The 115,343-nt window shown below is 67.6% G+C and carries 81 protein-coding genes and 1 tRNA gene (2 of these 82 only partly in view); 38 read left to right on the top strand and 44 right to left on the bottom strand.

Annotated features, from left to right (window positions below):
• The 3 genes from pcaF to ABL843_RS26325 form a co-directional block, all read right to left on the bottom strand.
• Positions 1-140, bottom strand: the 5' portion of a protein-coding gene (gene pcaF / locus ABL843_RS26315; protein WP_126025626.1) for a 3-oxoadipyl-CoA thiolase. It extends 1,066 nt beyond the left edge of the window; 140 of the gene's 1,206 nt are visible here — the first part of the coding sequence; it begins with the start codon at positions 138-140; the stop codon falls past the left edge of the window.
• Between the two features lie 157 nt (positions 141-297).
• Positions 298-951, bottom strand: a complete 654-nt coding sequence (locus tag ABL843_RS26320; RefSeq protein ID WP_126025627.1) for a 3-oxoacid CoA-transferase subunit B — start codon at positions 949-951, stop codon at positions 298-300.
• Positions 948-1,649, bottom strand: a complete 702-nt coding sequence (locus ABL843_RS26325; protein ID WP_184640757.1) for a 3-oxoacid CoA-transferase subunit A — start codon at positions 1,647-1,649, stop codon at positions 948-950. The genes ABL843_RS26320 and ABL843_RS26325 overlap by 4 nt, the downstream gene beginning before the upstream one ends.
• Positions 1,650-1,787: 138 nt before the next feature.
• Between ABL843_RS26325 and ABL843_RS26330 the strand changes: the two genes are divergently transcribed.
• Complete coding sequence (locus ABL843_RS26330; RefSeq protein ID WP_418117863.1) at positions 1,788-2,573, top strand: IclR family transcriptional regulator domain-containing protein; 786 nt, start codon at positions 1,788-1,790, stop codon at positions 2,571-2,573.
• A gap of 68 nt (positions 2,574-2,641) precedes the next feature.
• Here ABL843_RS26330 and ABL843_RS26335 read toward each other — a convergent pair whose 3' ends face one another.
• The 10 genes from ABL843_RS26335 to ABL843_RS26380 form a co-directional block, all read right to left on the bottom strand.
• A complete protein-coding gene (locus ABL843_RS26335; RefSeq protein ID WP_126025630.1) occupies positions 2,642-3,655 on the bottom strand; it encodes a Bug family tripartite tricarboxylate transporter substrate binding protein in 1,014 nt (337 codons plus the stop codon).
• Between the two features lie 126 nt (positions 3,656-3,781).
• A complete protein-coding gene (locus tag ABL843_RS26340) occupies positions 3,782-4,798 on the bottom strand; it encodes a branched-chain amino acid ABC transporter permease (RefSeq protein ID WP_418117864.1) in 1,017 nt (338 codons plus the stop codon).
• Positions 4,795-5,658: a branched-chain amino acid ABC transporter permease gene (locus ABL843_RS26345; RefSeq protein ID WP_418117865.1), complete on the bottom strand. Its 864-nt coding sequence runs from the start codon at positions 5,656-5,658 to the stop codon at positions 4,795-4,797. Before ABL843_RS26345 ends, ABL843_RS26340 begins: the two co-directional genes overlap by 4 nt.
• Complete coding sequence (locus tag ABL843_RS26350) at positions 5,651-6,370, bottom strand: ABC transporter ATP-binding protein (protein ID WP_418117866.1); 720 nt, start codon at positions 6,368-6,370, stop codon at positions 5,651-5,653. The genes ABL843_RS26345 and ABL843_RS26350 overlap by 8 nt, the downstream gene beginning before the upstream one ends.
• A gap of 190 nt (positions 6,371-6,560) precedes the next feature.
• Complete coding sequence (locus ABL843_RS26355) at positions 6,561-7,280, bottom strand: ABC transporter ATP-binding protein (protein WP_126023546.1); 720 nt, start codon at positions 7,278-7,280, stop codon at positions 6,561-6,563.
• A gap of 13 nt (positions 7,281-7,293) precedes the next feature.
• Entirely contained in the window at positions 7,294-8,547 is a 1,254-nt protein-coding gene (locus ABL843_RS26360) for an ABC transporter substrate-binding protein (protein ID WP_418117867.1), read from the bottom strand.
• Between the two features lie 50 nt (positions 8,548-8,597).
• On the bottom strand, positions 8,598-10,061 hold the full coding sequence (locus tag ABL843_RS26365; RefSeq protein ID WP_126023805.1) for an aldehyde dehydrogenase family protein: 1,464 nt from the start codon (positions 10,059-10,061) through the stop codon (positions 8,598-8,600).
• Positions 10,062-10,218: 157 nt separating this feature from the next.
• Complete coding sequence (locus ABL843_RS26370) at positions 10,219-11,226, bottom strand: hydroxyquinol 1,2-dioxygenase (protein WP_126023548.1); 1,008 nt, start codon at positions 11,224-11,226, stop codon at positions 10,219-10,221.
• A 139-nt stretch (positions 11,227-11,365) separates the two neighbouring features.
• Positions 11,366-11,890: a hydroxyquinol 1,2-dioxygenase gene (locus tag ABL843_RS26375; protein WP_126023549.1), complete on the bottom strand. Its 525-nt coding sequence runs from the start codon at positions 11,888-11,890 to the stop codon at positions 11,366-11,368.
• Between the two features lie 254 nt (positions 11,891-12,144).
• Positions 12,145-13,107 carry a LysR family transcriptional regulator gene (locus ABL843_RS26380; RefSeq protein WP_126023550.1) on the bottom strand — a complete coding sequence of 321 codons (963 nt, stop codon included), beginning with the start codon at positions 13,105-13,107 and terminating at the stop codon, positions 12,145-12,147.
• A gap of 159 nt (positions 13,108-13,266) precedes the next feature.
• On the opposite strand from ABL843_RS26380, the gene ABL843_RS26385 reads away from it, so the two are divergent.
• The 17 genes from ABL843_RS26385 to ABL843_RS26465 all read left to right on the top strand — a co-directional run bounded on the left by ABL843_RS26385 (position 13,267) and on the right by ABL843_RS26465 (position 30,413).
• Positions 13,267-14,361: a tetratricopeptide repeat protein gene (locus tag ABL843_RS26385; RefSeq protein ID WP_418117869.1), complete on the top strand. Its 1,095-nt coding sequence runs from the start codon at positions 13,267-13,269 to the stop codon at positions 14,359-14,361.
• Positions 14,328-15,857 carry a L,D-transpeptidase family protein gene (locus tag ABL843_RS26390; RefSeq protein ID WP_184640766.1) on the top strand — a complete coding sequence of 510 codons (1,530 nt, stop codon included), beginning with the start codon at positions 14,328-14,330 and terminating at the stop codon, positions 15,855-15,857. The genes ABL843_RS26385 and ABL843_RS26390 overlap by 34 nt, the downstream gene beginning before the upstream one ends.
• A 424-nt stretch (positions 15,858-16,281) precedes the next feature.
• The gene (locus ABL843_RS26395; protein ID WP_369660829.1) at positions 16,282-16,467 is read left to right on the top strand and encodes a Flp family type IVb pilin; all 186 of its coding nucleotides are present in this window, start codon (positions 16,282-16,284) and stop codon (positions 16,465-16,467) included.
• Between the two features lie 94 nt (positions 16,468-16,561).
• A complete protein-coding gene (locus tag ABL843_RS26400) occupies positions 16,562-16,732 on the top strand; it encodes a Flp family type IVb pilin (RefSeq protein ID WP_369660828.1) in 171 nt (56 codons plus the stop codon).
• Positions 16,733-16,772: 40 nt separating this feature from the next.
• Entirely contained in the window at positions 16,773-17,267 is a 495-nt protein-coding gene (locus tag ABL843_RS26405; RefSeq protein ID WP_418117871.1) for an A24 family peptidase, read from the top strand.
• A gap of 81 nt (positions 17,268-17,348) precedes the next feature.
• Positions 17,349-18,344 (top strand): Flp pilus assembly protein CpaB, encoded by a 996-nt coding sequence (cpaB, locus tag ABL843_RS26410; protein WP_418117872.1) that lies wholly within the window; start codon positions 17,349-17,351, stop codon positions 18,342-18,344.
• Between the two features lie 49 nt (positions 18,345-18,393).
• Positions 18,394-19,812, top strand: a complete 1,419-nt coding sequence (locus ABL843_RS26415) for a type II and III secretion system protein family protein (RefSeq protein ID WP_418117873.1) — start codon at positions 18,394-18,396, stop codon at positions 19,810-19,812.
• Positions 19,813-19,858: 46 nt separating this feature from the next.
• Positions 19,859-21,142: an AAA family ATPase gene (locus ABL843_RS26420; RefSeq protein WP_126023557.1), complete on the top strand. Its 1,284-nt coding sequence runs from the start codon at positions 19,859-19,861 to the stop codon at positions 21,140-21,142.
• Positions 21,143-21,146: 4 nt separating this feature from the next.
• On the top strand, positions 21,147-22,469 hold the full coding sequence (locus ABL843_RS26425) for a CpaF family protein (RefSeq protein WP_126023558.1): 1,323 nt from the start codon (positions 21,147-21,149) through the stop codon (positions 22,467-22,469).
• A complete protein-coding gene (locus tag ABL843_RS26430; RefSeq protein WP_311737040.1) occupies positions 22,462-23,460 on the top strand; it encodes a type II secretion system F family protein in 999 nt (332 codons plus the stop codon). The genes ABL843_RS26425 and ABL843_RS26430 overlap by 8 nt, the downstream gene beginning before the upstream one ends.
• Positions 23,457-24,419: a type II secretion system F family protein gene (locus ABL843_RS26435; protein ID WP_184640772.1), complete on the top strand. Its 963-nt coding sequence runs from the start codon at positions 23,457-23,459 to the stop codon at positions 24,417-24,419. Before ABL843_RS26430 ends, ABL843_RS26435 begins: the two co-directional genes overlap by 4 nt.
• 20 nt (positions 24,420-24,439) lie before the next feature.
• Positions 24,440-25,408 carry a tetratricopeptide repeat protein gene (locus ABL843_RS26440; protein ID WP_418117874.1) on the top strand — a complete coding sequence of 323 codons (969 nt, stop codon included), beginning with the start codon at positions 24,440-24,442 and terminating at the stop codon, positions 25,406-25,408.
• Positions 25,405-25,872 carry a DUF3613 domain-containing protein gene (locus ABL843_RS26445; RefSeq protein WP_418117875.1) on the top strand — a complete coding sequence of 156 codons (468 nt, stop codon included), beginning with the start codon at positions 25,405-25,407 and terminating at the stop codon, positions 25,870-25,872. Before ABL843_RS26440 ends, ABL843_RS26445 begins: the two co-directional genes overlap by 4 nt.
• 31 nt (positions 25,873-25,903) lie before the next feature.
• Positions 25,904-26,383, top strand: a complete 480-nt coding sequence (locus ABL843_RS26450; RefSeq protein ID WP_418117876.1) for a TadE/TadG family type IV pilus assembly protein — start codon at positions 25,904-25,906, stop codon at positions 26,381-26,383.
• On the top strand, positions 26,380-26,871 hold the full coding sequence (locus ABL843_RS26455) for a TadE/TadG family type IV pilus assembly protein (protein WP_418117877.1): 492 nt from the start codon (positions 26,380-26,382) through the stop codon (positions 26,869-26,871). The genes ABL843_RS26450 and ABL843_RS26455 overlap by 4 nt, the downstream gene beginning before the upstream one ends.
• Positions 26,872-26,885: 14 nt before the next feature.
• Positions 26,886-28,964, top strand: coding sequence for a TadG family pilus assembly protein (locus ABL843_RS26460; protein ID WP_418117878.1), 2,079 nt, complete (start codon positions 26,886-26,888; stop codon positions 28,962-28,964).
• A gap of 18 nt (positions 28,965-28,982) precedes the next feature.
• Entirely contained in the window at positions 28,983-30,413 is a 1,431-nt protein-coding gene (locus ABL843_RS26465; RefSeq protein ID WP_418117879.1) for a sigma 54-interacting transcriptional regulator, read from the top strand.
• Between the two features lie 127 nt (positions 30,414-30,540).
• Here the strand turns inward: ABL843_RS26465 and ABL843_RS26470 are convergent, their stop codons facing one another.
• From ABL843_RS26470 to ABL843_RS26495, 6 genes are all read right to left on the bottom strand, one after another.
• Entirely contained in the window at positions 30,541-32,142 is a 1,602-nt protein-coding gene (locus tag ABL843_RS26470; protein ID WP_184640779.1) for a TolC family protein, read from the bottom strand.
• Positions 32,139-33,455, bottom strand: coding sequence for an HlyD family type I secretion periplasmic adaptor subunit (locus ABL843_RS26475; protein ID WP_418117880.1), 1,317 nt, complete (start codon positions 33,453-33,455; stop codon positions 32,139-32,141). The genes ABL843_RS26470 and ABL843_RS26475 overlap by 4 nt, the downstream gene beginning before the upstream one ends.
• Before the next feature lie 67 nt (positions 33,456-33,522).
• A complete protein-coding gene (locus tag ABL843_RS26480) occupies positions 33,523-35,349 on the bottom strand; it encodes a peptidase domain-containing ABC transporter (protein WP_418117881.1) in 1,827 nt (608 codons plus the stop codon).
• Positions 35,350-35,741: 392 nt separating this feature from the next.
• The gene (locus tag ABL843_RS26485) at positions 35,742-38,828 is read right to left on the bottom strand and encodes a glutamate ligase domain-containing protein (protein ID WP_418117883.1); all 3,087 of its coding nucleotides are present in this window, start codon (positions 38,826-38,828) and stop codon (positions 35,742-35,744) included.
• 112 nt (positions 38,829-38,940) lie between these two features.
• Positions 38,941-39,444: a peptidoglycan-associated lipoprotein Pal gene (gene pal, locus ABL843_RS26490; protein WP_126023572.1), complete on the bottom strand. Its 504-nt coding sequence runs from the start codon at positions 39,442-39,444 to the stop codon at positions 38,941-38,943.
• Between the two features lie 104 nt (positions 39,445-39,548).
• Positions 39,549-43,874: a hypothetical protein gene (locus ABL843_RS26495; RefSeq protein WP_418117884.1), complete on the bottom strand. Its 4,326-nt coding sequence runs from the start codon at positions 43,872-43,874 to the stop codon at positions 39,549-39,551.
• A gap of 304 nt (positions 43,875-44,178) precedes the next feature.
• Here ABL843_RS26495 and ABL843_RS26500 point away from each other — a divergent pair, with 304 nt between their 5' ends.
• On the top strand, positions 44,179-44,613 hold the full coding sequence (locus ABL843_RS26500) for a DUF1841 family protein (protein WP_019656213.1): 435 nt from the start codon (positions 44,179-44,181) through the stop codon (positions 44,611-44,613).
• On the opposite strand, the gene ABL843_RS26505 is transcribed toward ABL843_RS26500, so the two are convergent.
• Complete coding sequence (locus ABL843_RS26505) at positions 44,610-45,602, bottom strand: LysR substrate-binding domain-containing protein (protein WP_418117885.1); 993 nt, start codon at positions 45,600-45,602, stop codon at positions 44,610-44,612. The two genes, ABL843_RS26500 and ABL843_RS26505, sit on opposite strands and share 4 nt — an antisense overlap.
• A 110-nt stretch (positions 45,603-45,712) precedes the next feature.
• Here ABL843_RS26505 and pcaH point away from each other — a divergent pair, with 110 nt between their 5' ends.
• A complete protein-coding gene (pcaH, locus tag ABL843_RS26510) occupies positions 45,713-46,426 on the top strand; it encodes a protocatechuate 3,4-dioxygenase subunit beta (RefSeq protein WP_418120521.1) in 714 nt (237 codons plus the stop codon).
• A 23-nt stretch (positions 46,427-46,449) separates the two neighbouring features.
• Positions 46,450-47,052 carry a protocatechuate 3,4-dioxygenase subunit alpha gene (gene pcaG, locus ABL843_RS26515; RefSeq protein ID WP_418120522.1) on the top strand — a complete coding sequence of 201 codons (603 nt, stop codon included), beginning with the start codon at positions 46,450-46,452 and terminating at the stop codon, positions 47,050-47,052.
• 82 nt (positions 47,053-47,134) lie between these two features.
• Here pcaG and ABL843_RS26520 read toward each other — a convergent pair whose 3' ends face one another.
• Entirely contained in the window at positions 47,135-47,827 is a 693-nt protein-coding gene (locus ABL843_RS26520; RefSeq protein WP_126023575.1) for a c-type cytochrome, read from the bottom strand.
• 159 nt (positions 47,828-47,986) lie between these two features.
• Here ABL843_RS26520 and ABL843_RS26525 point away from each other — a divergent pair, with 159 nt between their 5' ends.
• The 7 genes from ABL843_RS26525 to ABL843_RS26555 all read left to right on the top strand — a co-directional run bounded on the left by ABL843_RS26525 (position 47,987) and on the right by ABL843_RS26555 (position 57,553).
• On the top strand, positions 47,987-48,841 hold the full coding sequence (locus ABL843_RS26525; protein ID WP_126023576.1) for an AAA family ATPase: 855 nt from the start codon (positions 47,987-47,989) through the stop codon (positions 48,839-48,841).
• 4 nt (positions 48,842-48,845) lie between these two features.
• The gene (locus ABL843_RS26530; RefSeq protein ID WP_418117887.1) at positions 48,846-49,091 is read left to right on the top strand and encodes a hypothetical protein; all 246 of its coding nucleotides are present in this window, start codon (positions 48,846-48,848) and stop codon (positions 49,089-49,091) included.
• A gap of 25 nt (positions 49,092-49,116) precedes the next feature.
• On the top strand, positions 49,117-49,704 hold the full coding sequence (locus ABL843_RS26535) for a GNAT family N-acetyltransferase (protein ID WP_418117888.1): 588 nt from the start codon (positions 49,117-49,119) through the stop codon (positions 49,702-49,704).
• 21 nt (positions 49,705-49,725) lie between these two features.
• Positions 49,726-50,913, top strand: a complete 1,188-nt coding sequence (locus tag ABL843_RS26540; RefSeq protein WP_184640786.1) for a vWA domain-containing protein — start codon at positions 49,726-49,728, stop codon at positions 50,911-50,913.
• A gap of 63 nt (positions 50,914-50,976) precedes the next feature.
• Positions 50,977-52,926 carry an autotransporter assembly complex protein TamA gene (locus ABL843_RS26545; RefSeq protein WP_418117889.1) on the top strand — a complete coding sequence of 650 codons (1,950 nt, stop codon included), beginning with the start codon at positions 50,977-50,979 and terminating at the stop codon, positions 52,924-52,926.
• A gap of 15 nt (positions 52,927-52,941) precedes the next feature.
• Positions 52,942-57,003: a translocation/assembly module TamB domain-containing protein gene (locus ABL843_RS26550; RefSeq protein ID WP_418117890.1), complete on the top strand. Its 4,062-nt coding sequence runs from the start codon at positions 52,942-52,944 to the stop codon at positions 57,001-57,003.
• 235 nt (positions 57,004-57,238) lie between these two features.
• Entirely contained in the window at positions 57,239-57,553 is a 315-nt protein-coding gene (locus tag ABL843_RS26555) for a hypothetical protein (RefSeq protein WP_184640789.1), read from the top strand.
• Here the strand turns inward: ABL843_RS26555 and ABL843_RS26560 are convergent.
• The 7 genes from ABL843_RS26560 to oxlT all read right to left on the bottom strand — a co-directional run bounded on the left by ABL843_RS26560 (position 57,498) and on the right by oxlT (position 65,884).
• The gene (locus tag ABL843_RS26560; RefSeq protein WP_126023583.1) at positions 57,498-57,746 is read right to left on the bottom strand and encodes a formate dehydrogenase subunit delta; all 249 of its coding nucleotides are present in this window, start codon (positions 57,744-57,746) and stop codon (positions 57,498-57,500) included. The genes ABL843_RS26555 and ABL843_RS26560 overlap by 56 nt on opposite strands.
• Positions 57,747-57,786: 40 nt before the next feature.
• Positions 57,787-58,611, bottom strand: a complete 825-nt coding sequence (fdhD, locus tag ABL843_RS26565) for a formate dehydrogenase accessory sulfurtransferase FdhD (protein ID WP_418120523.1) — start codon at positions 58,609-58,611, stop codon at positions 57,787-57,789.
• Positions 58,612-58,630: 19 nt separating this feature from the next.
• Positions 58,631-61,501 carry a formate dehydrogenase subunit alpha gene (gene fdhF, locus ABL843_RS26570; protein WP_418117891.1) on the bottom strand — a complete coding sequence of 957 codons (2,871 nt, stop codon included), beginning with the start codon at positions 61,499-61,501 and terminating at the stop codon, positions 58,631-58,633.
• Positions 61,502-61,681: 180 nt separating this feature from the next.
• Complete coding sequence (locus ABL843_RS26575) at positions 61,682-63,241, bottom strand: formate dehydrogenase beta subunit (protein ID WP_418117892.1); 1,560 nt, start codon at positions 63,239-63,241, stop codon at positions 61,682-61,684.
• On the bottom strand, positions 63,238-63,738 hold the full coding sequence (locus ABL843_RS26580) for a formate dehydrogenase subunit gamma (RefSeq protein WP_126023587.1): 501 nt from the start codon (positions 63,736-63,738) through the stop codon (positions 63,238-63,240). The genes ABL843_RS26575 and ABL843_RS26580 overlap by 4 nt, the downstream gene beginning before the upstream one ends.
• A 260-nt stretch (positions 63,739-63,998) precedes the next feature.
• Positions 63,999-64,487 carry a gamma carbonic anhydrase family protein gene (locus tag ABL843_RS26585; RefSeq protein WP_418117894.1) on the bottom strand — a complete coding sequence of 163 codons (489 nt, stop codon included), beginning with the start codon at positions 64,485-64,487 and terminating at the stop codon, positions 63,999-64,001.
• Positions 64,488-64,603: 116 nt separating this feature from the next.
• A complete protein-coding gene (gene oxlT, locus ABL843_RS26590; RefSeq protein WP_418120524.1) occupies positions 64,604-65,884 on the bottom strand; it encodes an oxalate/formate MFS antiporter in 1,281 nt (426 codons plus the stop codon).
• Between the two features lie 688 nt (positions 65,885-66,572).
• Between oxlT and ABL843_RS26595 the strand changes: the two genes are divergently transcribed.
• Positions 66,573-66,737 (top strand): hypothetical protein, encoded by a 165-nt coding sequence (locus ABL843_RS26595; RefSeq protein WP_418117896.1) that lies wholly within the window; start codon positions 66,573-66,575, stop codon positions 66,735-66,737.
• Positions 66,738-66,785: 48 nt separating this feature from the next.
• Here the strand turns inward: ABL843_RS26595 and ABL843_RS26600 are convergent, their stop codons facing one another.
• The 11 genes from ABL843_RS26600 to oxc form a co-directional block, all read right to left on the bottom strand.
• The gene (locus ABL843_RS26600; RefSeq protein WP_126023590.1) at positions 66,786-67,733 is read right to left on the bottom strand and encodes a LysR family transcriptional regulator; all 948 of its coding nucleotides are present in this window, start codon (positions 67,731-67,733) and stop codon (positions 66,786-66,788) included.
• 27 nt (positions 67,734-67,760) lie between these two features.
• Positions 67,761-69,179 (bottom strand): pyruvate kinase, encoded by a 1,419-nt coding sequence (gene pyk / locus ABL843_RS26605; RefSeq protein ID WP_418117897.1) that lies wholly within the window; start codon positions 69,177-69,179, stop codon positions 67,761-67,763.
• 154 nt (positions 69,180-69,333) lie between these two features.
• The gene (locus ABL843_RS26610) at positions 69,334-70,347 is read right to left on the bottom strand and encodes a 2-dehydropantoate 2-reductase (RefSeq protein ID WP_184640795.1); all 1,014 of its coding nucleotides are present in this window, start codon (positions 70,345-70,347) and stop codon (positions 69,334-69,336) included.
• Positions 70,348-70,396: 49 nt separating this feature from the next.
• Entirely contained in the window at positions 70,397-71,176 is a 780-nt protein-coding gene (locus ABL843_RS26615; protein ID WP_369660801.1) for a fumarylacetoacetate hydrolase family protein, read from the bottom strand.
• A 54-nt stretch (positions 71,177-71,230) separates the two neighbouring features.
• On the bottom strand, positions 71,231-72,130 hold the full coding sequence (gene sucD, locus ABL843_RS26620; RefSeq protein ID WP_126023594.1) for a succinate--CoA ligase subunit alpha: 900 nt from the start codon (positions 72,128-72,130) through the stop codon (positions 71,231-71,233).
• Positions 72,131-72,170: 40 nt separating this feature from the next.
• Positions 72,171-73,349 (bottom strand): ADP-forming succinate--CoA ligase subunit beta, encoded by a 1,179-nt coding sequence (gene sucC, locus ABL843_RS26625; protein WP_418117899.1) that lies wholly within the window; start codon positions 73,347-73,349, stop codon positions 72,171-72,173.
• Positions 73,350-73,381: 32 nt separating this feature from the next.
• Positions 73,382-73,699: a hypothetical protein gene (locus ABL843_RS26630; protein ID WP_184640798.1), complete on the bottom strand. Its 318-nt coding sequence runs from the start codon at positions 73,697-73,699 to the stop codon at positions 73,382-73,384.
• Between the two features lie 275 nt (positions 73,700-73,974).
• Positions 73,975-75,222: a formyl-CoA transferase gene (gene frc, locus ABL843_RS26635; RefSeq protein WP_126023597.1), complete on the bottom strand. Its 1,248-nt coding sequence runs from the start codon at positions 75,220-75,222 to the stop codon at positions 73,975-73,977.
• Positions 75,219-75,665, bottom strand: a complete 447-nt coding sequence (locus ABL843_RS26640) for a PAS domain-containing protein (protein ID WP_126023598.1) — start codon at positions 75,663-75,665, stop codon at positions 75,219-75,221. The genes frc (ABL843_RS26635) and ABL843_RS26640 overlap by 4 nt, the downstream gene beginning before the upstream one ends.
• A gap of 157 nt (positions 75,666-75,822) precedes the next feature.
• The gene (gene frc, locus ABL843_RS26645; RefSeq protein ID WP_418117900.1) at positions 75,823-77,094 is read right to left on the bottom strand and encodes a formyl-CoA transferase; all 1,272 of its coding nucleotides are present in this window, start codon (positions 77,092-77,094) and stop codon (positions 75,823-75,825) included.
• 33 nt (positions 77,095-77,127) lie between these two features.
• On the bottom strand, positions 77,128-78,957 hold the full coding sequence (gene oxc, locus ABL843_RS26650; RefSeq protein WP_126023600.1) for an oxalyl-CoA decarboxylase: 1,830 nt from the start codon (positions 78,955-78,957) through the stop codon (positions 77,128-77,130).
• A gap of 151 nt (positions 78,958-79,108) precedes the next feature.
• Here oxc and ABL843_RS26655 point away from each other — a divergent pair, with 151 nt between their 5' ends.
• Positions 79,109-79,717 (top strand): Crp/Fnr family transcriptional regulator, encoded by a 609-nt coding sequence (locus ABL843_RS26655; RefSeq protein WP_126023601.1) that lies wholly within the window; start codon positions 79,109-79,111, stop codon positions 79,715-79,717.
• Positions 79,718-79,881: 164 nt separating this feature from the next.
• Here the strand turns inward: ABL843_RS26655 and ABL843_RS26660 are convergent, their stop codons facing one another.
• The 4 genes from ABL843_RS26660 to ABL843_RS26675 all read right to left on the bottom strand — a co-directional run bounded on the left by ABL843_RS26660 (position 79,882) and on the right by ABL843_RS26675 (position 83,967).
• A complete protein-coding gene (locus tag ABL843_RS26660) occupies positions 79,882-80,718 on the bottom strand; it encodes a cytidylate kinase family protein (RefSeq protein WP_184640801.1) in 837 nt (278 codons plus the stop codon).
• A gap of 16 nt (positions 80,719-80,734) precedes the next feature.
• A complete protein-coding gene (locus ABL843_RS26665) occupies positions 80,735-82,267 on the bottom strand; it encodes a tripartite tricarboxylate transporter permease (RefSeq protein ID WP_418117901.1) in 1,533 nt (510 codons plus the stop codon).
• 31 nt (positions 82,268-82,298) lie between these two features.
• A complete protein-coding gene (locus ABL843_RS26670) occupies positions 82,299-82,820 on the bottom strand; it encodes a tripartite tricarboxylate transporter TctB family protein (protein WP_126023604.1) in 522 nt (173 codons plus the stop codon).
• A 115-nt stretch (positions 82,821-82,935) separates the two neighbouring features.
• Positions 82,936-83,967, bottom strand: a complete 1,032-nt coding sequence (locus tag ABL843_RS26675) for a Bug family tripartite tricarboxylate transporter substrate binding protein (RefSeq protein WP_126023605.1) — start codon at positions 83,965-83,967, stop codon at positions 82,936-82,938.
• A gap of 253 nt (positions 83,968-84,220) precedes the next feature.
• Here ABL843_RS26675 and ABL843_RS26680 point away from each other — a divergent pair.
• Positions 84,221-84,295 (top strand) — tRNA-Arg (locus ABL843_RS26680).
• Positions 84,296-84,469: 174 nt separating this feature from the next.
• The gene (locus tag ABL843_RS26685) at positions 84,470-85,699 is read left to right on the top strand and encodes a tyrosine-type recombinase/integrase (RefSeq protein ID WP_418117902.1); all 1,230 of its coding nucleotides are present in this window, start codon (positions 84,470-84,472) and stop codon (positions 85,697-85,699) included.
• 378 nt (positions 85,700-86,077) lie between these two features.
• On the opposite strand, the gene panD is transcribed toward ABL843_RS26685, so the two are convergent.
• Positions 86,078-86,479 carry an aspartate 1-decarboxylase gene (panD, locus tag ABL843_RS26690; protein WP_418120525.1) on the bottom strand — a complete coding sequence of 134 codons (402 nt, stop codon included), beginning with the start codon at positions 86,477-86,479 and terminating at the stop codon, positions 86,078-86,080.
• 175 nt (positions 86,480-86,654) lie between these two features.
• Between panD and ABL843_RS26695 the strand changes: the two genes are divergently transcribed.
• The 6 genes from ABL843_RS26695 to ABL843_RS26720 form a co-directional block, all read left to right on the top strand.
• Entirely contained in the window at positions 86,655-88,475 is a 1,821-nt protein-coding gene (locus tag ABL843_RS26695; protein WP_418117903.1) for an ABCB family ABC transporter ATP-binding protein/permease, read from the top strand.
• 86 nt (positions 88,476-88,561) lie between these two features.
• Positions 88,562-89,332: an SDR family oxidoreductase gene (locus ABL843_RS26700; RefSeq protein WP_418117904.1), complete on the top strand. Its 771-nt coding sequence runs from the start codon at positions 88,562-88,564 to the stop codon at positions 89,330-89,332.
• Between the two features lie 1,068 nt (positions 89,333-90,400).
• A complete protein-coding gene (locus ABL843_RS26705; protein WP_418117905.1) occupies positions 90,401-90,616 on the top strand; it encodes an MbtH family protein in 216 nt (71 codons plus the stop codon).
• 123 nt (positions 90,617-90,739) lie between these two features.
• Complete coding sequence (locus ABL843_RS26710; protein ID WP_418117906.1) at positions 90,740-95,032, top strand: MupA/Atu3671 family FMN-dependent luciferase-like monooxygenase; 4,293 nt, start codon at positions 90,740-90,742, stop codon at positions 95,030-95,032.
• A gap of 162 nt (positions 95,033-95,194) precedes the next feature.
• Positions 95,195-109,510 carry an amino acid adenylation domain-containing protein gene (locus tag ABL843_RS26715; RefSeq protein WP_418117907.1) on the top strand — a complete coding sequence of 4,772 codons (14,316 nt, stop codon included), beginning with the start codon at positions 95,195-95,197 and terminating at the stop codon, positions 109,508-109,510.
• A 96-nt stretch (positions 109,511-109,606) separates the two neighbouring features.
• A protein-coding gene (locus ABL843_RS26720; RefSeq protein ID WP_418117908.1) for a non-ribosomal peptide synthase/polyketide synthase crosses the window boundary here: on the top strand, positions 109,607-115,343 show its 5' end (the start). The gene runs 12,401 nt beyond the window's last position; 5,737 of the gene's 18,138 nt are visible here — the first part of the coding sequence; it begins with the start codon at positions 109,607-109,609; its stop codon lies off the right edge, out of view.

The following is a 115,343-nucleotide window of genomic DNA, read 5'->3' on the forward strand; positions in this document are numbered from 1 at the left end:
CAGTCGACGTTCTTGTTGCGCTCCATCAGCGCCTTCAGCGGCACGGCGCCGAGGTCGTCGGTGCGCACGCTGCTGAGCGAGCCGCCGTAGCGGCCGAAGGGGGTGCGAACGGCGTCGCAGATGAAGGCTTGGTTGGTCATGGATGTCTCTGTTTGAGGAAAGTTGAATTCGGGTACCGAACGCAGAGGGCGCGAAGGTTACGCGAAGGTCGCAGAAGGAAAACCATAAAAGGCTTTCATGGTCTTCTCTGCGACTTCTGCGTAGTTTTTGTCGTCCTTCTGCGTTCGGCTGTCCGCCTTAAGCGGCGATGGGCAGACCCACGAGCTTCTCGAGCTCCTCGCGGCTCAGGCCGTCGACCAGGTCGACGAGCTTCAGGCCCTGCGGGGTGCACTCGAGCGTGGCGAGGTCGGAGTAGACGCGCTTGACGCAGCCGATGCCGGTCAGCGGATAGGTGCATTCCTTGACCAGCTTGCTCACGCCCTGCTTGGTGAGCAGGTCCATCATGACCCAGGTCTGCTTGGCGCCGATGGCGAGGTCCATCGCGCCGCCGACGGCGGGAATGGCGTCCTTCTCGCCGGTGTGCCAGTTGGCGAGATCGCCGGTGGCCGACACCTGGAACGCGCCGAGCACGCAGATGTCGAGGTGGCCGCCGCGCATCATCGCGAAGCTGTCGGAGTGGTGGAAGAAGGAGCCGCCCGGCAGCAGCGTGACGGGCTGCTTGCCGGCGTTGATGAGGTCGTAGTCTTCCTCGCCGGCCTCGGGCGCGGGGCCCATGCCGAGGATGCCGTTCTCGCTCTGCAGGATGACTTCGCGGCCCTTGGGCAGGTGGTTGGCCACCAGCGTGGGCTGGCCGATGCCCAGGTTGACGACGGCGCCGTCGAAGATGTCCTGCGCCACGCGGGCGGCGAGCTGGTCCTTGGTGCGGCGGGTGTAGTTCGTGCTCATGGTCATGCTGCCTTCTTGAAGCCGCCGGCCTGGGTGGCGACGCGTTCGATGCGCACCACCTGGTGCACGAAGATCCCCGGGGTGACGATGGTCTCGGGGTCGAGGGTGCCGAGCTCGGCGACGTCGTGCACGGTGGCGATGGTCTTCTTCGCGGCCATGGCCATCACCGGGCCGAAGTTGCGTGCCGCCTTGCGGTAGACCAGGTTGCCCCAGCGGTCGCCGCGCTCCGCCTTGATGAGCGCCACGTCGCCGTGGATGGGGTATTCGAGCACGTACTGCTTGCCGTCGATCTCGCGGGTCTCGCGGTTGCCGGCCAGCTGCGTGCCGTAGCCCGTGGGGCAAAAGAAGGCGCCGATGCCGGCACCCGCGGCGCGGATGCGCTCGGCCAGGTTGCCCTGGGGCACGAGTTCGAGTTCGATCTTGCCGCTGCGGTAGAGCCCGTCGAACACCTGGCTGTCGGCCTGGCGCGGGAAGCTGCAGATGATCTTGCGCACGCGGCCAGCCTTCAGCAGCGCCGCGAGGCCGGTTTCGCCGTTGCCGGCGTTGTTGTTGACGACGGTGAGGTCCTTGGCGCCCTGCTCGACGAGGCCGTCGATGAGCTCGTTGGGAATGCCGGCGGTGCCGAAACCGCCGATGAGAACCGTGGCGCCGTCGGGGATGCCAGCGAGGGCATCGGCGACCGAGCGCGCGATCTTGTTGATCATGAAGCCTGTCTCCGGAAGTGAGGGAAGGGAACGAAGAAACGAATCCGCCTGAACGCGCCGACCGATTCTGCAAACCGTCGATTTGTTCGTCTAAAGAACATTTGTTCGTATAATGAATTTTAAAGAGGAAGACGAACCATGGCAACCCACGCGTCACAACCCGAGAAACCGGCCCCCGGCGACAGCTACGTGCAGTCCTTCGCGCGCGGGCTGCAGGTGATCCGCTCGTTCAGCGCCAACGCACCGCACCAGACGCTCAGCGAGGTGGCCGCCGGCAGCGGGCTGACGCGCGCGGGCGCACGGCGCATCCTGCTCACGCTGCAGACGCTGGGCTACGTGGTGACCGACGGCAAGCTCTTCACGCTCACGCCGCGCATCCTCGACCTGGGCTTCGCGTATCTCTCGTCGATGCCGATCTGGAACCGCGCCGAGCCGGTGATGGAGGCGCTGGTGCAGCAGGTGCAGGAGTCGTGCTCGGCCGCCGTGCTCGACGCCACCGACATCGTCTACGTGCTGCGGGTGCCGACCAAGAAGATCATGCACATCAACCTGGGCGTGGGCTCGCGCTTGCCGGCCTACTGCACCTCGCTGGGCCGGCTGCTGCTGGCGGACCTCGACGACGACGAGGTGCGAGCACGGCTCGAAGCCTCGAACATCGAGGCGCTGACCCGGCACACCATCACCGACATCGACGCGCTCATGGCCAAGGTCGCGCAGGCGCGCAAGCAGCAGTGGTGCCTGGTGAACCAGGAACTCGAGGAGGGCTTGATCTCGGTGGCCGCGCCCGTGGTCGACAGGCAGGGCCGCATGGTGGCCGCGCTCAACATCAGCGGCCAGGCGAACCGCACCAGCGCGAAGGCGATGCAGGAGACCATGCTGCCCGCGCTGCGCGAAGCGGCGGACCGGGTCTCCCGGATGCTCTGATCGCGGCCGATCCGAGCCGGACGAAAAAGGCGGAAGGACGCTCGAAGGCTGGAGCGTCGCTCAAGGCCTCATCCCTCCGAGTGGATGCCCTTCATGATGATCACGCCGCCCAGGCGCGTGGTGTCGGCGCGCATGCGCTTGGCCAGCGTGTCGGGCGAACCGGGCTGGGCCTGCCAGCCGGTCTTCAGCAGCGCCTGGCTCACGTCGGGCGAGCTGATGACTTCGACCAGCGCTGCGTTGAGCTTGGCGACGGCCGCGGGCTTCATGCTCGCGGGCGCGGCCAGCGCGGTCCAGATTTCCAGGTCGGCGCCGCGCACGTCGGCGTCGCGGATGGTGGGCAGCTCGCCCGCCAGCGGACTGCGCTCGGGCGAGGTCACGCCGATGGCCTTGATCTTTCCCGATTTGATGTGCGGCAGCGCGAGGCCCGGCGGCAGCAGCGCCAGCTGGATCTCGTTGGCCAGCAGCCCCGCGATGACCTGCGGATTGCCGGTGTAGGGCTTGTGCTGCGCGGTGATGGCCGCGCGGCTCTTGATGAGCTCCATGCCCAGGTGGCCCACCGTGCCTACGCCCGGCGTGCCGTACTTGCCGCCGCTGCCTAGGTTGCGCACCCACAGCAGTTGCTCGGCCGATGTCTTGCCCGTGGCGCTGCCCGACACCGCCAGCACCAGCGGCGCGGTGCCGATCAGGCCGACCGGCGCGAAGTCTTTCTCGGGGTCGAAGGTCAGCGCGGGGTTGAGCAGCTTCGCGATGGTCAGGTTGCCGTTGATGAGCGCTCCGACGGTGTGATCGTCGGTGGCCTTCGCCACCTGGTCGGCCACGGTGTTGCCGCTGGCGCCGGGCTTGTTCTCGACGATCACCGGCTGGCGCAGGATCTTCGACAGCGGCTCCGCGATGGCGCGCGCCGCGAGGTCGGGCGATGCGCCAGCGGGAAAACCCACGAGGATGTGAAGGGGCTTGGTCGGCCAGGAAGCCTCGCCGGCGCTGTTGTTGCGTTGCTGCTGAGCCCACGAAGTCTTCGCAAGCAGCGAAGCGGCAATGGCTGCCGCGCCGCCTTCGAGCAGGCGGCGTTTGGTGATCGTCAAGATGACTCCAGGAGAGTGAGAAGAACGGGAACGTGCTTACATTGTGTTTACACAACGTTACAGGACGACGATGTTTTTCGCAAGTCCGAAGTGCCTTCCCGTCAGGGTCTCTCGCGCAGGAAAGTACTAGCGCACCGCCGATGTGCCAAGCAGTTTTCGCTGCGTGGGGAACAGCGACCAGCCCCAGCGCTGCTGCGCATATCCCCACAGCCCCTGCTTGAAGAACAGCGTGACGAGGATCGCGAGCAGCCCGAGCCCCAGCAGGTACCAGGTGCCGTAGTCGCTCAGGAACTTGTTCAGCGCCCAGAAGATGAGCGCCCCCACCAGCGGCCCCTCGATGCGCCCGATGCCGCCGATCACCACCATGAAGATGGCGAAGGCCGTCCAGTTGACGCTGAATGCCGCATCAGGGCTGATGCGCAGGTTGCCCACGAAGTACAGCGCGCCCGCGAGCCCCGCGCCGAAGGCCGCGACCACGTACACCGCGAGCTTCATGCGCGCCACAGGTATGCCCTGCGACTCCGCGGCCACTTCGTTGTCGCGTATCGCCAGCAGCGCCAGCCCGCGCTTGCTGCGCAGGAACAGGTACACCAGCGCAACCGCCGCGACCACGCAGGCCAGCGCCATCCAGTAGGTCGTGCTCTCGCGCATCGCCTTGTCGATGCCGCGCAGCGCGGTCAGCGTGGTGCCCGAGCCGCCGCCCACCGCCGACGCGTTGGCGAAGCTCAGCCTGAACACCTCCGCGATGACCCAGGTGCCGATGGCGAAGTAGCCGCCCGAGAGCCGGAACGCGACGAAGGACACCGGCACCGCCACCAACCCCGCCGCCAGCGCCCCCAGCGGGATCGCCACGAAGGGATTCACGCCCGCGAAATTGCCCAGCATCAGCATCACGTAGCCGCCGAAGCCGAAGAAGGCCTGCTGCCCGATGCTCACCATGCCGCCGTAGCCGGCGAGCAGGTTCCACATCATCGCGAAGATGAAGTAGCAGGCGATCTCGACGAACTCGCGCATCCAGCTCGACTCGCCCCAGAACGGCAGGCTCGCCGCGACGAGAACGATGGCGATGCCGGCGATCAGCGCCGCGCGGCTCGCGGCCGTCGCACGTTCGACCGCGACGATGGGAGGAGGCATGTTCGTCATCCGCGCGTCCTTGGAAAGAGTCCCTGCGGCCGCAGCACCAGCACGACGAGGAACACGATGTGCCCGAACCAGATGCCCCAGCCCGGGTCGAGCCTGAAGCCGATCTGCTGCGTGATGCCCAGGATCATCGCGCCCGCCAGCGTGCCCCAGAAGGAGCCCATGCCGCCGATGATCACCGCCTCGAAGGCGAAGAGCAGCAGCAGCGGCCCGTCCGAAGGCGACACCGTCGTGCGCATGCCCTGCAGTACTCCGGCGATGGCGATGAGCACGAAGGCGATGGCGGTCGCGAGCGCGTAGACCTTCTTCGCGTTCAGCCCCATGAGCTCCGCGATCTCGCGGTCGTCCGACACCGCGCGGAACGACCGCCCCAGCGCCGTGCGCGCGAAGAGCCATTGCAGCGCGCCCGTCGCGGTCAGCGCCACGGCCAGCACGACGAGCGGCAGCACGCCCACCGACATCGCCTCGCCCAGCGCGACGCCCTGCGTGCTGAGGCCGCCGGTCTCGATCGCGCGCGGGTCGGCCGAGAACAGCTCCAGCAGCAGGTTCTGGATCACGATCGACAGGCCGAAGGTGACGACCAGCGAGGGAAGCGGATCTTTTCCGAGCGTGCCGTTGAGCACGTAGCGCTGCAGCAGGTAGCCGAAGCCGAAGGCAACCGGCAGCACCGCGAGCGCGACCAGCCATGGCGCCTCGCCGCCCGTCAGCGACATGCCCGCGATCACCGCGAACGCGCCGAGGATGATGAAGTCGCCCTGCGCCGTGTTGGTGAGCCGCATCACGCCGAACATCAGCGACTGCCCCAGCGCGAAGAGCGTGTAGAGGCCGCCGAGCAGCGCGCCCTGGACGAGGGTCTCAAGCATGGGCCGCCTCCGCGATGCCGAAGTAGGCCTGCGAGATCTGCTCGCGCGTGAGGTCGGCGGAACGGCCTTCGAGCGATACGCGGCCTTCCTGGAAGCAGTAGACGCGCTGCGAGACCTGCCGCGCCATGGTCACGTCCTGCTCGACGATGACGACGGTCATGCCTTCCGCGGTGATGGCCGGCATCGCCGCATAGATCTCGCGGATGACGATGGGCGCGAGGCCCAGCGAGAGTTCGTCGCACAGCAGCACCTCGGGGTTGCTCATCAGCGCGCGGCCGAGCGCGACCATCTGCTGCTGCCCGCCCGAAAGCGAAGTGCCCGGCTGGTTGCGCTTCTCGGCGAGGATGGGAAAGAGCGCGTACAGCCGCTGCAGGTTCCACGGCCCCTTGCGCGATGGCGTGGCACCCATCAGCAGGTTCTCCTCGACGCTGAGGCTCGGAAAGAGCCTGCGGCCCTCGGGAACCATGGCGAGCCCGCGGCGCACGATGTCGCCCGGCGGCAGGCCGCCGATGGGCTCGCCCTTGAAGCGGATCGCGTCGCGCGGCGAGCGCACCAGGCCCGCGAGGCTCTTGAGGAAGGTCGACTTGCCCGCGCCGTTGGCGCCGATGATGGCCACCAGCTCGCCGCGTGCCAGCGAAAAATCGATGCCGAAGAGGGCCTGCGCGTCGCCGTAGAAGGCCTTGAGGGCGTGGGTGGAGAGCAGAGCTGTCATGGTCTTTGCTCCCGAGGTGTTTGCTCCCTCTCCCTCTCCCTCTCCCTCTCCCTCTCCCGCTCGCGGGAGAGGGTTGGGGTGAGGGCCTGCGGCGACAACCAGGCGCGCGGCGACTCGAACGCCGTCCCCCTCACCCTAACCCTCTCCCGCAAGCGGGAGAGGGAACAAGTCCGAAGACAGGCGATTGCGCTCATGCTTCCATCCCCATGTAAACCCGCCTCACCTCCGGATCGCCCATCACCGCTCGCGGCGCCCCCTCCGCCAGCTTCTGCCCGAAGTTGATGACGAACAACCGGTCCGCCAGCGACAGCAGCGCATGCACGACATGCTCGATCCAGATCATCGTCACGCCGCGCGCCTTGATGCGCTTGAGCTCGCCGACCAGCACCGCGGCCTCGGGCTCCGTGAGGCCGCCCGCGATCTCGTCGAGCAGCAGCAGCTTGGGCCGCGTCGCCAGCGCGCGCGCCAGCTCCAGCCGCTTGCGGTCGAGCAGGGTCAGGCCGCCCGCCGGCTTGTTCGCATGCGCCATCAGGCCCGTCTGTTCCAGCACCTCGTGCGCAGTGCCCCAGGCCTCGCGCTCGGTCTGCTGCCCGCCGAAGCAGGCGGCGGTCACGAGGTTCTCGAACACGCTCATGTTGCCGAAGGGCTGCGGCACCTGGTAGCTGCGGCCGATGCCGGCATGGCAGCGCTGGTGCGGCTTCAGCCGCGTCACGTCGCGGCCGGCGTATTCCACGCGCCCGGCGTCCACGCGCACGTCGCCCGAGATCAGGTTGAACAGCGTGGTCTTGCCCGCGCCGTTCGGCCCGAGGATGCCCAGCGTCTCGCCCTCGGCCACCGCGAGCGTGATGTCGTCGGTGACCTTGAGCGCGCCGTAGGACTTGCTCACGGCATGCAGTGCCAGCAGCGTCATGGCGTTCCCGGGTTCACAGCGGCCGCAGCCTGCCGGCGGTGGGAATGCTGGTCGCCGCCTCGTTGCTCACGATGGTCAGCTCCACCTTGTACTTGCTGCCCTTGCCCCACTGGCCGAGCACCAGCGGCGTCTTGCTGACATTCTTGAACGGCCCCTGCCCGCCCCACTTCACCGGCCCGACCACCGAGTTGATCGCGGTCGATGCCACCGCGTCGCGCACGTCCGAAGCCTTCAGCGACTTCGCACGGCCCAGCGCATTCGCCGCGACTTCGAAGAGCGCGTGCGCGAAGCCGATGGGCTGGGTCCACTGCTTCTTCGTGCCGGCCTCGTAGGCCTCGGCCAGCGCTTTCGCGCTCTGCTGCGTGAGGCTCGAGGTGAACGGGTGCGAAGGGCTCCACCACACCTCGGTCGAGAGGCCGTCGCCCAGGTCGCCCAGCGCCTCGATCGCGCCGGGGAACAGCAGCGCCTTGCCCAGCGTGATGACCTTGGGCTTGAAGCCCTGCTGCCGCGCCTGCGTGAGGAAGGTCTTGGCGTCGGGCGGGATCACCACGCCCGTGACGATCTCCACGCCCTCCTTCTTGAAGGCCGCGATCTGCGCGCTGAAGTCCTGCGTGCCGTTCTGGAAGCGGCCCGGGTCGGTGAGCGTGAAACCCATCTGCGAGAGCGGCTTGGGAAAGCCCAGCTCCTTGTCGCCCCAGGCGTTGCCGTCGCCGTCGTTCGGGAACAGGCCACCCACCTTCTTGTTGGTGGCGAGCGTCTTCCAGCCGTTGGTGAAATTGGCGATGACGTCCTCCAGGCCCCAGAACATGTGATACGTCCAGTTGAAGCCTTTCGCCGGGTCGCCCTTGCGGCCGAAGAACCACGGCTGCCACGGCACCACGCTGGAGATGCAGGGCACCTCGTTGAGTTCGCAGGCGTCGCTCACCGGATTGGCGGTCTCCGGCGTGCCGGCCGTGAGCACCAGCGCGACCTTGTCCTTCAAGATCAGGTCGTTCGCCACCTCGCCCGCGCGGTTGGGGTTCGACTGGCTGTCCTTCAGCACGATCTGCACCGCGTACTTCTTTCCGCCGACGCTGATGCCGTCCTTGAACGCCGCCTTCATCTGGTCGATGACCCACTTGTCGGCCTCGCCGAAGGGCGCGAGCGGGCCGGTCTGCGGCGACACGTAGCCGATCTTCAGCGTGTCGGCCGCGAACACCAGCGGTGCCGCGCCCGATGCCACCAGCGCGGCCGAGGCCTGCGTGAACTGTCTGCGGTTGAATGCCATGGTTGTCTCCGTTTCTTCTGTCGTTTTCTTCTTGCCGCCGCTTCAGGGGGTCAGCGCGCGAAGTGCGGCGGAATCTGCGCGTCGACGTTCACCCACACGCTCTTGACCTGCGTGTACTCGCGCATCGCGTCGAAGCCCATCTCGCGGCCGTAGCCGCTCTGGCCGACGCCGCCGAAGGGCGAGCCGGGGTTCACGCGCTTGTAGCTGTTGATCCAGACCATGCCGGCGTGCAGGTCGCGCGCGACCTTGTGGGCGCGCTGCAGGTCGCGGGTCCACAGGCCGCTGCCCAGGCCATAGTCGGTGCCGTTGGCGATCTGCATCGCCTCCTCGTCCGACTTGAAAGTGAGCACGGTGACGAACGGGCCGAAGACTTCTTCCTGCGCAACGCGGTCCTTGTACGACTTCGCTCGCATCACGGTGGGTTCCACGTAGCAGCCTTTGGCCAGGTCGCCTCCGGGCGACCTGCCGCCCGCCAGCAACTCACCGCCTTCGCCCAGCGCCACGTCGACATAGCTCAGCACGCGCTCGCGGTGCTGCGCGCTGGTGAGCGGCCCCATCTCCGTCGCGTCGTCCAGCGGGTTGCCCAGGCGGATCGACTTGGCGAGCGGAATGAACTGCGCGAGGAATTCGTCGGCGATCTTCTCGTGCAGCATCAGCCGCGAGCCCGCGATGCAGGCCTGCCCCTGGTTGTGGAAGATGGCCCATGCGCTGCCGTTGACGGCCGCCTGCAGGTTCGCGTCCTCGAAGACGATGTTCGGCCCCTTGCCGCCGAGCTCCAACTGCACCTTCTTCAGATTGCCGGCGCTGGCCTGCACGATGCGCCGGCCGGTGGCTGTGCTGCCCGTGAAGGCGATCTTCGCGATCTCCGGATGCTCGGCGATGTACTGGCCCGCCACGCTGCCGAGCCCCGGCAGCATGTTGACCACGCCGGGCGGCAGGCCGGCCTCGGCCATCAGCTCGGCGATGCGCAGCGAACTCAGCGGCGTGATCTCCGCCGGCTTCATCACGATGCAGTTGCCGGCCGCGAGCGCGGGCGCCATCTTCCAGCTGGTGAACATCAGCGGGAAGTTCCACGGCACCACCTGGCCGACGATGCCGACGGGCTCGCGCAGCGTGTAGTTGAGGAAACCCTCTTCCACCGGGATGGTCTCGCCCTGGAACTTGTCGGCCATGCCGCCGAAGTAGCGGAAGCACGCGGCGGTGCGCGGCACGTCGAGGCGGCGCGAATCGCGGATCGGGTGGCCGGTGTCCAGCGATTCGAGGCGCGCGAGTTCCTCGGCATTGGCCTCGATGAGGTCGGCCAGCTTCAGCAGGATGCGGCCGCGATCGGCGGCGGCCATGCGGCTCCACTTCGGAAAGGCACGCTTCGCCGCGGCCACGGCCTTGTCGACGTCGGCCTTGCCGGCGAGCGCGACGTCGACGATGGGCGTGTTGTCGTGCGGGTTCAGCGTGGCGAGGGTCTCGCCGGACTCGGCGTCGACGAAGCGGCCGTCGATGAAGAGCTGGCGGCGGATGGGCGTGCGCAGGCCTGCCGAAGCGGCGATGTCATTGGGCTTCATGTCTTTGCATTCCTCCCTCTCCCCTTGGGGAGAGGGTCGGGGTGAGGGGGCGTTCAGGGCGCAGCGGCGACCCTCACCCCAGCCCTCTCCCGCTCGCGGGAGAGGGGGCCATTCAGAACTGGACCGGAATCTCCGGCGACTCGCCCTTCTGGATCTCGTAGACCAGGCTGGGCGAGCCGTTCTCCCACACCAGCAGCATCGAGCGCTTGGGACTGAAGCCCTGGTGGCGGCAGTAGGCGGGCATGGCGGCCATGTCGCCGGCCTTCATGATCACGCGGGCCATGGGCCTGCCGGTGTTCTTGTCGCCGCAGTCCCAGTGGATCTCGTCGGTCATCTGGAAGAACCACTCGACGCGGTCGTTGCCGTGGATGATCGGCAGGATGTGTTCCTCGGTGGTCGGGCACATGTAGCTGTGCTTCACCACCGAGGTGAAGCTCGGGTTCCAGGTGACCTGCGAGCGGCTCAGGAAGCCGAAGAGATTGAAGGCGTGCACCTCGTTCTCGAAGCCGGGCTCGGGGTGCAGCTCGGGCTGGCCCTGCGGCACGTCGGCAAAAGCGCGGTTGACCGGCGCGCCGCGCTCGTCGCTGCGCAGGTCGAGGTCGCCCTTCAGGCCCACGCAGCGCTTGGCCAGCTCGCGCGCCCTGGTGATCTTGGCGGTGTTGTTGCCGTTCTTGCGGCCGTAGGGCGAGCCGGTTTCCTGCGGCGCGGCGAAGGGGTCGAAGCTCTCGTTGGTCCAGTCGTCGAGCATGGCCTCGAAGGTGGCGCGGATCTGCGCGGTCGGGAAGTTCTCCAGCAGGTCGATGCCCGCTTCCTTCATGGTGCCGTTGAAGCTGCCGGCGTACAGGTCGACCGACTCGTAGTGGTTGACGGTGCCGAACACGTCGTCGAAGTTGACCCAGCCGTAGAAGAAGCCCCAGGCCACGTCGCGCATCAGCGCGCGCAGGTAGCTGCCGGCGTCCATGGTGTGGCTCATGGGGCGGCCGTCGCGGGTCTTCCAGCCGATGTGCACGAAATACTCGTCGCGGCGGAAGCTGAAGCTGCCGAGAGAGAAGTCCTTGTAGCCGAGCGTGGCGTCGGGCTGCGACGCGATCACCTTGGCGAGTTCTGCGGGTGCGTTCATGGTGTTTTCCTTGTCTGGTCTGAACAGGTGGCCTGCATCCTTCGTGGAACACCGCGGAACCGGCTTTGCCGGGCCGCAGGTGTTGCCCCCGGTAGGGGGTTGGCGTAGCGACACGAAGTGCGCGAAGCCTGGGGGCGAGTCAATGTGCTTGGCAGATGTCGGCCCACTTCTCCACGGAGAGATCGCCCTTGCAGCTCTGCAGCACGATCACGCCCGGCTCGCCGGCATTGCGGAACTGGTAGGCGGTGTTCTTCGGCAGCAGCCCCTGGTGGCCGCGCGAGAGCTTCATCCAGCCCATCTTCTTTCCCCTGGGCTCGCCCTTCACTAGCACGGCGCCGTTCTTGTCCTTGTCGGCCACCGCCTGGCTCTCGTCGAGTTGCACCAGGTGCACCTCGACGTCGCCGTCCATCACCAGCGCGAACTCGTCGTGCGCGCAGGTGTACCAGGGCGAGGCGCCTTCGGCGCGCAGCGTCTCCAGCACGTAGATCTGGTTCTGGCCGAACACGACCTTCTCGTACGGCTTGCTGAGGCTCGCGATCTCGAAGCAGTTGGAAAAGGCGTAGTGACGCACGTCGTCGTCGATGGGTTCGACGTGGCCCTTCTCGAAGTGCTTGAGGGATCCGAAGCGGGTCTTGTAGGTGGCGGTGGATTTGGCGGCTGTCATGGCTTGTCTCCTTGGGTGAGCGAACTCTAGGAGCCATGCGGCGGCACCGGTAGGGACCAGTTTGGAAGAGGATTATTCGGAGCTTCCGAATAATCGCTGGGGTTTACCCCGGTTCGGCCTGCTCACCAAGAGCGAGTCATAGGACTTGTTCGCGAGACGCCGCGGAACCGGCTTCGCCGGGCCGCTGGCGTCGCCCCCGGCGAGGGGGTTGGCGCAGCGACACGAAGTGCGCGAAGCCTGGGGGAGTACCTAGGTCATCCGCTGGTGCGGCTGAACTCGATGAGCTCCGACGGGATGAGGCCACGCTCGATCAACGTCGCATCCCACGGAGGAACGCGCGTGAACCGGGTGGCGATGTGCTCGATGAAAAGGCGCAGCTTCAGCGCATTGCGCGAGGTGCCGGCATACACCGCGCTCAGCGAGAACGACGACAGCTGGTGCTCGGCCAGCACCACGCTGAGTTCGCCGCGCGCGATGGCGTCACCCGCCACCAGCGTGGGCAGGCAGACGATGCCCGCATGCTCCAGCGCATATTCGCGCAGCAGGTGCACGCTGTTGGTCAGAAGCGCCGCGGCGAGGTAGATGGTGGTCTGCTCGCCGCCGTGGTGGAAGGTCCAGCGGTCGCGCGTGGGGTAGCCCGAATAGAGGCCCAGCTTGTGCCGGTGCAGTTCGCGCGGCGTGGCCGGCGTGCCGTGTGCCTTCAGGTACGCCGGCGTGGCGCACAGCACCCGCCGCACAGGGAAGAGCGGCCTGGCCACCAACTCCTGCGAGGCCGCGGGAAAGATCTGCAGCGCGCAGTCGACGCCCGCCTTCACCGGGTCGGCCACCGCGTCGCTCACGATCAGTTCCAGGTGGATGTCGGGGTAGGTCGACTGGAACTCGCGCAGCAGCGAGGCGAAGCGTCCCAGCACCATGCCGGTCAGCGCATGCACGCGCAGCGTGCCAGAGGGCGTACCGCGCGCATCGCGCATCTGGTCGACGATGCTGTCGGCGCGGGCCACCAGCTCGGTGCAGTCGCGCAGGAAGGCCTGGCCCATGTCGCTGAGCCGCACCACGCGCGTGCTGCGATGGAAGAGCGGCGCGCCGAGGAACTCCTCGAGTTGCTTGACCCGCGTGGTGACGACCGAATTGGCCACCCGCAGCTGCCTTGCGGCTTCGGCGAAGCTCTGGGTCTGCGCGACACGAACGAAAGTTTCAATGCTTTGGAGGCGGTCCACGGCGGCACTGTACTGCGGGGCCGCCCGGCGCGGGGGCTTCGGGCGGCGTTGCGGGCAAGCCTAAAGGCCGCGAAAGCCCCGTCATCCCTGTATCGGGGGGTTACCCGCCCCACTTACAATCCCTGCCGCATCACCCACCCCTACGAGGTCTTGTCCGCAATGCCCAAGAGCCCCAGGCCACGCGCCCGTTTCAGCTTCTCCCCCACCGTGCGCGCCCTGCTCCTGGCCGCGGCCACCTGTGGCGCCGCCCTTCCGGCGCTGGCCGCCATCGAGCATGAGGAAGTCGACAAGCTCATGCAGGCCGGCAAGCTCGACGAGGCCATGGCGAAGGCCGAGGCCTTCCTGAAGGACAAGCCGCGTGATCCGCAGATGCGCTTCCTCAAGGGCGTGATCCAGCTCGACACCGGCAAGCGCAACGAAGCCATCGCCGCCTTCACGCAACTCACGCTCGACGCGCCCGAACTGCCCGAGCCGTACAACAACCTCGCGGTGATCTACGCGAGCCAGAACCAGTTCGACAAGGCCCGCGCCGCGCTGGAAAGCGCGATCCGCACCAACCCCAGCTACGCCACCGCCCAGGAGAACCTCGGCGACGTGTACGCGCGGCTCGCGAGCCAGGCCTACAGCAAGGCGCTGCAGCTCGACCAGAACAACACGGCCGTGCAGCCCAAGCTGGCGGTGATCCGCACGCTCTTCACGCCGACGCCGCCCGGCGCCAAGCCGACCGCGCTGATTGCCGCCGCGCCCGCGCCGGCCCCGGTTGCAAAGGCAGCGCCTGCGCCGGCTCCGGCACCTGTCGCTCCGCCGCCGCCCGCCAAGGTCGCGGCCGCTCCCGCACCGGTGGCCGCCGCACCCAAGGCACCGGAAGCTGCACCGGCTCCCGCGCCCGCCCCGGCACCGGCTGCCAGCGCGACCGCCAATGCCGAAGTCGAATCGGCCGTGCGCGCCTGGGCCTCGGCCTGGGCCAGCCAGGACATGGACCGCTACCTTGCGGCATATGGCCCCGACTTCACGCCCGCCGGCGGCCAGAGCCGCAAGAACTGGGAAGAAGACCGCCGCGCGCGCATCGTCGGCAAGTCGAGCATCAGCGTGAACATCGAGAACCTCGCGATCAAGGTCGACGGCCAGAACGCGACGGCCAGGTTCCGCCAGATCTACCGCGCGGACAACCTCAATGTTTCGAGCCGCAAGACGCTGGAGATGCAGCGCTCGGGCAATCAATGGCACATTCGCAAGGAAAGCGTCGGCGGCTAGTGGCAGACATCGTCCGGCAGGGCCGGCTTCAGCATCCCCCTTTTCGTCTGCGCAGCGGGCAGCAACTGCTCGCGGCGCTTGCCGCCGTTTCCGCACTGATGTTCGCGGCGCCCGGTGCCGCGCTGGCTTCGAACGCCGCCGGCAAGACGGCCAAGACAAGCGGCAGCGTCCACAAGGAAAAAACCAGGGCGAAGGGCCCGGCTGCCAATGCACGGTCCACGGCGCGTGCCGGTGCGGCCGGACGCCCCTCTTCCGCCAAGGAAGCGAAGGAAGCCCGCAGCGCCAAAAGCAGGAAGGCCGGTACCGCCGTTGTTGCAGCGGCCGCGACTTCGGCGACCGCCGCCAGGACCACGCGCAAGCCTGCACCCGCAGGCGCCATCCAGGAAGCCAGCAACGCCGAAGCCCGCCTGATCGCGGTCTACGAAATGTTCGGCCGCGGCCAGACCCGCCCCGCGCTGGCCAAGGCGCGCGACCTGGTGCGCGACTATCCGAACTTCCAGCTCGCGCAGCTCGTCTACGGCGACCTGCTCGCGGCGCAGCTGCCGCCGTCGAACTCGCTGCCCGACACCGCCAGCATCGCGAAGATGCGCGGCAACCCGGCCATGGCCGAACTGCACGAGGAATCGAAGCGCCGCCTGCAGGCCCTGCGCGACCGCCCGCCGGCCAACACCGTGCCCTCGCAGTTCCTGGCGCTGTCCACCCGCAGCCGCTACGCCATCGCCGTGGACGCATCGCGCTCGCGGCTGTACTTGTTCGAGAACTCGGACAAGGGCCTGAAGCTCACGGCCGACTACTACATCTCCGTCGGCAAGGCCGGCACCGACAAGGTCACCGAAGGCGATGCGCGCACGCCGCTGGGCGTGTACTACATCACCAGCAGCCTCGATCCGAAGTCGCTGAAGGACTTTTACGGCGCGGGTGCCCTGCCCATCAACTACCCCAACCCGTACGACGTGCGGCGCGGCAAGACCGGCGGCGGCATCTGGCTGCACGGCACGCCGCCGCAGCAGTTCGCCCGGGCGCCGCTGGCGAGCGACGGCTGCGTGGTCATGGCAAACCCCGACCTCAGGCAGCTATTGCGAAAAGTGCAAATCGGCGCCACCCCGGTGGTGACCGCACGCAGCCTGCAATGGATTTCGCAACCGCAGGCAGAAAAAGAATCCCAGTCAATTACAAGTGCTATCAACGGCTGGAAAGACGCCCGCGCCAGCGGAAATGAAGCGCAATTGAAGAAATTCTATTTGCCCGATTTCCAGCGCAGCAGCAAGAAATCCAATGAGGGAATTTCAGTCGTCGACGACGAAGTGAAATATGCGCAGGGCAAGCGCGTCCAGCTCAAGGACATGTCGTACCTTCACTGGAAGGACGGCGACGACACCATGGTCGTTACCTTCGGCGAAGTGTTCGAAGGCGAGAAGAGCGGACGTTCCCGTCGCCAGTACTGGTTACGCCAGGGTACCGACTGGAAGCTCTTCCACGAAGAAATCCTGGGCTGAAACCCGGCCCGAAACCCTCCCGCCGAAGGGGCGACCCCCTCAAACTCGTGACTTTTTGCTCACGAGTTGGGCCTTTTTTGACCGTTACATCTGGGACTTCGGACCCCATGCTACGTAACGCGTAACGGGTTTGTTCCCGTAACACCCCCGCTCCGAGCGTTCCCCGAGGCGTTACGCCGCATCCCCCCTTCATGGGAGGCGCCATGTGGCCTACAGAGGGAAAAATTCGTTTCCTAATCGTTAACCAGCTGACCAGCCCACTCCTGGCTCGGGCTGGCAAGAGGCTGGCCGCTATCCTGCTTTACCTCTTTCGGCTAGCACACTCTGACGAAAGTCTTGCGGGTTTGCCTTGTTGATACACGGAGTTACGCTGTATAACATCCACCTCGCAAGCCTTTGTTAACACTTCCTGAAAGGGGAAATCATGCTTAGCTCAATAAAGCGCTTTTTGCAGGATGAGGAAGGCGCGACCGCAATTGAATATGGAATTATTGCGGGCCTAATTTCTATTGCGATCGTGGGTGTGCTTTCCGGAAGCGATGGCCTCGGCACCAAGCTTTCGAACGTCTTCACCACGATAACGACCAAGCTGGCTGCAATTACGGCTTAGCCAGCAAGTTCGTTCCCCCGCCGTTTCCGTTGAATTTCGAGATCCTGTTTCGAAACTTCTCACTCTTGTTCTTCCCTACCTGAAAGGTCGCATCATGCTTAACTCCATCACCCGTTTCCTCCGCGACGAAGAAGGCGCGACCGCCATCGAATACGGGATCATTGCAGGGCTCATCTCTATCGCCATCGTGGGCGTGCTCTCGGGCGATTCGGGCCTGGGCAAGAAGCTCTCGACAGTCTTCAGCACCATCGCCGGCAAGCTCTGAGTCACATCAACCAGTGATGCGCTTGGCGTGTTTGCTGTGGTTGCTGTTCGTCGTCGTATATGACCTGCGTCAGCGCCGCGTCCCCAACTGGCTCGTGCTTGCCGGCGCCGTACTGGCACTGGCCGCACTGGGCCTCGGGATGCAGCCCTTCGGCCTCGAATGGACCACAGCACTCACGGGCGCAGCCGTCGGCTTCGGCTGCTTGCTGCTCATCTACGCCGCCGGCTACATGGGAGCCGGAGACGTGAAATTCGCAGGCGCGCTCGGACTCTGGGTCGGCCTTTTCGCGTTGCTGCCGATCTGGGTCGGCGCCAGCCTGTTGGCCGGACTCCACAGCGCCGCATGGCTCGCGCTGCAACGCTGGCCTTTCTCTCCCCGCCTCGCTTTGATGCTGCAGGGCCCGGCATCGCCGGTTTCTTCTTCCGCCATCGACAGCGACGGCAGCGCGCCGCCGAAGCGCAGGCGCATCGTTCCTTACGCGGCTTATCTCGCGATGGCCACAGCGGTCTGGATGGTCTGGGGGCGACAGAGCTAGCAGTCATCTGCCTCTGTCACTGCGGGTCATCCATCTCTCTCTTCCCATGATCGCTTGCCCCCACTCTTTCATCCGCCGCCCATGATCAACATCACGAAAATCATCGCCGCCGTCCTCGTGCTCCTGGCCATCGCACTGGGGGGCTATGCGTGGATGCTGAGCCGGCAGGCCCCCGCTCCCGCCGTCGCGGCGGCAGGTCCGGCCGCCGAACCGGTCAAGGCCAAGGAAGTGCTGGTCTATCCGGTGGTGGTGGCGGCCAAGCCGCTGCCCGCGGGCGAGGCGATTCCCGCCGATGCGCTGCGCGTGGAGCGCCTCACGATCAACCCGACCGGCGCCTTCCAGGACGTGAATGTCGCCGTCGGCCGCGTGCCGGTGCTGGACCTCGCCGAAGGCACGCCCGTGATGGAGAACCAGCTCGTGTCCGGCTTGGCGATGCGCATCGGCGAAGGCGAGCGCGCCGTCGCGATCAAGGCGGACGAAGTCATGGGCGTCGGCAACAAGATCCAGCCGGGCGATTTCGTCGACGTGTTCATCACGCTGAAATCCGACGGCAAGGACGTGGACCGCAGCCAGGCGCGCCTCCTGCTGGCGCGCAAGCGTGTGCTGGCCTTCGGCAATGCGTCGGTCGACGGCCTGCCGTCGAAGTCGCCGGACAAGGCCGCGCAGCAGGCACAGCGCAACGACAACGCCCGCACCGCGGTGCTCGCAGTGCCGATCGACGAAGTGAACCGGCTGACCATCGGCGACGCCAGCGGCCGCCTGATGCTCGCGCTGCGCAATCCGGCGGACAAGTCGGAGCCCGATCCCAGGCTCTTCGCGGAACTGCCGACGGCGCTGCAGCCGACGCAGCCCAAGGCCGGCGATACGCGTCGCGGACCACTGGAAGGACTGGACCTCGCACAGGCCGGCCTGACCACCGCCGACCTCGTCACCGGCGGCAAGGGCCCCACCGTCCGTCCGCTGGCCACGGAGGCCCGCGCCGTCGCCAGCACTCCGCGTGCGGCACGTACGACGCGCAGCGGCGGACTCCAGGTCGAGGTCATCCGCGGCGATCGCAGCGAAACCGTGAACTACTGAGCCGATACCGGCCAGCCGCCACCAGACACAGGTCACCCAGGAAAATCAAATGCATCACATGCCCCGCGAGTCGTCGACCCGTGCAGCTCGCAGTCACAGGGAGTCCCGCAATGCCGCGCCGAGGCTGCTGCGCTCGTCGCTGATCGCCGCGCTCGCGATGTCGCAGGCCGCCTGGCCGTTCACAGCGACTGCCGCCGATGCGCAAGGAACAGGAACGCGGCCGGAATTCCAGCCGCAGCGCTCGCTGGCATTGCCCGTCGGCACGCAGCGCGAACTGCTGGTCGCCAAGGGCATCGACCGCATGGCCATCGGCGACGAGGCCGTCGCGGCCGTCACCATCACCCGCCAGTCGCAGAACTCGCCGGCCGCGCGGCTGATCGTCACGGGCAAGGGCGTCGGGCGCACCACGCTGATGGTCTGGGAAAAGGGCAGCACCGCCGCGACCACCTACGCGATCGAAGTGCGGCGCGCCGTGGCCACGGTCACGGGCACCACGGACAACATGGCCTCGCACCAGGCGCAGCGCACCAACGCTCTCGCCAGCCTGCCGCCGGGCGCAGAGAAGACCGACCTCGTCGACCGCTCCGTGGTCAACGTACGCAGCAGCACGGTGCAGGTCGAGGTGAAGGTAGTGGAGTTCAACCGCAGCGTGCTCAAGCAGGCGGGCCTGAACATCTTCAGCACCCGCACGAACTCGCACGGCTTCAGCTTCGGCGTCTTCGCCCCGTCGTCGCTCAACAAGAGCACTTACGCCAGCGACGGAAGCATCACGACCGAATTCACCAATCCTCTGACGCAGGCCTTCGATCTTCTTTTCAATTTCAGCAAGGCCGGCATCGGCGCCAACGTCGGCTTCCTCGAAGGCAACGGCATGGCCCGCGTGCTCGCCGAGCCCACGCTGGTGGCGCTGTCGGGCCAGAGCGCGAGCTTCCTGGCCGGCGGCGAACTGCCGGTGCCCGTGCCGCAGGGCCTGGGCACCACGAGCATCGAATACAAGCCCTTCGGCATCGGCCTCACGCTGACGCCCACAGTGCTGTCGAACGAGCGCATCGTGCTCAAGGTGGCGCCTGAAGCCAGCGACCTCGACTACACCAACTCGCTGAGCATCAACGGCGTCGCGGTGCCCGCGATCACCACGCGCCGCGCCGACACCACGGTGGAGCTGGGCGACGGCGAGAGCTTCATCATCGGTGGCCTCGTCAGCCGCACCACCACCTCCAACGCCGACAAGGTGCCCCTGCTGGGCGACCTGCCGATCCTCGGCACCTTCTTCAGCAAGAACAACTACCAGATGAAGGAGAAGGAGCTGGTGATCCTGGTCACCCCGCACCTGGTCAAGCCCATCGCGCGCGGCACCGACCTCACGCCCTACCTGCCCGGCACCGCCGAGCAGCGCGACGGCGCGGTGTGGCGCTCGTACTTCCTGGGCGGCGCGATCGACACGCCCGTGCCCGGCTTCTCCCGCTGACCGACCCGACATCGATGACCCGGAACATGCATCGCAGGCTGGCACCATGAACGCACCACGCGACAGCATCCCAGAAACAGGCAGCGAGACCTATCTTTTCGCGTCGAGCAATGGCGGCCACATCACCTGGCTGACCGACGCGCTCGGCACCCTCGGCTCCGTGGTGGTCCTGCCGCCGGACACGAAGTCGATCGACGAACGCATCGCCCTGCTGGGGCCGGTGGCGGTCTTCATCGACTTCTCGCCCGACCAGGGCGCCACCGCGAGCCAGCTCCACCAGCGCCTGAAGCGCGACTGGCCCACTCTGCCGGTGCTGGCCACCGGTGTCTCCGCCGAGCCCGCCGCCATGCTCTCGGCGCTGCGCGCGGGCGTGGACGACTTCATCGACATGGCCGCGCCGCCTACCGACGCCGTGGTCACGCTGCGCACATTGCTCGAGCGGCGCAGCACGCTCCAGGGCGGCACGCGCGGCAGCACGCTCGCACTGCTGGGCGCGCGCGCGGGCCTCGGCGTGACCACGCTGGCCACCAGCCTGTCTCTCGCGCTGAACGACCAGCTCACGCAGGCGCCGCAGCGCCCGCCGGGCCGCAGTTCGCGCCACGGCGTGGCCCTGCTCGACCTGGGCCTGCCCGCGCGCGACGGCCTGCTCTACCTCGACACGCAAAGCGGCTTCAGCTTCGTCGACGGCGTGCGCAACCTGCGCCGGCTCGACCAGACGCTGCTGCACACCGCGCTCGCGCACCACACCAGCGGGGTGGCCATCCTGCCGCTGCCCGCGAGCCTGGCGCAGGTACGCGAGATCTCGCACGCCGACTCGGTCTCGCTGATCAAGCGCCTGGCCGACTTCTTCGACTTCCAGATCGCCGACCTCGGCGGCTTCTCGACCATCGACTTCATGGCCCAGACCGTGCGTGAGGCGCAGCAGGCGTGGGTGGTGTGCGACCAGAGCATCGGCGGCATCGTTTCCACGGCCAACATGCTCAAGGAGCTGCGCGCGCGCGGCGTCGAAACCGAGCGCCTGTCGCTGGTGGTGAACAAGTTCGACAGCCACGTCGGCCTGTCGGCCAAGGACATCGCCGAGCGGCTCGAGCTGCCGCTGCGGCATGTGCTGCCCGCGCGCAGCGCCCAGCTGCTCGCTGCCGCCAGCCGCGGCGAGATGCTGGTGCGCACCGCGCGCAACGACCCCTATTCGCAGGCCGTGACGGGACTCGCCCGCAGCCTGCACCAGGAATACATGTCTGCCTCGGGCCAACCCCCGGCCAAGGATCCACGCTGGGTTGCGCTCATGTCGCAGGTCACCGGCCTCTGGAAGAGTTCACACGAAGGTTGAGCCCATGTCCACCGATATCGAATTCGCCGACGACGACCAGGCGTTCATCAACTCCCAGCAGTTCCAGGACATCAAGAGCTGGACGCACGACCACCTGCTCAGCCGCATCGAGGAACTGGGCGCGGAGTTCGGCCGCTGGTCGCGCGCATCGATCCAGCAGTTCGTCGAACTGGAGGTCGACAGCTTCGTGCGCCTGCGCCGCGTGCCGATCAACGACCGCGAGATGCAGCTCATCTCCGATGCGCTCACCAAGGAGCTCGCCGGCTTCGGGCCGCTGGAAGACCTGCTCAACGACCCGGCCGTGGAAGACATCCTGATCAACGGCTACCAGAACGTGTACGTGTCGCGCCACGGCGTGCTGGAACGCGAGACGGTGCGCTTCGCCGATTCCGAGCACGTGATGCGCATCGTGCGGCGCATCCTCGCGCCGCTGGGCCGCCGGCTCGACGAGTCGAACCCGATGGTCGACGCGCGCCTGCCGGACGGCGGGCGCATCAACGTCATCATCGAGCCGCTGGCCATCGATGGCCTTTCGGTCTCGATCCGCAAGTTCCGCAAGGAGCCGCTCACGCCGGCCGACCTGGTGAAGCTGGGCACCTTCGACGCGGGCATGGCGCAGCTGCTGGAGATCGCGGTGCGCGCGCGCTGCAACGTCCTCGTGAGCGGCGGCACCAGCTCGGGCAAGACATCGCTGCTCAATGCGCTCGCCAGCTTCATTCCTGCGCGCGAGCGCGTGATCACCATCGAGGACACGGCCGAACTTTCGTTGGGCACCAGCCACGTGGTGCGGCTGGAGAGCCGCCCCGGCGGCTTCGACGGCCAGGGCGTGGTGTCCATCCGCGACCTGCTGCGCAACAGCCTGCGCATGCGGCCCGACCGCATCATCGTGGGCGAGGTGCGCGGCGCCGAAGTCATCGAGATGATGCAGGCCATGAACACCGGCCACGAAGGCTCGATGGGCACCATCCACGCGAGTTCGCCGCGCGAATGCCTCTACCGCCTGGAGATGCTCGCGGGCTTCGCCGGCTACCAGGGCAGCGAGGTGAGCCTGCGCCGCCAGATCGCCAACGCCATCGACTTCATCGTGCAGATCGGGCGCCTCTCGAACGGGCAGCGCCGCATCATCTCGCTGAGCGAGGTCACGGGCGTCAACGACAACGTGGTGGCGATGCAGGAGCTGTACCGCTACGAGCCCATCGTCTCGCCCGACGGCGAGGAGCGCGACCGCTGGGTGTCGCTGGGCATCGCGCCGCATTCGCCCAAGATCACGCGCTTCCGCCAGTCGCTGCAGCGCGCGGCGCAGCATGGAGGAGACAACCGTGCGTGAAGGCCTGCTCGTCGCGTTCTGCATCGCGCTGCTGCTCGCGGCCGCTGGCCTGCTGCTGTGGCAGTGGGCGAAGAACCGGCAGGGGCGGCAGGCGACGGAGCGGCACCTGAGCCAGCAGATCCAGGCGAGCGCCGCGGCGGCCGATGCGGCGCCGATACCGATGCCGCTGCGCGACATGCCCACCGACGGGCTCGTGTCCGGTTTGACCACCGACCCGTGGCTCGACGCCGGCACGGCACCCGCAGCGCCGGTGCGCACCAGCCTGCTCGAACGCGCGATCCCCGGCTGGATGATGGGCGTTGTCGAGCCGCGTACCATCGTCTTCGCGCTGGCCGTGATCGCCGGCATCTGCCTGCTGATCGGCGTACTGGTCGGGGGTCTCGCGGCACTGGGCGTGCTGTTCCTGCTGGTGCTGATCGCGAGCTTCGCGCTGTGGCTGCAGCTGCAGAAGTTCCGCCGCAAGCTCATCCACCAGCTGCCCGGCTACATCGACGCCATGGTGCGGCTGATCACCATCGGCAACTCCACGCAGGCGGCCTTCCAGCTCGCGATCGCCACCACCCAGGCGCCCCTGCGCGGCCACCTGGAGCGCGCCGCGGCGCTGGTGCGCGCAGGCGTCGATCTCGACCGCGCGTTGCACCAGACGGCGGAGAACGTGCGCATCGAGGAGATGTATCTGCTGGCCTCCATCCTCGGGCTGGGCGTGCGCTACGGCGGACGTGCCGACCTGCTGCTGGAGCGGGTGGCCAACTTCATGCGCGACCGCGAACAGGCGGAACAGGAACTCATCGCGCTGTCTTCCGAGACGCGCCTGTCGGCCTGGATCCTCGGCCTGCTGCCGGTGGGCGTGGGCGCCTTCCTGATCTTCACCAATCCCGGCTACTTCATGGGGATGTGGAACGACGACACGGGCCGCATCCTGATCTTCTCGGCGGCGGGGCTGCAGCTGACGGGCGCAGTGCTTCTGTACAGGCTCGCGAGACTGGCATGACGATGACGCCGAACCAGCTGCTCATCCTCAGCCTCGTACTGCTCGCGGTGGGGCTGATGGTCGGCGCCGGCGCGCTGGTCGCGGCGGAGATCCGCCGCACGCGCAGCGGCCAGGTCATCGGCCGGGCCATCCGGCAGGCCGTGGTGGCACCCGACCTGAAGTCGGCCGTCGACGCTCCCGCCGACCCCGATGCGCCGATCAAGCCCGAACTCGAACTGCCTTTCCACTGGCTCGATTCGCGCATCGGTCGAGCCCTGGTCGCGGACGAAGACCGCAACCTCATCGACCAGTGCGGGCTGCCGTCGAAGCGGGCGCAGTTGGTATTCCTCGTCACGCGCATCTTGCTGGCCTTCATGCTCCCGCTGCTGGCCTATGTGTTCTGGAGCAGCGGGCACAAGCAGAACACCGTCACCTTCGTGCTGGCCGCGTCCATCGCCATCGGCTTCATGGCACCCAAGTGGGTGCTCGGGCGCATCGCCGCAGGCCGCCGCGAACGCGCGGCGCAGGAGCTGCCGCTGTTCATCGACCTGCTGCGGCTGCTGCAGGGCGTGGGCCTGAGCCTGGACCAGAGCCTGCAGATCATGGCGACCGACTTCCGCCACGTGCTGCGCGTGCTGGGCTTCGAACTCGCCATCGCCAATGCGCAGTACAGCCAGGGCCGCACGCGCGAACACTCGCTGCATCGCCTCGCAACGCTGCACAGGAACGAGAATATGCGCGGCCTCGTCTCGCTGCTGGTGCAGGTCGACCGGCACGGCGGTGCGGTGCAGGAGCCGCTGCGCATCTTCAGCGACCGGCTGCGCGAAAGCCGCCGCTCCGAGCTGAAGGAGCGCATCGGCAAGATCACCGTGAAGATGACCGGCGTGATGGTGACCACGCTGCTGCCGGCGCTGGTCATCGTCACCGCGGGGCCGGGCTTCATCGCGATATTCCGTTCACTGGGAGCCATCATCAAGTGACAACCGAAGACTTCTCCCGCATGAGTTCACCTCGCGCCGGCCGCCTGCTGGCATGCGCCGTCGCCGCCGCGGCAACGTTCGCGCTCGCGGGATGCGGCGCGCTCAAGGACCAGTACGCCGCTGCCGCCGATGCGCAGCAGCGAGCAGCGGCCGAGGCCACAGCCGACACCAAGGCCGGCGCCGCGGTCGACAGCAAGGCCACCTACCTCAAGCTCGTCGAGCAGATGCAGAAGGAAGGGCTGTGGTTTGCCTCGTTGGCCCACATCGATGCACTTGAACAGCGCTGGGGCGTGTCGCCCGAGTCGACACGCATGCGCGCCGATGCGCTGCGCCAGACCGGGCAGGCCGCTGCAAGCGAGCAGGCCTACCGGCGGCTCGTGGGCACGCCGCTTGAAAGCGCCGGCTATCGCGGCCTCGGCCTGCTGGCGGGTGCACGCGGCAGTTTTCCCGAAGCCGTGCAGCTGCTGAAGCAAGCACAGCGCCTCACGCCCACCGATGCCGCGCTGCTCAGCGACCTCGGCTATGCCAGCCTGCGCGCGGGGCAGATCGAGGAAGCCCGGCTGCCGCTGATGCAGGCGCTGCAACTGCGGCCCGACAGCGCGCAGGCCCAATCCAACCTCGCGCTGTACCTCGAAGCGACCGGGCAGGACGAACAGGCGAACAGGCTGATGGAAGCCAACCGCATGTCCCCCGCGGCGCGCGCTGCGGTGCGCGATGCCGCCCAGCAGCTGCGTGCCGACGGATCGAGGCCGCTCGCGTCCGCCGGCTCACTGCAACCGGCCACAGGCGTGACCGTTGTGCGCCGGCCGCCGGACACGGCTGCCGCCGCCACACGCGAAGACCAGGCACAGCAGCAACAACCGCTGATGCTCAAGGCATCGCGCTGGTCGGGTGGTGCAGGCGTGCGCACCGCCAGCCAGCTCAACCCTGCCACCGCGGACGCGGCGGCTTCCCTGTCGCCGAATTCGACCTCACGAGGCACCCCATGAGAAAGACGACCATCGCCCGCATCGCCTCGCTGCCGGCATTCGGACTTGCGGCCACGCTGCTGTTCGCGGCGCCCGCGGCATTCGCCCAACAACAGCAGCAACCGCAGGCCGCACAGCCTCCCGCCGCCAAGGCACAGGAGCCCGCAACGCCCGCTCCTGCCGCCGCCGCCCCACAGGCATCGGCACAACCGCAGGGCCAGGAAGAGATGGACCAAGCCGAGGACTTCACCTACGAGCCGCTGCAGGTCGGCGACGCCACCCAGAGCCTGCTCGCCTGGCAGCGCGGCGGGGAGATCGCATCCAGGACGCCGAGAACCATCGCCGGCGACATCGCCAGCCGCAGCTATCAGCGCTATCTGAAGAGCTTCGAGTACCCCATTCCCGAGCGCATGACCTCGAGCCTGAAGTCCAACGCCGGCAATGGCAGCTCGGGCGCCGGCGCCGACACCGGCGCGCCGAAGTAGCCAAGGCGCACGACGCAGATACGGCAGCGCCATGACCGCACCACGCCTTCACAACCGCACCGCCGCGCACGCCCAGCGCGGCGCGTACGCGGTCGAGTTCGCCCTGGTGTTCCTGATCTTCTTCGCGCTGCTGTACGGGATCATCAGCTACGGGATGCTGTTCGCGTTCCGCATGGGGTTGCAGAACGCGGCGGAAGACGGCGCGCGTGCCGCGTTACGTTACCAGTCGACCTTCACAGCGCGGGCCACGCAGGCACAGACGACCGCGATGGACAGCAGCAGTTGGATGCCGCCGGTGGTCACGCGCAGCGTCAGTGCGACCGTGTGCGGCGTGGTCAGCAACAATTGCACGGCTCCCGCCTGCGGCACCACCTGGGACACGCGCTGCCAGATGGTGGTGACCGTGACGGCAAGCAATTTGCAGATGCTGCTGCCGCCGTTCCCCAGCTTCGTCATGCCCACCACCATCGTCGGCAAGGCCAGCATGTTGCTGGACGGGAGGGTGCCATGAAAGGCAACGGCCGGGCCCGCACGCGCAGGCAGAGTCGGGAGCGCGGCGTGGCCGCCATCGAGTTCGCGCTAGTCTTCAGCGTGCTGTTCAGCGTGCTGTATGCGCTCGCCACGTTCGGTGCGGTGCTCTACACGCAGCAGGCGGTGACGCGCGCCGCGGAAGAAGGCGCCCGCACGGCAGGCATCATCACTTCGCCGGTTGCAGGCGACGGCCGAGTGAAGGACGCCGTCTATGCGGCCCTCGCCAACTCCCTCGTCGTGCCTGTTTCGGCGAACACCGACGTGACCAGCAGGCGCAACTGGATCGTGTCCAACGTGACCGTCGACCCCGTTACCAGCGGTGCCGGAGCATCTGCCACCTACGTGGTGACAGTGAGCTACCCCTACAGCGCGAACCGCCTGCTGCCCTCCATACCTTTCCTGGATATCAGCACTTGGATGCCCAATCAGCTGCGGAGTCGCTCGACCATCGCAATTCGATCGTCCTGAGGAGTTCCATTGCCATGAACGCAACACTCCATCATCTCTCCAGCCGCAGGCGAATCCGCGGATCGATCCTGATCAACACGGCCATCGCGCTGAGCCTTGTCGTCATCACCCTGCTCGGCACACAGCTCGGCTATCTCTTCTTCATCAAGCGCGAGCTCCAGAAGACTGCGGACCTTGCGGCGCTGTCGGGCGCCCAGTCGCTCCAGCCCTTTCTCTGCACCGACGCGAAGACTGCAGCGGTGACCAACGCCGCCCAGAACATGCCGCCCCTGCTGCCTGCTCTCACGCAGGGGGACGTGGAATGCGGCAACTGGGATCCCGGCAATCCCAGTCGGACGGCACCCCAGTATTTCGGCGTACCCGGCACGGGCCAGGCCTTCAACGCCGTACGCGTCACCATCACGCGGACTCCGGCATTGCTCCTGCCGGGAATTTCCGGCAGTCCGGCAGCCACCATCAGCGTGCAGGCACTTGCGGCGCAGCGACAGCCGCTCGCTTCGCTCACCATTCGAAGCACGCTGGTGACCATCGACTCGAACCAGTCGGCCTTGCTGAACGCCCTGTTCGGCGGCCTGTTGGGCGGCGCGCTGTCGGTGCAGGCCGTGGGCTGGCAGGGGCTGCTGAACACCGACATCCAGTTGCTGAGCTTTCTCGATCAACTCAAGGTCGCCCTGAACATCAGCGCCGCCAACTACGATCAGGTGCTCGCCACGAATGTGGACGCGGGCGTACTGCTCCAGGCCATGATCTCCGTCATGGAACGCAGCGGCAACACGGCCGCCGCCACCATCCAGGCATTGCGGGACCTGCTCGTCACCGTCCAGGCTTCGCCGTTCACCCTCAAGCTCGGCGACCTGCTGGGCGTGGCGAGCGGAACGGACGCTGCCGGCCTCAACACCAACCTCCAGCTCTTCCAGCTCGTCCAGGGGATGATTCAGGTCGCGAACGGCAAGAACGGCCTCGCGGCCACCGTGCCGATCAACGTTCCCGGCATCGCCAGCGTCACGGCGAAGGTGCAGGTCGTCGAGCCGCCGCAGGTCTCGGCCGTGGGAAATCCGATGCTCATCAATCCAAGCCTCGGGATCAACGATCCGAACAGGATCTACGTTCGCACCGCGCAGGTCCGCGTGCTGTTGTCCGTGAACCTCGGCAGCGTCACAAATGCTCTGTCGAACGTGCTCTCCACCGTGACAGGCGCGCTCTCCCCGATCATCAACTTCCTCGACAGCGTCGCGACGCTGAACCTCGGCACCATCGTGAGCGATCTGGTCGGCCTGGTCGGCTGCGGCGGCCTACTTCCGGCCTGTCAGCCGCAGAAGGTCATCTATGCAACGGCGCTTCCCGCGCCCATCGACATCGGCCTGAGCTCGGGCAACGGATCCGCACTTGTCACCGGCAATACCTGCAACGCCACCGACAGCAAATCGCTGGACGTCCAGGCCACCACCAGCGTGGCTCGCCTCAATGTCGGGAAGGTTTCGAACATCTTTTCGTCTTCGGTACCTGCGACCGCCGCCCCGGTGGGAATCGTCGAGATCGGATATCGCGAAGCCAAGTTCGACAGCTGCCTTCTTGTCTCTCTGCTTTGCAGCGGCAAGAAATGGAAAGACCCCAGCGGCACCTACGTCGTCGACATGAACAGCGCCAAGAAGACCGTGATCTCGGGCCTGGGGCTTTCCGTCAACTCCGATGTCGGCGGCAGCGCCAGCGGCAAGGCGCTCAAGTACGTAGCACCTGCCGCGGCGAACCTTCCTGAAATCGATGCCGCACCATACGACGGCACAGGCCCGGACCCATCCTACAAGACCATCAGTTCCACGTCGCTCGTCCAGAGCCTGGGCTCCACGCTGGGCGGAGTGCAGATTCAGCCGTATTCGAGCGACAGTAGCGGTGTGCTCGGAGGCCTCCTGAACGGCACGATCAGCCTGATCAGCAATCTCCTGAACACCCTGCAGACGGTGGTGACGAACGCACTCGGCCCTCTGCTCGACCCCGCCGTCAATGCACTACTGAACCTCCTGGGAATCGACCTTGCGCAAGCGCAGGTCGGCGCTCGACTCTCGTGCAATCGAGGTGCCCAGTTGGTCTATTGATATGCGCGTATTTCCAACATGAGCTCACCCGCCGCCAATTTCGACGAACTCGACCTCTTTGTCTGGGAAGGCAAGGCAGACATCCTCGACCGCATCGCGCGGTGCATGGCGAGCTTCGACGTGGAGGTCATCCGGGCCGACGGCATGCCGACGCCGCATCCGGAGCAGGGGGCTGCGCTGCGGCCTTCGGTGGCGATCATCAGCGTGACGGTCATCGACGGCGGAGGGCTGGCGCATGCGACGGAGCTGCTGCAGGGCATGCCGGTGATCTGGGTGGCGGCCGGCTCGCGCGAGCGCGACTCGCGCACCTATCCGCCCGAGTACCTGCACGTGCTGCCCTACGACTTCACCTGCGCCGAGCTGCGCACGATGGTCGCGAAGCTGGTGCGCCAGCTGCGTGCGCGCGAGGTGGCGCCACAGGCGCCCGACGTGCTGGTGGCGCATTCCGATGCGATGAAGGCGCTGCTGGCCGAAGTGGGCGCGTTCGCCGATTGCGACCACAGCGTGCTGGTGCGCGGCGAAACCGGCGTGGGCAAGGAGCGCATCGCGCAGCAGCTGCACCTGGGCCACCAGCGCTACGGCAAGGGCGCGTTCGTGGCGGTGAACTGCGGCGCGATTCCCGACGGTCTTTTCGAGTCGCTCTTCTTCGGCCATACCAAGGGTTCTTTCACGGGCGCGGTGCATGCGCATCGCGGCTACTTCGAGCAGGCCACGGGCGGCACGCTGTTCCTCGACGAGATCGGCGACCTGCCGCGCTACCAGCAGGTGAAGCTGCTGCGCGTGCTGGAAGACAACGCGGTCACGCGGCTGGGCGCGACGGCGCCGGTGCGGGTGGACTTCCGGCTGGTGGCGGCCACCAACCGCAACCTGCGCGAGATGGTGGCCAGCGGCGAGTTCCGCGCCGACCTGTTCTACCGGCTCGCGGTGATCGAGCTGCACGTGCCCAGCCTCGAGGAGCGCGGCGAGATCGACAAGATCGCGATCTTCAAGGCACTGCTGAGCAACGTGCTCGGCGACGAACTCGAAGCGCTCGGCGAGACGCCGCACTGGCTCAGCGACGCTGTTGCCGAGACCTACTTCCCCGGCAACGTGCGGCAGCTGCGCAATCTCGCGGAGCGCGTGGGCGTGATCGCTCGGCAGCTGCACGGCTGGGACCAGAACCTGATCCAGCGCGCCATCGCGCTCACGCGCGGAACGCCGGCACCGGCTGCATCGGCCGGCAACGGCATGAACGGCAATGGCGGCGGCCTCGGCGCGATCGACGGCAGCGCCGACCGCAAGGGCTGGAACAGCAGCGAGCGCAACCGCATCATCGCGGCGCTGGAGATCAACGACTGGAAGCGCCAGGACACGGCGCAGCACCTGGGCATCAGCCGCAAGGTGCTGTGGGAAAAAATGCGCAAGTACCAGATCCTCGACGGCGAACCGGGCATTCCGGAAGAGCAATAGGCTCTCCCCCAGGCTGCGCGGCACTTCGTGTCCGCTTCGCCAACCCCCTTCCGGGGGCAACACCTGCGGCCCGGCAGAGCCGGTTCCGCGGTGTTCCCGAATTGGCTTCGCTTCGCTTGCCTCGTGTTTATGGGATCGAGAGACGTTGTGCTCTGCGTAGCGCAGGCGGCGCGCCGGCTGCTCCCGTCGCGCGTTCGGCCACCACCGGCTCGCTCGCGCAGGCCGTGTTGCTCGAGATGCACAGCTTCGCGAGCAGGCCGTCCTCGGTGAGCACCTGGCGGCTGGGGGCGCCGAAGAGGCGGTCGATCCAGTTGTTGGGGCCGTTGGGGTCGATGCGCAGTTCGCCGGTGGTGCGCGCCAGGCGCAGCTCGGAGATGCGCAGGTCGAAGACGCCGTCGACGTAGTCGAACAGCAGCGTGTAGTAGTCGAGCTGGGCGTCGAGCACCTTGGGCAGGGTCTCGCGGCCGAACTCCATCAGGCGGCGGCGGCCGCGGAAGGCCTGGCCGGCGGTGCTGACGGCTTCCATCAGCTGCTTCTCGCGCTCGCGGCCGGAGACGGTGCGCGACCACGATGCCGACGTGAGCTCGAACAGGTTGAGCTTCACGCCCTCGAGCTTGGCTTCCTGGTTGGCGACTTCGGCCAGCGCCGACTTCATGCGCAACTGGCGGTCGAAGCCGTTGCCGAAGTTCCAGTTGAGTTCGAAGGCGGCGCGCGTCGGGTCCTGCGGAGAAACGCCGCGTGGGTCGCGGCTCTTCACGAGCACGGCGTCGAGCGTGGGGTAGAGGCTCGCATCCTGCTGGTCGGCCAGCGCCCTCGCCCGCTCGATGCGGCCCAGCGCCTCGGCGATCTCGGTGCTGCGCGACTCGGCACGGCGCAGCGCCTCTTCCTGCGAGCCGATGCGCCACTGCACCGGCGCCGCGAGCACCGGCAGCGATTCGGCGTTCGGCGAGAACTTGAAGTAGTTGCGGAACTTGGCCATCGCCTCGTCGCGCTGCGCCTCGAAGTCGGACTCGCGCGCGGCCACCAGCGCGCGGCGCGAGGCCGCCATGTTCAGGTCGTTGTCGCCGCTCACGCCCAGCGCCACGCGGCGGGCCTCGGCCTTCGAGAGTTCGGCCACCACCTCGGTGGCCTTGTGCGCGATCTGCTTCTTGAGGTCGAAGCGCTGCACCTGCAGGTAGGCGGTGAGCGCGTCCAGCACCACCTTCTGCGAGGTGGTGACGACGGCCTCGTCGTCGGCCTGGTTGCCGGCTTCGGCGGCGCGCTGGGCGGCGCTCATGGCGCCGCCGTCGATCAGGCTCACGCGGGCTTCGGCTGTCAGCACCGTGTAGCTCTGCGTCTTGGCGTTGGCCGCGCCGCTGTTGTAGTTGCCCGATGAGGTGCCGACCTTGAACTTCGGATAGCGCGCCTGCTTGGCGGCGTCCACGCCGTAGCTGCTGGTGTTGGCGGCCGCCTGCATGGTCTGCACTTCGGGGTAGTCCTGCGACAGCGCGATCAGCGCCTGCTTCACCTGCTGCGCGTAGCTGGCGGCGCCGAGCGAAGGCGGCGACAGCCTGCGCGCGACCGTGAGCCTGGCGGCGCTTTCCATCTCCTGCTGCTGCAGCAGGTGCTCCGGCAGCGGCTGCTGCTGCTCCTGCGCGTACGCAGGCGGCAGCGCGAAGCCCGCGCACAGCGCCGCGCAGACGGCGCCGGTGCCAACGCGGCGCAGATCGACCGGTTTGCGGTACTTCATGGTTCGCGGAAAGCTTCGCGGCGAAGCTTGAGCACAGGTCGCAGGATGTACCAGATGAACGGGTCGGTGCCCACGCGCAGGTCCACTTCGGACTCCATGCCGGCGGTGATGCGGTTCTCGACGCGGCCCACGTGCGACTGCGACATGCTGATGAGCAGCCGGTAGTAGGGCGCGCCGTTGGAGATGGCGGGGTCGCGGTCGGCGTCGGCCGCCACCAGCCTGACCTTGCCGTCGACCGCGCCGTAGCGCAGGTAGTCGTAGGCGGTGATCTTCACGCGCGCCTCCTGGCCCACTTCGATGAAGCCGCGGTCGTTGGGGTTGAGCCGCGCCTCGACCATGATCTCGTCCTCGTCGGGCACCACTTCGAGAATCGATTCGCCCGGCTTCACCACCCACCCCGGGCTGGAGTTGCGCAGCCCCTTCACGATGCCGTCGGAAGGCGCCTTCACCACGGTGCGCGAGCGCTGCGTGCGCGCACGCGCCAGGTCTTCGCTCAGGCTCGCGAACTGGCGCTCGACGGTGGCCAGCTCGTCCGACGCGCGGCGGCGGAAGCGCCCCTCGGCCTCCGCCATCTTGGCCTGCGCCTCGGTGATGGAGGCGTTGGCGGAAACCACGCCCTGGCGCGCCACCGCGAGTTCGCTGCGCACGCTCTCGGCCTGGCGGCGCTTCTCCAGCACTTCGACCTGGCCCACCAGCTTCTCGCTGAGCAGCTGTTCGGAAATTTCCAGCTCCTTCTGCATCAGCGCGAGCCGGTCGCTCAGGCCCTTGACCTTGGCCTCCTGCTCCAGCTTCTTGCTGCGCGCCTGCTCCAGGCCCGACACCGCGCCGGCCATAACGCCGCGCTGCTCGAGCGCGCGTGCCTGGTAGGCGCCGGTCTCGCCCTCGAACACGCCCTCGTCGATGTCGGCGGCAAAGGACTGACGCGTGAGCGGCTGGCCGCGGCTCTCGGCGATCAGCCGCACGCGCGTGGCCTGCGTGGCGGCGTACCGGGCAGTGAGCTCCTCGAGGTTGAGGCCGCTGCCGCCCAGGTCGATCTCGACCAGCGGCTGCCCCTGCTTGACCTTCTCGCCTTCCTTCACGAGCACGTTGCTGACGATGCCGCCCTCCAGATGCTGGATGGACTTGACGCGGTCGGAAGGGATCACACGGCCCGGCGCGACCACCACCGTCTCCATCGGAAAGCCGAGGCCGACCAGCGCGAGCACGGCGATCGCGCCGCCGATGATCCACTGCCGCCGCCGCCCCTGCGGCGAGGCCTGGGCCTCGCGCTTCTCGTTCTCTTCCTGAAGGATCTGCGGCAGGTCTATTTTCAAATCGCGTCCCCGGTCACTCTTCGTTCGTCAGTCGTTCGTTCGTTGCTCGTCGCTCGCGGCCCGTGCCTCAGGCCATCGAGCGCGAAGCCGGCGAGGCACCGCCGGCCGCGCCTTCTTCGGCGTCGCCCAGCGCCACCAGCGGCTTCTTCACGCCGAACAGCTTCGGCACCATCACCGCGGCCGTGCCCTGCTCCACGTTGCCCTGGCCGGTGACGTGGTAGACCACGTTGGCGGCGGAGACGATGCGCAGCGAGTGCGTGACCACCACCACGGTGCGCACCTTGGCCACCGCGAGCAGCGTGGCGAGCAGGTTGCGCTCGCTCTGGAAGTCGAGGTCGTTGCTGGGCTCGTCGAGCACCAGCACCGAGGGCTTTCGCAGGAAGCTCATGGCCAGCGCGAGCTTGCGCCGCTCGCCCACCGAAACACCGGTGCCGCCTTCGCCGATCATGGTGCGGTAGCCGTCGGGCAGCCGCGAGATGAAGTCGTGCGCGCCCGAGAGCTTGCAGGCCGCGACGATCTGCTCGTCGCTCTGGCCCGGCGCGTTGCGGCGCATCACGTCGATCATCGAGCCGCCGAACCAGTAGACCTCTTGCGAGAGATAGCTGATCCAGCGCGAGAGCTCTTCGCGGCCGAACTGCGAGAGGTCGTACTCGCCGATGCTCACGATGCCGCGCGTGGGCGTGTACAGGCCCGACAGCAGCTTCACCAGCGTGGACTTGCCCGCGCCGTTGCGCCCGACGATCACGTGCAGGCCGCCCGGGCCGATATCGAGGTCGACGTTCTCCAGCACCGGCTGCTGCGCGGTCTCGGTGAAGCTGAAGCTCACGTCCTTCAGCGTGATGCGGCCCAGCGGTTGGGGCAGCGTCATGCCCGTGGGCGGCTTCTCGACCGGCTCGCGCAGCACGGTCTCCAGCCGCTTGGCGGCTTCCTTCGCGGTGGCCAGCGAGCGCCAGTTCGACACGAGCCCCGCCACCGGCTGCAGCGCCTTCAGGGCCAGCATGTTCGATGCGACGAGGCCGCCTACCGTCATCCACTGTTCCATCACCGAAACGGCGCCGACGGTCACGACGACGACCGAGAACACGGTGAGCAGCACGGTGGTGCCGTCGCGCGCGGTCTCGATCTGGCCGTTCTTGCTGAAGCTCTCGGCGAGCCAGGCGTTGTAGGTCTGGCGCCACATCTCGATGGTGGGGCCGTCGTTGGCCTGGGCCTTGAGCGTCTCGCGCGCGTTGCAGATCTCGGCGGTCACGCGTTCCAGGCCGCGCCCGCGCTGCACTTCTTCCACGCGGCCGGAACGCACCTCGTCGGCCCACCACCACGCCAGGAAGGACATGATGCCGAGGAACAGCACCACCACCGGCAGCACCGGCAGCGCGACGATGCCGATGACCACCAGCGCGAAGACGGCCATGGGCAGGTCGAAGATGGATTGCGCCAGCCCGCCGGTGATGGTGCCGCGCACCGAGGCCACGTCGCGGAAGTACAGGTGCCACACCGACGCCGGCCGCGCTTCCAGCGCGCGCAGCGGGCGGCCCAGCATCGAGTTCAGCAGCGCGCCCGAGACGCCGTGGTCGACGATGGCGCCCGCGTTGCGCAGCAGGCGCGAGCGGCGCGTGCGCAGCCAGAACTCGATGCACAGGAAGAACAGGATGCCGCTGACCAGCGCGGCGAGCGTGGAAGTGCCGCTGCGCGAGAGCACGCGGTCATAAACCTGCAGCAGGAAGATGGAAGGCAGCAGCCCGAACAGGCTGATGGGCAGCGAGCGCCATGCCGCGCTCTTCACCAGCGGGTAGGCCGCGCGGAACGCGGCGTTCAACGCACCCGCGTAGGGACTGGCGCCGGGCTCGTCCGGGGTCTCGGCAACCAGTTGGCTTGGCAGGAGGAACTTGATCATGGGAAAGAGCCGGTTCGTCGTGCAATGACGCCTGCGTCATTATCAACTGTTACCCGACTGTTACAAGGCAAATATTCACTCACCGTGTGCTTCAAACACACATCAGCACGGCAGCCTTTGCCCCCTCGCCACATCGGCCCTGATCCCATGAACCGGAACCGGTTGCGCGGCGCTTCCCGTTACCGCGCAACCGGCCGGCCTCCCTGCCCTTGCCTCCCCCGTTCGCCCTGACAAATCCTGCGCGAACACCAGCGCGATGTTGGCGCACAGCAGCATGCAAAGCACCCATGCGCACAGCAGCTGCAGCCAGCCCAGCCACCAGTGGCGCGCGACCGGCTGTCGCTTGACCGGAGCCTCGTATCCGAAGGCCGTGTGCAGAAGTGCGTTCAATCTCATGGCAGTGCTTTCAAAACCCGGGCGAGGCGCGAAAGGCCCACGCCCGCGGAACTCTTCGCCAGCACCCAGTCGCCGGGCTGAAGCAGCCCGCCGAGCGCTGTCGACAGATCGGATACATCGACGAACCAGTGCGAGCGGACCTTGGTGCGGATGCGCGCATGCAGCGCGCGCATCAGCGGGCCGCACAGCAGCACGCGGTCGGGCTGCGATGCGAGCAGCTCGGCCTCGAGGTCGAGGTGGTGGCGTTGCGCGGCGGGGCCGAGCTCCTGCATGTCGCCGAGGATCGCCACGCGCCGCGCCGGCTCGCAGGGTGCCTGCGACAGCAGCTCCAGCGCCGCGCGCATCGAGCTCGGGTTGGCGTCGTAGGTCTCGTCGATCAGCTTGAAGCTGCCGCCGCCGATGTGGATGGTGTGCAGCGCGCCGCGTCCGCCCGGCGGCTCGAAATGCGCGAAGGGCTCGACCGCGGCGGCCAGCGGCAGGCGCATGGCCTGCAGCGCGGCGAGCGCGGCGATGGCGCTCGCGCCCATGTGCCGGCCCGGCGCGTTCAGCCGCAGCTGGAAGGGCTCGCCCGCCACCAGCGCCTGCACCTCGCCGTGGTCGAAGGCCAGCAGGCGCACGTCGGCGTCGCGGTGCTCGCCGCAGGTCACGATCTGCAGCTGCTGCGCCATCGCCGCTTCGGCGAAGGTGGCGAACTCGGGCATGTCGCGGTTGAGCACCACCGAATCGCCCGGCGCCATGGCCTGGAAGATCCGGCTGTCCATGCGCGCGGCGGCCTCGCTCGGGCCGCGGTGCTTCTGCGACGCGGCGGAAAGCCCCGTCACCACGACGAGCGAGGGCCGCACCAGCTGCGCCGAGGCAGGCATGTGCGAGGTGCCCATCTCCAGCACCCAGTAGGCCGCGTGCCTGGGCATGCAGGTCATATTCCACGCGATGCCCGAAGGCAGGCTCACGTTGCCCTCGGGCTGGCCGACCTCGCCCCACACTGTGAGCGCGCCGGCCAGCATCGCGGCCACGGTACTGCTGCCCGCGCCGCTGCCGAGCACGCCGCACACGCGTCCGGTGAACTCGGCGCGCGCATGGTCGCCGAGCTCCAGCACCGCCTGCAGCACGTTCTGCACCTTGAGCACGGGCACGCGCTTGTCGAGGTGCGGCTTGGGGTCGGAGCACAGCACCGCGGCAGCCGGCTGCAGCACGCCCTTGAGCGTGACGGCGGCCAGCGGCGTCCTGGAAGGCCGCGTCTGGTGGTCGAACACCACGCGGCCCTTGCGCATGAAGGAGCGCTGCGCCACGCCCGCGGCGCGCCAGCCGTCCTCGGGCTTGACGACCCACTCGCCGCCGGTCACGCGCGCCATCTCGCTGGCGGTCCACACGGCGCCGTCGTCGCGTCCGCCGCCGGAGCCCGTGCCCGCCGCACCGGGCGCCGCGCGGCGCTCCACCAGGTAGCGGTGGTAGGCGGCGAAGCCCGAGAGGTACTGCTCCACGTCGTCGATGCGCACGCGGAACGAGTGATGGCGGATGAAGAACGAGCCCACCACCGCCGAGGGCCGGCGGAAGTACATCGCCATCTCGGGCCAGAAGAAGCCGTTGAGCAGGTAGTGCGCGCGGTAGTCGAGCGCGCGGTAAAACTTCTCGGTGTCGAGTTCGTCCAGAAGGTGCCGCATCGCGGGCATGCCTTCGAGCCGCTGGAGCATCTGCTGCGCGGCCAGCATGAGTTCGAGCAGCGTCGGGAAGGTGGTCTTCCGGTCGAGCACGAAGTCGAGATACCCCGCCACGTTCTGCAGGCCGAAGCGGAAATACTTCTCCTGCGGGCTCCAGTGCGTGAGTTCGCACACGCAGCAGCTGAGCCAGTGATCGTGCGCCTGCCAGTGCTGGCTGGCGATGAAATGGTCGAAGGCCTTCTCCACCACCGCCAGCCACTGCGGCTCGCGCGTGAGCGAGTAAAGGCGCATGAGCGCGAAGGCGGCCTCGCCGTCGTAGTAGATGATGCGCGAGGCCTGCTTGACCGTGAGGTCGGCCGCGTGCAGCACGTGGTTGAAGCGGCCGGTGGCCGCATCCTGCATCGAGGCGATGCCCAGCGCGAGCTTCTCCAGCAGCGGCAGCCAGCGGCGCGTGTCCATCAGCTCGCAGTACTTCACCAGCGCGAGCACGCAGGCCGCGTTGCCGCCGAGCTTGATCTCGCCGCCGGTGTCGACCAGGAAGGCCACCGCGCGCCCGTCGAGCAGCGTGTACTCGCGGATCAACGAGATGGTGAGCTGGTCCAGCGCCCGGTCGATGGCCGCGCGAAGCGTCTCGTCGCGCGTGAGCTCCCACGACTCGAGCATGGCGTAGACCGCGCTCGCGTGGCGCATCGCGTCGTAGGTGGGAATGCGGCGGTCGAAGCACGGGAAGTAGCCGTACACGAAGAGGCCGTCGCTCTGCACCTGGCGCGCCAGGTACGACGAGCCGCTGCGCACCAAATCCATCACCGACTGCGGATTGAGCGCCGGCAGCTGCCTGCGGCCCGCGTCGAGCCCCGTGCCCACGAGCTTGTGCACCACGCCGTCGGGCTGGCAGAACACGCCCACGGTCGCCAGCAGGTAGACGGGCTGGTCCGAGGGCATGTCCAGCGGCGGCGAGCACTCGAAGCGCGCCTGCCCGTAGACCTCGAAGTTGCGCGCGTTCACCACCGAGTGCGCGATGGTCGAGTCGCCGCACAGCATGGCGTTGGCATTGAGTTCCTGCTCGGTGAAGACGAGCGTGAAATCCTTGTCGAAGGCCAGGCCGAGGCGAAAGTAGTTGCGCTTGACGGCCGTGAGCTGCGTCTTGAACTGGGCCCAGTCCATAGGGCTCGCGCCCTCGACCCAGTCGATGCGCAGCCACGGCGAGACGATGCCGCGCTCGCGCACCCAGCGCTCGACGTGGCCGGCGCCTTCGCGCCACGCGGTCTCGAAGTCGGCGGCCCGCGCGTGCACCACGTGCGCGCGCTGCGCGCCGTCGCTGACCGAGAAGAACAGCGTGAATGCCGGGTAAGGGGCAGGCAGCGCCGCGCACACCGACACAAGGCGTTCGTGGCAGGCGTGGAGCTGGTCTGGGAAGGACATCATTCGGCCCCGTTCGGATGCGGGAAACCGGCCACGCCCGTCATCTGCTTTCGCTCTGGTGACGTGTGCGTGGTCCGGGGACTGCCACCACCGAGGTCATCGCGGTGACCCGGCTTCAGCGATAGCTGAATTCGGCTCGGCGATTGAGCTGATAGCCCTCCTCGGTGGTCTCGAGCGATGCCGGTTTCTCCAGGCCCCAGCTGATGGCCTCGATGCGCTCGGCGGGCACGCCCAGCTGCGTGAGCGCGCGCTGCACCGCGTCGGCGCGGCGCTGGCCAAGAGCCAGGTTGTATTCGCGGCCGCCGCGCTGGTCGGTGTGGCCTTCGATCACGACCCTGCTCTGCGGCCGGTTGCGCATGAAGCTGGCGTGAGCTTCCACGACGTTCCGGTCGGCGGGCCTGATGTTGTATTTGTCGAAGTCGAAATAGACGATCTTCGGCACGCCGGCCGGTCCGTTCTGCACCGGTGGCGGCGGTGCCGGCTCCACCTTCGGCACCGCGGTCGCAGCCTTGTTCGAGTAGTAGTAGGTCGCATCGTCACGGCCGGTCTTGGGGGCCGCGCAGCCCACGAGGACTGCGCCGAGCGCGACGATGGCCACTGTCTGGAAATTCTTCTTCATATCGGTCCTTTCGCGGGACAGGCCGGTGGCGGCCTGTCCCTGGTGCTGCGGCAAGCTCCCTCGCCCCTCTTCCTTCTTGTGTTCTTTCTTCCGGTGTCCGCCGATCAGCCCAGCAGGCCGTGGAGGATGTTCGTCACCGGCGAAACCGTGTGCTCCACCAGGCTGGTGATCGGCGTCACGACTTCCGTCACCAGCGGGGTGACGGCATGTTCGACGCCGCTCGTCACGTTGCTGACGGCATCCGTCACCGGGGCAGCCGCCGTCGTGGCTCCAGCCAGGATGTCGGTCACCGGCGCCGTCACGTCGTGCGCCGCGCTGGTCGCATTCGAGACGATCGGCGAGACGGCATCGGTCACGCCGCCAGCGACTTCGCTCACCGGCTGCAGGATGTTCGCCACCGGGCTGTCGCCACCGGTCAGGCCGCCGAGCAGGCTGCCCACCAGGCCGTCCTGGCCCAGGAGGCTGCCGACGAGGCCGTCGTTGCCGAGCACGCCGTCCAGCAGGCCGCCCGTGTCGCCACCGGTCACGGTGCCGAGCAGGCCACCGACCAGGCCGTCGCTGCCGAGCACGCCGTCCAGCAGGCCGCCCGTGTCGCCACCGGTCACGGTGCCGAGCAGGCCACCGACGAGGCCGTCGCTGCCGAGCACGCCATCCAGCAGGCCGCCAGCGTCGCCACCGGTCACGGTGCCGAGCAGGCCACCGACCAGACCGTCGCTGCCGAGCACGCCGTCCAGCAGACCGCCAGCGTCGCCGCCGGTCACGGTGCCGAGCAGGCCACCGACCAGGCCGTCGCTGCCGAGTACGCCATCCAGCAAGCCGCCAGCGTCGCCGCCGGTTACGGTGCCGAGCAGGCCACCGACGAGGCCGTCGCTGCCGAGTACGCCATCCAGCAGGCCGCCAGCGTCGCCGCCGGTCACGGAACCGAGCAGGCCGCCGACCAGGCCGTCGCTGCCGAGTACGCCATCCAGCAGGCCGCCAGCGTCGCCGCCGGTCACGGTGCCGAGCAGGCCGCCGACCAGGCCGTCGCTGCCGAGTACGCCGTCCAGCAGGCCGCCAGCGTCGCCGCCGGTCACGGAACCGAGCAGGCCGCCGACCAGGCCGTCGCTGCCGAGCACGCCATCCAGCAGACCGCCAGCATCGCCGCCGGTCAGACCACCCAGCAGACCGCCGACAAGGCCGTCGTCACCGAGCACACCGTCGAGCAGGCCGCCGGCGTCGCCACCGGTCAGGCCACCCAGCAGGCCACCGACCACGCCGTTGTCGCCGAGGATGCCGTCGAGCAGACCGCCAGCATCGCCGCCGGTCAGGCCACCCAGCAGGCCGCCGACCAAGCCGTCGTCGCCGAGGACGCCACCGAGCAGACCGCCGTCCCCGCCGAGCACACCGCCCAGCAGGCCGTCGTCACCCAGCACGCCGCCGAGCAGGCCACCATCGCCACCGAGCACGCCGCCCAGCAGGCCGTCGTCACCCAGCACACCACCGAGCAGGCCGCCGTCGCCACCGAGCACGCCGCCGAGCAGGCCACCGTCGCCACCGAGCACGCCGCCCAGCAGGCCGTCGCCGGACAGGACGTTGGCCACGCCGTCGGTCAGGTAGTCGACTTGCGCCGTGACGCCGTTCAGCAGCGCGGCCGTCGTGTTCGTGCCGAGCAGCTGGTCGGTCAGCGGGCTCAGCAGGCCGGAGGCACCGCTCGCCACCTGGCCGACGAGGCCGTCGACCGGGTCGAGCACGTTGGGATCGTTTTCCGAGAAGCTGGTGCCGAGCACCGGGCCCAGCAGGCCGTCGACCGTGTCGGTCAGGCCGTCGGCGACGCCGACCACCGGTCCGAGCACATTGGTCAGGCCGAGCCCGCCCAGCGCGCCTTGGCCCAGGCCGTCGACCAGGTTGCCGAGCACGCCGTCGGCCGGGTCGAGCAGCGCCGCGCCGGTACCGGGGGTGCCGCCACCGCCGACGCCGTCCAGCAGACCGCCGAGCAGGCCGCCGACGATGCCGTCTTCACCGAGCAGGCCACCGACCGGGCCCTCTTCGCCCAGCACGCCGCCGACCAGGCCGCCAGGCCCGAACAGGCCGCCGGCGATGCCGCCGTCGCCGAGCACGCCGCCCAGCAGGCCGTCGTCACCGAGCAGGCCGCCGACAAGACCGTCGTCGCCGAGCAGGCCACCCACGAGGCCGTCGCCGCCCAGCAGGCCGCCGACCAGGCCGTCATCGCCCAGCACGCCGCCCAGGAGGCCGTCGTTGCCGAGCAGGCCACCGGCGAGGCCGTCATCACCCAGCACGCCGCCGAGCAGGCCGTCATTGCCGAGCACGCCGCCCAGCAGGCCGTCGCTGCCCACCACGCCGCCAAGGAGACCGTCGTTGCCGAGCAGGCCACCCACGAGGCCCTCGTCACCCAGCAGGCCGCCGACCAGGCCGTCGTCGCCAAGCACGCCGTCGAGCGCGCCACCAAGCAGGCCGCCTTCGCCACCGAGCAGGCCGCCCAGCGGGCTGTCGGCGAGGATGCCGGAGATGGCGCCGTCCTGGCCCAGCAGGCTGTCGACCAGGCCGCCGTGGCCCAGCAGTTCGCCGGTGAGGCCACCGCTGCCCAGCACGTTGGCCAGGGTGCCTTCGCCGCCCACCAGGCCGCCGACGAGGCCGTCGTTGCCGAGCAGGCCGCCCACCGCGCTGCCGTCGCCGAGCAGGCCGCCCAGCAGGCCGTCGTCGCCCAGAAGGCCGCCGGTCAGGCTGCCCACGGCGCCGTCGCCGAGCAGGCCGCCCACGACGCCGTCGCTGCCCAGCACGTTGCCGAGCACGCCGCCCAGGGCGCTGTCTTCACCGAGCAGGCCGCCGACGACGCCGTCTTCGCCGAGCAGGCCACCGACCAGGCCGTCTTCGGCCAGCAGGCCGTTCACGAGGCTGCCTTCGCCCAGCACGTTGTCGAGCGTGCCGCCCAGCAGGCCGTCGTTGCCCACGAGCTGGTCGGTGAGGCCGCCGAGGCCGAGCGCGTCGGTCAGGCCGCTGATGATGCCGTGGTCGCCGATGAGGTTGGTCAGGCCGTTGTCCAGCGCGTCGGTCAGGTAGTCGACCTGGCCCGCCACCGTGCCGAGGATGGCGCCGGTCGCGCCCTGGCCCAGCAGGTTGTCGAGCGTGGGGCTCAGCGAGTCGCCCAGCAGGTCGGTGACGCCGCTCACGGTGTTGTCGATCGGGTCGAACTGGTTGGGGTCGTTCGGCGTGAACTCGCTGCCCAGCAGCGGAGCCAGCACGTCGTCGAGCGTATCGGTCACGCCATCGACCGCGTTGGTGACCGGGGTGAGCGAGTCGCCCAGGCCGAGTGCGCCGCCAAGGCTGTCGGTGACGTGGTTGACGAGGCTGTCGCCGGGGTTGAGGAGGGCGTCTGCGTCTGCGTCTGCGTCTGCGTCTGCGTCTGCGTCTGCGTCTGCGTCGGCATCGGCATCGGCATCGGCGTCCGCATCAGCATCAGCATCAGCATCAGCATCAGCATCAGCATCAGCGTCGGCATCCGCATCGGCGTCGGCATCCGCATCGGCGTCCGCATCGGCATCGGCGTCCGCATCGGCATCGGCGTCCGCATCGGCGTCGGCGTCCGCATCGGCGTCGGCGTCCGCATCGGCGTCGGCGTCCGCATCGGCGTCGGCATCCGCATCAGCGTCGGCATCCGCATCAGCGTCGGCGTCCGCATCGGCATCGGCATCCGCATCGGCATCGGCATCGGCATCGGCGTCAGCATCGGCGTCGGCGTCCGCATCACCGTCCGCATCCGCATCGGCATCGGCGTCCGCATCCGAGTCGGCGTCCGCGTCGGATTCACCGGGGTTGTTCGGGTTGCCCGAGCCGACGAGCAGCGGAACGACGCTGTCGCTGCCGCCGCCACCGCCGCTCAGGGCAGCGCCCAGCGCCGCGGCGCCCAGGGCGCCGAGTGCGAATTCGCCCAGCCCGATGCCACTGCCGGCAGCGAGCTTCTTGGTGACGGCCAGTGCAGCGGCGTCGGCGTCGCTGTCGGGCGGGGTCACCTGCAGGTCGCCCGAGGCGACATCCACGTTCACCTGTTCGAGGCCGCCGGGCAGCTTGGTCGAGCCGATGGTGGCGTCGGTGCCGCCGGTGAACACACCTGCGAGCGGGGCCTTGTTGGTGGCCGATCCGGGGAAGAGGACATTGGCGTGGCCGTCCTGCGGGACGAGCACGCGGTCGCCGGCCATCAGTGTCTGATTGCCATCGACAGGAATGCTGACACCGTCGCGCATGACGGTGACGCCGGGCGTGGCGTTCGATAATGTGCCGATGCTGGCCGGGGCGGCAGCTGCGGCAGGAGCGGCCGGGCTCACCACGCCGGGAGTACCCAGCGGAGTGACGGTGGCCTGGGCGAGAACCACAGGGGCAGCGCCAGCGGCGGCAAGTCCCTCGGTCGAGTTGGTCGATGCTTGTTGAGCGGTCATTGGGCAGCCTCTGTGACAAAAGATGCCTACTCAGGGGCAACTAGCGTGCCGCTTTTGCGAGGCGCCATGCCGAAGCCGCTTCGAACACCGCAACTCGTTGATTCGTATGGAAAATTTTCTTTTTGCAGGGCCTCCGGCGGGGTGTGGAAACAGCTCGTAAGGAGGTCAATCGGCGATTCGTTACGTTACGAAGTAACGCCGCGTACCCGGAACGTCCGACACATCCGAGGCACCGCGAAGCCGCCGAAAAAGCAGTTCGCGCCGGCCCCTCCCTCTCATCTTTTCGCCACCTCTATATAGATATATGTTCAACCCCTCCCAGGAAGACGTGCGCCGCTTCTTCTGCGACGTCTACGCCAAGCACCGCCAGGGCCTGCCGATGGAAGCGCTCGAGACCATCGCCGCCGGCTGGATCGACCAGCACCCCGAGTACCACGAAGACCTGGCCGACGCCGACGCCGCGGTGGCGCGCGTGTACGACGGCTCGAACGGACGCGAGAACCCGTTCCTTCACCTGTCGATGCACCTGTCGATCAGCGAGCAATGCTCCATCGACCAGCCGCGCGGCATCCGCCAGGCGGTCGAGCTGCTGGCGGCGCGGCGCGGCTCGCTGCTGCATGCGCATCACGAGGCGATGGAGTGCCTTGGGCAGATGATGTGGGAGAGCCAGCGCGCCGGCCGGCCGCCGGATGGCGAGGGTTATGTGGCCTGCGTGCAGCGCCGGGCGACGAAGGACTAGCCGCCACGCTTGCGCTTTGCCGCGGGAGGCACGCCCCCCTGCTGCTTCGCCGCCTCGCGCAGCAGCGCGGCCATGGCGGCTCGCAGGGCCGAGGGCTCGGCATCGCTGCGCTGCAGCAGTCCGACCGGCTCTTCCGTGCCGGCCGTCTCGATGCGCAGCCGCACGAGGCGCCCATCGTCCAGTTCGCTGCGCGCGGCGCCCAGCGGCGTGATCCACACCGCATCGGACACCGCCACCAGCGCGCGCGCCACCGCCACGTCGAGCGTCTGCAGCGTGTTGGCCGGCAGCACGAGGCCGCGCGCCGAAAGAAAGCTCTCGGTGTTGTGGCGCGGGATCGTGCCCTCGCCGTACACCACCAGTGGATAGGCCAGCACCGCCTGCACCGACACCGCCTTGTGCGCCAGCGGATGGCCCGCGCGCACCGCGAACACCAGCGCCTCGGTGTGCAGCAGCTCGAAGCTCAGGCCGCCCATCAGGCGCGGATCGCTCATGCGGCCCACCACCAGGTCGAGCTCGCCGGCGCGCAGCTCGTCGAGCAGCGCGGCGTTGGCAGCGCTCTTCACCACGATCTGCACAGAGGGACGGCTGTCGCGCAGCCGCGCCAGCGCCTGCGGCAGCAGGGCCGGCGCCACGCTGGGCAGCGCGCCGATGCGCAGCCGCTCGATGCGCTCTCCCGCCGCCGGCGCCACGGCCTGCGCACTGGCGTCGAGCGCCTCCAGCACGCGCAGCGCGTGCGCGAGCAGCTGTTCGCCGGCGGCCGTGAGGCCCTGCACGCCGCGCCGCCCGGCGTTGCTGCGCTCGACCAGCCGCGTGCCGGCAATGGCCTCGAGCTCGGACAGCGTCTTCGACACCGCCGGCTGGCTCAGCGCCAGCCGCCCGGCGGCGCGCGCGAGGTGGCGTTCCTGCGCCACCGTGACGAGGCAGCGCAAGTGCCGCAACTGCACGTTGCGCACGAAGTCCTGGCGAAGATCGGTGAGGGGGTCTTTCAATTCCTGATGGTTATTGAAAACGTAGCAATCTTCAATTTACATCATTGGATGCCGCTTCTACAGTGGCGGCTTCCGGATTCGTCCCACGACAGGAGACAACGTTGACCAAGATCCAGAGCCCCTCGCCCATCCTCACCCCGCGCGACTGGGACGCCCACCCCAGCTACATCTACCCCGGCTACAAGTCCACCGTGAAGCGCGGCCCGCAGAAGCCGCTGATTCCGCTGAAGGCCTCGCTCGGCGAACTGCAGCAGCCGGTGTACGGCCACGACAGCATCGGCGAGTTCGACCACGACCTCACGCGCAATGCGCGCAAGAACGGCGAGCCGCTGGGCGAACGCATGATCCTCACCGGCCAAGTGCTCGACGAGCGCCGCCGCCCGGTGGCCAACACGCTGGTCGAGCTGTGGCAGGCCAACGCCGCCGGCCGCTACGTGCACAAGGTCGACCAGCACGACGCGCCGCTGGACCCCAACTTCCTCGGCGCCGGCCGCTGCCTCACCGACAGCGAAGGCCGCTACCGCTTCCTCACCATCAAGCCCGGCGCCTACCCCTGGGGCAACCACCCCAACGCCTGGCGTCCGCAGCACATCCACCTGTCGCTGTTCGGCCAGAGCTTCGCGAGCCGCCTGGTCACGCAGATGTACTTCCCCGGAGACCCGCTGCACCAGTACGACCCGATGATCACCGGCACCCCCGAGCGTTATCGCAACCGCCTGATTGCCGACTTCAGCCTCGACATCACCGAGGACGGCTACGCACTGGGCTACCAGTTCGACATCGTGCTGCGCGGCGCCGACGAGACGCCTTTCGAGAACCGCTGAGCCAGGAGACACACACCATGCTGATGACCGCACTGGAAGCCGACTTCGGCCAGACCCCCTCGCAGACCGTGGGCCCCTACTTCGCCTACGGCCTCACCGCCACGCAATACGGCTACGACTTCGACCAGCCCTTCGACGCCGTGCTCGCGCTCGACAGCGCCAAGGGCCAGCGCATCCGCCTCGAAGGCCGCGTGCTCGACGGCGACGGCAATCCGATCAACGACGCGCTGGTCGAGATCAGCCAGCCCGACGGAGAAGGCCGCTATCCGCAGACGCCCGAAGAGGCACGCGCCATGGGCTTCCGCGCATTCGGCCGCGTGGGCACCGGCACGCACGAGGGCAACCGCTTCGTGTTCCACACCGTCAAGCCCGGCGCCGAGTCGCCCGGCGAGGCACCGCACATCAACGCGATCGTGCTGATGCGCGGCCTGCTGCTGCATGCCTTCACGCGCATCTACTTCAGCGACGAGGCCGAGGCCAACGCGAAGGACGCGGTGCTGCAGAGCGTGCCCGCCGAGCGCCGCCACACGCTGATCGCCGAGCGCGTAGAGCAAGGCGGCGCTGTCACCTACCGCTTCGACATCCGCATGCAGGGTGCCGACGAGACGGCGTTCTTCGACGTCTGATCCACCTGATCTCTCAGGGAAATCCCGGACACAAAAAAGCCCGCTGACGCGGGCTTTTTGTTTCTGGAAGCGCTCGGCCTGCTTATTCGGCGCCGTGGTGGATGCGCGACTCGGGCACCGTCTTCAGCTCGCCCGGCAGCGAGCTGATGTAGCTGGCCAGCGTCTTGAGTTCGGCGTTGGTGAACTTCTTCTCCTCGACCTGCTGGCCCATCACAGCGTTCGAACGGCCCAGGTGCGAGTTGTTCTTCACGCGGTACGACTTGAGCGCGACGAAGAGGTAGTCGGCATGCTGGCCGGCCAGCTTGGGCACGGTGCCGTCGTTGGGCGTGTTGAAGTTGGCGCCGTGGCACTTGGTGCAGCTGTTGTCGGCATTGCGGGTGATGAGGGCCTCCACGTTGGCCGGCGTGGGCTTGGCCAGCGTGGCGGGAGGTGCGCTGCCGTCCTTCAGGCCGAGCTGGCTGTAGTAGGCGGCGACGTCGGCGATGTCCTGGTCGGTGAGCGTGTCCGCGATGGCGCGCATGGTGGGATGCTTGCGGTCGCCGCCCTTGTACGCGGTGAGCGCTGCCGTGATGTACGTGGCGCTCTGGCCAGCGATCATCGGCACCTTGTGAATCTCCGGGAAGCTGGCCTGGTAGCCGATGATGCCGTGGCAGCCCACGCACATCTGTACCTTCTTTGCTCCGTCCTGGGCCTTGCCAGTGACTTGTTGGGCTTCAGCCGAGACCGTCACGGAAGCGACAGCAAGGGCAAACATCGTGGTCAACAACTTGTTCATTTTGCGCGCACAATCTCGTGGAGAGTACAGTTTTTCGGATCAACATTCGATTATATGCAGGGGTCCCCTGGAACCCTGTGCAGGCCAACCCTGAGGCTGCACGACGCACATCGGGTGTGTTCTTTTCTCCACCCAGCCTTCGCTCCACCCATCGCACTCATGAAATTCCAGGGCTCAGACAACTACGTCGCCACTCAGGACCTGATGCTCGCCGTCAACGCGGCCATCACGCTCAAGCGCCCGCTGCTCGTCAAGGGCGAGCCCGGCACCGGCAAGACAATGCTGGCAGAGGAAGTGGCCCAGTCGCTCGGACTGCCGCTTCTGCAGTGGCACATCAAGTCGACCACCAAGGCGCAGCAGGGCCTCTATGAATACGACGCCGTGAGCCGCCTGCGCGACTCGCAACTGAAGGACCTCGACGGCGGCGAGCGCGTGAGCGACATCAACAACTACATCGTCAAGGGCGTGCTCTGGCAGGCCTTCACGGCCGACCAGCCCGTGGCGCTCCTGATTGACGAGATCGACAAGGCCGACATCGAATTCCCGAACGACCTGCTGCGCGAGATCGACCGCATGGAGTTCTACTGCTACGAGACGCGCGAACTCATCCGCGCCAAGCACCGGCCGGTGGTGTTCATCACCTCCAACAACGAGAAGGAACTGCCCGACGCCTTCCTGCGCCGCTGCTTCTTCCACTACATCAAGTTCCCCGACGCCGAGACGATGAAGCACATCGTCGCCGTGCACTTCCCCGGCCTCAAGCAGGAGCTGCTCGCGGCCGCGATGAAGACTTTCTACGACGTGCGCAACCTGCCCGGCCTGAAGAAGAAGCCCTCCACCTCCGAGCTGCTCGACTGGCTCAAGCTGCTGGTGGCCGAGGACATCCCGCTCGAGGCCCTGCAGAGCAAGGACGACAAGGTCGCGGTGCCGCCGCTGGTGGGCGCCCTGCTCAAGAACGAACAGGACGTGACGCTCTTCGAGAAGCTCGTCTTCATGCAGCGCAACAACCGCTGAACCCATGAGCGGCCAGAAACACTCCACCAGACAGCTGATGAAGCTGGGCATCGCCCAGGCCGTGCTTTTCATGGTGGGCGCGCTGCTGGGCCGCGGGCTCGGGCTGCTGCTGGGCCTCGACGCCTTCGGCAGCGGCGAATACAACAAGCGGGAGCTCATCGGCATCGCGCTGATCGGCCTGGGCGGCGGTGCCGGCGCACAGGCCGCTCGCGTCTGGTACGTGCACAAGTACGGCGATCCGCGCGGCTGAAGAATCACGAAGAAGGATGTTGAAGATGGCGTTCGTCGAACCCGTCACGCTGAAGGCCCGTGGCATCGCACTGGTGCCGCTTGCCCTCGCACATGAGGAAGGCCTTCGCACCGCGGCCGCCGACGGCGAGCTGTGGAAGCTGCGCGTCACCTCCGTGCCCGAGCCGGAGAACACCCGCGCCTACATCGAGACCGCGCTCAAGACCGCCGACCGCTTCGCCTTCGCCGTGACCGACGAGGCCACCGGCACCGTGCTCGGCTCCACCAGCTACCACGACATCCTGAGCGCGGTGAAGCGCGTGGAGATCGGCTACACGTGGTACGCCGCGCGCTGCCAGCGCACGCACGTCAACACCACCTGCAAGCTGCTGCTGCTCGCCCATGCCTTCGACGCACTGGGCTGCAACGTGGTGGGCTGGCGCACCGACAACTTCAACTTCGCATCGCAGCGTGCCATCGAGCGGCTGGGCGCCAGGAAAGACGGCGTGATCCGCGGCAACGCGATGCGCCGCGACGGCACCATCCGCGACACCGTCATGTACAGCCTGCGCGCGGGCGAGTGGCCCGAGGTGAAGGCGCAGCTGTTGTACCTGCTCGACAGGCCGCGCGGCTGAAAGAAACACAAGGAGCACCCCATGCTCATCGACTTCTTCTACACCCTGCGCTCGGCCAAGCTGCCGGTGTCGGTCAAGGAATACCTCACGCTGCTGGAGGCCCTGCAGGCCGACGTGGTGGGCCCGAACTCCGACGGCGCCTACGGCATCGACGACTTCTACTACCTCTCGCGCACCGCGCTGGTGAAGGACGAGAAGCACTACGACAAGTTCGACCGCGCCTTCGCCGCCTACTTCAAGGGCGTGGAGATGCTGACCGACTTCACCAAGGAAGTGCCGCTCGACTGGCTGCGCAAGACGCTGGAGCGCGAGTTCACGGCGGAAGAGAAGGCCAAGATCGAGAAGATGGGCTGGGACGAGCTCATGGAAACGCTTAAGAAGCGCTTCGAGGAGCAGAAGGAGCGCCACGAGGGCGGCAGCAAGTGGATCGGCACCGGCGGCACCTCGCCCTTCGGCAACGGCGGCTACAACCCGCAAGGCATCCGCATCGGCGGGGCGGGCAAGAACCGCAGCGCCGTGAAGGTGTGGGACCAGCGCGCCTACAAGGACTACGACGACACGCAGGAACTCGGCACGCGCAACATCAAGGTCGCGCTGCGCCGGCTGCGCAAGTTCGCGCGCGAGGGCCATGACGAGGAACTGGACCTCGACGACACCATTCACTCGACCGCCGCCAACGCCGGTTTCCTCGACATCAAGATGCGGCCGGAGCGCCACAACAACGTCAAGGTGCTGCTGCTGATGGACGTGGGCGGCACGATGGACGAGCACATCCAGCGCGTGGAGGAGCTGTTCTCGGCCGTGAAGACCGAGTTCAAGCACCTGGAGTTCTTCTACTTCCACAACTGCGTGTACGACTTCATGTGGAAGAACAACAAGCGCCGCTTCTCCGAGAAGTTCGCCACCTGGGACATCCTGCGCAAGTACAACAAGGACTACAAGCTCATCTTCGTCGGCGACGCGACCATGAGCCCCTACGAGATCCTGCAGCCCGGCGGCAGCGTCGAATACAACAACGAGGAAGCCGGCGCCGAGTGGATCCAGCGCCTCACGCACGCCTTCCCGAAGTTCGCGTGGATCAACCCCGAGCCGCAGGGCGTGTGGCAGTACCGCCAGAGCATCGCGGTGATGCAGCAGCTGATGTCCAACCGCATGTACCCCCTCACCCTGCGCGGGCTCGAGGAGGCGATGCGCATGCTGTCCAAGTAGGACGATGCCGCCGATCCGGCGGGGCCTTCAGGAACCGGCCGGGCTTGCTGTCAGAATCCGCCCATGGTCAGGGCGGTTCCTGTTTCTTCGCCGGCGTGGTGGCCGGCTTTGTTTTTGTGCGGCGTCCTGCTCTTGCAAGGCTGCAGCCTGCTGCCGAAAAAGGAATCCGCCGAAGAAAACAAACCCGTGGCCGGCCTCGTGCGCAGCGGCGCAGCGGGTGCCGGCACCACCGGTGCCGACAAGGAAGAGAAGGAAGACGGCGGCAGGAAGGCCGGTGACAAGCGCGACGCCTTCACCGTCGACGTGCGCGGCCCCGAAGCCGTGCGCGACTACCTCAAGCTGCATCTCGAAATCCAGCGCTACCGCGAGCTCGACGACCTCGGCGCCACCGAGATCTCCCGCCTCATGGTGGCCGCAGAGGCCAACGCCCGTGAACTGCTCGCCACGCTCGGCTACTTCACGCCCACGCTGACGCTCGAACTCAACGAGACGCCGCAGGGCGAAAAGGCCCCGCGCGAGATCGTCATCAACGTCTCGCCCGGCGAGCTCACCAAGGTGAGCAACGTGCAGATCAGCTACGCCGGCCCCATCGCCGACGACCCGGCCGCCGAGTCGCAGCGCGACACCATCCGCACCGCCTGGGCCCTGCGCGCCGGCCAGCCCTTCACCCAGCAGGCCTGGGACGACGCCAAGACCACCGCGCTGCGCAGCCTCACGGCGAAGCGCTTTCCCACGGGCAGCATCGCGATCAGCCGCGCCGAGGTGGATGCCGACCGCAGCGAGGCGCGACTGAGCGTCACCTACCAGTCGGGCCCGGCCTACAAGTTCGGGCCGCTGGTGCTGCGCGGCATCCAGCGCTACGACCCCGACGGCGCGCGCCGCATCGCGCGCCTGCCCAGCGGCCAGGACTACGACCAGCAGAAGCTGCTCGACGCCCAGCAGCGCCTGGCCAGCAGCGGCTACTACGACTCTGTGTTCCTCACGCTCGACACCGACGGCGGCAACCCGCTGGCCGCGCCCGTCATCGCGCAGCTGCGCGAGGCGCCGCTGCAGAAGGTGGTGCTGGGCGTGGGCTTCACCACCGACAACGGCCCGCGCCTGTCGATCGACCACATCCACAACCAGGTGCCGCTGCTGGGCTGGCGCGCCGTCTCGCGGCTGTCGGTGGACAACGACATCAAGTCGCTGTCCACCGAGCTCAAGGCCATTCCCGACGACCGCGGCTGGCGCTGGTTCGCGGGCGCGGAGCTCAAGAGCGAGCAGTCGGGCAGCTACGTGGTCGACAGCGGCCGGCTGCGCGGCGGGCGCAGCAAGTCGGGCGACCACATCGACCGCAGCTATTTCCTGCAGTACGACTACGCGCAGAACCGCGGCACCAACGCGCCGCCCTCGGCCTCGGCCGTGACGGCCAACTGGGGCTGGACCGGGCGCTACTTCGACGACAACTCCGCCCCCTCGCGCGGCTACGGCCTCGCGCTGGAGGTGGCTGCCGGCTACACGCTCACCGGCGAGCAGGTGCCCTTCACGCGCACCTACGCGCGCTGGCTCGGCGTGCTGCCGCTGGGCTCGGCCGAGGACAAGGAGCTGCGCGCGCGCCGCAGCCGCCTGCAACTGCGCGTGGAGGCCGGCGCGGTATCGGCCAAGGAGAGCGCGCAGATCCCCTCCACGCTGATGTTCCTGACCGGCGGCGACACCACCGTGCGCGGCTACAGCTACAAGCAGATCGGCACCGTGCGCCCCGACGGCACCACCGTCGCCGGCCGCTACCTCGGCGTGGCCAGCGTGGAGTGGCAGCGCCCCTTCGTCTACAACAACAAGCTCACCGAATGGGAGAGCGTGGTGTTCGTCGATGCCGGCGCCGTGGCCGACAAGCCCGGCGAGCTCAAGCCCAAGGTCGGCGTGGGCGTGGGCGCGCGCTGGCGCAGCCCGGTCGGACCGGTGCAGGCCGACCTGGCCTACGGCGTGGACTCGAAGAAGTTCCGCCTGCACTTCCGCCTCGGCTTCACCTTCTGACGCAACGCGAGCCAGATGCAGACCGACGTCCAGACTCCACCAACGCCCCCTCGCCGCTCGCGCGCGCGGCGTGCGATGCGCGCCCTGGCCTGGACCGTCGCCGGCCTGTTGCTGGCCGTGGTGCTGCTGGTCGCGGGCGCGTGGTGGTGGCTGGGCTCGAACACCTCGCTGGCCTTCGCGCTCGCGCAGGCGGCACAGCGCCTGCCGGCCGGCCAGACGCTGGAGAGCCGCGACGTGAGCGGCTCGCTGCGCACCGGCGGCCGTATCGGCTGGCTCAAGTACCAGAGCGAGAGCATCGCCGTGGAGGTGAACGAAGCCACCATCGGCTGGCAGCTCGCGCCGCTGCTGCAGCGCAAGGTGCAGCTCGGCGAGGTGCATGCGAAGCAGGTGCTGATCGAGAAGCGCGGCCCGCCCAGCGACAAGCCCACCGAGCCGCTGGAACAGCTCGCGCTGCCGGTGGAGATCGAACTGCCCTTCCGCGTCGACGAGATCCGCTTCGCCGGACCGCCCGCGCTGCAGGCGCTCAACCTTGCGGGCAGCTACAGCTACAAGGCCGCCGAACACGCGCTGGAGGTCAAGGGCGTGGACATCGCCAGCGGCCACTACAGCGCCCGCGTGAAGCTGCAGGGCCCCGCGCCGATGGCCATCGACGCCGCCCTCGACGGCCGCGTGAAGGCACCGCTGGCCGAGGACCACGACATCGACGTGCTGGCCGCCGCCACCGTCAAGGGCACGCTCGCCGGCACCGGCGCGCGGCTGCAGGTGGCGGCCGAGCTTAAGCCGGCGGAGGAGAACGCCGACGCCCCCATGGAGGCCAGCCTGCAGGCGCAGATCGCGCCCTGGCTGCCCCAGCCGGTGATCGACGCGAAGGCCGACCTGCGCAACGTCGACGCATCGAGCCTGTGGCCCGGTGCGCCCGAAACGCGGCTCACCGGCACCGTCGAACTGCAGCCCGATGCCGACACCGGCCCCGCAGCCTGGAAGGCCTCGGCCGACATCCGCAACGCCCTGCCCGGTCCGTGGGACAAGGAGAAGCTGCCGCTCGAACAGCTGCTGGCCAGGGTCGGCTTCGACGGCACCAGCTGGACAATTTCCGAAGCCACCGTGCGCGCGGGCGGTGGGCGCATCGACGCGGCCGGCAAGTGGAGCCCGGCGCCCTCGCCCTGGCAGGCGCAGGCCACCGTGCGCGGCGTGCGGCCCGCGGCGCTGCACAGCGAGCTTGCGGGCGCGCCGGTCAGCGGACAGATCAAGGCCGAGCAGAAGGACAGCACCATCGCCTTCGACGCCAGCCTGCGCGCCGAGGGCGGCGGCGCGGGCAGCAAGGCCCTGCCCGGCTTCGCGCTCGACCGCGCGCTGGCCCAGGGCCAGTGGAAGGACCAGGTGCTCGAGCTGCGCACGCTGCGCATCGATGCGCAGCGCGCCAGCGTCGATGGCCGCCTGCAGGTGCGCGTGGCCGAGCAGGCCGCCAGCGGCAAGCTGGCCCTCGCCCTGCCCGGCGGCAGCGCGCAGGTCGAAGGCCGCATCGCGCCCGATTCGGGCAGCGGCGAGATCAAGGCCGCCATCGACGACGCCGACACCGTGCAGCGCTGGGTGCAGGGCCTGCCAGGCATGTCCGGCGTTTTCGGCAACGCCGGCGCCAAGGGATCGGCAAAGCTCGACGCCAGCTGGCAGGGTGGCTGGCGCACCATCCAGCGCCGGCTGGAAAACCCCAACGCCCCCGCCCCGCGCGGCGTCGCCGAACCGAGCCTGAAGGCCGCACTCTCGGTGCCGCGCCTCGACCTCACACTGCCCTCCGAGCAGCCCGGCGCAACGAACACCGACATCCAGCTGCGCAACCTGCAGGCCGATCTGGCCGGCAGCCTCGCGCAGGCCACGCTCGCGCTGAAGGGCGAGGCCGCCACCGGCACGCAGAAGTTCGACATCGACACCCGCGCGAGCGGCGGCATCGCCGGTGCCGGCCAGTGGCGCGCGGCGCTGGCCAGCCTGAAGCTGCAGGCGCAGGACAGCGCCCGCCCCGGCGCGCCATGGGTGCTGGAGCTGGGCCGCGAAGTCACCGCGACCATCCGGACCGCGAGCGGCAATGCGCCGCGCCTCGACGTGGAAGCCTCCGCCGCCTCGGCCACGCTGCGAGGCCCCGTACCGGGCACGGTGCGCATCGACTGGCAGCCGCTGCGCTTCAGCCAGAGCGGCGCGGCGCCCAACCGAGTGTTCCGCGTGCAGTCCAAGGGCCAGCTGCAGGGCCTGCCGATGGCCTGGGCCAGCGCGCTCGGCGCCAATACCGCGCTCGGCGAATACGGCATCAGCGGCGACCTGATGTTCAACGGCGACTGGGACATCGACGCGGGCGATACGCTGCACGCCAAGGCCCGCCTCGCACGCCAGAGCGGCGACATCCGCGTGCAGGCCGGCGAGGCCGCACTGGTCACGCGCATCACCAGCACCGGCACGGGCACCGCGAGCGAGCGCACGATGAATTCCGCCTCGGCCAGCGGCGACGCGCCCAGCACGCCGGCCGGCCTGCGCCAGGCCGAGCTGCGCCTGGATGCCGACGGCGACGCGGTGCGCGCCGTTCTCGCGTGGGACAGCGAACGCGCCGGCAAGATCGACGCGCAGCTCGACACCCGCGTGCAGCAGCGCGCCGGCGGCTGGCAGTGGGCGCCCGACGCGCCGCTGGGCGGCACCATCAAGGCCATGCTGCCGAACCTGGGCGTGTGGTCGATGCTTGCGCCGCCGGGCTGGCGCATCGCCGGCACGCTGGACGCCAACGCCACGCTCTCGGGCAACCGCGCCGCGCCGCGCTGGAACGGCACGCTGGGCGCCGACAAGCTCGCGCTGCGCGCGCCGGTCGAAGGGCTGGACCTGCGCGACGGCCGGCTGCGCGCCACGCTCACCGGCGAGCGCGTGCAGATCACCGAATTCACGCTCAAGGGCGGCGCCGGCAGTTCGGCGCGCATCGGCGGCCAGAGCGGCAACCGCAGCACCGCCGCCAGCGAGGCCCGCACCGACGGCGGCACGCTCTCAGCCAGCGGCGAGCTCGCCTGGGGCCCGGCCAGTGGCTCGGCCTCCGGCATCCGCATGGCGCTGCAGGGCCAGCTGCGCGCGCTGCGCGTGCTGGTGCGCACCGACCGGCAGGTCACACTCTCGGGCGACCTGCAGGCGCGGCTGGACAACGGCCAGTTCACCGTGCGCGGCAAGCTCAGGACCGACCGCGCCGTCATCATCCTGCCCGACGAGACCGCGCCCAGCCTGGGCAGCGACGTCGTCGTGCGCTCCGCCGCCAAGGACCGCGAGGCCGCCGAGGCGGCGAAGCGCGAGGCCGCCCGCGCCGACGCACAGGCCGCGAAGCCGCAGACCGCCAAGCCGCCGGACATCACCGTCGAGTTCGACCTGGGCGACGACTTCGCGGTGCAGGGCCGCGGCATCACCACGCGCCTCGAAGGCAACCTCGAGATCCGCAGCACCCGGCTCGATGCGCCGCCGCGCATCACCGGCGAGGTGAAGACGGTGAAGGGCCAGTACCGCGCCTACGGCCAGCAGCTCGACGTGGAGACCGGCATCGCGCGCTTCAACGGCCCCTTCGACAACCCGGCGCTCGACATCCTCGCCATCCGCCCCAACCTCTCGCAGCGCGCGGGCGTGCAGATCACCGGCACCGCGCAGTCGCCGCGCGTGAAGCTGTATTCGGAGCCGGCGCTGTCCGATGCCGAGACGCTCTCATGGGTCGTGCTGGGCCGCGCCTCGGCCACCAGCGGCGGCGAATCGGCGCTGCTGCAGCAGGCCGCGCTGTCGCTGCTCGGCAAGATCGGCGGCGCCTCCACCGGCGGCAGCCTCGCGAGCCGCTTCGGCCTCGACGAACTCGGCTTCAAGGGCCCGGGTGACGGCGGCGACCTGCGCGAATCGGCAGTGACGCTGGGCAAGCGCCTGTCGAAGGACTTCTACATCACCTACGAGCGCAGCATCGGCGGCACCTTCGGCACCCTCTTCATCTTCTACGACCTGACGACGCGCCTCACCCTGCGCGGCCAGGCCGGACAGACGAGCGGCCTCGACCTGATCTACACGGTCAAGTACGACTGAAGCGGGATCGGGATCGGGCAGCCGAACGCAGAGGTCGCGAAGGTTGCGCGAAAGTCGCAAAAGGAAAACCAGAAAATGGTTTTCTGTCTCTTCTGCGGCCTCTGCGTAGCTTTTGTATTTCTTCTGCGTTCGGCTGTCCGATCCCTTCCCCCGGCCCGCTCCCGACTTCGGCCTTGACCCGCGTCTTGCGCGCGTGATAAGAACCGTCCCTCGCCTTCACCGAGGAGCGACCACGATGAAAAGAGTTGGAGACAAGGGCGAGAGCCTTCGGAACTTTCCAGATGGCTCTCGGACATCCGCCCCGCCGGGGCTCTCGCGCATCGCCCTCACGCGAGGCGCATTGCGCGGCACGATCGCGCTGATCGCGGGCCTCGCGCTCGTGGCGTCCGTTCCGTACTGGGGCGGCATGCACTTTCCCGTCACCAGCCTCGTGATCTACGTCGCGGGCATGGTGTTCATCGCGATGCCGCTGTGCCTCTACTACGAGTCCCTGCTCATGGCGCAGGCAGCAGCGTCGCCCGATGGCTGCGAAGCGCCGATGCCACGATAGGCATCAACTGCGGCGTCTTGCCCGCATCGAAATCGCGCAGCAGCTGGATGCGCATGCTCGGTGCCCAGAACGACTTCAGGTGCGCGGCAATGGCCTGCGTGGCCGCGCCCGCGTCGCTGGGCGACTGCGCCTGGAAGAAGCTGCCGATCTGGTTGGCCATCTTCACGAGTTGCGCCGATTGATCGTGCTCCATTTGGTTTCCGGAAAGTTGTAGCGTTGAAAAAGGGAACGGCTCAACGCAGCCGCTGAGGGTGGCTGTACACGCCAAGATCTTCCTGCCGCACGAAGCCCACCAGCGTGAGCCCCGCGCGCTGCGCCGTGGTCACCGCGAACGAGGTCGGTGCCGACACGGCGGCCAGCAGCGGCGCGCCGGCCATCGCGGCCTTCTGCACCATCTCGAAGCTCGCGCGGCTGGTCACTGCGATGAAGCCGGCCGATGCATCGACGTCGTTGGCCGCGAGCGCACCCACCAGCTTGTCGAGCGCGTTGTGGCGGCCCACGTCCTCGCGCAGCCACATCACCTCGCCGTCGGGCGAACACCACGCCGCCGCGTGCACCGCGCCGGTGGCTTCCTGCAAGGTCTGCTGCGAAGGCAGCTGCGACATCGCCCGGCCGATGGCCTCGCGCTCGAAGCGCACGGCGGCATCGTCGCGCAGCACGGGAATCTCGCGCGACACTTGCGTCAGGCTCTCGGTGCCGCACAGGCCGCAGCCGGTGCGCCCGGCCATCGAGCGGCGGCGCTGCCTGAGGCGCGCGAAGGCCGCGCTCGACACCTGCATGTGCACCGTGAAGCCCAGCGCCGACTGCTCGGCCTCCACCGAATAGAGCTCGTGCGCCTCGTCGAGGATGCCCTCGCTCAGCGAGAAGCCGAGCGCGAAGTCTTCCAGGTCGAGCGGCGTAGCGAGCATCACCGCATGCGAGATGCCGTTGTATTCGAGCGCGACGGGCACCTCCTCGGCAACCCAGTCCTGCACGTCGAAGGGCCGGCCGCCGCGCACGCCGTGCACGGGCAGCAGCTGCGCGCCTTCGCAGAAGCGGACCGTGTCTGCGGCCTGCATGGTCATGCGCGATGCATCCTCACTTGGCCGGCACCGTCTCGTTGCTCTGGTGCGAGGCAGCGGCGAGCAGGTCGTGCTGCGTCCGGTTGAAGCGGCTGTACTCCTGCTGCCAGGCCGAAGGCTGCATCACCGGCGCCACCTGCACCGCCGTGACCTTGTATTCGGGGCAGTTGGTGGCCCAGTCGGAGTTGTCGGTGGTGATCACGTTCGCCCCCGACTCGGGGAAGTGGAAGGTGGTGTAGACAACGCCCGGCTGCACGCGCTCCGACACCGTGGCGCGCAGCACCGTCTCGCCCGCGCGGCTCTGGATGCCGACCCAGTCGCCTTCCTTCACGCCGCGTTCCTCGGCGTCGTGAGGATGGATCTCCAGCCGATCCTCGCTGTGCCACTGGTTGTTCTCGGTGCGCCGCGTCTGCGCGCCCACGTTGTACTGCGAGAGGATGCGCCCGGTGGTCAGCAGCAGCGGGAACCTGCGCGTGACCTTCTCGTCGGTCGGCACGTACTGCGTGACGATGAACTTGCCCTTGCCGCGCACGAAGCGGTCGATGTGCATGGTGGGCGTGCCGTCGGGCGCGTTCTCGTTGCAGGGCCACTGGATGCTGCCGAGCTCGTCGAGGCGCTTGTAGCTCACGCCGTGGAAGGTGGGCGTGAGCGCGGCGATCTCGTCCATGATCTCCTCCGGGCTCTGGTAGTCCATCGGATAACCCAGGGCCTGCGCGAGCTTCACCGTCACTTCCCAGTCGGCATAGCCCGCCTTCGGCGGCATCACCTTGCGCACGCGCGAGATCCGGCGCTCGGCGTTGGTGAAGGTGCCGTCCTTCTCCAGGAAGGAGGAGCCCGGCAGGAACACGTGCGCGTACTTGGCGGTCTCGTTGAGGAAGATGTCCTGCACCACCACGCATTCCATGGCCATCATCGCGGCGGCCACGTGCTGGGTGTTCGGGTCGGACTGCACGATGTCCTCGCCCTCGCAGTAGAGGCCCTTGAAGCTGCCGCCGATGGCGGCGTCGAACATGTTGGGAATGCGCAGGCCCGGCTCGGGGTCGATCGGCACGCCCCAGGCAGCCTCGAACGCAGAGCGCGTGGTGCTGTCCGACACATGGCGGTAGCCCGGCAGCTCGTGCGGGAAGGAGCCCATGTCGCAGGAGCCCTGCACGTTGTTCTGGCCGCGCAGCGGGTTCACGCCCACGCCTTCTCTGCCCACGTTGCCGGTGACCATCGCGAGGTTGGCGATGCCCATCACGGTCGTCGAGCCCTGGCTGTGCTCGGTCACGCCCAGGCCGTAGTAGATGGCGGCATTGCCGCCCGTCGCGAAGAGCCGCGCGGCCGCGCGCATCTCGGCGGCAGGCACGCCGGTGACCGCCTCGGTGGCCTCGGGCGACTGCTCGGGGCGCTCGACGTACGACTTCCATTCCTTGAACGACGCCGTGTCGCAGCGCTCGGCCACGAACTCGTCGGCCATCAGCCCTTCGGTCACGATGACGTGGGCCAGCGCCGTGACCACCGCCACGTTGGTGCCGGGGCGCAGCTGCAGGTGGTGCGCAGCCTGGATGTGCGGCGACTTCACGATGTCGATGCGGCGCGGGTCGACCACGATCAGCTTCGCGCCCTGGCGCAGCCGCTTCTTCATGCGCGAGGCGAACACCGGATGGCCGTCGGTCGGGTTGGCGCCGATCACCATGATCACGTCGGCCTTGTCGACCGAGGCAAAAGTCTGCGTGCCCGCCGACTCGCCCAGCGTCTGCTTCAGGCCGTAGCCCGTGGGCGAATGGCACACGCGCGCGCAGGTGTCGACGTTGTTGTTGCCGAAGGCGGCGCGCACCAGCTTCTGCACGAGGTAGGTCTCCTCGTTGGTGCAGCGCGAGGAAGTGATGCCGCCGATGGAGTCGCGGCCGTACTTGGCCTGCAGGCGCTTGAACTCGCTGGCCGCATAGCCGAGCGCGGTCTCCCAGCTCACCTCCTGCCACGGGTCGCTGATGTTCTTGCGAATCATCGGCTTGAGCATGCGGTCCTGGTGCGTGGCATAGCCCCAGGCGAAGCGGCCCTTCACGCAGGAGTGGCCCTCGTTGGCCTTGCCGTCCTTCCACGGCACCATGCGCACCACCTCGTTGCCCTTCATCTCGGCCTTGAACGAGCAGCCCACGCCGCAGTAGGCGCAGGTGGTGATCACGCTGTGCTCGGGCTGGCCGAGCCAGATCACCGACTTCTCCTGCAGCGTGGCGGTGGGGCAGGCCTCGACGCAGGCGCCGCAGCTCACACACTCCGAATCCATGAAGGCCTCGTCCTGGCCCGGCGACACGCGCGACTCGAAGCCGCGGCCGCTGATGGTCAGCGCGAAGGTGCCCTGCGTTTCCTCGCAGGCGCGCACGCAGCGGTTGCACACGATGCACTTCGACGGGTCGTAGCTGAAGTACGGGTTCGACTCGTCCTTCTCGCTCTTGAGGTGGTTGGCACCGTCGAAGCCGTAGCGCACGTTGCGCAGGCCGGTCACGCCCGCCATGTCCTGCAGCTCGCAGTTGCCGTTGGCCGAGCAGGTGAGGCAGTCCAGCGGATGGTCGGAGATGTAGAGCTCCATCACGCCCTTGCGCAGCTCCTGCAGCCTGGGCGTCTGCGTGCGCACCTTCATGCCGGCTTCGGCGGGCGTGGTGCACGAGGCCGGGAAGCCCCGGCGGCCCTCGATCTCGACCAGGCACAACCGGCACGAGCCGAAGGGCTCCAGGCTGTCGGTGGCGCAGAGCTTTGGCACCTGGATGCCCGCATCCACCGCCGCGCGCATCAGCGAGGTGCCCGCGGGCACCGTGACTTCGTTGCCGTCGATCTCCAGCGTCACCTCACGCTCCGATTCGCGCTTGGGGGTGCCGTAGTCGATGTCCTTGAGATGATTCAACATGTTGGGGGCTTTCACTGAGGCCTGAGGCAAATGCGGGGGCGGACATCCGAACGCAGAAGTCGCGAAGATTTCGCAGAAGTCGCAAAAGGAAAACCAAAAATGGTGTTTGTCTCTTCTGCGATTTCTGCGTAGTTTTTGTATTCCTTCTGCGTTCGGCTGTCCGTATCCGGATGCGTCATGTCAGGCGGCCTTTCTATCGGGAGCTTCGATGCCGAAGTCCTGCGGGAAATGGTCGAGCGCCGAGAGCACCGGGAACGGCGTCATGCCGCCCATGGCGCACAACGAGCCGTGGACCATCGTGTCGCACAGGTCGCGCAGCAGCATCACCTGCTGCGGGCGGTTCTGGTTGCCGCGGATCTTGTCGATCACTTCCACGCCGCGCGTCGAGCCGATGCGGCAGGGCGTGCACTTGCCGCAGGATTCGAGCGCGCAGAACTCCATGGCGTAGCGCGCGAGCTTCGAGAGGTCGGCCGTGTCGTCGTGCACCACGATGCCGCCATGGCCCACGGTGCCGCCGACGGCCGCGTAGGCCTCGTAGTCCAGCGGCAGGTCCCACTTCGATTCGGGCAGGTAGGCGCCCAGCGGACCGCCGACCTGCACCGCCTTGATGGGCCGGCCCGAGGCCGAGCCGCCGCCGTAGTCGTACAGCAGCTCGCGCAACGTGACGCCGAAGGCCTTCTCGACCAGGCCGCCGTACTTGATGTTGCCCGCCAGCTGCATCGGCAGCGTGCCGCGCGAGCGGCCCACGCCGTAGTCGCGGTAGAAGGCCGCGCCGCGCGCCAGGATCAGCGGCACGCTGGCCAGCGTGATGACGTTGTTGATGAGCGTGGGCTTGCCGAACAGCCCCTCGATGGCCGGCAGCGGCGGCTTGGCGCGCACGATGCCGCGCTTGCCTTCCAGGCTTTCGAGCAGCGCCGTCTCCTCGCCGCACACGTACGAGCCCGCGCCCTTGCGCACCGCGAGCGAGAAGCGCTTGCCCGAACGCAGGATGTTGTCGCCGAGGAAGCCCGCCGCCTCCGCGATGCGGATCGCCTCGTTCAGCGTCGCGATCGCGTGCGGGTACTCCGAGCGCACGTAGATGTAGCCCTGCGTCGCGCCGGTGGCGAGGCCCGCGATGGTCATGCCCTCGATGAGCATGAAGGGGTCGCCCTCCATCGTCATGCGGTCGGAGTACGTGCCCGAGTCGCCTTCGTCGGCATTGCAGACGATGTACTTCTGCGCGGCAGCCGTGCCCAGCACCGTCTTCCACTTGATGCCGGCCGGAAAGGCCGCGCCGCCGCGCCCGCGCAGGCCCGAGTCGAGCACCTGCTGCACGATCTCCTCCGGCGCGAGCGCCAGCGCGCGGCGCAGGCCGGCGAAACCCTCGTAGGCCTGGTAGTCGGTGAGCGACACCGGGTCCGTGATGCCCATGCGCGAGAAGGTCAGGCGCTCCTGCTTCTTCAGGTAAGGAATCTCCTCGGTCGGGCCGAGCGCCAGCGGATGCCTGCCGCCGGTGATGAAGCCCGCGTCGAACAGCCCCGCCACGTCGTCGGGCGTCACCGGGCCGTAGGCGATGCGGCCGGCGGGCGTGTTCACCTCCACCAGCGGCTCGAGCCAGAACATGCCGCGCGAGCCGTTGCGCACGATCTCCAGCATCAGGCCGCGCGCCGCTGCCTCCTTCGCGATGCAGCGGGCCACGCGGTCTGCGCCGGCGGCGAGCGCGGCCGAGTCGCGCGGGACGTATACGGTGATGGTGCTCATGGGTTGACCTGCGCGACCAGCGCGTCGAACGTGCGGGGCGTCATGCGCGCATGCGGCTGGTCGTCCAGCGTCATCGCGGGCGAGGAGGCGCACAGGCCGAGGCAGAAGGCCGGCTCCAGCGTGAACGCGCCGTCCTTCGTGGTGCCGTGCGCGCTGCAGCCCAGACGCAGTTCCGCATGGGCCAGCAGCGCATCGGCGCCCATCGACTGGCAAGCCTCGGCGCGGCAGATCTGGATCACATGGCGGCCCGCGGGCGCGCTGCGGAAGTGGTGGTAGTAGGTGACGACGCCGTGCACCTCGGCGCGCGAGAGGTTCTGCGCCTCGGCGATCACCGGCACCGCGTGGGCGGGGATGTAGCCGAGCGCGTCCTGCACGTCGTGCAGTATCGGCAGCAGCGCGCCGGGTTCGTTCTCGTGCGCCTGCAGGATGCGCTGCACGGCGGCGAGTTCGCTCGCCTCGTGCCCCTGCTGCGCCTGCTGAACCTGTTCTTGTCTCATGGTCCGTCCGATCTGCTCCGCTGCGTGAAGCCTTCAAGGCCTTGCAGGCGGAGCTGTTTTCATCGTGGTTCGTCACGGGTTCGACGTCGCGAATTCGACGCGAATCCCGTGGTCGTCCGCTTGGGGATCAATGTCGATGAATCGGGCGTCGGGGGCCTTGACACAAGTCAATTTCCGCCGAAACAAGCACGGTGCCAATGCGCACAAACCCTGCGGGCGCGCAGGGTTTCGCAAGGACCGGGAGAACTGCCTGAAAGACCCTATCGGGCGGAGGCTTCGCGCGCCCTGCGCAGCTGCGCTTCGGCTTCTTCGTCGCCCACCTCGCCGGTGACCTTCGCGGGGCGGCCCGCGATGCGCGAACGGTCGGGAAAGACCTTGCCTTCGGTGAGCAGCGAACCGGGCTCGACGATGCATCCGCGGCCCACCACCGAGCCGTTGAGCGCGACGGTGTTCTCGCCGACGACGGCGCCGTCGCCCACGGTGCAGCCGTGCAGCATCACGTGCGGGCCGACCATCACCTCGGCGCCGATGGTGAGCGGGAAGCCGGGGTCGGCGTGCAGCATCACGCCCGCCTCCACCTGGCTGCCGCGGCCGACGGTGATGGGCTCGTTGTCGCCGCGCAGCACCGAGTGCGCGCCGATGCTGCAGCCGGCCGCCAGCACGACCTGGCCGATCACGCTGGCGCTCTCGGCCACTCGGGCGCTGGCGTCGATGACCGGTTCATGCGCGTCAAGTCGGTAGATCGTCACTGCAAAGGCTCCTGTTCATCGGCAAAAGGCCCCGCCATCTTCATGGCGGGGCCGCGGGGGAAAGGCGGATGCCCGGATGGTACCGGCGCTGCCGCCCTCGGTGGTGTGCAGGTGTTCTATTCGGTACGGCTGGCCTCGATGTGCTTGCGGCGCATCGGGCGCAGCACGAACCAGGCCATCAGCGCCGCGAGCGCATTGACCGCGCTGGCCGCGATGAAGACGGCCTGCCAGCTGCCTGTGGAGGCGGCCAGCACGCTCGACAGGGGCACCAGCAGCGAGGCCGTGCCCTTGGCGGTGTAGAGCATGCCGGCGTTCGAGGCCGCGTACTTGGAGCCGAAGGTGTCCGCGCAGGTCGAGGGGAACAGGCTGTAGATCTCGCCCCATGCGAAGAACACGATGCCCGTGAGAATCACGAACAGCAGCGGGTTCTGGCCGTAGTGGTAGAGCATCAGGATGCCGACCGACTCGATCGCGAAGGCGATGAACATGGTCTGCTCGCGGCCGATCTTGTCCGACACCCATCCGAAGAATGGCCGCGTGAGGCCGTTGAGCACGCGGTCGATGGCCAGTGCGAAGGTCAGCGCGGGCAGCACCAGGCCCATGATGTTGACCGGCACGTCGATGATCTTGAAGTCCTTGGCGATGGGCGCGAGCTGCGCGGTGGCCATCAGGCCGCCGGCCGCCACCATCACGAACATCGCGTACATCACCCAGAACACCGGCGAGCGCAGCACCTCGGAGGGCGCGTAGTCGCGGCGCGACTGCTGCACGGCGCGGTTGTTGGAAGCCTTGGCGTGGTCGGGCGCGCGGGTCAGGAGCCATGCGAGCAGGAACACGATGAGCCCCTGCCCGATCCCAAAATAGAGAAAGGCTGCCTCATAGCCGCTCGACTTGATCATCGCGGAGATCGGGATGATCGTGAGCGCAGAGCCCGCACCGAAGCCCGCGGCGGTCATGCCCGCTGCAAGGCCGCGCCGGTCGGGGAACCACTTGAGCGCATTGCCCACGCAGGTGCCGTAGACCGCGCCCGCGCCGATGCCGCCGATGGCCGCCGCCACGTACAGCAGCGCCAGCGAGTCGGCGAACGAGTTGAGCACCCAGCCCACGCCGCAGAGCACGCCGCCCACCAGCACCACGGGACGTGGTCCGAAGCGGTCGACGAGGTAGCCCTCGATGGGCACCAGCCAGGTTTCGGTGAGCACGAAGATGGTGAAGGCAACCTGGATCGCGGCGCGGCTCCAGCCGTGCTTGTCGGCGATCGGATTGACGAAGAGCGTCCAGCCGTACTGCAGGTTGGCGATCATCGCCATGCAGACGATGCCTATGAGCAATTGGCCCCATCGGTACGCCTCGGATCGGGTCGCGTTGGCGCCATAGGTTTCGGACGGGGGGTACATCGCGGCGTTGGAACCTGCGATCGTGGAGGTGGGCCGAGTCATGGAGTTGTCCTTGGTGTTTTCGTTGAAATCCGACGGGCTGCCAGAGCAGAGCAATCAGTCGAGCGAACTGTGCGCATCGACGGGCGACGAGGCTTCGTTGACATCGATACACGGCATTGGAATCACCAGTTTTCTGCGCGTGAATGACTGTCGGACCGAGCGACTCAAAAACTCTTGACCTCAGTCAAGTTCACACGAATCGCGCCCTCGGCGAACCCCCGAGGTATCCCTAGCACGAGGCACTGATTCCTCTCTGGAAATCGCACCGCACGCGACGCGAACGAGAGGCCGCTGCGACGCGTGTCGAACGGCCTCTCGCGCATCGCATCAAGGAACAGAAATGGATGGAGGAATTTCGATGATTCGCGCGTGATGGTTGCGCGCCATTTTTCGATGCACGCATCGGCTCTTGCGATGTCCCTCGATGGCTTCGCGATGCGCGTCGCGCGCAGCCGATGCTCTTCCGATCGGCTCTGGCAGGGGGAACTTTCACCCCATGACGGGACCCTGTCCGACAGGGAAAAATTGACCCAGGTCAAGAAATGCAAAAATCGCGTTTGCCCTCGTCTAGGGTAAACCCTAAAATTCAGGGTAATCCCTTCGGTCTTTCCGATTCAGTTTCAGATTCTTTTTTTGGAGCCATCAAATGAGCCACACGACCCTGAATTCCAACGCACTGCGTGCCCCGTCTTCTTCCTCGGCCGCCAGCAACGTCATGCGCGAGCTGTTCGCGGTGATGCCCATCGTGATCTTCTACAAGGCCGCTCGCGCCGCGCTGATGCAGCGTCGCTCGTCGTTCGTGCAACGCTGATCCGCCGCACGCAGCAGCCAGGCAATCCCCGCAAGGAGCGCGCGCGAGTCACTCGCCGCGCTCTTTTTCCTTGGGGCCTTCGAACGGGACGATCTGCGCGATCAGCGCGGGCCCGTCGCTCAGCAGGAACTCCTTGAAGGCCTGCGCCACCGGCGGCAGCCGCTTGCTGCGGCGATGCACCACGTACCAGTTGAGCATCAGCGGAAATCCCTGCACGTCGAGCACGCAGAGGCTGCCGGCGCGCAGCTCCTGGCTCACGGTGTGGGCCGACACGAAACTCACGCCCATGCCCGCGATCACCGCCTGCTTGATGGTCTCGGTGCTGCGTATCTCCATCGCGACGTTGATGCCGCTCAGGTCGCCGCCGAAGCCGTCCTCCATCGAGTGCCAGGTGTCGGACGCCTTCTCGCGTACCACGAAGGGCTCGCGCATCAGCCGCGCCCGCGGGATGTTTCTCTCTCGCGCCAGCGGATGGCCGGGCGCCGCGACGATCACGTAAGGGTGCGGCGCAAAGGGCTGGTTGACGGTGTCCAGGTCGGTGGGTGGGCGCACCATGATCGCGAGATCCGTAAGGTTCTCCGCGATGTGGGTCAGCAGCTCCGCGCGGTTGTGGACCGTGAAGTTCAGCGTCACGCCCTGGTGGCGGCTCGCGAACTCGACCAGCAGGCGCGGAAAGAAGTAGTCGCCCGCGCTGATCACGCCCACGTTGAGCTTGCCGCCCGAGACGCCCTTGAACTGCATCATCGCGTGCTCGGCCGCCTCGAACTGCTGGATGATCGCGCGGCTGATCTGCAGCAGTTCGGTGCCCGCGGGCGTGAGGTAGATCTTCTTGCCGAACTGCTCGAAGAGCGCGTTGTCCGCATGCTCCTCGAGCTTGCGCACCTGCGTGGAGACGGCGGGCTGCGTGAGGTGCAGTTCCTCGGCCGCGCGAGAGAAGCTCAGCAGCCGCGCCACCGCCTCGAAGACCTTCATCTGGCGCAGGGTCGCGTGTTTCATCGCAGGGCCTTCGAAGCTGGGGGGCGCTCAGCGCGGTATTCGGGCGACGTGCAGCAGGTTGGTGGTGCCCGACTGCCCGAAGGGCAGGCCCGCCACCACCACCACGTCGTCCCCCTCCTTCGCGAAGCCCTCGCTGCGAGCCGTGCGGCAGGCGCAGTCGATCATCTCCGCCACGTCGTGCACGTCGTCGACCAGCACCGCGTGCACGCCCCAGACCATCGCCATGCGACGCGCGGCGGCCACGTCGGGCGTGAGGCTCAGGATGGGCACCGCCGGGCGCTCGCGCGCCGCGCGCAGGCTCGTGAAGCCCGACGACGTGTAGGTCACGGTGGCGGCCGGCGCGAGCAGCGAGGCCACCTGGCGCATCGAGGCGCACACCGCATCGGCCGTGGTGGAAAGCGCCGCATCGTGCGTGGCGTCGATGCCCGTGCGGTACGACGGATCGGCCTCCACGCGCGCGATGATGCGGTCCATCATCGCGACCGCCTCCAGAGGGTACTTGCCCGAGGCCGACTCGGCCGAGAGCATCACCGCGTCGACGCCGTCGTACACGGCGGTCGCCACGTCCGACACCTCGGCGCGCGTGGGTACGGGCGAGACGATCATCGATTCGAGCATCTGCGTCGCCACCACCACGGGCTTGCCGCGCTTGCGGCATGAACGCACGATCAGCCGCTGAAGCTCCGGCACCTGCTCGGGCGGCAGCTCCACACCGAGGTCGCCGCGCGCCACCATGATGCCGTCGCACAGCGCGACGATGGCATCCAGGTGCTCGATGGCAGCGGGCTTCTCCAGCTTGGCCATGATCCAGGCACGCGAGCCGATGATGGCGCGCGCCTCCTCGATGTCCTCGGGCCGCTGCACGAAGGAGAGCGCGACCCAGTCCACGCCCATCGAGAGGCCGAAGGCCAGGTCGTCGCGGTCCTTGGGCGTGAGCGGCGAGATCGGCAGCAGCACGCTGGGCACGTTGACGCCCTTGCGGTCGGAGATGTCCCCGCCGACCAGCACCGTGGTCTCGGCGAAGTCGGGGCCATGGCTGTCCACGCGCAGGCGCAGCTTGCCGTCGTCGAGCAGCAGCTCGGTGCCGTTGTGCAGCGCGGCGAAGATTTCCGGGTGCGGCAGCGGCGCGCGGCGTGCATTGCCGCTGGCCTGGCTCATGTCGAGGCGGAAGCGCGCGCCCGCGTCGAGATGCGCCCGCCCGCCCTCGAAGGTGCCCAGGCGCAGCTTGGGCCCCTGCAGGTCGAGCAGGATGCCGATGGGCCGGCCGTGCTCCTTCTCGAGCCGGCGGATGGTCTCGATGCGGCGCGCATGGTCGTGCTGCGTGCCGTGGCTCAGGTTGAGCCGGAACACATCCACGCCGCGTCCGAACAGCGCGCGGATGGCCTGCTCGTCGGTGGTGGCCGGGCCGAGGGTTGCGACGATCTTGGCGCTGCGCGTGCGTCTCATCGAACGCCTCCGGTACCGAGGGCATGGCTCCCTCTCCCCTCGGGGAGAGGGTTGGGGTGAGGGCTGGCGGCGCTGGTCGAGGCAGGGCTTGTGCGAGGGCCGTCACCCTCACCCCTGCCCTCTCCCCGAGGGGAGAGGGAGAAACACCGTCCGCTCATGCCGCGATCTCGTCGAGCTTCACCCGGCCACGCTGGTCTTCCATGGTGCGCGCGAGCAGCTTCACAAGGCTGTAGACGGTGTCGATGTGCGGCGTCGGCGTTTCGGTGAGCCGTGCCAGCTCGACCACGGCGCCGACCAGCGCGTCGATCTCGGGCGCGCGGCCCGCTTCCACGTCCTGCAGCATCGAGGTCTTGTGCTTGCCGACCTTCTCCGCGCCCGCGATGCGCTTCTCCAGCGTCACGCGGAACTCGATGCCGAGCTTGTGCGCGACGGCCTGGGCCTCGCGCATCATTGCCGCGGCGAGCTCGCGCGAAGGCGGGTACTGGCAGATGTCCACGAGCGTGGAATGCGCGAGGCTGCTGATCGGGTTGAAGGTGAGGTTGCCCCACAGCTTGAGCCAGATCTCGGCGCGGATGTTGTCGAGCACCGGCGCCTTGAAACCCGCGCCGGTGAAGCAGGCCGACACGCGCTCGACGCGCTCGCTGGCCGAGCCATCGAGCTCGCCCACCGGGAAGCGGTCGCCCTCGATGTGCCTGACCACGCCGGGCGCGATGAGCTCCGAGGCCGGATACACCACGCAGCCGATCACCCGCTGCGCCGGAATCTTCGCCGCGAGCGTTCCCGATGGGTCGACGCTGCGCACCGGCGTGCCTTCGAGCGTGCCGCCATGCTTGTGGAAATACCAGTACGGGATGCCGTTCTGCATGGTCACGACCACTGTGTCCGGCCCGAAGAGCTTCGGCACGTCGTTGGCCACGGCCTCGACCTGGTGGGCCTTCATCGCGAGCACCACGATGTCCTGCGGGCCCGCCTCGTCGTAGCGGTCGGTGGCCTTCACGTTGCGCGCCACCTGTTCCTCGCCTTCGGCCGAGACCAGCCTGATGCCGTTGCGGCCTATGGCTTCGAGGTTGGCGCCCCGCACGATGAACGTGACGTCCTCGCCGGCCAGCGCGAGTTTCGCGCCGACCAGTCCGCCGATGGCGCCTGCGCCGATGATTGCAATCTTCATGTCGTCGATCCCCAAGAGTTGAATTCCTTGCGCGACCCTTCGGCTGCGTTCAGCCGAAGCGGTTGCTGAGCTTTCCGATGCCGCCGATCTCGATCTCGACGAGGCTGCCGGGCTTCATGGAGCCGACGCCGATCGAGGTGCCGCAGAGGATCACGTCGCCGCGATGCAGCGTCATGTCCTGCGAGATGAGGCTCACGAGCTGCTGCACCGAAAAGCGCATGTCGCTGATCGGGTAGTTCTGGCGCTGCTCGCCGTTGAGCGTGGTGGTCACGGTGAGCGTGGCGGGATCGAGGCCGGTGGCCACCACCGGGCCCATGGGGCAGAAGGTGTCGAAGCCCTTGGCGCGCACCCACTGCGCGAAGGACGCGTCGCGGTTGAGGATGTCGGCCACGGTGACGTCGTTGGCGCAGGTGTAACCGAACACGTGGTCGAGCGCGTCGGCTTCGGAGACGGCGGTGGCGGTCTTGCCGATGACAATGCCGAGCTCGCCCTCGAACACCACCTTGCCGTCGCACAGCGGCTTGCGGATGGGCGCGCCGGGCGCGAGGTACGAGTTGGGCGTCTTCAGCAGGTACAGCGGCTCGGCCGGCACCGGCAGGCTCAGCTTGGCGCCCAGCGCGTGGAAGTTGTTCCACAGCGCGATCACCTTGGTCGGCTCGGTGGGCGTGAGCAGCTGCAGCCCCGCGAGCGCGAACACGCGGCCCGTGGGCTCGGAGCTGCCGAACATGTCGCCCTGCCGCTCGTGCACGGCGTCGCCCTCGAGCGTGCCGAAGCCGATGCCGCCCGCGTGCTCGAAGCGGACCCATTTCTTCATCTGCTGCTGTTCCATGTTGTTGTCGTCTTTCTGGATGTTGAGGATTCGGGTCCGCCGCCGTTCGATCGGTCAGTCGAACGGCAGGTAGTCGGGCACCACGAGCGAGGCGAGCAGCTTCCCCATGTCCGCCGGATTGCGCGTGACGTGGATGCCGCACTCCTTCATCACCGCGAGCTTTTCCTGCGCGGTGCCGCGGCCTCCGGAGACGATGGCGCCCGCATGGCCCATGCGCTTGCCGGGCGGTGCGCTGGCGCCGGCGATGAAGCCGACCACGGGCTTGGTCATGTGGTCGCGTATCCAGCGCGCGCATTGCTCCTCGGCGTCGCCGCCGATCTCGCCGACCATGATCACGGCGTCGGTGCGCGGGTCGTCGTTGAACATCTTCAGCACGTCGATGTGCCGCAGCCCGCCGACCGGGTCGCCGCCGATGCCCACCACCGTCGACTGCCCGATGCCGAAGCTCGCCAGCTGGCTCGCGGCCTCGTAGGTCAGCGTGCCGGAGCGCGAGACGACGCCGATGCGCCCGCGCTGGTGGATGTGGCCGGGCATGATGCCGATCTTGATCTCGCCGGGCGTGATGAGCCCGGGGCAGTTGGGCCCCAGCAGCAGCGTCTTGCGGCCCTGCATGCGGTGGCGCGTGCGGATCATGTCGCGCACCGGAATGCCCTCGGTGATGCAGATGACGAGGTCGAGTTCGGCATCGACGGCCTCGTCGATGGCGGCGGCCGCGAAGGCCGGCGGCACGTAGATCACGGAAACGGTCGCGCCGGTCTCGGCCTTGGCTTCCTTCACCGTGCCGAAGATCGGGATGCCCGCCATCGACTGGCCGCCCTTCATCGGATTCACGCCCGCCACGAAGCAGTGCCTGCCGTTGCCGTATTCGAGGCAGGCCTGGGTGTGGAACTGGCCCGTCCTGCCGGTGATGCCCTGCGTGATGACGCGGGTGTGCTTGTCGATCAGGATGGACATGCGGCAATCTCCATCGGCTGTTGCTGGAAGCAGGAGCGGTTCATCGCGGGCGCTCCCAGTTGCTGGCCGCGCCGATGGCGCGCTGCGCGGCCTCGGCCATGTCGTCGGCGTTGATGATCGACAGGCCCGACTGCGCGAGGATGGTCCGGCCCAGGTCCTCGTTGGTGCCTTTCATGCGCACGATCAGCGGCACCTTGAGGCCGGTCTCGCGCACCGCGTCGACCACGCCGTGCGCGATCACGTCGCACTTCATGATCCCGCCGAAGATGTTGACGAGCACGGCCTTGAGCCTCGGGTTGCGCAGCATCAGCCGCACGGCCTCGGCCACCTTGTCGGCCGTCGCGCCGCCGCCCACGTCGAGGAAGTTGGCGGGCTCGCCGCCGTAGAGCTTGATGGCGTCCATCGTCGCCATCGCGAGGCCCGCACCGTTGACCAGGCAGCCGATGTCGCCGTGGAGCGCGATGTACGAGAGCCCGGCGTCCGAGGCCTCGATCTCCACCGGGTCTTCCTCGTCGAGGTCGCGCATCGCGACGATGTCGGGCTGGCGGAAGAGCGCGTTGTCGTCGAAGTCGAACTTGGCGTCGAGTGCGATCACGCGGCCGTCGCGGGTGAGCACCAGCGGGTTGATCTCGGCCAGCGAGGCGTCGCTGCCGTCGAAGGCCTGCCAGAGGTTCTGCATCAGCACGCGCGCCTGCACCACCGCGCGGTCGGCGATGCCGATGCGTCGCGCGATGCCGTCCGCCTCGGCCACGCCGAGGCCGGTGTCAGGGTCGATGAAGAGCCGGTGGATCTTCTCGGGCGTGCGCGCGGCCACTTCCTCGATGTCCATGCCGCCTTCGCTCGAAGCCATCAGCGCCACGCGCTGCGAATTGCGGTCGACCACGAAGCCCAGGTAGAGCTCCTTGTCGATCTCCACGCTTTCTTCCACCAGCAGTTGCTTCACCACGCGGCCCTCGGGGCCGGTCTGTGGCGTCTGCAGCGTCATGCCGAGCATCTGGCCGGCGTGGCGCCGCACCTCGTCCACCGACCAGGCCGGCTTCACGCCGCCGCCCTTGCCGCGGCCGCCCGCGTGGATCTGCGCCTTGACCACCCAGGCGCGCCCGCCGATGCGGCTGGCGGCCTCGGCGGCCTCGTCGGGCGAGCGGCAGACGAAGCCGCGAGGCGTTGCCACGCCGTATTGGCGCAGCACTTCCTTGCCTTGGTATTCGTGGATGTTCATCGCCGCAATTGCCCTGAATCGTTAATTGAAATTCAGGCGCCCAGCTCGACGCCGTGGCTTTCGGCCCAATTGAAATAGCTCGACGAAGCCATTTCGCGCTTGCGGTGAATTTCCTTCTTCTGCTCGATGGCCAAGGCGAGGAATTCCGCGTCGTAGGCCTTCAGCAGGTGCGGCTGCTCGGTCTTCAGGTAATGGCCGATGCGCGTATTGGCGTCCTCGCCCAGGCCCATCAGGCGGTCATAGGTCTCGCCGTCCCAGTGCCAGCGCAGCCCCAGCTCGAAGAAGGCGGCGTTATAGGCATTGCGCTCGATCTCGTCGCGCCAGTATTGGATGGGTGACTGGTTTTCCATGATCTTCTCCTTGAATGAATGCCGGATCGATGAATAAGACGGGCAATTCCGGCGAGTTCAAAATGTAGAAGCGATGGACGATAAATAAAAATCAAATGAATTTATAAAAACCATTCCTTGCAGGTTATGGATGGAAATTCCGAAATTCCAGTCAGATCGACAACCGGCAATTGATTCGAATCCGCGCGCGCAGGCGCCCTCCGCGCTGCCCGCGAACAGGCAGCGCGCCAGGAAAAAGGAAAACGGCAAGAGGCGGCGGCCCGCGCCGCCGGGCCTCAGATCACGCGTTCGGCCCGCAGGGTCGCCAGGGCGTCCGCGTCGTAACCGAGCTGCCTGAGCACTTCCTCGGTGTGTTCGCCAAGCAGCGGCGAGCGCGTCACCACCGTCGGGCTGTCGGACATCTTGATGGGGTTGCCCACCGTCAGGTACTTGCCGCGCACCGGGTGGTCGACCTCGACGATGGTGCCGGTCTCGCGCAGCGACTCGTCCGCGGCGATCTCCTTCATCGAGAGGATCGGTCCGCACGGAATGTCGTACTCGTTGAGGATGTCCATGGCCTCGAACTTGGTCTTGGTCATGGTCCACTGCTCGATGCGCGCGAAGATCGGCTTCAGGTGCAGCAATCGCGCCGCCGGCGTGGCGTAGGCCTCGTCGGTGATCCAGCCTTCCTCGCCGATGACCTTGCACACCGCCGGCCACACCGCCGCCTGCGTGATGAAGTAGATGTAGGCGTTGGGGTCGGTCTCCCAGCCCTTGCACTTGAGGATGGAGCCGGGCTGGCCGCCGCCCGATGCGTTGCCCGCGCGCGGCACTGCGTCGCCGAACTTGCCGTCGGGGTACTGCGGGTACTCGTGCATGGTGCCGGTGCGCTCCAGCCGCTGCTGGTCGCGCATCTTCACGCGGCACAGGTTGAGCACCGCGTCCTGCATCGGCGCGAGCACCTGCTGGCCACGCCCGGTGCTGTTGCGCTGGAAGAGCGCCGCGAGGATGCCGAGCGCCAGGTGCAGCCCGGTGCCGCTGTCGCCGATCTGCGCGCCGGTCACGAGCGGCGGGCCGTCCTCGAAGCCGGTGGTGGAGGCCGCGCCGCCCGCGCACTGGGCCACGTTCTCGTAGACCTTGCAGTGCTCGTACTTGCCGGGGCCGAAGCCCTTGACCGAGGCGACGATCATGCGCGGGTTGAGCTTCTGGATGTGGGCCCATGTGATGCCCATGCGGTCGAGCGCGCCGGGCGCGAAGTTCTCGACCAGCACGTCGCAGGTCTTGATGAGGCTGTCGAGAACCTCCTTGCCCTTGGGATTCTTGGTATCCAGCGTGATCGAGCGCTTGTTGTGGTTCAGCATCGTGAAGTAGAGGCTGTCCGCGCCGGGAATGTCGCGCAGCTGGCCGCGCGTGGCGTCGCCTTCGCCGGCGCGCTCGACCTTGATCACGTCGGCGCCGAACCAGGCCAGAAGCTGGGTGCAGGTGGGGCCCGACTGCACGTGGGTGAAGTCGAGGATGCGCACGCCCTCGAGTGCTTGGCTCATTGACTGTCTCCTTCTCTGATCATCGTGGCTTCGACTTCTACCAGACGGGCGCGGAGTTTGCGCTCCTCGGCGAAGCGGGCTGTCTCGTCGCGCACGATCGCGACGATGCCCGTGACTTGGTGATCGGCGGAGAACAGCATCGAAACCGTGAAGGCGATCGAAAGGGTGCGACCGTCCTTGTGCAGCGCGGGAACGCGCAGCAGGTCGGCGCCGTACTTGGTGACGCCGGTTTCCATGGTCTTGTGGTAGCCGTCCCAGTGCCGCTGGCGCTGCCTCTGCGGAATGATCAGGTCGAGAGACTGGCCGAGTGCCTCGGCCTCGCTGAAGCCGAAGATGCGTTCGGCGGCGCGGTTCCACAGCGTGATCGCGCCCTGCGCGTCGCACACCATGATCGCATCGCCGGCGCCTTCGACGAGCTGCTTGAAATCGACATTCGCTTGCATGTGAACCTCCGGCGCTTCGTTCAATCCAGGCCAGGCTCCCGCAGCAGCCTCCCCCAGTTCCAGGGCCACCGCGGAACCGGCTCCGCCGGGCCGCAGGTGTCGCCCCTGGAGGGGGTTGGCGCTGCCACACGAAGTGGGCAAGCCTGGGGGTGGGCTTCTACACCGCCTTGGCGGCGTGCAGGCCGGCGATCTGATCCTGGCTGTAGCCGAGCTCCGCCAGCACTTCGTCGGTGTGCTCGCCCAGCAGGGGCGAGGCCGTGACTTCGGGCTTGAGGTCAGAGAACTTGATCGGGCTGCCGATGGTCCAGTAAGTGCCGCGCTCCTTGTGCGGGACTTCGACGATCGAGCCGCTCTTGCGCAGCGACTCGTCGTGCAGCAGTTCCTTCATCGAGAGCACCGGGGCGCACGGAATGTCGTACTTGCGGAAGATGTCCACCGCCTCGAACTTGGTCTTGTCCTTGATGAAGTCCTCGATGGTGGCGAAGATCTGCTCGATGTGCGGCTGGCGGGCCTTGGCCGTCATGTAGTCGGGGTCGGTCTTCCACTCGGGCTTGCCCAGCGCCTCGCAGATCGGCTCCCAGGCGTGGCCCTGCACCGTGAAGTAGATGTAGGCGTTGGGGTCGGTCTGCCAGCCCTTGCACTTCAGGATCCAGCCGGGCTGGCCGCCGCCGCCGGCATTGCCGCCGCGCGGCACGACCTTGTCGGCGAACGCACCCATCTCGTGCGGGTACTGCGGGTATTCCTCGAGGTAGCCCACGCTGTCCAGGCGCTGCTGGTCGCGCATCTTCACGCGGCACAGGTTGAGCACGGCGTCCTGCATCGAGCAGGCCACCTTCTGGCCCTTGCCGGTCTGCTGGCGGCCGATGATGGCCGTCAGGATGCCGATGGCCAGGTGCATGCCGGTGTTGGAGTCGCCCAGCGCGGCAGCCGAGATCGTCGGCACGGAATTGCCGCCCTTCCACCAGCCGGTGGTGGATGCCGCGCCGCCGGCGCACTGCGCCACGTTCTCGTACACCTTCAGGTCCTCGTAGTGGTGGCCTTCGCTGAAGCCCTTGACCGAGGCGACGATCATCTTGGGGTTCAGCTCCTGGATGCGCTCCCAGGTGAAGCCCATGCGGTCGAGCGCGCCGGGGCCGAAGTTTTCCACCAGCACGTCGGATTCGCGGATCAGCTTCTCCAGCACGGCCTTGCCCTCGGGCTTCTTCGTGTCCAGCGTGATCGAGCGCTTGTTGCTGTTGAGCATGGTGAAGTAGAGCGCGTCGACGTCGGGGATGTCGCGCAGCTGCGAGCGCGTCACGTCGCCCGCGCCGGGACGCTCCACCTTGATCACGTCGGCGCCGAACCAGGCCAGCATCTGCGTGCATGCGGGACCGGCCTGCACGTGCGTGAAGTCGATGATCTTGATGCCGTTGAGGGGCTTGTTGCTCATTGGGATATCTCCTTGAATGAAACGGAACGCGGGTTACTTCTTCTTCGCCGTGGCGGGGTTCAGGCTCGTGATGCGGCCGCTCTCGGTGCCCGCCGTCTCGTCGATGACGGCGTTGATGAGGGTCGGGCGGCCCGAGGCGACGGCCTCGGCGAGGGCCTTCTGCAGCTCGTCGGCGGTGGTGGCGTTCACGCCCACGCCGCCGAAGGCTTCCATCAGCTTGTCGTAGCGCGCGTTCTTGACGAACACGGTGGGCGCCACGTCGCTCGTGCCGCTGGGGTTCACGTCGGTGCCGCGGTAGACGCCGTTGTTGTTGAAGACGATCACGCAGACCGGCAGGTTGTAGCGGCAGATGGTTTCCACCTCCATGCCGCTGAAGCCGAAGGCGCTGTCGCCCTCGATGGCGATCACCGGCTTGCCCGTGACCACGGCCGCGGCCACGGAGAAGCCCATGCCGATGCCCATGATCCCCCAGGTGCCCACGTCCAGGCGCTTGCGCGGCTCGTACATGTCGACGATGCTGCGCGCGAAGTCCAGCGTGTTGGCGCCCTCGTTGACGACGATGGCGTCGGGCCGCGCCTTCACCTGGTCGCGGATCACGCTCAGCGCGCTGTGGAAGTTCATCGGCGAGGGCCGCGCGGCCAGCGTGGCGGCCATCTTCGACAGGTTCTTGTCCTTGCGCTCGGCGATGGCGCCGGTCCATTCGGCCGGCGGCCTGGCCCACTTGGCGTCGATGCCGGCCAGCAGCGCCGCCACGCAGGAGCCGATGTCGCCGATCACCGGCGCCTCGATGGCGACATTGCTGTCGATCTCGGTCGGGGCGATGTCGATCTGGATGAATCGCTTGGCGCCCTTCTCCTGAGCCCAGGTCTTGCCCTTGCCGTGCGAGAGCAGCCAGTTCAGGCGCGCGCCGATCAGCACCACCACGTCGGCTTCCTGCAGCACGTAGGAGCGCGCGGCCGATGCCGACTGCGCGTGCGTGTCGGGCAGCAGGCCCTTGGCCATGGACATCGGCAGGTAGGGAATACCCGTCTTCTCGACCAGCGCGCGGATGTCGGCGTCGGCCTGCGCGTAGGCGGCACCCTTGCCGAGCAGGATCAGCGGACGCTTGGCGCCCTTGAGCAGTTCGAGGGCGCGGTTCACCGCGTCGGCAGCGGGAATCTGGCGCGGCGCGGCGTCCACCACCTTGATGAGCGAGGCCTTGCCGGCGGCCGCTTCCATGGTCTGCGCGAAGAGCTTGGCCGGCAGGTCGAGGTAGACGCCGCCCGGACGGCCCGAGAGCGCGGCGCGGATGGCGCGCGCGATGCCCACGCCGATGTCCTGCGCATGCAGCACGCGGAAGGCGGCCTTGCACAGCGGCTTGGCGATGGCCAGCTGGTCCATCTCCTCGTAGTCGCCCTGCTGCAGGTCGACGATCTCGCGCTCGCTGGAGCCGCTGATGAGGATCATCGGGAAGCAGTTGGTGGTGGCGTTGGCAAGCGCGGTCAGGCCGTTGAGGAAGCCGGGCGCCGACACGGTCAGGCAGATGCCGGGCTTCTGCGTGAGGAAGCCGGCGGCCGCCGCCGCGTTGCCGGCGTGCTGCTCGTGGCGGAAGGAGATCACGCGCAGCCCTTCGGCCTGGGCCATGCGCGTGAGGTCGGTGATCGGGATGCCGGGCAGGCCGAAGATGGTGTCGATGCCGTTGAGCTTGAGGGCATCGATGACGAGGTGGAAGCCGTCGATGGTCTCGCCCTCGGGCGCGTTGTCTTCCGTCACGCTCTTGAGCGCGCGCACCACCGCGTCGCCGTCGGCGTCACGGGTTTTCGCGGACTTGAGGGCTTCGCTCAGCGTGGTGGTCGCCTCTTTCTCTGTTCTGACTGAAGACATGTCTCTCCTTCTGCATGGGTGAATGGCCGAGGCCCGAGCCGCGACTATGATTCGGGCCAAACTTTCGGCCGTTGACCTCGGTCAACTTTCCCGAAAACGGCGACGGCCCCGATGACCGGCGCCGGCAGCGAAATCGAGCAAGACGGTGACCATGACGACGTTGGAAAACCATCCGGAGAAGAACATCATTCGCGCCCAGCTGCGGCAGAACGTGCTTCTCAAGGACCTGAGCGAAGCCGACCGCGCGGAGCTCGAGGCGCATCTGGTCATCGTGGACGGCAACAAGGGCGAGTTCCTGCTGCACCAGGGCGTGCGGGAGATGGAGCAGTACTTCATCCTCGACGGCATCCTCAAGCGGGTGGTAAGCAACCCGGAGGGCAAGGAAATGATCCTTCGCTTCGCCGACGAGAACGACATGGAGACGAGCTACGCTGCGCTGCGGCTGGGCACGCCCACGCCCTACGGCATCGTCTGCGTGACCAAGGCGCGGGTGGCGAGCCTGCCGCTGAAGGAGTGGATCGCCTTTCTGAACAGGCATCCCGAGACCAAGGAGCTGTTCGAGTTCCTCGTGATGCGCGGCATGAGCGAGATCATGGCGCACACGATCACGCTGCACCTGCTCGACGCCGCCGGGCGCGTGCACCGCTTCATGCGCAAGCACCCGGAGCTGGAAGACCGGATTCCGAGCAAGGAACTGGCTTCGTATCTGAATCTGTCGGCGGAAACCCTTAGCCGGTTGAGGAAGCGCGGAAAGATCTGAGTCTGTCTTGGCATTGGTTCCCTCTCCCGCTTGCGGGAGAGGGTCAGGGTGAGGGTGCGGCGGCTTCCATCGCAGCACCATTGGCAAGTTCCAGCGCCCTTCCCTCACCCCAGCCCTCTCCCGCACACGGGAGAGGGAGCAAGACCGAATACAGAGCCCGGCGCTCAGGTCTGCTTCGCCGAAGCAAAGCGCCGCGTGCTGGCCATCAGCCTCAGCTGGTTGTGCACGCCGCTCACGCCCGAGACCTCAGCCGCGACAGCCTCGGCCTGCGCCCGCTCGTCGGAATTCAGCACGATTCCGCGCAGCAGCAGTTCGCCATGATTCGCGGTGATCGTCACGTTGATGTCCCGCGTCGCCTCGTGCTCCTTCAGCGCCGCGCGCACGCGCGCCTCCAGCGCCATGTTGGCGAGCAGCGCACGCGAGGCCGGTGTTTCGGCGAACTCGGGGCGGTTCACCATCAGCCTGATCTGCTCCACGCAACTTTCCACCGACAGCCGGTCGGTGTTGAGCACCAGGTCGTAGAGCACCGGGTCGCCCCAGGTCACGCCGAACTGCGCGTGCATGCGGGCGGCGTGCGCCTGGTCGCTGCGGCGGATCTCGGCTTCGGCGAACTCGGCGTCGTCGGTCTCGAGGTCGCCCATCAGCCACTCGACGCGCTTCTTCATCGAGCGCGTGATGCGCACGCACACCACGTGCGGCACCGGCCGCAGCAGGCAGGTGGCGCCCCAGCCGCGCAGCACCACGTTGCCGCGGTCGGCCAGCGCGAAGAGTTCTTCGGCGGTGTAGAGCGCCACGCTGCGCCGGTCGGTGGTGAGGCGCTCCACCAGGCCTGCCTTGCCGCTGCGCAGCCGGCCGATGAGGCTGGTAGAGACCTGCATGCGGTCCGCGACGTGCTCGATGACCTCGTGGCGCATCACGGCGAGGCCCAGCGTCTCGGCGAGTTTCAGCGAAACATCCTTCGCGAGAGAACCCATCTCCTGGGTCAGTGCGATCACTGGCATGTGCTGGCCTCCTTCGTCAATCCACCGGCCGTTCGACGGCGAACTCGTCGGCCTTCTTCGGCTTCCTGACGAAGGCCAGCGCCTTGGAGATCAGCGGCCAGAACAGCAGCACCAGCGCCAGCGTGGTGATGGTGCCCACCAGCGGGTTGGAGAACATCACCATCACGTCGCCCTGCGACACCAGCATGGCCTGGCGGAAGGAGTCTTCCGCCTTGTCGCCGAGCACCAGCGCCAGCACCAGCGGCGCGAGCGGGAAGTCGAGCTTCTTGAAGAGATAGCCCAGCACGCCGAATCCCAGCATGAACCAGATGTCGAGCATCGCGTTGTGCACGGTGTAGGCGCCGATGGCGCAGATCACGATGATGACCGGCGCGATGATCGAGAACGGAATGCGCAGGATCGATGCGAACAGCGGCACGGTGCTCAGTACCACGATCAGCCCGACGATGTTGCCGAGGTACATGCTCGCGATGAGGCCCCAGACGAAGTCCTTCTGCTCGACGAAGAGCAGCGGCCCGGGCTGCAGGCCCCAGATCAGCAGGCCGCCCAGCAGCACCGCGGCGGTGGGTGAGCCGGGAATGCCCAGCGCCAGCATCGGCAGCAGCGCGCTGGTGCCGGCCGCGTGCGCGGCGGTCTCGGGCGCGACCACGCCTTCGGCTTCGCCTGTGCCGAACTTCGCACCCTTCTTCGACATCTTCTTGGCGAGGCCGTAGGCCATGAAGGAAGCCGGCGTGGCACCGCCGGGCGTGATGCCCATCCAGATGCCGATGAGCGAGCTGCGGATGGAGGTCATCCAGTACCTGGGCAGCTGCTTCCAGGTCTGCCACACCACCTTCGGATCGATCTTGGCGCTCTTGCCGGAGAACTTCAGGCCCTCTTCCATCGACAGCAGGATCTCGCCGATACCGAACAGGCCGATCACCGCGATCAGGAAGTCGAAGCCGCGCATCAGCTCGGGCTGGCCGAAGGTCAGGCGCAGCTGGCCGGTGACGGTGTCCATGCCCACGCTGGCGAGCGCGAAGCCCAGCGCCATCGACGCGAGGATCTTGAAGGGCGAGCCCTTGCCCATGCCCACGAAACTGCAGAAGGTCAGCAGGTACACCGCGAAGAACTCGGGCGAGCCGAACTTGAGCGCGAACTTCGCGACCAGCGGCGCGAGGAAGGTGATCATCACCACCGCGAGGAACGCGCCCACGAAGGAGGACGTGAACGCGGTGGTGAGCGCCGCGCCCGCCTGCCCGTTCTGCGCCATCGGGTAGCCGTCGAAGGTGGTGGCCACCGACCATGGCTCGCCCGGTATGTTGAACAGGATCGAGGTGATGGCCCCGCCGAAGAGCGCTCCCCAGTAGATGCACGACAGCATGATGATGGCCGAGGTCGGCGACATCGTGAAGGTGAGCGGCAGCAGGATCGCCACGCCGTTGGCGCCGCCGAGCCCCGGCAGCACCCCGATCAGCACGCCGAGGATGATGCCGAGGAACATCAGGCCGATGTTCATCGGCGAGAGGATCACGTAGAAGCCCTGCATCAGGGCACTGATTTCTTCCATTTCGCTTGTGCTCCGTGAGTGTGGGGTTCAGTCAGTAGCCGAGGAACCGAAGCGGATCGAGCGCGCCCTTGAACAGCGGCACCTTGAACCAGACCTCGAACATGCAGAAGAAGAGCGCGTTCACGGCCAGCGCGGCGAACACGCTCTTGAACCACGCGTACTTGCCCAGCACCATCATGAAGAGCGCGATGTAGATCGCCGACGCCACGTAGATGCCGAGGAAGGAAATCGCCAGCACGTAGACCGTGGCCGGCACGAGCACCGACAGCACGCGCCTGAGCTGCACCGAGTCGACGAAGACCGCGGTGTTGCGGTTCTTGCCCAGCAGCGACTGGTAGAGGATGCCGGCGCCCGAGATCGTGATGATCACGCCGATGAAGAACGGGAAGTAGCCCGCGCCGGGGCCGTCGGTGGTCCAGCCGGCGCCGAGCTTGCGCGCCTCGAAGACCACCACCAGGCCGATGACCAGCAGCGCCACGGCCACCGCCGCTTCTACGAGGTGGGTGGAGATGCCCGTGCGCGCCGGGCCCCCGGATGATTCGTCGTGCTCCATGGAGCCCCCATCGTGGTTGTTTGAAAAAAGAAGGAATGCGGAATGCGGCGTGCGCCCGCGGCGCACGCGCCCGCTGCCGCGGGGCGCGGCAGTCGGTCGTCGGCGGTCTGCCCGCCTACTTGTTGCTCGCGAGGAAGCCCGCGTCGGACATCAGCGTGCGGTGCGTGGTCTCGGCCTCGGCGAGCCACTTCGCGAAGGCGTCGCCGGTCATGAAGGTCGGGTTGAAGGCGCCCTTCTCCATGTACTCCTTCCACTCCGGCGTGGCCGCCACCTTGGTCAGCAGGTCCTTGTAGAAGGCGAGCTGGTCGGGGGTGACGCCCGGCGGCATGAAGATGCCGCGCAGCATCGTGTACCTGGTCGGCACGCCCGCTTCCTTGCAGGTGGGGATGTCGTTCCACGACTGTGTGTCGGTGACCTTGGCCTTGAAGGGCATGCGCTCGTCGTCGAACACGCACAGCGCGCGCAGCTTGCCCGCGCGCCATTGCGCCACCGCCTCGATCGGGTTGTTCACCGTCGACTGCACGTGCCCGCCCACCAGCTGCACCGCCACCTCGCCGCCGCCCTTGAACGGCACGTAGATGAATTTGGTGCCGGTGGCCTTCTCGAGCGCGACCGTGATGATCTGGTCTTCCTGCTTCGAGCCGGTGCCGGCCATCTTGAACTTGTTCGGCCCCGCGGTCTTCACCGCCGCGACGTACTCGCCCGCGCTCTTGTAGGGCTCGGAGGCGTTGGTCCACAGCACGAACTGATCGAGCGCCAGCATCGCGACCGGCGTCATGTCCTTCCAGTTGAAGGGCACGCCCGTGGCCATCGGCGTGGTGAACAGGTTCGACAGCGAGATGACGATCTTGTGCGGATCGCCCTTTGCCTCCTTCACCGCCAGGAAGCCCTCGGCGCCCGCGCCGCCGGACTTGTTGACGACGATCAGCGGCTCCTTCATCAGCTTGTATTTGATGACGATGCCCTGCAGCAGCCGTCCCATCTGGTCGGCGCCCCCGCCGGTGCCGGCGGGAATCACGAACTCCACCGGCTTGGTGGGTTCCCATGCGAAGGCAGGCGCGGCACCGGTCGCCAGCGCCATCGCGGCGGTTGTCGTGGCAAGAACGGCAGTCGCGCGGCTCAGAACATTCAAGGCGATCTTCTTCATCAGGTTGTCTCCTGTGTAGTGATTTCGCTCTTTTTTGTTCTTGAATCTGAGCAGAGATGCGAACGGGCACGATGGTGCGCGCCAGAGATTCGAGGCGGCTTGATCGCGGTCAACTTTTTGCAGATTTCGTATCGGGGTAAGCCCGCGCTGGCGATGCGCGAGGGGCCGGGCGCAGCCCCGGCCGGGACTGTCATCGCGAACCCTATAAAATCGCGGGCGCACCGCGGCTCGCCGCTTCGTGCATCCCCATCCGGTCTTCGTAGTTCAATGGATAGAACGGGGTCCTCCTAAGACTCAGATACAGGTTCGATTCCTGTCGAAGGCACCAAGAGCCCGATTCACGGCGTCTCAAGCAGCATCAAAACCCGCACGTTTCCCAGCGTGGCGGGTTTTTTCTTTGCCTCGCGACGACCCGCGGCGTAGCATCCCATCTGTCGGAAATACCGTTACTTTTGCCGGTATCCCGGAAATCCCCGTGACGAGATACCGTTAAGGAGTCGAGATGGCGCTGACAGACACATTTGTTCGGCAGGTGAAGCCCACCGGGAAGCCCATCGGCGACAAATATGCCGATGGCGCTGGCATGTACCTGTTGGCGAAGCCCGCCGGGAAATACTGGCGAATGGACTACACCTTCGCCGGCAAACGCAAAACGCTGGCGCTGGGAACCTACCCCGAGGTCTCGCTGGCCAAAGCTCGGGATCGCCGGGCCGCAGCCCGCGAACTGCTGGCAGACGGGACTGACCCCAGCGCGGCCAAGCGCGAAGAAAAGAGAGCCCGAGCCGACGCAGCGGCGAATACGTTCGAGGCGGTTGCGCGAGAGTGGCTGGGAAAGACTGCAGCCAAACGAGCGAGTGGAACGCAACTCAAGGTCAAGACATGGCTTGAGAAGGACGTGTTCCCCTTCATCGGCAAGATGCCCATCTCCACAATCGGTCCGCGCGACATTCTGGAGCGAGTTGTCCGCAAGCTGGAAGCACGCGGCGCTATCGACACTGCCCATCGCGTTAAGCAGCTTTGCGGGCAGGTATTTCGCTTCGCAGTGGTGTCAGGACTGGCAGAGAGGGACGTAACCGCCGATCTGAGCGAAGCTCTGGCCTCGAAAGCGACCAAGCACTTCGCCGCCATTACCGAGCCCAAGCGAGTCGGGGACCTGATGCGCTCGATCCATGCCTATAGCGGCCACCCCACTACCGTTGCCGCGCTGAAGCTTTCCCCTCTGCTGTTTGTTCGGCCTGGCGAGTTGCGCACCGCGGAATGGGCCGAGATCGACCTGGACGCGGCCGAGTGGCGCATCGCCGGCCTGAAGATGAAGATGAAGGTCGATCACGTCGTGCCACTGGCAATCCAAGCGGTCGAGATCCTGCGGAACCTCCACCCGATCACCGGCCACGGACGCTACGTCTTTCCCAGCATTCGCACGGGTGAGCGCCCAATGAGCGAAAACACGATCAATGCCGCCCTGCGCGGGATGGGGTACAGCGCCGAGGTCCATACTGCCCATGGCTTCAGAGCAACCGCGCGAACCATCATGGACGAGGTGCTCGGAGAGCGCGTGGACTTCATCGAGCATCAGCTTGCCCACATGGTCAAGGATACCAACGGTCGTGCGTATAACCGCACCGCACATCTCCCCGCGCGCCGGGAAATGATGCAGCGCTGGGCGGACTACCTGGACAAGCTGCGCATCGGCGGCGACGTGATTCCCTTGGAGCCGCGCCAGATGACATAGCGCCAAGGATCGGTGAAATATCGATCACTCTCAATCGCTCTGGCCAGTGCCATCGCGACCGATGGCTTCACGAATCGTCTGGACCAGTGGTTCCGTTCCTGCCGCTGGCCTTCCTCGTCGGCTTCATCGACACGAGCACGATAGGATGGACCGACAACCAGCGCCCGAGGTCGGCCCAGTCCGCGCGATCAACTGCCACAATTTCGTTCGCTTCTCACGTCCCCATCGAGGGTTTTGAGAGAGTCCTCTGATGGAGTCAAGCTCGATCCCGTTCGAGCGTGTGATCGGCGCCCAGAGCTCATTGAATCGGGTTGCTTACGTAACGAAAACCAGCCACGTCGCGCTATGTCATGTACTCCCAGACGACAGCAACAGGACTCACGCCAGTGCAGATTCACCCGAGGCCTGCTGCACCGGGATGTGAGCACGCTCTTCCTTGATGCGATTCGCACCGTCCACGAACACCAGTTTGGGCAGGTGTCCCGCCACGCTGTCCTCCGACACCAAGCCAAAGGCGGCAATGATCAGCAGGTCTCCGACGGAGGCGCGGCGTGCGGCCGAGCCGTTGACTGAGATGATGCCGCTGCCGCGTTCGCCACGGATGGCGTAGGTTACGAAGCGCTCGCCGTTGTTGATATTCCTGATGTGCACTTGCTCGTTCTCGGCGAGATTTGCAGCATCGAGCAAGTCCTCGTCGATCGCGCAAGAACCTTCATAGTGCAGTTCGCAATCGGTGACGGTGGCGCGATGAATCTTGGATTTGAGCAATGTTCGGAACATGATCGGGGAAGTTTCCATGAAGGTTTCTGAACGCGTTGCCGTCCCCTCTTTGACAACGCACGTTTCGACGCACGGGGGCAGGCCGGGCCGAGTGTAGGCAGGCTCCCGATTCGGGGCAATCGCCGATTCCGCTTCACAGGTGGGCACAATTCGAGCGCAACAATTCAGGCGCCACATGCGAAGCATCGACACAAGAAAAACGTCTGTAGTTCTTTCGACTGATTCCAAGCAAGCCGCTCGTTCCGACAGAGAAACACTCCGTCGCCTCGTCCCCTATCTGTGGCAATACAAGTGGCGAGTGCTCGCTGCGCTCACCTTCATGATCGCTGCCAAGGTGGCGAATGTCGGCGTGCCAGTGCTGCTCAAGGTCCTGATCGATGCCGTAACGCCCAGGCCCGACATCAAACAGGCGCTGGTCATTGTCCCGATCGGCCTGTTGCTTGCCTACGGAACGCTTCGTCTTTCAATGACGCTTTTCACCGAGATGCGTGACCTGGTGTTCGCCAAGGCCGCCGAAGGAACAGCGCGCAGAATTTCTCTGGAGGTGTTCAGTCACCTGCATTCCCTGAGCCTGCGCTTCCATCTGGACCGTCAGACCGGAGGCATGACGCGCGACATCGATCGCGGTACTCGCAGCGTTCAGGCCCTGATCTCGATGGTGCTCTACAACATCGTGCCGACGTTGGTCGAACTGACGCTGGTGCTGGCGGTTCTCGGCGTGAAGTTCGGCTTGTTCTTCATCTGGATCACTTTGGGTGCACTGGCCCTGTACATCTGTTTCACCGTCGCCGTCACGGAGTGGCGCACCAAGTTCCGAAGAACCATGAACGAGTTCGCCGCGGTCGCCCAGACCCGGGCGATCGATTCATTGCTGAACTACGAAACCGTCAAGTACTTCAACAACGAGGAGTTTGAAGCCAGACGGTATGACGCCAGTCTCGACCACTACCGCAAGGCGGCCGTCAAGAGCCAGCGCACGTTAAGCATGCTCACCATCGGCCAGCAAGTGCTGGTGACGGGAAGCCTTGTGCTCATGCTTTGGCATACGACCTCGGGCGTTGTCGAGGGCCGTATGACCCTGGGCGACCTGGTGATGGTCAATGCCTTCATGATCCAGCTCTACATTCCATTGAACTTCCTGGGCGTGGTCTACCGGGAGATGAAGCAAAGCTTCACCGACGTAGACAAGATGTTCGTCCTGTTGGACGAGAAGCGCGAAGTGCTCGATGTACCAGGAGCTCAGGCTCTCGCAGGCTCGGATTTCACCGTGCGATTCGAGGACGTAAGCTTCGCCTACGAGCCCGCGCGGCCCACCCTCAAGCACGTGAGCTTCGAGATCCCGGCCGGCAAGACGGTGGCCGTGGTCGGCCCCTCGGGCTCGGGCAAGTCGACGCTCGCGCGGCTGCTGTACCGCTTCTACGACGTGCAGCAAGGCCGCATCACCATCGGTGGCGAGGACATCCGCGAAGTGACGCAGTCGAGCGTGCGCAAGGCCATAGGCATCGTTCCTCAGGACACGGTGCTCTTCAACGACACTGTCGAATACAACATCGCCTACGGCCGCCCGGGCGCCACGCGTGAAGAGGTGGAAGCCGCCGCCCGCGCCGCGCGCATCCACGACTTCATCGTGGCCACGCCCAAGGGCTACGAAACGACCGTGGGCGAGCGCGGCCTGAAGCTCTCGGGCGGCGAGAAGCAGCGCGTGGCGATCGCGCGCACGCTGCTGAAGAACCCGCCGATCGTGATCTTCGACGAGGCCACCTCGGCGCTCGATTCGGCCAATGAGCGCGCGATCCAGTCCGAACTCAAGAATGCCGCGCAGGGCAAGACCACGCTGGTCATTGCGCACCGGCTGTCGACGGTGGTCGATGCGCACGAGATCCTGGTGCTCGAAAGCGGCGTGATCGTCGAGCGCGGCACGCATGCGCAACTGCTCGCGAAGCAGGGCCACTATGCCCGTATGTGGCAACTGCAGAAGATCGAGGATCCCGGATAGTGAGCGTCCGTGGCCTTTCTAGGCAGAATCAAATCACTCGACCCAAGGTCGTCTCCGAATCCCAATCCACTCGGAATCCCGCTCCCATGGACCTGACAAAGTTGTTCTCGCTCAAAGGCCGCACGGCGCTCATCACAGGGGGCTCGCGTGGCATCGGCCGGGTGATCGCGCAGGCCTATCTGATACAGGGGGCCCGGGTCTATATCTCGGCGAGAGACCTGGACGGCTGCGAGCGCGCCGCGGCCGAGTTGTCCAAGTTCGGAGAGGTTTTCGCGTTGCCCGCCGATGTCTCGACATTCGACGGCGCGCAGGAACTCTCGAATGCCTACGCGAAACGCGAGAACTCGCTGGACATCTTGGTCAACAACGCGGGGACGGCTTGGGGAGCCCCCTTTGACGAGTTTCCCGAGACCGGATGGGACAAGGTGGTCGACTTGAACCTCAAGACACCTTTCTTCCTGACGCAGTGCCTGGCGCCCTTGCTGCGCAAGGCTGTCGGGCAGAATCTGCCTAAAGTGATCAATATTGCTTCGGTTGATGGCATCTCCGTCGGTCCACGGGAGACCTATTCGTATGCTGCCAGCAAAGCGGGCTTGATTCAGCTCACACGATTGATGGCACTGAGGCTCGCGCCCGAACGCATTGTGGTGAGCGCCATCGCCCCTGGAGCATTTGCTACCGACCTCAACAAGAGTGCGCGGGACCATGGCGACGATGTCGCGGCCTACATTCCCCTGGGCCGCATCGGCACGCCAGAGGACATTGCAGGGGCCGCCGTTTATCTCGCGTCGCGCGCCGGCGACTATGTCGTCGGTTCAACGCTGATCGTCGACGGCGGAGCGACCCATGCGAGGTGAGGTTCCAAGTCATCGTGGCTCCCTTAGGGCAGCTCGACCGTAGATTTTGGTCCGCCATTCGGTGCAAAGCATCCAAGCTCTCGTGCTTCTGACCAGCGGGCCGAGGGCAATACGTGACCACGGCTGCGACCGGCGATCTCCACGCGGGACTTTTCTTGCGCGGGACCCTTTAGCTTGCTTGGTTCCACCGACGCTCCATTGAACTCGACACGGTTTGACAGTTGCCAACAGCGAGCGTCCAAGGAAGAAACGTCTTGATCAATGGCGTGCATGCAAGACCGATGTCGTCGCCTTCGCACGACCGTCGGAATGTAGGTCATCATCGATGCCAACGGCAGGCCAGAGGGCCATTCCTGATCAAGCAGATGCGCATGCGATCGCTATGGCGAACCGGACGTTGCCGTGCGACGAACGGTTGGCCGCCGGCCTTCTCAGCGCACCACTCGGCGCGAAAAAACCTTGCCTTACACAGAGGTTGGTGAAAGGCATACGTCCTGACTGAGGCCCACGAGCACGGGCCTGCCTAGTGCATCCATCGTTGCATGGAGGGGCCTGGCATCGCAATCCTCGTCATGCCAAGGCAAAACCGGTGCGCACGTGAAGCATTGCGACCTGATCGGTCGATGTTGGCGAGGCTCCGCGCCGTTGTCGCCATCCCTGGACGCACGAACAACACGGACACGCACGTGGACGGGGCCGTGTCGCGCGCCCTACGGACACTCGCGGGGCACTAAACCGCGCGCTGCACGAGTTCAGTTGTACCAAGCAAATCGACGTCATGAATTTGGATTACATCCAAATTCAATTCGACCAAGTCATTCAAAAAATCTCGCATTCGGGCTGACGCAGAACTCAAACTAACCGCAATATCTTATTTCCAGAGAATTAATACTTTTCACTTTTTATAGAAGTTAAAAATTCACATTTTCGAAATAAGAAAAACGCATTCGTTGCACCTATATCTGGGTTGTGCTGGAATGTCACATCTTTTTTCACTTACACCAATTTTTCTGCGCAATTTGGTGGCACGCGCTGAAATCCGGCAGTCGTTCTTCTTGGAAAGATCTCATGACCAATCCTTTCGACAACAGTGACGCTTCCTTTGTGGTTCTGACCAACGACGAAAACCAGCATTCCATCTGGCCTGATTTCATCGAAATCCCCCAGGGCTGGAAAAAGGTCCACGGCCCCTCTGCCAAAGGCGACTGCCTCGAATTTGTCGAGAAAAACTGGACCGACATGCGCCCCAAAAGCCTTGCCCAAGCCATGGACGGACAGAGATAGCGCTCACTCCTCCCTTTCCGGCTATTTTCAAAAGGCTGGGCGGCTCTCCGTCCGGCGCGCCCGTTGTGCGCGGCCGGTCCGGATCGTTTGGCTTTCCCTAAACGCAAGTCAACAGGACTCCCCATGGCGTCGACCCCTGCAGACGGCTGGCCGCTGTCTTCCGCGCAACTCGGACTCTGGTTCGAACGGCAGTTCTATCCGAGCCATCCTTCCCACAACGTGGGCGAGTACATCGAGATTGCGGGTGCGCTGAATACGGAATTGTTCTTGCGATGCCTGCGAACGGCCGCCGAGGAGGCCCAGGCACTGGGCGCCCGCTTCATCGAGACGGACACCGCGCCCCGACAGTTCCTCGGCGGAAAGCTCAGGGAACAGTGCGTGAGCTTTGTCGACTTGAGCAGCGACGCCGATCCCCGTCGGTCGATGCTCGATGCGATCGACCGGAAGATGGAGGCGTCGCTCTCGCCGACCGACCCCGAGCTCTTTTCCTTCTGCCTGTTCAAGCTGTCCGCCGAGCGGTTCGCCTGGCACCACCTTTACCACCACATCGTCATCGACGGCTTTGGCTATTCCTTGGTCGCGCGCCGCGTCGCGGAGCTCTACACGGCCGCGCTTGAGCATCGCCCCGCGCCGCAAGCATGGTTCAAACCGATTTCCGGGCTTCTGGAGCTCGAGCAGGCGTACTTGTCCTCGGATGCGTTCAAGTCCGATCGCGATTTCTGGGAGGGCTACCTGGCGAGACTCCCCGCGCCAACCCGCTTCGGGGAAGGCACGCGCAGTTTCTCGCGCCTTCCGATCCGAAGCAGTTGCCGAATGGAGAAGCCGGCGCTCGAGGGCATGGCAGCGCTGGCTCGTGGGTCCGAGACATCGCTCGCGCGGACACTGATCGCGACCGTGGCCGCCTATCTGTTCCGCACCACCGGTGTGCGGAACCTGTCGATCGGCTTGCCGGTGTCGGGAAGATCCGCCGAGACACGGGCCATCCCCTGCATGATGTCGAACACGTTGCCCATGCACCTGTCGATTTCCCCGGAAATGACCATGCGGGACATCGTCAAGGTGGTCGACAGGGAAATCCGGACGGTGCTCGCGCATCAACGCTATCCGGCTTCGCGCCTGTACCTGGACGCCAAGAGGATCAGGGGCTACGGGAGCGACTTCGGCCCAGTGATCAATGTGATGCCCTTCAAGGAAGGCATTTCCTTCGGCGGGCTCGCGTCCAAGTCGCACAACACGTCCGCCCGCACCGCGGCCGATATCTCGTTCTCCTTCTTCATCGGCGAAGACAGCAGTGCCGATGTCTATTGCACGGCGAACGCTTCCGCCTACTCGCTCGCGGACGTGCAAGCGCATCAGCAACGGCTACTCCACTTCATCGATGCAGCGGTGGCTGATCCGGCACTCCCGGTCGCGAGGCTGGATATCCTGAGTGCCGAGGAACGCCAGCGCGTTCTCGTGGACTGGAACGGCGACGCCCCGGACGCTTTTCGCGACACGCTGGCGGATCTGTTCGAGCGACAGGTGGCCATGAACCCGCACGCGCGCGCCCTCTCTTTCGAAGCGTCCGACCTCTCGTACCAGGAGCTCAATCAGCAGGCGAATCGGCTTGCCCGCCATCTGAGTTCCCGCGGCATCGGACCGGACAGCATCGTTGCGCTGGCGCTGCCGCGCTCGCCCGAACTGGTGGTCAGCCTCCTAGCCGTCCTGAAGGCAGGTGCTGCGTACCTCGCGCTCGACCTCGACTATCCAGTGGATCGCCTGCGGTTCATGCTCGAGGATGCACGGCCCCGCTGCGTCATCTCGAAGTCCGACGTCTCCCATCTCCTCGCCGGCATTGAAACGCTCGACGTACGCCTCGACGCCCCGTCGTTCTGCGCCGAACTCTCGACCCTTCCGACGACGAACCTGACCAACGCGCAGCGTACGCGCACGCCCAGCCCGCTCGACCTCGCGTACGTGCTGTACACCTCGGGCTCCACGGGTCGGCCCAAGGGCGTTGCCGGTACTGCGAGAACGCTGCTTAACAGGCTGCGCTGGGACGTGGAGCGGGCCGGCGAAGAAACGGTGTACGCCCAGAGGACGACCCATAACTTCATCGATTTCGTCTGGGAAGTGCTCATGCCGCTCATTGGCGGACAGCGCCTGGTGGTGGTGCCGCCGCAGCTCAGCAAGGACGTGAACGGACTGATCACGCTGCTGGCATCCGAAAAGGTGACTCGGATCGTCCTGGTGCCGTCGCTGCTGGAAGCGATGCTCGAGGACGAATTCAAGGTCGGCGCTCGGCTGCCGCTTCTGCGGTATTGGTCCTGCGGTGGGGAAGCACTGACGCCGTCGCTGGCCGAGCGCTTCAGGAAAGCGCTGCCGCAGGCCCTGCTGGTCAACCTGTACGGCACCTCCGAATTCTGGGACGCGGCCGGTTGGATCAATCAAAGCTTCGATGGCCAGGGCTTGCCCAGCGTGCCGATCGGCACGCCCTTGCCGGGCGTGCAGGTCTATGTCCTGGATGCCCTGCTCCAGCCGGTCCCGCCCGGGGCGGTCGGCGAGCTGTATGTCGCGGGGGCCGGCCTTGCACGCGGCTACCTCGGCCGCCCTGCATTGACGGCCGAGCGCTTCGTGGCGAATCCTTTCGGGCCAAGCGGCGAGCGGATGTACCGGACCGGCGACCTGGCGCGCTGGAGCGCGGAAGGCGTGCTCGGGTATATGGGCCGGGTCGACCACCAGATCAAGCTTCGGGGATTCCGGGTCGAGCCCGGCGAAATCGAGGCGCAGCTGGTCAGGCACCCGCTGATCAAGCAGGCTTCCGTCGTGGCCCAGGAGGACGCGGCAGCGGGCAAGCACCTTGTCGCCTACCTGGTTGCGGACGAAGCTGCACTGCCCCAGCGCTCACGCTCACCGGGATTCGGGCTCTTCTACTTCGCCGATGCGAATCAGGGCCAGGAAGGCGAGCAGCTCTACCGGCTCTACGTGGAGGGAGCGAAGTTCGCGGACCGCAACGGCTTTACGGCCATCTGGACACCCGAGCGGCATTTCACCAAGGTGGCGGCCGCGTTCCCCAACCCGTCCGTGCTGAGTTCGGCCCTGGCCATGGTCACGCAGCACGTCCAATTGCGTGCGGGCAGTGTCGTGATGCCTCTGCACCATCCGCTGCGGGTCGCCGAGGAGTGGGCGGTGGTCGATCATCTCTCCGGAGGTCGCGTCGGTGTCGCGTTTGCCTCGGGATGGGTGCCAGAGGATTTCGTGCTGGCACCGGACCATTTCGCCGAGCGGTACCAGGTGATGCTCGAGGGCGTGGCGCAGGTGCGCGAACTCTGGCGCGGCGGCACGATGAGCGCACGAAACGGTGCAGGCCATACATCCCAAGTCCGTCTGCAGCCACGGCCCGTCCAGCCGGAGCTTCCGGTGTGGATCACGGCCACGCGGAGTCCGGCGACCTTCGAGGCTGCCGGGCGCATTGGCGCGAACGTGCTGACTGCACTGTTGAGCCTCACGATCCCGGAGCTGACCGAGAACATCCGGATCTACCGCGATGCGCTGCGCGCCAATGGACACGATCCGGACGCACACAAGGTGACGCTGATGCTGCATACCTTTGTCGGTCCCGACGACGCGACGGCACGCCAGGTGGCCCATGAGCCGATGGTCCAGTACTTCCAGTCGCACACGGAACTGCGCAAGAGCGTATCGAAGGATCTCTCTGGAGAAATCGCCAACAAGGCGATCGGCGAAGTCGACGAGGAACAGTTGGTCATTGCCGCGGTGCGCCGCTACTTCGGCACCGCATCGCTCATCGGCGGGCCCGAGAGCTGTCTGGCACTGGTGCGCAAGCTGGAGAAGATCGGCGTCGACGAGTTCGCCTGCCTGATCGACTTTGGCGTGCCGACGGCGCAGGTGCTTGAGAATCTGACGCATCTGGCGACGGTGATGAAGCGCTCGCGCACGGGACCGACACCGGACTCGGCGCAGATGCACACCGAACTCGCCACCACGCTGCCCGACCACATGGTGCCCACGCACTACGTGTGGATGGATGCACTGCCCCTCACGCCCAATGGGAAGCTGGATCGCAAGGCATTGCCGGTGGCGCACTTCGCTCCGAGAGAAGTCCGCGCACCCGGCACACCACAGGAAGAAGCGCTGGCCCAGCTCTTCGCTGAGATCCTGGGGGTGCCGCAAGTGGGCATCGACGATAGCTTCTTCGATTTGGGGGGGCACTCGCTGCTGGCGACACGCTTGATCAATCGCATTCGCACGACCATGGGCGTCGAGATCGGAATCCATACGCTGTTCGAGGCCTCTAGCGTGGCGCGATTGGCTGGCAAGCTGTCCGCCGCGCCCAAGGCGCGCACGGCCTTGCGTCCCGTCCGTCCGAGCAGCCAGTTGCCGCGACCCACCGTCCAGTACGACAACAGCCTCTGACACACAGGCAGGACGTGCGCACGCGAGTTGCAGTGATTCTTGCGCGCCAACGCTGCGCGCAGCCTGCGGGTTGGGCGTCCCCGCCCAGCCTTTTCTGCCTCTTCAGGTCGATCGCCTGCCTGCTGAAACCCATCTTCTAGTTCGGAACCTTCGATGATTCCCTTGTCTTTTGCGCAACGGCGGCTGTGGTTCCTCTACCAGATGGACGGGCCCACGCCCACCTACAACGTTCCGACCGTGGTGCGGCTCGAAGGGCGAATGGACGATGCCGCGCTGGAGATGGCGCTGGCCGATGTGGTGGCGCGCCACGAGAGCCTGCGCACGATCTTCTCGGACTCGGCGCAAGCGCCGGAACAACTCATCCTCGCGCCCGATGCCGCGCGCCCCGTCCTGCAGGTGGCATCGGCCAGCGATGCCACACTGGCACAACAGATTGCCGAGGCCTCCTCGTACGGCTTCAAGCTGAACAGCGAGATCCCGTTCCGCGCCTGGCTCTATCACCTGGACGAAGGGCGCCATGCGCTGCTGCTGCTGTGCCACCACATTGCCTGTGACGGCTGGTCATGGGCACCGCTGGCGCGCGACCTCTCCAGCGCCTATGCCGCGCGCTGCCAGGGCAAGCCTCCCGCATGGGAAGCCCTGCCGGTGCAGTACGCCGACTACACGGTCTGGCAGTACGAGTTGCTCGGCAGTGAAACCGATCCCGACAGCATCCTTGCCACACAGCTGCGCTACTGGGAGCACGCGCTCGCCGGTCTGCCCGAGCAGTTGGAGCTGCCCACCGACAGGCCGCGGCCGGCAATCCCGAGCTACCAAGGCCAGGACGTCCCGATCCGGCTCGATGCCGAACTGCACCAAGGGCTGCTGGCCCTGGCGCGCGAAGGACAGGCCAGCCTGTTCATGGTGCTGCAGGCGGCGCTGGCCACGCTGTTCACCCGCATGGGGGCAGGCACCGACATCGCCCTGGGCAGTCCCATCGCCGGTCGCACCGACGAGGCCCTGGACGATCTGGTGGGCTTCTTCATCAACACGCTGGTGCTGCGCACCGACACCTCGGGCAACCCCAGCTTCCGCGAGTTGCTCGCGCGCGTGCGCAACACCGACCTGGCCGCCTATGCGCACCAGGACCTGCCCTTCGGACGGCTGGTGGAGGCTTTGAATCCCACGCGCTCGATGGCGCGGCATCCGCTGTTCCAGGTGGCCCTGGTGCTGCAGAACAACACCCGCGCCAGCTTCGAGCTGCCCGGACTCACGGCGTTGAGCTCGCAGTCGCTGGAGTCGATCGCGGCCACATTCGATCTGTCGTTCGAGCTGCGGGAGCAGCGCGGCAAGGATGGATCGGCACAGGGCATGACGGGGCGGCTCGGGTTCGCCACCGACCTGTTCGACCGGCCCACCGTGGAGCAGTTCATGGCCCGCCTGCAGCGGGTGCTCGAAGCCATCGCCGCCGACCCCGCGCAGCCCATCGGACGCATCGAGATCCTCGCACCCGAGGAGCGACAGCAGATCCTCAGCGGCTGGAACGACACCACCCACCCCGTGGCCGAGGCCACCCTGCCCGCCCTCTTCGAGCAGCAGGCCGCGCGCACCCCGGAGGCCATCGCCCTCGTCTTCGAGGACCAGCGCCTGAGCTACGCCGAACTCAACGCGCGCGCCAACCAGATCGCCCACCACCTCATCGCTCAGGGCGTGGGACCCGAGCGCTTCGTCGCGCTCGCACTGCCCCGTTCGATCGAGCTCGTCGTCGGCCTGCTGGCCATCCTCAAGACCGGCGCAGCCTACCTGCCCCTGGACGTGGACTACCCCAGGGACCGCCTGGCCTTCATGCTCCAGGACGCAGCCCCCGCCTGCATGCTCAGCGACTCGGCCACCGCGCGGCTCCTGCCCGAGGGCGTACCCACCGTGCTGATGGATGCCCCAGACGTGCGCGAAGCCATCTCCTCCCGCTCCCGCGCCAACCCCACCGACTCCGAGCGCACGCGCCCCCTCACCCCCGCCAACCCCGCCTACGTCATCTACACCTCCGGGTCCACCGGCAGGCCCAAGGGCGTGGTCATCCCCCAGCAGAACGTCGTGCGGCTGCTGGGTGCCACCGAGCACTGGTATCGCTTCGGACCGGACGACGTCTGGACCATGTTCCACTCCCATGCCTTCGACTTCTCGGTCTGGGAGCTGTGGGGGCCCCTGCTTCGCGGTGGCCGCCTGGTCGTCATCCCCAACCTGCTGAGCCGCTCGCCCTCGGAGTTCCTGGCCCTGCTCGTGCGCGAGAAGGTCACGGTCCTGAACCAGACGCCCTCGGCCTTCTACCAGCTCATGCAGGCCGACCAGGAGCAGCCGCAACTGCGCGCGGGCCTGGCGCTGCGCTGCGTGATCTTCGGTGGCGAGGCCCTGGAGCTGCGCCGCCTGCAGGATTGGTACGACCGCCATGCGGACAACGCCCCGGTGCTGGTCAACATGTACGGCATCACCGAGACGACGGTGCATGTCAGCTACATCGCGCTGGACCGCCACATCGCCTCGGCCGAGGCCAACAGCCTGATCGGGCGTGGCATCCCGGACTTGCAGGTGTACGTGCTCGATGCAGCCCTGCAGCCCGTGCCCGCGGGCGTGCCCGGCGAGCTCTACGTCGCCGGCGCGGGCCTGGCTCGCGGCTACCTCAACCGCCCCGGCCTGAGCGCCGAGCGCTTCGTCGCCAACCCCCACGGCCCCGCGGGCAGCCGCATGTACCGCACCGGCGACCTCGCACGATGGCGCTCCGACGGCGTGCTCGACTTCCTCGGACGCGCCGACCAGCAGGTCAAGATCCGCGGCTTCCGCATCGAGCCCGGCGAGATCGAGGCCGCGCTCACCCGACTGCCCCACATCGCACAGGCCGCCGTCATCGCCCGCGAGGACTCTCCCGGCCACAAGCAGCTCGTGGGCTATGTGGTGGCCGAGTCCGCGGACTCGACCGTCGACACTGCCGCCCTGCGCCGCAGCCTGTCGGAGTCCCTGCCGGACTACATGGTCCCCGCGGCCATCGTGGTCCTGCCCGCTCTGCCGCTCACCCCCAACGGCAAGCTCGACCGCAAGGCCCTGCCGGCACCGGACTTCACCCCCCACAGCATCCGCGCCCCGCGCACCCCCCAGGAGGAGATCCTCGCGGCACTCTTCGCCGAGATCCTCCACCTCCCGCAGGTCGGCATCGACGACAACTTCTTCGACCTCGGCGGCGACAGCATCAGCTCCATCCAGCTCGTCAGCCGCGCGCGCAAGGCCGGACTGCTCATCACGCCGCGCAGCATCTTCCAGCATCAGAACGTGGCAGCACTCGCCACGGTCGCCGTGGCGCTGGATCGGCAGGACAGCAACAGTAACTTCGCCGCGTCCGGCCTCTCGCTGCTGAGCCTGAGCCAGCCGGAGCTCGAGCGCATCGAGCAGCAGCACCCCGCACTCGAAGACATCCTGCCGCTGTCGGCCCTGCAGCAGGGCCTGCTGTTCCACGCCATGTACGACGAGCACGAGGCCGACGCCTACGTCGTGCAGATGGCCTTCGAACTCACCGGCCCCCTGGACGCTGGCGCCCTGCACACCGCCGCCAGCGCGCTGCTGCAGCGCCACGCGCACCTGCGCGCCGCGTTCCTGCACCAGGACCTCTCCGAGCCCGTGCAGATCATCCCGCGCCAGATCACCCTGCCCTGGCAGGAGATTGATCTGAGCGACCTCGCGTCGGACCAGCAAGATGCCGAGCTCGCTCGTTGGCTCAAGGCGGATGCCTCTCGTCCCTTCGAACCGACACAGGCACCGCTGCTGCGCTTCGCGCTCATCCGCCTGTCCGCCCAGCGCGCTCGCTTCGTCTTCACCAGCCACCACATCCTGCTGGACGGCTGGTCCATGCCGATCCTGCTCAAGGAGCTGTTCGCGCTGTACGCCAGCCGCGGCAACCCCGCCAGCCTGCCTGCGGCCACGCCCTACCGCAACTACCTGGCCTGGTTCAAGCAGCAGGACCGCGCCGCCGCCGAGCAAGCCTGGCGCGACGCCCTCGCAGGCCTGCAGGAGCCCACCCGGCTGGTCACCACCCAGGCCTCCACCTCGGGGCGCCAGTCCTCCTTCGCCTTCAGCCTGCCGCAGGCTCTGACCGACGCCCTCACCCGCCAGGCTCGCCAGCACAGCCTCACCCTCAACACCCTCATGCAGGGCGCATGGGGCGCGCTGCTCGCGCGCCTGACCGGGCGCCAGGACGTGGTCTTCGGCATCACGGTCTCCGGACGCCCGCCCGAGCTCGCCGGCGTGGAGGCCATGGTGGGCCTGTTCATCAACACCCTGCCGCTGCGCCTGCAGTTCGAGTCCGACGAGCCTGCCGTGCAGGTCCTCGCACGGCTGCAGGACCAGCAGTCCTCGCTCATCGCGCACCAGCACCTGGGCCTGTCGGACATCCAGCGCATCAGCGGCTTCAGCACGCTGTTCGATACGCTGTTCGTCTTCGAGAACTACCCCGTGGACCCCAGGGGGCGCCAGCCTTCCTACAACGGCCTGGAGATCGCGCGTGCCGGGGGCAGCGGGGGCGACACCACCCACTACCCGCTGAGCATCGCGGTCGTCCCCGGTGCGCAGCTGCAACTGCGCGTGGGCTACCGCCCCGACCTGTTCGCGCGCGACGCGGTCGACCAGCTGGTGGGGCGCCTGCAGCGCGTGCTCGAAGCCATCGCCGCCGACCCCGCGCAGCCCATCGGACGCATCGAGATCCTCGCGCCCGAGGAGCGACAGCAGATCCTCAGCGGCTGGAACGACACCGCCCACCCCGTGGCCGAGGCCACCCTGCCCGCCCTCTTCGAGCAGCAGGCCGCGCGCACCCCGGAGGCCATCGCCCTCGTCTTCGAGGACCAGCGCCTGAGCTACGCCGAACTCAACGCGCGCGCCAACCAGATCGCCCACCACCTCATCGCTCAGGGCGTGGGACCCGAGCGCTTCGTCGCGCTCGCACTGCCCCGTTCGATCGAGCTCGTCGTCGGCCTGCTGGCCATCCTCAAGACCGGCGCAGCCTACCTGCCCCTGGACGTGGACTACCCCAGGGACCGCCTGGCCTTCATGCTCCAGGACGCAGCCCCCGCCTGCATGCTCAGCGACTCGGCCACCGCGCGGCTCCTGCCCGAGGGCGTACCCACCGTGCTGATGGATGCCCCAGACGTGCGCGAAGCCATCTCCTCCCGCTCCCGCGCCAACCCCACCGACTCCGAACGCACGCGCCCCCTCACCCCCGCCAACCCCGCCTACGTCATCTACACCTCCGGGTCCACCGGCAGGCCCAAGGGCGTGGTCATCCCCCAGCAGAACGTCGTGCGGCTGCTGGGTGCCACCGAGCACTGGTATCGCTTCGGACCGGACGACGTCTGGACCATGTTCCACTCCCATGCCTTCGACTTCTCGGTCTGGGAGCTGTGGGGGCCCCTGCTTCGCGGTGGCCGCCTGGTCGTCATCCCCAACCTGCTGAGCCGCTCGCCCTCGGAGTTCCTGGCCCTGCTCGTGCGCGAGAAGGTCACGGTCCTGAACCAGACGCCCTCGGCCTTCTACCAGCTCATGCAGGCCGACCAGGAGCAGCCGCAACTGCGCGCGGGCCTGGCGCTGCGCTGCGTGATCTTCGGTGGCGAGGCCCTGGAGCTGCGCCGCCTGCAGGATTGGTACGACCGCCATGCGGACAACGCCCCGGTGCTGGTCAACATGTACGGCATCACCGAGACGACGGTGCATGTCAGCTACATCGCGCTGGACCGCCACATCGCCTCGGCCGAGGCCAACAGCCTGATCGGGCGTGGCATCCCGGACTTGCAGGTGTACGTGCTCGATGCAGCCCTGCAGCCCGTGCCCGCGGGCGTGCCCGGCGAGCTCTACGTCGCCGGCGCGGGCCTGGCTCGCGGCTACCTCAACCGCCCCGGCCTGAGCGCCGAGCGCTTCGTCGCCAACCCCCACGGCCCCGCGGGCAGCCGCATGTACCGCACCGGCGACCTCGCACGATGGCGCTCCGACGGCGTGCTCGACTTCCTCGGACGCGCCGACCAGCAGGTCAAGATCCGCGGCTTCCGCATCGAGCCCGGCGAGATCGAGGCCGCGCTCACCCGACTGCCCCACATCGCACAGGCCGCCGTCATCGCCCGCGAGGACTCTTCCGGCCACAAGCAGCTCGTGGGCTATGTGGTGGCCGAGACCACCGGCTCGGCCTCGGACGCTGCCCTGGACACCCAGGCCCTGCGCCGCAGCCTGTCCGATACCCTACCCGAGCACATGGTCCCCGCGGCCATCGTGGTCCTGCCCGCTCTGCCGCTCACCCCCAACGGCAAGCTCGACCGCAAGGCCCTGCCGGCACCGGACTTCACCCCCCACAGCATCCGCGCCCCGCGCACCCCCCAGGAGGAGATCCTCGCGGCACTCTTCGCCGAGATCCTCCACCTCCCGCAGGTCGGCATCGACGACAACTTCTTCGACCTCGGCGGCGACAGCATCAGCTCCATCCAGCTCGTCAGCCGCGCGCGCAAGGCCGGACTGCTCATCACGCCGCGCAACGTGTTCCAGTGCCAAAACGTCGAAGCGCTGGCGGCAGTGTCAACACCCTTGGCGACGCCAGCTGCCCCCACGGATGTCGCTGCCGGGACCATCCCCGCAACGCCGATCATTCACTGGGTAATGGAGCGCGGTGGCCCGATACGCCGCTACAACCAGTCGATGCTGCTGCAAGCACCTGCGGACATGCAAGAGCATCATTTGGCCGCTGCCCTGCAGGCGCTGCTGACTCACCACGACGCACTGCGCATGCGCCTCGTGCCCGGCTGGCATCTGGAGATTCCCCCAGCGCCATCCTTCGAGGCCAGGGAGTACCTGCGCCGCATCGACACGATCGGCCTGCACGAGGACGGCCTTCGCATGCTCATCGCCGAGGCTTCGCGCGCAGCCGCCTCCCGCCTGGACCCCGAGGCCGGGCGCATGCTGCAGGCCACCTGGTTCGACGCCGGCAGCGCACAGCCCGGGCGCCTGCTGCTGACGATCCACCACCTCGCAGTGGACGGCGTCTCCTGGCGCATCCTCGTGCCCGACCTCGAACTGGCCTGGCTGGCCGCCCAGCGCGGCGAGCGCGCCGGGCTCGGGCCGCGCAGCAGCTCCCTGCGCCACTGGGCGCTGCGCCTGAACGCCGAGGCACTCTCCCCACGCCGGCTCGCCGAGCTGCCGCTGTGGCGCGCCATCGTGGACGCCGCGGACCCGCTGCTGTCGCACCGCGCGCTCGATGCCACCCGCGACACGGTCGCCACCGCCCGGCGCCTGACGCTGAGCCTGCCCACCACGCTCACCTCCGCACTGCTCACGCAGGTGCCCGCGCTCTTCCACGGCCGCATCAACGACGTGCTGCTCACGGCCTTCGCCCTGGCCGTGGCCCAGTGGCGGCGCAAGCGCGGCGGTGAGCACGCACCCGGTGTGGTCTTCGACCTCGAAGGCCACGGCCGCGAGGAGATCTTCGAGGACATCGATCTCTCGCGCACCGTGGGCTGGTTCACCAGCATCTTCCCCGTGCACCTGGACCTGCAGGGCATCGACCTCGATGATGCCCTGCGCGGCGGCGCCCACATGGGCCGTGCGCTCAAGCAGAGCAAGGAGCGGCTGCGCGCCCTGCCCGACAACGGCCTGGGCTTCGGGCTGCTGCGCTACCTCAACCCCGAGACGTCCAAGGTACTCGCGGGGGCCGCACCGCAGATCGGCTTCAACTACCTGGGGCGCTTCGCCGCCCCGCAGGCCCAGGACTGGGCCGCCGCACCGGAGGCCAGCGCCTTGGGTGGCGGCGGGGATGCGGAGGCGCCGCTGGCGCACGCGATCTCGCTGGACGCGCTCACGCGCGACAAGGCCGAGGGTCCCGAACTCCAGGCCTCCTGGGCCTGGGCCGGCGAGCTCTTCAGCGAAGCCGACATCCGCGATCTTGCCCAGGGCTGGTTCGACGCCCTCGCTGCGCTGGTCGCGCACGCCCAGCGCAGCGACGCCGGCGGCTTCACGCCCTCGGATTTCCCTCTCCTGAGCCTGAGCCAGCCGGAGCTCGAGCGCATCGAGCAGCAGCACCCCGCACTCGAAGACATCCTGCCGCTGTCGGCCCTGCAGCAGGGCCTGCTGTTCCACGCCATGTACGACGAGCACGAGGCCGACGCCTACGTCGTGCAGATGGCCTTCGAACTCACCGGCCCCCTGGACGCTGGCGCCCTGCACACCGCCGCCAGCGCGCTGCTGCAGCGCCACGCGCACCTGCGCGCCGCGTTCCTGCACCAGGACCTCTCCGAGCCCGTGCAGATCATCCCGCGCCAGATCACCCTGCCCTGGCAGGAGATTGATCTGAGCGACCTCGCGTCGGACCAGCAAGATGCCGAGCTCGCTCGTTGGCTCAAGGCGGATGCCTCTCGTCCCTTCGAACCGACACAGGCACCGCTGCTGCGCTTCGCGCTCATCCGCCTGTCCGCCCAGCGCGCTCGCTTCGTCTTCACCAGCCACCACATCCTGCTGGACGGCTGGTCCATGCCGATCCTGCTCAAGGAGCTGTTCGCGCTGTACGCCAGCCGCGGCAACCCCGCCAGCCTGCCTGCGGCCACGCCCTACCGCAACTACCTGGCCTGGTTCAAGCAGCAGGACCGCGCCGCCGCCGAGCAAGCCTGGCGCGACGCCCTCGCAGGCCTGCAGGAGCCCACCCGGCTGGTCACCACCCAGGCCTCCACCTCGGGGCGCCAGTCCTCCTTCGCCTTCAGCCTGCCGCAGGCTCTGACCGACGCCCTCACCCGCCAGGCTCGCCAGCACAGCCTCACCCTCAACACCCTCATGCAGGGCGCATGGGGCGCGCTGCTCGCGCGCCTGACCGGGCGCCAGGACGTGGTCTTCGGCATCACGGTCTCCGGACGCCCGCCCGAGCTCGCCGGCGTGGAGGCCATGGTGGGCCTGTTCATCAACACCCTGCCGCTGCGCCTGCAGTTCGAGTCCGACGAGCCTGCCGTGCAGGTCCTCGCACGGCTGCAGGACCAGCAGTCCTCGCTCATCGCGCACCAGCACCTGGGCCTGTCGGACATCCAGCGCATCAGCGGCTTCAGCACGCTGTTCGATACGCTGTTCGTCTTCGAGAACTACCCCGTGGACCCCAGGGGGCGCCAGCCTTCCTACAACGGCCTGGAGATCGCGCGTGCCGGGGGCAGCGGGGGCGACACCACCCACTACCCGCTGAGCATCGCGGTCGTCCCCGGTGCGCAGCTGCAACTGCGCGTGGGCTACCGCCCCGACCTGTTCGCGCGCGACGCGGTCGACCAGCTGGTGGGGCGCCTGCAGCGCGTGCTCGAAGCCATCGCCGCCGACCCCGCGCAGCCCATCGGACGCATCGAGATCCTCGCGCCCGAGGAGCGACAGCAGATCCTCAGCGGCTGGAACGACACCGCCCACCCCGTGGCCGAGGCCACCCTGCCCGCCCTCTTCGAGCAGCAGGCCGCGCGCACCCCGGAGGCCATCGCCCTCGTCTTCGAGGACCAGCGCCTGAGCTACGCCGAACTCAACGCGCGCGCCAACCAGATCGCCCACCACCTCATCGCTCAGGGCGTGGGACCCGAGCGCTTCGTCGCGCTCGCACTGCCCCGTTCGATCGAGCTCGTCGTCGGCCTGCTGGCCATCCTCAAGACCGGCGCAGCCTACCTGCCCCTGGACGTGGACTACCCCAGGGACCGCCTGGCCTTCATGCTCCAGGACGCAGCCCCCGCCTGCATGCTCAGCGACTCGGCCACCGCGCGGCTCCTGCCCGAGGGCGTACCCACCGTGCTGATGGATGCCCCAGACGTGCGCGAAGCCATCTCCTCCCGCTCCCGCGCCAACCCCACCGACTCCGAGCGCACGCGCCCCCTCACCCCCGCCAACCCCGCCTACGTCATCTACACCTCCGGATCCACCGGCAGGCCCAAGGGCGTGGTCATGTCTGTCGCACCGTTATTGAACCTGTTCTCCTGGCATGCAGGCATGGACAACGGGTCGGGCACCTCCATCGTCGCGCAGTTCACGTCGCTGAGCTTCGACGTCTCCGCGCAGGAAATCCTCTCGACGCTGTGCACCGGCAAGACGCTGGCCATCCCGACGAACGAGGTTCGAAGCGACACGTCCGATTTCTTGAAATGGTGCAAGAAGCACGGCGTGAGTGACTTCTTTATTCCGAACATCGTGCTCGATCTTCTGTGCGAGTCGGAATCCGAAGACCCCTTGAGCGATTCGCTCCGGGTGTTCCAGGCCGGCGAAGCGCTGCGGCTGAGCGCATCGGTCGCCAAGTCGTTCGCATGCCTGCCACAGCGGCGTCTGCACAACCACTATGGGCCGACCGAAACCCACGTCGTGACGGCATACGACCTTCCCGATGCAGTGAGCGAATGGCCTGCGGCTGCACCGATCGGCCGTCCGATCTGGAACACGCAGGTGTACGTGCTCGATGCGGCCCTGCAGCCCGTGCCCGCGGGCGTACCCGGCGAGCTCTACATCGCAGGCGCAGGCCTGGCTCGCGGCTACCTCAACCGCCCCGGCCTGAGCGCCGAGCGCTTCGTGGCCAACCCCCACGGCCCCGCGGGCAGCCGCATGTACCGCACCGGCGACCTCGCACGATGGCGCTCCGACGGCGTGCTCGACTTCCTCGGACGCGCCGACCAGCAGGTCAAGATCCGCGGCTTCCGCATCGAGCCCGGCGAGATCGAGGCCGCGCTCACCCGACTGCCCCACATCGCACAGGCCGCCGTCATCGCCCGCGAGGACTCTCCCGGCCACAAGCAGCTCGTGGGCTATGTGGTGGCCGAGACCACCGGCTCGGCCTCGGACGCTGCCCTGGACACCCAGGCCCTGCGCCGCAGCCTGTCCGATACCCTACCCGAGCACATGGTCCCCGCGGCCATCGTGGTCCTGCCCGCTCTGCCGCTCACCCCCAACGGCAAGCTCGACCGCAAGGCCCTGCCAGCACCGGACTTCACCCCCCACAGCATCCGCGCCCCGCGCACCCCCCAGGAGGAGATCCTCGCGGCACTCTTCGCCGAGATCCTCCACCTCCCGCAGGTCGGCATCGACGACAACTTCTTCGACCTCGGCGGCCACTCCCTGCTGGCGACCAAGCTCATCAGCCGCACCCGCTCCGCACTGGGCGTGGAGCTGGCCATCCGCACGCTGTTCGAGGCCCCCACCGTCGCGCAGCTTGCCCAGCGCCTGGGCGAGGACTCCACCGCCGCACGCACGCCCCTGCGCGCCCTGCCCAGGCCCGCGCAGCTGCCGCTGTCCTTCGCGCAACAGCGCCTGTGGTTCCTGCACCGCCTGGACGGCCCCAGCGCCACCTACAACATCCCCCTCGCACTGCGCCTGGGCGGCCCCCTCGATGCCGAGGCCATGGCGCAAGCCCTGTGCGACATCGCCGCGCGCCACGAGAGCCTGCGCACCGTGTTCCCCGACACGGACGACGTGGCCCAGCAGGTGGTCCTTCCACCGGAGGCCGCACGGCCTGTCCTGCAAGTGCTCGATGCGTCCGAGGCCACGCTGGCCGAGCAGCTCTCGCAGGCCGCCGGCCACGGCTTCGAACTTGCCCACGAGCTGCCGCTGCGCGCGTGGCTGTTCCGCCTCAACCCCCAGCAGCATGTCCTGCTGCTGCTGTGCCACCACATCGCCAGCGACGGATGGTCGCTCGCACCGCTGGCGCGAGACCTGTCCACCGCCTATGCCGCGCGCTGCCAGGGCAAGGCCCCCGCCTGGACGGCGCTGCCGGTGCAGTACGCCGACTACGCCCTCTGGCAGCGCGAGCTGCTGGGTGACGAGGCCGATGCCGACAGCACCGCAGCGCGCCAGCTGACCTACTGGCAGCAGACCCTGGCCGGACTGCCCGAGCAGCTGGAGCTGCCCACCGACAGGCCCCGCCCCGCCGTCTCCAGCTACCGCGGCCAGAGCATGGCGTTCACGATCCCCGCCGAGGTGCACCAAGGCCTGCTCGCCCTCGCCAGGGAAGGACAGGCCAGCCTGTTCATGGTGCTGCAGGCGGCGCTGGCCACGCTGTTCACCCGCATGGGAGCAGGCACCGACATCGCCCTGGGCAGTCCCATCGCCGGTCGCACCGACGAGGCCCTGGACGATCTGGTGGGCTTCTTCGTCAACACGCTCGTGCTGCGCACCGACACCTCGGGCAATCCCAGCTTCCGCGAGTTGCTCGCGCGCGTGCGCAACACCGACTTGGCCGCCTATGCGCACCAGGACCTGCCCTTCGAGCGGCTGGTGGAGGTGCTCAATCCCACGCGCTCGATGATGCGCCATCCGCTGTTCCAGGTGGCCCTGGTGCTGCAGAACAACGCCCGCGCCAGCTTCGAGCTGCCGGGACTGGTGGCCACGGGCGAGCCGGTGCGCAACCACACGGCCAAGTTCGACCTGTCCTTCGCCCTGTGGGAGCAGCGCGACAGGACCGGGCAGGCGCAGGGCATCGCCGCCCGGGTGGAGTTCGCCACCGACCTGTTCGAGCTGGCCACGGTGGAGCAGCTCGTGGCCCGCCTGCAGCGCGTGCTCGAAGCCATCGCCGCCGACCCCGCGCAGCCCATCGGACGCATCGAGATCCTCGCGCCCGAGGAGCGACAGCAGATCCTCAGCGGCTGGAACGACACCGCCCACCCCGTGGCCGAGGCCACCCTGCCCGCCCTCTTCGAGCAGCAGGCCGCGCGCACCCCGGAGGCCATCGCCCTCGTCTTCGAGGACCAGCGCCTGAGCTACGCCGAACTCAACGCGCGCGCCAACCAGATCGCCCACCACCTCATCGCTCAGGGCGTGGGACCCGAGCGCTTCGTCGCGCTCGCACTGCCCCGTTCGATCGAGCTCGTCGTCGGCCTGCTGGCCATCCTCAAGACCGGCGCAGCCTACCTGCCCCTGGACGTGGACTACCCCAGGGACCGCCTGGCCTTCATGCTCCAGGACGCAGCCCCCGCCTGCATGCTCAGCGACTCGGCCACCGCGCGGCTCCTGCCCGAGGGCGTACCCACCGTGCTGATGGATGCCCCAGACGTGCGCGAAGCCATCTCCTCCCGCTCCCGCGCCAACCCCACCGACTCCGAACGCACGCGCCCCCTCACCCCCGCCAACCCCGCCTACGTCATCTACACCTCCGGGTCCACCGGCAAACCCAAGGGCGTGGTCATCGCTCACCACAATGTCTGCAACTTCATGCGGTCCATGCAGGCAGAGCTGCGCCTGCAATCCACCGACCGGATGCTGGCCACGACAACCATCGGGTTCGACATCGCCGCGCTCGAGGTCTTCGTCCCTTTGCTCAGCGGCAGCAGCGTCACCATCGCTCCCCGCTCCGTCTTGCTGGACCCGTCCGCCCTGGCACAACGCATCGCCGAATCCGGCATCACGGTCATGCAGGCCACGCCCACACTGTGGCAGAGCCTGCTCTCCGCGACGGACACGCTGCCTGCCATTCACGTCCTTGTCGGCGGTGAGGCTCTTGCGCAGGAGCTGGCCTCGTCCCTGCACAGTGCGGGACGCAAGCTCACCAACCTGTACGGCCCGACCGAAACGGCGATCTGGTCAACGGCGGCCGAACTGCGCGACGCGAGCACCACGCCGCCCATCGGCGGCCCGATCTGGAACACGCAGGTGTACGTGCTCGATGCAGCCCTGCAGCCCGTGCCCGCGGGCGTGCCCGGCGAGCTCTACATCGCAGGCGCAGGCCTGGCTCGCGGCTACCTCAACCGCCCCGGCCTGAGCGCCGAGCGCTTCGTGGCCAACCCCCACGGCCCCGCGGGCAGCCGCATGTACCGCACCGGCGACCTCGCACGATGGCGCTCCGACGGCGTGCTCGACTTCCTCGGACGCGCCGACCAGCAGCTCAAGATCCGCGGCTTCCGCATCGAGCCCGGCGAGATCGAGGCCGCGCTCACCCGACTGCCCCACATCGCACAGGCCGCCGTCATCGCCCGCGAGGACTCTCCCGGCCACAAGCAGCTCGTGGGCTATGTGGTGGCCGAGTCCGCGGACTCGACCGTCGACACTGCCGCCCTGCGCCGCAGCCTGTCGGAGTCCCTGCCGGACTACATGGTCCCCGCGGCCATCGTGGTCCTGCCCGCTCTGCCGCTCACCCCCAATGGCAAGCTCGACCGCAAGGCCCTGCCGGCACCGGACTTCACCCCCCACAGCATCCGCGCCCCGCGCACCCCCCAGGAGGAGATCCTCGCGGCACTCTTCGCCGAGATCCTCCACCTCCCGCAGGTCGGCATCGACGACAACTTCTTCGACCTCGGCGGCCACTCCCTGCTGGCGACCAAGCTCATCAGCCGCACCCGCTCCGCACTGGGCGTGGAGCTGGCCATCCGCACGCTGTTCGAGGCCCCCACCGTCGAACAGCTGGCCCACAGGCTCAGCGAGGCGCCCGCCGCACGCAAGTCGTTGCGACCGATGCGCCGCGAGCAGCATCCCGATGCCAAGCAAGGAGCCTTCACGGCCTGAGCATCGCCAAGCCGACAGACCGAGGACGCCGCTGCGTCGCCAACTCAACGCGCTGCCGTCGAACGACGGCGCAACCCAACACCCTGGCTCAACCCAATGATGATTCCTCTCTCCTTCGCTCAGCAACGACTGTGGTTCCTGCACCGCCTCGACGGCGCGAATGCCACGTACAACCTTCCGTTGGCCCTGCGACTGAAAGGCGAACTCGACGATGCAGCACTGCGGCTCGCCCTCGAGGACCTGGTCGCGCGCCACGAGAGCCTGCGGACCATCTTCCCCGACACCGACGATGAGCCACAGCAGGTCATTCTCCCCGTGGAGAACGCGCATTTCGTTCTGGAACAAGCCCAGGTCTCGGAAACCACGCTCGCCGCGCGGCTCGCCGAGGCAGCCGACCATGCCTTCGAGCTGACGCACGAGATTCCGTTTCGTGCCTCGCTGCTGCGCATTGCCCCCCGCGAGCATGTGTTGTTGCTGCTGTGCCACCACATCGCCAGCGACGGCTGGTCGCTCGCGCCGCTGGTGCGCGATCTGTCTGCCGCCTATTCCGCGCGCTGCCAGGGCAGGCCCCCGGCATGGAAGCCGCTGCCGGTGCAGTACGCCGACTACACCCTCTGGCAGCGCGAGTTGCTGGGCGACGAGGCTGACCCTCAAAGTACCGGCGCGCGCCAGTTGGCCTACTGGAAGAAAACCCTCGCCGACCTGCCCGAGCAACTCGACCTGCCTACCGACCGTCCCCGTCCCGCGGTCTCCAGTCACCGTGGCGAGAGCATTCCCTTCCGGCTCGATGCGCAACTGCATCAGGGCTTGACGGCGCTCGCACGCCAGGGTCAGGCCAGCCTGTTCATGGTGCTTCAAGCGGCATTGGCCACCCTGTTGACCCGCATGGGTGCAGGCACGGACATTCCGCTGGGCTGCCCGATCGCGGGACGCACAGACGAAGCGCTCAACGATCTTGTCGGCTTCTTTCTCAACACCCTCGTGCTACGCACCGATACCTCGGGCAATCCGAGATTCCGCGAGCTGCTCCAGCGCGTGCGGGAGATCAACCTCAGCGCCTACGAGCACCAGGACCTGCCGTTCGAACGCCTGGTGGAGGTGCTCAACCCCGTGCGCTCCATGTCACGCCATCCGTTGTTCCAGGTCACGCTGATCTTCCAGAACAACGCACGGGCCAGCGTCGAGCTTCCGGGGATCGAAACGACCTTCGAGCCCATCGCCATCCGCTCGGCCAAGCTCGACCTGTCCTTCACCCTGTGGGAAGAACGGGATCGACAAGGGGCCTTGGACGGGATCTCGGGCCGCGTGGAGTTTTCAGCGGACCTGTTCGACCGCGCCACGGTGACCTGGATGATCGAGCATCTGAAGTCCGTGCTGCGCGCAGTCGCCGCCCATCCGGACACCCGCCTGTTCCAGATTCCGCTGCCGTCCCCGGCGTCCTCCGACTCGTCCGCGCCGCGTGGCCCCAGGCCGACGCAGCCCTACACGCCGTTCACGCGAGACGACATCGAGCAGTCGCTGACCGCGCGCTTCGAGGCGCAGGTGAGGCGTGACCCCGCTGCCATCGCCATCACGCACGAGGACTCCGTCTGGAGCTACGCCGAACTGGACCGCAAGGCCAACGGGATTGCCCTTGCGTTGCGCCAAAGCCTGGGCGACGGCCCCGGCCGCGTGATGCTGCTGTTCGGGCATGGCGCGGAAATGATTGCCGCCATGCTCGGGGTCCTGAAGGCCGGCAAGACCTATGTGCCGCTGGATCCTCTGCATCCAGTGGAACGGCTTCGCTTCATGTTGGCGGATTCGGAAGGCGAGGCGCTGGTCTGCGAATCCGGTCTGGCAACGCTCGCAAGCAGCATCGGGGCCGAACGGCAAGTGCCCGTTCTCGATCCCTCGACCATCGCCCCGGCCGAGCGCTGCGAGGTGCATCGCGATCCCCGCACGCCCACCTACATCCTCTACACCTCGGGCACGACCGGGCAGCCCAAGGGGGTGGTGCAGATCGATCGCAACGTTCTGCACTTCATGGCCGTCTACACGAATGCGCTTCACCTGAGCGCGGCCGACAAATTGACGTTGTTCAGCTCCTATGGCTTCGATGCGTCGGTGATGGACATCTACGGGGCACTGCTGAACGGCGCCTCGCTGCACATCCTCGATCTGCGGGAAACAGGCTTCACCAGGATCCGCGAGTGGATCCAACGGCATCAGATCACGGTCTGGCATTCGACGCCGACCGTGTTCCGCTTTGGGACCATGGGGCTGCAGGGACAGAAGGTCTCCGCGACGAGGCTGGTGGTCCTGGGCGGCGAGGAGGCCACACCGACCGACCTCGATCTGCTGCGGAAGAATTTCGGGCCGCACTGCCTGCTTGTCAATGGCCTGGGGCCGACCGAATCGACGGTGACGGTGCAGTTTTTCGCCGACGCGCAGACCGACTCGAACGGCATGCGCCTGCCGATCGGGCATCCCGTCGAATCGACCCAGATCGCGCTGCTCGATCCGGATGGACAGCCGACCGATGTGTTCGGCGAGCTGGCCATCTGCAGCGATTTCATCGCACTCGGTTATCTCAACCGCCCCGGCCTGAGCGCCGAGCGCTTCGTGGCCAACCCCCACGGCCCCGCGGGCAGCCGCATGTACCGCACCGGCGACCTCGCACGATGGCGCTCCGACGGCGTGCTCGACTTCCTCGGACGCGCCGACCAGCAGCTCAAGATCCGCGGCTTCCGCATCGAGCCCGGCGAGATCGAGGCCGCGCTCACCCGACTGCCCCACATCGCACAGGCCGCCGTCATCGCCCGCGAGGACTCCCCCGGCCACAAGCAGCTCGTGGGCTATGTGGTGGCCGAGTCCGCAGGCTCGACCGTCGACACTGCCGCCCTGCGCCGCAGCCTGTCGGAGTCCCTGCCGGACTACATGGTCCCCGCGGCCATCGTGGTCCTGCCCGCTCTGCCGCTCACCCCCAACGGCAAGCTCGACCGCAAGGCCCTGCCAGCACCGGACTTCACCCCCCACAGCATCCGCGCCCCGCGCACCCCCCAGGAGGAGATCCTCGCGGCACTCTTCGCCGAGATCCTCCACCTCCCGCAGGTCGGCATCGACGACAACTTCTTCGACCTCGGCGGCCACTCCCTGCTGGCGACCAAGCTCATCAGCCGCACCCGCTCCGCACTGGGCGTGGAGCTGGCCATCCGCACGCTGTTCGAGGCCCCCACCGTCGCGCAGCTTGCCCAGCGCCTGGGCGAGGACTCCACCGCCGCACGCACGCCCCTGCGCGCCCTGCCCAGGCCCGCGCAGCTGCCGCTGTCCTTCGCGCAACAGCGCCTGTGGTTCCTGCACCGCCTGGACGGCCCCAGCGCCACCTACAACATCCCCCTCGCACTGCGCCTGGGCGGCCCCCTCGATGCCGAGGCCATGGCGCAAGCCCTGTGCGACATCGCCGCGCGCCACGAGAGCCTGCGCACCGTGTTCCCCGACACGGACGACGTGGCCCAGCAGGTGGTCCTTCCACCGGAGGCCGCACGGCCTGTCCTGCAAGTGCTCGATGCGTCCGAGGCCACGCTGGCCGAGCAGCTCTCGCAGGCCGCCGGCCACGGCTTCGAACTTGCCCACGAGCTGCCGCTGCGCGCGTGGCTGTTCCGCCTCAACCCCCAGCAGCATGTCCTGCTGCTGCTGTGCCACCACATCGCCAGCGACGGATGGTCGCTCGCACCGCTGGCGCGAGACCTGTCCACCGCCTATGCCGCGCGCTGCCAGGGCAAGGCCCCCGCCTGGACGGCGCTGCCGGTGCAGTACGCCGACTACGCCCTCTGGCAGCGCGAGCTGCTGGGTGACGAGGCCGATGCCGACAGCACCGCAGCGCGCCAGCTGACCTACTGGCAGCAGACCCTGGCCGGACTGCCCGAGCAGCTGGAGCTGCCCACCGACAGGCCCCGCCCCGCCGTCTCCAGCTACCGCGGCCAGAGCATGGCGTTCACGATCCCCGCCGAGGTGCACCAAGGCCTGCTCGCCCTCGCCAGGGAAGGACAGGCCAGCCTGTTCATGGTGCTGCAGGCGGCGCTGGCCACGCTGTTCACCCGCATGGGAGCAGGCACCGACATCGCCCTGGGCAGTCCCATCGCCGGTCGCACCGACGAGGCCCTGGACGATCTGGTGGGCTTCTTCGTCAACACGCTCGTGCTGCGCACCGACACCTCGGGCAATCCCAGCTTCCGCGAGTTGCTCGCGCGCGTGCGCAACACCGACTTGGCCGCCTATGCGCACCAGGACCTGCCCTTCGAGCGGCTGGTGGAGGTGCTCAATCCCACGCGCTCGATGATGCGCCATCCGCTGTTCCAGGTGGCCCTGGTGCTGCAGAACAACGCCCGCGCCAGCTTCGAGCTGCCGGGACTGGTGGCCACGGGCGAGCCGGTGCGCAACCACACGGCCAAGTTCGACCTGTCCTTCGCCCTGTGGGAGCAGCGCGACAGGACCGGGCAGGCGCAGGGCATCGCCGCCCGGGTGGAGTTCGCCACCGACCTGTTCGAGCTGGCCACGGTGGAGCAGCTCGTGGCCCGCCTGCAGCGCGTGCTCGAAGCCATCGCCGCCGACCCCGCGCAGCCCATCGGACGCATCGAGATCCTCGCGCCCGAGGAGCGACAGCAGATCCTCAGCGGCTGGAACGACACCGCCCACCCCGTGGCCGAGGCCACCCTGCCCGCCCTCTTCGAGCAGCAGGCCGCGCGCACCCCGGAGGCCATCGCCCTCGTCTTCGAGGACCAGCGCCTGAGCTACGCCGAACTCAACGCGCGCGCCAACCAGATCGCCCACCACCTCATCGCTCAGGGCGTGGGACCCGAGCGCTTCGTCGCGCTCGCACTGCCCCGTTCGATCGAGCTCGTCGTCGGCCTGCTGGCCATCCTCAAGACCGGCGCAGCCTACCTGCCCCTGGACGTGGACTACCCCAGGGACCGCCTGGCCTTCATGCTCCAGGACGCAGCCCCCGCCTGCATGCTCAGCGACTCGGCGACCGCGCGGCTCCTGCCCGAGGGCGTATCCACCGTGCTGATGGATGCCCCAGACGTGCGCGAAGCCATCTCCTCCCGCTCCCGCGCCAACCCCACCGACTCCGAGCGCACGCGCCCCCTCACCCCCGCCAACCCCGCCTACGTCATCTACACCTCCGGGTCCACCGGCAAACCCAAGGGCGTCATCGTCTCTCATGCGGGCGTTCCGAGTCTCAGCGCCAGCCAGATCGAGCACTTGATCATCGGGTCCGGTTCGCGCATCCTGCAGTTTGCATCACTGAGCTTTGATGCTGCCTTCTGGGAAGTGGCTCAAGCGCTTCTCTCCGGTGCAACGCTCGTCCTGGCTCAAGCTAATGACCTGCTGCCCGGGGAGGCTCTTGCGTCCACCGTGACCAGGCATCGCATCACCCATCTGACCCTTCCGCCGATCGCATTAGCCGTGCAGGAGTCCACACCCCTGCCAAGAGGTGTCGATCTGGTCGTGGCCGGGGAAGCCTCTACAGCTCAGTTGGTGGAATGCTGGTCTGAACAACGGCGACTGATCAACGCTTATGGCCCCACCGAATCGACGGTGTGTGCAACCATGAGTGCCACGCTGTCCGGCCAAGCATCTCCACCGATCGGCCGCCCGATCTGGAACACGCAGGTGTACGTGCTCGATGCGGCCCTGCAGCCCGTGCCCGCGGGCGTACCCGGCGAGCTCTACATCGCAGGCGCAGGCCTGGCTCGCGGCTACCTCAACCGCCCCGGCCTGAGCGCCGAGCGCTTCGTGGCCAACCCCCACGGCCCCGCGGGCAGCCGCATGTACCGCACCGGCGACCTCGCAC

Source organism: Variovorax sp. 350MFTsu5.1 (assembly GCF_048302515.1).
GTDB lineage: Bacteria > Pseudomonadota > Gammaproteobacteria > Burkholderiales > Burkholderiaceae_C > Variovorax > Variovorax guangxiensis.

Coding starts and splice junctions, on each gene's coding strand:
- ABL843_RS26320 (WP_126025627.1), bottom strand. CDS start 951: ATGACCATGAGCACGAACTACACCCGCCGCACCAAGGACCAGCTCGCC.
- ABL843_RS26325 (WP_184640757.1), bottom strand. CDS start 1,649: ATGATCAACAAGATCGCGCGCTCGGTCGCCGATGCCCTCGCTGGCATC.
- ABL843_RS26330 (WP_418117863.1), top strand. CDS start 1,788: ATGGCAACCCACGCGTCACAACCCGAGAAACCGGCCCCCGGCGACAGC.
- ABL843_RS26340 (WP_418117864.1), bottom strand. CDS start 4,798: ATGACGAACATGCCTCCTCCCATCGTCGCGGTCGAACGTGCGACGGCC.
- ABL843_RS26345 (WP_418117865.1), bottom strand. CDS start 5,658: ATGCTTGAGACCCTCGTCCAGGGCGCGCTGCTCGGCGGCCTCTACACG.
- ABL843_RS26350 (WP_418117866.1), bottom strand. CDS start 6,370: ATGACAGCTCTGCTCTCCACCCACGCCCTCAAGGCCTTCTACGGCGAC.
- ABL843_RS26355 (WP_126023546.1), bottom strand. CDS start 7,280: ATGACGCTGCTGGCACTGCATGCCGTGAGCAAGTCCTACGGCGCGCTC.
- ABL843_RS26360 (WP_418117867.1), bottom strand. CDS start 8,547: ATGGCATTCAACCGCAGACAGTTCACGCAGGCCTCGGCCGCGCTGGTG.
- ABL843_RS26370 (WP_126023548.1), bottom strand. CDS start 11,226: ATGAACGCACCCGCAGAACTCGCCAAGGTGATCGCGTCGCAGCCCGAC.
- ABL843_RS26375 (WP_126023549.1), bottom strand. CDS start 11,890: ATGACAGCCGCCAAATCCACCGCCACCTACAAGACCCGCTTCGGATCC.
- ABL843_RS26385 (WP_418117869.1), top strand. CDS start 13,267: ATGCCCAAGAGCCCCAGGCCACGCGCCCGTTTCAGCTTCTCCCCCACC.
- ABL843_RS26390 (WP_184640766.1), top strand. CDS start 14,328: ATGGCACATTCGCAAGGAAAGCGTCGGCGGCTAGTGGCAGACATCGTC.
- ABL843_RS26395 (WP_369660829.1), top strand. CDS start 16,282: ATGCTTAGCTCAATAAAGCGCTTTTTGCAGGATGAGGAAGGCGCGACC.
- ABL843_RS26400 (WP_369660828.1), top strand. CDS start 16,562: ATGCTTAACTCCATCACCCGTTTCCTCCGCGACGAAGAAGGCGCGACC.
- cpaB (WP_418117872.1), top strand. CDS start 17,349: ATGATCAACATCACGAAAATCATCGCCGCCGTCCTCGTGCTCCTGGCC.
- ABL843_RS26415 (WP_418117873.1), top strand. CDS start 18,394: ATGCATCACATGCCCCGCGAGTCGTCGACCCGTGCAGCTCGCAGTCAC.
- ABL843_RS26420 (WP_126023557.1), top strand. CDS start 19,859: ATGAACGCACCACGCGACAGCATCCCAGAAACAGGCAGCGAGACCTAT.
- ABL843_RS26425 (WP_126023558.1), top strand. CDS start 21,147: ATGTCCACCGATATCGAATTCGCCGACGACGACCAGGCGTTCATCAAC.
- ABL843_RS26435 (WP_184640772.1), top strand. CDS start 23,457: ATGACGATGACGCCGAACCAGCTGCTCATCCTCAGCCTCGTACTGCTC.
- ABL843_RS26440 (WP_418117874.1), top strand. CDS start 24,440: ATGAGTTCACCTCGCGCCGGCCGCCTGCTGGCATGCGCCGTCGCCGCC.
- ABL843_RS26445 (WP_418117875.1), top strand. CDS start 25,405: ATGAGAAAGACGACCATCGCCCGCATCGCCTCGCTGCCGGCATTCGGA.
- ABL843_RS26450 (WP_418117876.1), top strand. CDS start 25,904: ATGACCGCACCACGCCTTCACAACCGCACCGCCGCGCACGCCCAGCGC.
- ABL843_RS26455 (WP_418117877.1), top strand. CDS start 26,380: ATGAAAGGCAACGGCCGGGCCCGCACGCGCAGGCAGAGTCGGGAGCGC.
- ABL843_RS26460 (WP_418117878.1), top strand. CDS start 26,886: ATGAACGCAACACTCCATCATCTCTCCAGCCGCAGGCGAATCCGCGGA.
- ABL843_RS26465 (WP_418117879.1), top strand. CDS start 28,983: ATGAGCTCACCCGCCGCCAATTTCGACGAACTCGACCTCTTTGTCTGG.
- ABL843_RS26470 (WP_184640779.1), bottom strand. CDS start 32,142: ATGAAGTACCGCAAACCGGTCGATCTGCGCCGCGTTGGCACCGGCGCC.
- ABL843_RS26480 (WP_418117881.1), bottom strand. CDS start 35,349: ATGATCAAGTTCCTCCTGCCAAGCCAACTGGTTGCCGAGACCCCGGAC.
- ABL843_RS26485 (WP_418117883.1), bottom strand. CDS start 38,828: ATGATGTCCTTCCCAGACCAGCTCCACGCCTGCCACGAACGCCTTGTG.
- pal (WP_126023572.1), bottom strand. CDS start 39,444: ATGAAGAAGAATTTCCAGACAGTGGCCATCGTCGCGCTCGGCGCAGTC.
- ABL843_RS26495 (WP_418117884.1), bottom strand. CDS start 43,874: ATGACCGCTCAACAAGCATCGACCAACTCGACCGAGGGACTTGCCGCC.
- ABL843_RS26500 (WP_019656213.1), top strand. CDS start 44,179: ATGTTCAACCCCTCCCAGGAAGACGTGCGCCGCTTCTTCTGCGACGTC.
- pcaG (WP_418120522.1), top strand. CDS start 46,450: ATGACCGCACTGGAAGCCGACTTCGGCCAGACCCCCTCGCAGACCGTG.
- ABL843_RS26520 (WP_126023575.1), bottom strand. CDS start 47,827: ATGAACAAGTTGTTGACCACGATGTTTGCCCTTGCTGTCGCTTCCGTG.
- ABL843_RS26525 (WP_126023576.1), top strand. CDS start 47,987: ATGAAATTCCAGGGCTCAGACAACTACGTCGCCACTCAGGACCTGATG.
- ABL843_RS26530 (WP_418117887.1), top strand. CDS start 48,846: ATGAGCGGCCAGAAACACTCCACCAGACAGCTGATGAAGCTGGGCATC.
- ABL843_RS26535 (WP_418117888.1), top strand. CDS start 49,117: ATGGCGTTCGTCGAACCCGTCACGCTGAAGGCCCGTGGCATCGCACTG.
- ABL843_RS26540 (WP_184640786.1), top strand. CDS start 49,726: ATGCTCATCGACTTCTTCTACACCCTGCGCTCGGCCAAGCTGCCGGTG.
- ABL843_RS26545 (WP_418117889.1), top strand. CDS start 50,977: ATGGTCAGGGCGGTTCCTGTTTCTTCGCCGGCGTGGTGGCCGGCTTTG.
- ABL843_RS26550 (WP_418117890.1), top strand. CDS start 52,942: ATGCAGACCGACGTCCAGACTCCACCAACGCCCCCTCGCCGCTCGCGC.
- ABL843_RS26555 (WP_184640789.1), top strand. CDS start 57,239: ATGAAAAGAGTTGGAGACAAGGGCGAGAGCCTTCGGAACTTTCCAGAT.
- ABL843_RS26560 (WP_126023583.1), bottom strand. CDS start 57,746: ATGGAGCACGATCAATCGGCGCAACTCGTGAAGATGGCCAACCAGATC.
- fdhD (WP_418120523.1), bottom strand. CDS start 58,611: ATGCAGGCCGCAGACACGGTCCGCTTCTGCGAAGGCGCGCAGCTGCTG.
- fdhF (WP_418117891.1), bottom strand. CDS start 61,501: ATGTTGAATCATCTCAAGGACATCGACTACGGCACCCCCAAGCGCGAA.
- ABL843_RS26575 (WP_418117892.1), bottom strand. CDS start 63,241: ATGAGCACCATCACCGTATACGTCCCGCGCGACTCGGCCGCGCTCGCC.
- ABL843_RS26580 (WP_126023587.1), bottom strand. CDS start 63,738: ATGAGACAAGAACAGGTTCAGCAGGCGCAGCAGGGGCACGAGGCGAGC.
- oxlT (WP_418120524.1), bottom strand. CDS start 65,884: ATGTACCCCCCGTCCGAAACCTATGGCGCCAACGCGACCCGATCCGAG.
- ABL843_RS26595 (WP_418117896.1), top strand. CDS start 66,573: ATGAGCCACACGACCCTGAATTCCAACGCACTGCGTGCCCCGTCTTCT.
- ABL843_RS26600 (WP_126023590.1), bottom strand. CDS start 67,733: ATGAAACACGCGACCCTGCGCCAGATGAAGGTCTTCGAGGCGGTGGCG.
- pyk (WP_418117897.1), bottom strand. CDS start 69,179: ATGAGACGCACGCGCAGCGCCAAGATCGTCGCAACCCTCGGCCCGGCC.
- ABL843_RS26610 (WP_184640795.1), bottom strand. CDS start 70,347: ATGAAGATTGCAATCATCGGCGCAGGCGCCATCGGCGGACTGGTCGGC.
- ABL843_RS26615 (WP_369660801.1), bottom strand. CDS start 71,176: ATGGAACAGCAGCAGATGAAGAAATGGGTCCGCTTCGAGCACGCGGGC.
- sucD (WP_126023594.1), bottom strand. CDS start 72,130: ATGTCCATCCTGATCGACAAGCACACCCGCGTCATCACGCAGGGCATC.
- sucC (WP_418117899.1), bottom strand. CDS start 73,349: ATGAACATCCACGAATACCAAGGCAAGGAAGTGCTGCGCCAATACGGC.
- ABL843_RS26630 (WP_184640798.1), bottom strand. CDS start 73,699: ATGGAAAACCAGTCACCCATCCAATACTGGCGCGACGAGATCGAGCGC.
- frc (WP_126023597.1), bottom strand. CDS start 75,222: ATGAGCCAAGCACTCGAGGGCGTGCGCATCCTCGACTTCACCCACGTG.
- ABL843_RS26640 (WP_126023598.1), bottom strand. CDS start 75,665: ATGCAAGCGAATGTCGATTTCAAGCAGCTCGTCGAAGGCGCCGGCGAT.
- frc (WP_418117900.1), bottom strand. CDS start 77,094: ATGAGCAACAAGCCCCTCAACGGCATCAAGATCATCGACTTCACGCAC.
- oxc (WP_126023600.1), bottom strand. CDS start 78,957: ATGTCTTCAGTCAGAACAGAGAAAGAGGCGACCACCACGCTGAGCGAA.
- ABL843_RS26655 (WP_126023601.1), top strand. CDS start 79,109: ATGACGACGTTGGAAAACCATCCGGAGAAGAACATCATTCGCGCCCAG.
- ABL843_RS26660 (WP_184640801.1), bottom strand. CDS start 80,718: ATGCCAGTGATCGCACTGACCCAGGAGATGGGTTCTCTCGCGAAGGAT.
- ABL843_RS26665 (WP_418117901.1), bottom strand. CDS start 82,267: ATGGAAGAAATCAGTGCCCTGATGCAGGGCTTCTACGTGATCCTCTCG.
- ABL843_RS26670 (WP_126023604.1), bottom strand. CDS start 82,820: ATGGAGCACGACGAATCATCCGGGGGCCCGGCGCGCACGGGCATCTCC.
- ABL843_RS26675 (WP_126023605.1), bottom strand. CDS start 83,967: ATGAAGAAGATCGCCTTGAATGTTCTGAGCCGCGCGACTGCCGTTCTT.
- ABL843_RS26685 (WP_418117902.1), top strand. CDS start 84,470: ATGGCGCTGACAGACACATTTGTTCGGCAGGTGAAGCCCACCGGGAAG.
- panD (WP_418120525.1), bottom strand. CDS start 86,479: ATGTTCCGAACATTGCTCAAATCCAAGATTCATCGCGCCACCGTCACC.
- ABL843_RS26695 (WP_418117903.1), top strand. CDS start 86,655: ATGCGAAGCATCGACACAAGAAAAACGTCTGTAGTTCTTTCGACTGAT.
- ABL843_RS26700 (WP_418117904.1), top strand. CDS start 88,562: ATGGACCTGACAAAGTTGTTCTCGCTCAAAGGCCGCACGGCGCTCATC.
- ABL843_RS26705 (WP_418117905.1), top strand. CDS start 90,401: ATGACCAATCCTTTCGACAACAGTGACGCTTCCTTTGTGGTTCTGACC.
- ABL843_RS26710 (WP_418117906.1), top strand. CDS start 90,740: ATGGCGTCGACCCCTGCAGACGGCTGGCCGCTGTCTTCCGCGCAACTC.